The 90,406-nt window shown below is 42.1% G+C and carries 79 protein-coding genes and 3 pseudogenes; 62 read left to right on the forward strand and 20 right to left on the reverse strand.

What is annotated here, in order from left to right; genetic code table 11:
- Positions 1 to 189 precede the first annotated feature (189 nt).
- Positions 190 to 1,503, reverse strand: coding sequence for a DUF6612 family protein (locus NCCP2331_RS10115; protein ID WP_251670440.1), 1,314 nt, complete (start codon positions 1,501 to 1,503; stop codon positions 190 to 192).
- Positions 1,504 to 1,749: 246 nt separating this feature from the next.
- Between NCCP2331_RS10115 and NCCP2331_RS10120 the strand changes: the two genes are divergently transcribed.
- Together NCCP2331_RS10120 and NCCP2331_RS10125 are read left to right on the forward strand one after the other, a co-directional pair.
- Positions 1,750 to 2,619 carry a HipA domain-containing protein gene (locus tag NCCP2331_RS10120; RefSeq protein WP_251670442.1) on the forward strand — a complete coding sequence of 290 codons (870 nt, stop codon included), beginning with the start codon at positions 1,750 to 1,752 and terminating at the stop codon, positions 2,617 to 2,619.
- Positions 2,620 to 2,621: 2 nt separating this feature from the next.
- Positions 2,622 to 3,362, forward strand: a complete 741-nt coding sequence (locus NCCP2331_RS10125; protein WP_251670444.1) for an HIRAN domain-containing protein — start codon at positions 2,622 to 2,624, stop codon at positions 3,360 to 3,362.
- A gap of 187 nt (positions 3,363 to 3,549) precedes the next feature.
- On the opposite strand, the gene NCCP2331_RS10130 is transcribed toward NCCP2331_RS10125, so the two are convergent.
- Both NCCP2331_RS10130 and NCCP2331_RS10135 read right to left on the reverse strand, forming a co-directional pair.
- Positions 3,550 to 4,101, reverse strand: a complete 552-nt coding sequence (locus tag NCCP2331_RS10130) for a DUF7713 domain-containing protein (RefSeq protein ID WP_251670446.1) — start codon at positions 4,099 to 4,101, stop codon at positions 3,550 to 3,552.
- Positions 4,102 to 4,209: 108 nt separating this feature from the next.
- Positions 4,210 to 5,178, reverse strand: a complete 969-nt coding sequence (locus NCCP2331_RS10135) for a lysozyme inhibitor LprI family protein (RefSeq protein WP_251670448.1) — start codon at positions 5,176 to 5,178, stop codon at positions 4,210 to 4,212.
- A gap of 483 nt (positions 5,179 to 5,661) precedes the next feature.
- On the opposite strand from NCCP2331_RS10135, the gene NCCP2331_RS10140 reads away from it, so the two are divergent.
- The 4 genes from NCCP2331_RS10140 (at position 5,662) to NCCP2331_RS10155 (ending at position 8,936) form a co-directional block, all read left to right on the forward strand.
- Entirely contained in the window at positions 5,662 to 6,768 is a 1,107-nt protein-coding gene (locus NCCP2331_RS10140) for a DNA sulfur modification protein DndB (RefSeq protein WP_251670450.1), read from the forward strand.
- Positions 6,758 to 7,801, forward strand: coding sequence for a DNA sulfur modification protein DndB (locus tag NCCP2331_RS10145; protein WP_251670452.1), 1,044 nt, complete (start codon positions 6,758 to 6,760; stop codon positions 7,799 to 7,801). Before NCCP2331_RS10140 ends, NCCP2331_RS10145 begins: the two co-directional genes overlap by 11 nt.
- A 155-nt stretch (positions 7,802 to 7,956) precedes the next feature.
- Positions 7,957 to 8,508: a competence protein ComK gene (locus tag NCCP2331_RS10150; RefSeq protein WP_251670454.1), complete on the forward strand. Its 552-nt coding sequence runs from the start codon at positions 7,957 to 7,959 to the stop codon at positions 8,506 to 8,508.
- On the forward strand, positions 8,505 to 8,936 hold the full coding sequence (locus NCCP2331_RS10155; RefSeq protein ID WP_251670456.1) for a DUF3775 domain-containing protein: 432 nt from the start codon (positions 8,505 to 8,507) through the stop codon (positions 8,934 to 8,936). The genes NCCP2331_RS10150 and NCCP2331_RS10155 overlap by 4 nt, the downstream gene beginning before the upstream one ends.
- A gap of 223 nt (positions 8,937 to 9,159) precedes the next feature.
- Here the strand turns inward: NCCP2331_RS10155 and NCCP2331_RS18475 are convergent, their stop codons facing one another.
- Genes NCCP2331_RS18475 through NCCP2331_RS10165 form a run of 3 tightly spaced genes read right to left on the reverse strand, consistent with a single transcriptional unit; the run spans position 9,160 to position 9,886 of the window.
- Complete coding sequence (locus NCCP2331_RS18475) at positions 9,160 to 9,285, reverse strand: DUF6612 family protein (protein ID WP_376776814.1); 126 nt, start codon at positions 9,283 to 9,285, stop codon at positions 9,160 to 9,162.
- Complete coding sequence (locus NCCP2331_RS10160) at positions 9,272 to 9,550, reverse strand: hypothetical protein (protein ID WP_251670457.1); 279 nt, start codon at positions 9,548 to 9,550, stop codon at positions 9,272 to 9,274. Before NCCP2331_RS10160 ends, NCCP2331_RS18475 begins: the two co-directional genes overlap by 14 nt.
- A 3-nt stretch (positions 9,551 to 9,553) precedes the next feature.
- On the reverse strand, positions 9,554 to 9,886 hold the full coding sequence (locus NCCP2331_RS10165; RefSeq protein ID WP_251670458.1) for a hypothetical protein: 333 nt from the start codon (positions 9,884 to 9,886) through the stop codon (positions 9,554 to 9,556).
- 407 nt (positions 9,887 to 10,293) lie between these two features.
- Between NCCP2331_RS10165 and NCCP2331_RS10170 the strand changes: the two are divergent.
- The 18 genes and pseudogenes from NCCP2331_RS10170 to NCCP2331_RS10255 all read left to right on the forward strand — a co-directional run.
- A pseudogene (locus NCCP2331_RS10170) lies at positions 10,294 to 10,398 on the forward strand (transposase); the annotation flags it as partial.
- A 280-nt stretch (positions 10,399 to 10,678) separates the two neighbouring features.
- Positions 10,679 to 12,613, forward strand: a complete 1,935-nt coding sequence (locus NCCP2331_RS10175; protein ID WP_251670459.1) for a sigma 54-interacting transcriptional regulator — start codon at positions 10,679 to 10,681, stop codon at positions 12,611 to 12,613.
- Positions 12,614 to 12,799: 186 nt separating this feature from the next.
- Positions 12,800 to 13,153 carry a YciI family protein gene (locus tag NCCP2331_RS10180; RefSeq protein WP_251670460.1) on the forward strand — a complete coding sequence of 118 codons (354 nt, stop codon included), beginning with the start codon at positions 12,800 to 12,802 and terminating at the stop codon, positions 13,151 to 13,153.
- Positions 13,146 to 13,910 (forward strand): HpcH/HpaI aldolase family protein, encoded by a 765-nt coding sequence (locus NCCP2331_RS10185; RefSeq protein ID WP_251670461.1) that lies wholly within the window; start codon positions 13,146 to 13,148, stop codon positions 13,908 to 13,910. Before NCCP2331_RS10180 ends, NCCP2331_RS10185 begins: the two co-directional genes overlap by 8 nt.
- A 49-nt stretch (positions 13,911 to 13,959) precedes the next feature.
- Positions 13,960 to 15,180, forward strand: coding sequence for a mandelate racemase/muconate lactonizing enzyme family protein (locus NCCP2331_RS10190; protein WP_251670462.1), 1,221 nt, complete (start codon positions 13,960 to 13,962; stop codon positions 15,178 to 15,180).
- Entirely contained in the window at positions 15,107 to 16,096 is a 990-nt protein-coding gene (locus NCCP2331_RS10195; protein WP_483882476.1) for an NAD(P)-dependent oxidoreductase, read from the forward strand. The genes NCCP2331_RS10190 and NCCP2331_RS10195 overlap by 74 nt, the downstream gene beginning before the upstream one ends.
- Positions 16,097 to 16,117: 21 nt before the next feature.
- The gene (locus NCCP2331_RS10200) at positions 16,118 to 17,020 is read left to right on the forward strand and encodes a cupin domain-containing protein (protein ID WP_251670466.1); all 903 of its coding nucleotides are present in this window, start codon (positions 16,118 to 16,120) and stop codon (positions 17,018 to 17,020) included.
- Between the two features lie 41 nt (positions 17,021 to 17,061).
- Positions 17,062 to 17,556: a tripartite tricarboxylate transporter TctB family protein gene (locus NCCP2331_RS10205; protein WP_251670468.1), complete on the forward strand. Its 495-nt coding sequence runs from the start codon at positions 17,062 to 17,064 to the stop codon at positions 17,554 to 17,556.
- Between the two features lie 20 nt (positions 17,557 to 17,576).
- Positions 17,577 to 19,094 carry a tripartite tricarboxylate transporter permease gene (locus tag NCCP2331_RS10210; RefSeq protein WP_251670470.1) on the forward strand — a complete coding sequence of 506 codons (1,518 nt, stop codon included), beginning with the start codon at positions 17,577 to 17,579 and terminating at the stop codon, positions 19,092 to 19,094.
- Positions 19,084 to 20,085: a tripartite tricarboxylate transporter substrate binding protein gene (locus NCCP2331_RS10215; protein ID WP_251670471.1), complete on the forward strand. Its 1,002-nt coding sequence runs from the start codon at positions 19,084 to 19,086 to the stop codon at positions 20,083 to 20,085. Before NCCP2331_RS10210 ends, NCCP2331_RS10215 begins: the two co-directional genes overlap by 11 nt.
- Positions 20,069 to 21,850 carry an L-arabinonate dehydratase gene (araD, locus tag NCCP2331_RS10220; RefSeq protein WP_251670472.1) on the forward strand — a complete coding sequence of 594 codons (1,782 nt, stop codon included), beginning with the start codon at positions 20,069 to 20,071 and terminating at the stop codon, positions 21,848 to 21,850. Before NCCP2331_RS10215 ends, araD begins: the two co-directional genes overlap by 17 nt.
- Before the next feature lie 169 nt (positions 21,851 to 22,019).
- Positions 22,020 to 23,486 (forward strand): CoA-acylating methylmalonate-semialdehyde dehydrogenase, encoded by a 1,467-nt coding sequence (locus NCCP2331_RS10225; RefSeq protein ID WP_251670473.1) that lies wholly within the window; start codon positions 22,020 to 22,022, stop codon positions 23,484 to 23,486.
- Positions 23,487 to 23,713: 227 nt separating this feature from the next.
- Positions 23,714 to 23,872, forward strand: coding sequence for a hypothetical protein (locus NCCP2331_RS10230; RefSeq protein WP_251670474.1), 159 nt, complete (start codon positions 23,714 to 23,716; stop codon positions 23,870 to 23,872).
- Between the two features lie 330 nt (positions 23,873 to 24,202).
- On the forward strand, positions 24,203 to 24,382 hold the full coding sequence (locus NCCP2331_RS10235; RefSeq protein WP_251670475.1) for a hypothetical protein: 180 nt from the start codon (positions 24,203 to 24,205) through the stop codon (positions 24,380 to 24,382).
- 93 nt (positions 24,383 to 24,475) lie between these two features.
- Positions 24,476 to 25,149, forward strand: a pseudogene (ltrA, locus tag NCCP2331_RS10240) (group II intron reverse transcriptase/maturase); the annotation flags it as partial.
- Positions 25,150 to 25,697: 548 nt separating this feature from the next.
- Complete coding sequence (locus tag NCCP2331_RS18480; RefSeq protein WP_376776815.1) at positions 25,698 to 26,084, forward strand: RNA-dependent RNA polymerase family protein; 387 nt, start codon at positions 25,698 to 25,700, stop codon at positions 26,082 to 26,084.
- 48 nt (positions 26,085 to 26,132) lie between these two features.
- Positions 26,133 to 26,942 (forward strand): reverse transcriptase domain-containing protein, encoded by an 810-nt coding sequence (locus NCCP2331_RS18485; protein ID WP_376776816.1) that lies wholly within the window; start codon positions 26,133 to 26,135, stop codon positions 26,940 to 26,942.
- Positions 26,943 to 27,021: 79 nt separating this feature from the next.
- Positions 27,022 to 27,612 (forward strand): annotated as a pseudogene (locus NCCP2331_RS10255) (group II intron maturase-specific domain-containing protein); the annotation flags it as partial.
- A gap of 150 nt (positions 27,613 to 27,762) precedes the next feature.
- Here the strand turns inward: NCCP2331_RS10255 and NCCP2331_RS10260 are convergent.
- The 3 genes from NCCP2331_RS10260 to ggt form a co-directional block, all read right to left on the reverse strand.
- Positions 27,763 to 28,620 carry a DMT family transporter gene (locus NCCP2331_RS10260; RefSeq protein ID WP_251670476.1) on the reverse strand — a complete coding sequence of 286 codons (858 nt, stop codon included), beginning with the start codon at positions 28,618 to 28,620 and terminating at the stop codon, positions 27,763 to 27,765.
- Between the two features lie 272 nt (positions 28,621 to 28,892).
- A complete protein-coding gene (locus NCCP2331_RS10265; protein ID WP_251670478.1) occupies positions 28,893 to 29,669 on the reverse strand; it encodes an SH3 domain-containing protein in 777 nt (258 codons plus the stop codon).
- A 332-nt stretch (positions 29,670 to 30,001) separates the two neighbouring features.
- Positions 30,002 to 31,720, reverse strand: coding sequence for a gamma-glutamyltransferase (gene ggt, locus NCCP2331_RS10270; protein WP_251670554.1), 1,719 nt, complete (start codon positions 31,718 to 31,720; stop codon positions 30,002 to 30,004).
- Between the two features lie 315 nt (positions 31,721 to 32,035).
- Here ggt and NCCP2331_RS10275 point away from each other — a divergent pair, with 315 nt between their 5' ends.
- On the forward strand, positions 32,036 to 32,227 hold the full coding sequence (locus NCCP2331_RS10275; RefSeq protein ID WP_264879251.1) for a BTAD domain-containing putative transcriptional regulator: 192 nt from the start codon (positions 32,036 to 32,038) through the stop codon (positions 32,225 to 32,227).
- Between the two features lie 81 nt (positions 32,228 to 32,308).
- Here the strand turns inward: NCCP2331_RS10275 and NCCP2331_RS10280 are convergent, their stop codons facing one another.
- Together NCCP2331_RS10280 and NCCP2331_RS10285 are read right to left on the reverse strand one after the other, a co-directional pair.
- Positions 32,309 to 33,685: a S41 family peptidase gene (locus tag NCCP2331_RS10280; protein WP_251670482.1), complete on the reverse strand. Its 1,377-nt coding sequence runs from the start codon at positions 33,683 to 33,685 to the stop codon at positions 32,309 to 32,311.
- Positions 33,686 to 33,831: 146 nt separating this feature from the next.
- A complete protein-coding gene (locus NCCP2331_RS10285; protein WP_251670484.1) occupies positions 33,832 to 34,533 on the reverse strand; it encodes an S-layer homology domain-containing protein in 702 nt (233 codons plus the stop codon).
- 166 nt (positions 34,534 to 34,699) lie between these two features.
- On the opposite strand from NCCP2331_RS10285, the gene NCCP2331_RS10290 reads away from it, so the two are divergent.
- The gene (locus NCCP2331_RS10290; RefSeq protein WP_251670486.1) at positions 34,700 to 36,001 is read left to right on the forward strand and encodes a hypothetical protein; all 1,302 of its coding nucleotides are present in this window, start codon (positions 34,700 to 34,702) and stop codon (positions 35,999 to 36,001) included.
- A gap of 168 nt (positions 36,002 to 36,169) precedes the next feature.
- Here the strand turns inward: NCCP2331_RS10290 and nhaC are convergent, their stop codons facing one another.
- Both nhaC and NCCP2331_RS10300 read right to left on the reverse strand, forming a co-directional pair.
- Complete coding sequence (gene nhaC, locus NCCP2331_RS10295; RefSeq protein ID WP_251670488.1) at positions 36,170 to 37,648, reverse strand: Na+/H+ antiporter NhaC; 1,479 nt, start codon at positions 37,646 to 37,648, stop codon at positions 36,170 to 36,172.
- Positions 37,649 to 37,673: 25 nt separating this feature from the next.
- A complete protein-coding gene (locus tag NCCP2331_RS10300; RefSeq protein ID WP_251670490.1) occupies positions 37,674 to 38,837 on the reverse strand; it encodes a trans-sulfuration enzyme family protein in 1,164 nt (387 codons plus the stop codon).
- Positions 38,838 to 38,987: 150 nt separating this feature from the next.
- Here NCCP2331_RS10300 and NCCP2331_RS10305 point away from each other — a divergent pair, with 150 nt between their 5' ends.
- From NCCP2331_RS10305 to NCCP2331_RS10365, 13 genes are all read left to right on the forward strand, one after another.
- The gene (locus NCCP2331_RS10305) at positions 38,988 to 39,677 is read left to right on the forward strand and encodes a FadR/GntR family transcriptional regulator (protein ID WP_251670493.1); all 690 of its coding nucleotides are present in this window, start codon (positions 38,988 to 38,990) and stop codon (positions 39,675 to 39,677) included.
- Positions 39,678 to 39,950: 273 nt separating this feature from the next.
- Complete coding sequence (locus tag NCCP2331_RS10310) at positions 39,951 to 40,406, forward strand: RbsD/FucU family protein (protein WP_251670495.1); 456 nt, start codon at positions 39,951 to 39,953, stop codon at positions 40,404 to 40,406.
- Entirely contained in the window at positions 40,391 to 41,170 is a 780-nt protein-coding gene (locus NCCP2331_RS10315; RefSeq protein WP_251670498.1) for a DeoR/GlpR family DNA-binding transcription regulator, read from the forward strand. The genes NCCP2331_RS10310 and NCCP2331_RS10315 overlap by 16 nt, the downstream gene beginning before the upstream one ends.
- Before the next feature lie 129 nt (positions 41,171 to 41,299).
- Positions 41,300 to 42,799: a sugar ABC transporter ATP-binding protein gene (locus NCCP2331_RS10320; RefSeq protein ID WP_251670500.1), complete on the forward strand. Its 1,500-nt coding sequence runs from the start codon at positions 41,300 to 41,302 to the stop codon at positions 42,797 to 42,799.
- A gap of 24 nt (positions 42,800 to 42,823) precedes the next feature.
- Positions 42,824 to 43,813, forward strand: a complete 990-nt coding sequence (locus NCCP2331_RS10325) for an ABC transporter permease (protein ID WP_251670555.1) — start codon at positions 42,824 to 42,826, stop codon at positions 43,811 to 43,813.
- Between the two features lie 65 nt (positions 43,814 to 43,878).
- Positions 43,879 to 44,859 (forward strand): ABC transporter substrate-binding protein, encoded by a 981-nt coding sequence (locus tag NCCP2331_RS10330; protein WP_251670502.1) that lies wholly within the window; start codon positions 43,879 to 43,881, stop codon positions 44,857 to 44,859.
- A 72-nt stretch (positions 44,860 to 44,931) separates the two neighbouring features.
- A complete protein-coding gene (locus NCCP2331_RS10335) occupies positions 44,932 to 45,903 on the forward strand; it encodes a Gfo/Idh/MocA family protein (protein ID WP_251670504.1) in 972 nt (323 codons plus the stop codon).
- Positions 45,904 to 45,919: 16 nt separating this feature from the next.
- Positions 45,920 to 46,576: a class II aldolase/adducin family protein gene (locus tag NCCP2331_RS10340; protein WP_251670506.1), complete on the forward strand. Its 657-nt coding sequence runs from the start codon at positions 45,920 to 45,922 to the stop codon at positions 46,574 to 46,576.
- A gap of 1 nt (position 46,577) precedes the next feature.
- The gene (locus tag NCCP2331_RS10345) at positions 46,578 to 48,047 is read left to right on the forward strand and encodes a rhamnulokinase (protein WP_251670509.1); all 1,470 of its coding nucleotides are present in this window, start codon (positions 46,578 to 46,580) and stop codon (positions 48,045 to 48,047) included.
- A gap of 9 nt (positions 48,048 to 48,056) precedes the next feature.
- Positions 48,057 to 49,844, forward strand: coding sequence for an L-fucose isomerase (locus NCCP2331_RS10350; RefSeq protein ID WP_251670510.1), 1,788 nt, complete (start codon positions 48,057 to 48,059; stop codon positions 49,842 to 49,844).
- Between the two features lie 16 nt (positions 49,845 to 49,860).
- On the forward strand, positions 49,861 to 51,531 hold the full coding sequence (locus NCCP2331_RS10355; RefSeq protein ID WP_251670512.1) for a ribulokinase: 1,671 nt from the start codon (positions 49,861 to 49,863) through the stop codon (positions 51,529 to 51,531).
- Complete coding sequence (locus tag NCCP2331_RS10360) at positions 51,532 to 53,601, forward strand: bifunctional aldolase/short-chain dehydrogenase (RefSeq protein WP_251670514.1); 2,070 nt, start codon at positions 51,532 to 51,534, stop codon at positions 53,599 to 53,601. It abuts the gene before it with no gap.
- Positions 53,602 to 53,702: 101 nt separating this feature from the next.
- A complete protein-coding gene (locus tag NCCP2331_RS10365; protein WP_251670516.1) occupies positions 53,703 to 54,629 on the forward strand; it encodes an ROK family protein in 927 nt (308 codons plus the stop codon).
- A gap of 194 nt (positions 54,630 to 54,823) precedes the next feature.
- Here the strand turns inward: NCCP2331_RS10365 and NCCP2331_RS10370 are convergent, their stop codons facing one another.
- Complete coding sequence (locus tag NCCP2331_RS10370) at positions 54,824 to 55,837, reverse strand: Rpn family recombination-promoting nuclease/putative transposase (RefSeq protein ID WP_251670518.1); 1,014 nt, start codon at positions 55,835 to 55,837, stop codon at positions 54,824 to 54,826.
- 276 nt (positions 55,838 to 56,113) lie between these two features.
- On the opposite strand from NCCP2331_RS10370, the gene NCCP2331_RS10375 reads away from it, so the two are divergent.
- From NCCP2331_RS10375 to NCCP2331_RS10425, 11 genes are all read left to right on the forward strand, one after another.
- Positions 56,114 to 57,100 carry a Gfo/Idh/MocA family protein gene (locus NCCP2331_RS10375; RefSeq protein ID WP_251670520.1) on the forward strand — a complete coding sequence of 329 codons (987 nt, stop codon included), beginning with the start codon at positions 56,114 to 56,116 and terminating at the stop codon, positions 57,098 to 57,100.
- A gap of 351 nt (positions 57,101 to 57,451) precedes the next feature.
- Complete coding sequence (locus tag NCCP2331_RS10380; RefSeq protein ID WP_264879249.1) at positions 57,452 to 58,438, forward strand: LacI family DNA-binding transcriptional regulator; 987 nt, start codon at positions 57,452 to 57,454, stop codon at positions 58,436 to 58,438.
- Positions 58,438 to 59,325 (forward strand): ribokinase, encoded by an 888-nt coding sequence (gene rbsK / locus NCCP2331_RS10385; protein WP_251670556.1) that lies wholly within the window; start codon positions 58,438 to 58,440, stop codon positions 59,323 to 59,325. The genes NCCP2331_RS10380 and rbsK overlap by 1 nt, the downstream gene beginning before the upstream one ends.
- Positions 59,322 to 59,711, forward strand: coding sequence for a D-ribose pyranase (gene rbsD, locus NCCP2331_RS10390; RefSeq protein WP_251670524.1), 390 nt, complete (start codon positions 59,322 to 59,324; stop codon positions 59,709 to 59,711). The genes rbsK and rbsD overlap by 4 nt, the downstream gene beginning before the upstream one ends.
- A gap of 25 nt (positions 59,712 to 59,736) precedes the next feature.
- Positions 59,737 to 61,224 (forward strand): sugar ABC transporter ATP-binding protein, encoded by a 1,488-nt coding sequence (locus NCCP2331_RS10395; RefSeq protein ID WP_251670526.1) that lies wholly within the window; start codon positions 59,737 to 59,739, stop codon positions 61,222 to 61,224.
- The gene (rbsC, locus tag NCCP2331_RS10400; protein ID WP_251670528.1) at positions 61,211 to 62,152 is read left to right on the forward strand and encodes a ribose ABC transporter permease; all 942 of its coding nucleotides are present in this window, start codon (positions 61,211 to 61,213) and stop codon (positions 62,150 to 62,152) included. Before NCCP2331_RS10395 ends, rbsC begins: the two co-directional genes overlap by 14 nt.
- Positions 62,153 to 62,167: 15 nt before the next feature.
- Positions 62,168 to 63,100, forward strand: coding sequence for a ribose ABC transporter substrate-binding protein RbsB (rbsB, locus tag NCCP2331_RS10405; protein WP_251670530.1), 933 nt, complete (start codon positions 62,168 to 62,170; stop codon positions 63,098 to 63,100).
- A gap of 733 nt (positions 63,101 to 63,833) precedes the next feature.
- On the forward strand, positions 63,834 to 65,102 hold the full coding sequence (locus NCCP2331_RS10410; protein WP_251670531.1) for an MFS transporter: 1,269 nt from the start codon (positions 63,834 to 63,836) through the stop codon (positions 65,100 to 65,102).
- A 27-nt stretch (positions 65,103 to 65,129) separates the two neighbouring features.
- Positions 65,130 to 66,083: a sugar phosphate isomerase/epimerase family protein gene (locus NCCP2331_RS10415; protein ID WP_251670534.1), complete on the forward strand. Its 954-nt coding sequence runs from the start codon at positions 65,130 to 65,132 to the stop codon at positions 66,081 to 66,083.
- A gap of 78 nt (positions 66,084 to 66,161) precedes the next feature.
- A complete protein-coding gene (locus tag NCCP2331_RS10420; protein ID WP_251670536.1) occupies positions 66,162 to 66,941 on the forward strand; it encodes a DeoR/GlpR family DNA-binding transcription regulator in 780 nt (259 codons plus the stop codon).
- A 381-nt stretch (positions 66,942 to 67,322) separates the two neighbouring features.
- The gene (locus NCCP2331_RS10425) at positions 67,323 to 68,621 is read left to right on the forward strand and encodes an acetamidase/formamidase family protein (protein WP_251670538.1); all 1,299 of its coding nucleotides are present in this window, start codon (positions 67,323 to 67,325) and stop codon (positions 68,619 to 68,621) included.
- A gap of 322 nt (positions 68,622 to 68,943) precedes the next feature.
- Here the strand turns inward: NCCP2331_RS10425 and NCCP2331_RS10430 are convergent, their stop codons facing one another.
- Both NCCP2331_RS10430 and NCCP2331_RS10435 read right to left on the reverse strand, forming a co-directional pair.
- Positions 68,944 to 69,186, reverse strand: coding sequence for a DUF2188 domain-containing protein (locus NCCP2331_RS10430; RefSeq protein WP_153720956.1), 243 nt, complete (start codon positions 69,184 to 69,186; stop codon positions 68,944 to 68,946).
- A 254-nt stretch (positions 69,187 to 69,440) separates the two neighbouring features.
- The gene (locus tag NCCP2331_RS10435; RefSeq protein WP_251670539.1) at positions 69,441 to 70,817 is read right to left on the reverse strand and encodes an alkaline phosphatase; all 1,377 of its coding nucleotides are present in this window, start codon (positions 70,815 to 70,817) and stop codon (positions 69,441 to 69,443) included.
- Between the two features lie 511 nt (positions 70,818 to 71,328).
- On the opposite strand from NCCP2331_RS10435, the gene NCCP2331_RS10440 reads away from it, so the two are divergent.
- Complete coding sequence (locus NCCP2331_RS10440) at positions 71,329 to 71,898, forward strand: transposase (protein WP_251670540.1); 570 nt, start codon at positions 71,329 to 71,331, stop codon at positions 71,896 to 71,898.
- A 55-nt stretch (positions 71,899 to 71,953) separates the two neighbouring features.
- Here NCCP2331_RS10440 and NCCP2331_RS10445 read toward each other — a convergent pair whose 3' ends face one another.
- Entirely contained in the window at positions 71,954 to 72,892 is a 939-nt protein-coding gene (locus NCCP2331_RS10445) for a magnesium transporter CorA family protein (RefSeq protein WP_251670541.1), read from the reverse strand.
- Positions 72,893 to 72,944: 52 nt separating this feature from the next.
- On the opposite strand from NCCP2331_RS10445, the gene NCCP2331_RS10450 reads away from it, so the two are divergent.
- A complete protein-coding gene (locus NCCP2331_RS10450) occupies positions 72,945 to 73,673 on the forward strand; it encodes a hypothetical protein (protein ID WP_251670542.1) in 729 nt (242 codons plus the stop codon).
- A 65-nt stretch (positions 73,674 to 73,738) separates the two neighbouring features.
- Here NCCP2331_RS10450 and NCCP2331_RS10455 read toward each other — a convergent pair whose 3' ends face one another.
- Positions 73,739 to 75,952, reverse strand: a complete 2,214-nt coding sequence (locus tag NCCP2331_RS10455; protein ID WP_251670543.1) for an EAL domain-containing protein — start codon at positions 75,950 to 75,952, stop codon at positions 73,739 to 73,741.
- A 341-nt stretch (positions 75,953 to 76,293) separates the two neighbouring features.
- Positions 76,294 to 76,794 (reverse strand): sigma-70 family RNA polymerase sigma factor, encoded by a 501-nt coding sequence (locus NCCP2331_RS10460; protein WP_251670547.1) that lies wholly within the window; start codon positions 76,792 to 76,794, stop codon positions 76,294 to 76,296.
- Between the two features lie 596 nt (positions 76,795 to 77,390).
- Between NCCP2331_RS10460 and NCCP2331_RS10465 the strand changes: the two genes are divergently transcribed.
- From NCCP2331_RS10465 to NCCP2331_RS10475, 3 genes are all read left to right on the forward strand, one after another.
- Positions 77,391 to 77,948 carry a competence protein ComK gene (locus NCCP2331_RS10465; protein WP_153721952.1) on the forward strand — a complete coding sequence of 186 codons (558 nt, stop codon included), beginning with the start codon at positions 77,391 to 77,393 and terminating at the stop codon, positions 77,946 to 77,948.
- A 140-nt stretch (positions 77,949 to 78,088) separates the two neighbouring features.
- Positions 78,089 to 78,352: an excalibur calcium-binding domain-containing protein gene (locus tag NCCP2331_RS10470; RefSeq protein WP_153721953.1), complete on the forward strand. Its 264-nt coding sequence runs from the start codon at positions 78,089 to 78,091 to the stop codon at positions 78,350 to 78,352.
- Positions 78,353 to 78,607: 255 nt separating this feature from the next.
- A complete protein-coding gene (locus NCCP2331_RS10475; RefSeq protein WP_153721954.1) occupies positions 78,608 to 80,278 on the forward strand; it encodes an N-acetylglucosaminidase in 1,671 nt (556 codons plus the stop codon).
- 202 nt (positions 80,279 to 80,480) lie between these two features.
- Here NCCP2331_RS10475 and NCCP2331_RS10480 read toward each other — a convergent pair whose 3' ends face one another.
- Positions 80,481 to 80,636 carry a hypothetical protein gene (locus NCCP2331_RS10480; protein ID WP_153721955.1) on the reverse strand — a complete coding sequence of 52 codons (156 nt, stop codon included), beginning with the start codon at positions 80,634 to 80,636 and terminating at the stop codon, positions 80,481 to 80,483.
- Positions 80,637 to 80,763: 127 nt separating this feature from the next.
- Here NCCP2331_RS10480 and NCCP2331_RS10485 point away from each other — a divergent pair, with 127 nt between their 5' ends.
- The 7 genes from NCCP2331_RS10485 to NCCP2331_RS10515 all read left to right on the forward strand — a co-directional run bounded on the left by NCCP2331_RS10485 (position 80,764) and on the right by NCCP2331_RS10515 (position 90,404).
- Positions 80,764 to 82,554, forward strand: a complete 1,791-nt coding sequence (locus NCCP2331_RS10485; RefSeq protein ID WP_153721956.1) for a transglutaminase domain-containing protein — start codon at positions 80,764 to 80,766, stop codon at positions 82,552 to 82,554.
- A gap of 149 nt (positions 82,555 to 82,703) precedes the next feature.
- A complete protein-coding gene (locus NCCP2331_RS10490; protein ID WP_153721957.1) occupies positions 82,704 to 84,623 on the forward strand; it encodes an FUSC family protein in 1,920 nt (639 codons plus the stop codon).
- 164 nt (positions 84,624 to 84,787) lie between these two features.
- Positions 84,788 to 86,482: a methyl-accepting chemotaxis protein gene (locus NCCP2331_RS10495; RefSeq protein ID WP_153721958.1), complete on the forward strand. Its 1,695-nt coding sequence runs from the start codon at positions 84,788 to 84,790 to the stop codon at positions 86,480 to 86,482.
- 154 nt (positions 86,483 to 86,636) lie between these two features.
- Complete coding sequence (locus tag NCCP2331_RS10500) at positions 86,637 to 87,062, forward strand: hypothetical protein (protein WP_251670549.1); 426 nt, start codon at positions 86,637 to 86,639, stop codon at positions 87,060 to 87,062.
- Between the two features lie 564 nt (positions 87,063 to 87,626).
- The gene (locus tag NCCP2331_RS10505) at positions 87,627 to 88,619 is read left to right on the forward strand and encodes an ABC transporter substrate-binding protein (protein ID WP_251670551.1); all 993 of its coding nucleotides are present in this window, start codon (positions 87,627 to 87,629) and stop codon (positions 88,617 to 88,619) included.
- Positions 88,620 to 88,637: 18 nt separating this feature from the next.
- Complete coding sequence (locus NCCP2331_RS10510) at positions 88,638 to 89,624, forward strand: FecCD family ABC transporter permease (RefSeq protein ID WP_309296368.1); 987 nt, start codon at positions 88,638 to 88,640, stop codon at positions 89,622 to 89,624.
- A complete protein-coding gene (locus NCCP2331_RS10515) occupies positions 89,625 to 90,404 on the forward strand; it encodes an ABC transporter ATP-binding protein (protein ID WP_251670552.1) in 780 nt (259 codons plus the stop codon).
- Positions 90,405 to 90,406 lie beyond the last annotated feature (2 nt).

Below are 90,406 nucleotides of genomic sequence, written 5' to 3' on the forward strand. Positions count from 1 at the left end.
AGAAAGATGCGCTAACATCCAGTCGATGCAACATGCATGCAGAAGAAGGAGCTGATGGCCTGAAGATAGATATTAAATGTAGGTAACCACTTCAACTACCTGCAAAAGGGATATGGCGAGCTTCTTTTTTTGAGCGAACAAAAAATGTCCCGGTACATCATTACTGACGTTCCGGGACAATCTGCTGTATTAAATTTCTACTTCCAACTCTTCTTCAATACCCAATTCCTTCAAATACTCTTCCATAGAAATCGCATTCTTAATGACTTCCTCAGGAATCGTGATTTCTTTAATTTGGTTGAAGTTGCTGAACGTTCCATTAATCTTTTGGGAAATGGAAATCTTCTCATCTTCCACACTCAGGGACATTTTCGTAACAGCTGACAGATCAAGAGGGAACAGTGTTTCCTTGTCAATCGTCTGAACTGAATAGTACTCTTCGATATTCAAGTTCATCTCGGCAAAAATATCATCTAAGCTCGGCTCAGTTCCTTCTTCGTCTACTGTACCTTCTTCATTTCCATCTTCACTATCTTCCTCAGATCTTTCTTGAGAAGGCATCATTCCCTGAACTTCTTCGGGAATCAATCCAGGCAGTAAATCCATGATGTCATCCAGCATCTCCTTGAATTGTTCATTCGTCAGCGTTTGAACCATGACGTACTGGTCATCATATTCAAACACGTGAACACCTTCGCTGAACTTCTTCATCAATTCCAATTGAGCATGCGGGTCTGCCTGCTGTGCAGAAGACTGAACGATCAAATTTGTCATCTCATCGTCCATCTTGATCCACTTTTCAATCGAGCTGTCGTATTGATACATACCGTCTTCCGTGACATACGCTTTTTGCATTTGATCCAGCGACTCGCCCATCATATTCATTTTCATCGTCGTTTCCATATACATAGCCAGCGGATTTTGAATGGCATCCATCTTCAGATCCATCTGCATATGAATTGGATCTTCTTCAGATGAAGCTTCCATTGTCTGATCGATTGTCATAGCTGCAGAGAAACTATTCAAGTCGGCTTGAAGTGTTTTCTCCAGGAAAGCATCGACGTCTTGAACACGATTCGTTGTGACATTCACCGTTCTCTGATCTTCTGATACCTCAACCTCGAACCCTTCCAATGAAGATAAAAATTCTCCAGTTACATAATTCCCTGCATTCTTCAATGTAAGAGGAAATTCTGTATCGGCTTTTTTGCCATCCACAATGATTCTTTTAGCAGGCGCATTAAAGTGAACGGTTAAATAAGAGTTTGTAACCGACACCGCTCCTTTATTCTTTGTCACTTTGAAACCAGATTCATTGAAAACATTTTCTACTGGAATGAGAACTTCACCTTTCGAAAAAAATGGCTGCTCGTACCCTGCAACTTCCACCCCGTCCACTACTAATTTCGCCGTGTCCGCATTAGCTGCCTGTACACTGCCCGCAGGAACAGCAAAGGCAAGTGCCAACACAAACGCGACTACCCAAGAACCCAACTTCTTCAAAACTAAAACCCCCTTCAAATTTGGAAAACCATACCTGCATTGTGTGCGGGTATACTAATGTGTACGGATTGATATGGGAATAGTTTCAAAGAAAGAGAATGTATATTAAAAACCTTCTAAATGAACAACAGGTACCAGGTACACGCACAATTCAGTTCCATATCTCACAACATAAGAGAAATCAGTATTTTAATTACATGATGTATGGTAACATTTAAGCAAGTATACAATAAAGGAACGGTAGCCATGCTAAAGGATATCAGTGATTGGGAACATATTGGGTATGGTGGTAAAAGTACGTTAGAGAAAGAAGAACTAAAATCACCTACAGGATTAAAATATATTATTAAATATCCTAGAAAATTTGAATTGGGTGTTTCCTGGGAAGACATCACTGAACTTATTGCAGCGAAAATTGGTTCAATACTCGGCTTGGAAATGATGGAAGTGGAGATTGTGACGAGAGGCGACGAAAGAGGCTGTTTACTTCGCAATTTTGTAGATGAATATGGCGCGAAAATGCATGAAGAAGGCGGCGTTCTTTTAGACAGTCTAGCAGATGGGTATGATGAATTACAGGCATCTAATTCTAAAAACAAAGATCTTATTGCTGAAGGTTTTCATATGCTCACACAGTTTAATTATTGGAGTAAGATTAAAGACACGTATATTGATATGCTCATCTTTGATATCTTGATCGGTAATCAAGACAGACACCCTTTTAATTGGCAAATACTCTATTTTGATACAGGTTACAGATTTTCACCAATCTACGATAACGGCGCATCTTTAGGATTTAGATTAGAAGACCATCAATTACATGAAATGGTTTCAAATCGTGTGAAAGTGGATAGATACGTAAGAAACGCAAGAGTAAAGGCTGGAATGTTTGAGAGAAAGCATGTGAAAGCAAAGGATTTATTGGAATATATTCAAGTTCATTTTCCGAATGAATTAAAAAATAGTATCAGGAAATTGGATGGTTTTGATTTAGTTCAGTACCAGGAATTTATTCAAACACTAAATTTATTAAGTGAAGCACAAAAAGATTGGTTAGAGCTTATTATACCGTATAGACGACAGAAAATATTTGAATGGATTAAAGGAGGCGGATAATCATGAATAACGTTGAAACCTTGCTTGTCGTTTGGCAAGATGAACAAAGTCGTTCTTATTATCATATAGGCACGCTTTCTTATTACAACGGTTTGTATGAGTTTACCTATACCTCCGAAGATCATAAGAAACAATTGGGAGATGCGTTAAAGAAAGGCTACATGATTCACCCAGCATTTCCTGACACAACTAAATTGTATCGTTCAAAAAAATTATTTCCAGCATTCGACCGGCGTATTCCATCTATCGATCGAAAAGATTTCACTGAGATTTTGGCTGACTTAGGTTTGAATAAGAATGCGAGCAAAATGGATATTCTTCGGATAACTCGTGGTCGATTAGCAAGTGATACGTATTCATTTGAACAGCCATTAAGACTAGGGGAAAATAACATGTTGGATTCAAGTTTCTTTATACATGGCATGCGTCATCGAAACTTACCTAACGAGTGGTCCTCATGGATTCAGGAACATAGTGTACTAAATTTAGTACAAGAACCAGGAAATGAACATGATTCTTATGCAGTAGCTATTTATACAAAGGGCGGTAAGCATCTTGGGTATGTTCCATCCTTTTATAGTAATGCTGTTTTTTCATTAATCGAAAATGGTTTGACCCCTATTATTCAAGTTGCCAATGTGAATGAAAAATCTCATCCGCATTGGTGGGTTCAAGTTGAATTTAAATGCGCAGTACCTTTAGATCAGGAAGAACAAGTAGAAGAATTATTAGCAGTTATCTAATCAAAACAAAAAAAGGTACCAAAAAAAAGGTACCAGGTACAAACACAATTCATATTAGTATAAACGAAGAAAAGAACTTTCTGATTGTCCAGAAAGCTTTTTTCTTCGTATCGATATAGAGTCTGGCATATCCTAAGCAGTTCAAATCCACATTTAGTCGGGCGTCACTAGAATTATACTTACCATCTCATTCTTCATACTCCTCCGCCAATTCCTTCATTTCAATCTTCACCTGAAATCCTTCAAATGCCTGCAGGAGACGGCCGACTTCTTCCCAGTTATAAGGTTTGCCATCTATGATGACGAGCGGTGTCTCGCTGTCGGTTTCATCATAGGAAAGCACGCCGATCAAGTGATGCTCTTTGACTGCAGTGTACGTCTGGCCGTTTGAATATTTTCCTGTTTCGAGGTATGTTTTTGACATACCTCGTTTGGTCTTTTCTTGCAGCTGATCGAACAGTGTATGCTGATCGGCGTCTAACTCTCCATCTACTGCAAATTCGTAGCCGTGGTCCCATCGTTCGCGGGCTGTCAGCAAAATGGCTGTTCCCATAATCAGACGTTCTACTTCGAAAATACGCTGAATACCATTTGCGTCAGCAGCTGAAAATGTTTCGGGCAGTTCGGGGAGGTCCACCCCGAGTTTCTCCGACATTATTGCATTATAGCAATCCTTGCAAAGCGGCTGTCTGTCGTACTGTACGTGCACTGAACCTATGCCGCAAATAGTACATTGCATACAAATCACTCCGTTTTATGTTCATTTCATTTCAGAAAAATTTACTTGCCATGCAAATATTATTCTGTTTACTGAAGACCAAATCCTTTTTTGCTGTCCCTATTTTTATCAATCCATATAATGTTCGATTAAATAATGAACTCTCCTCTGTGTCTCAAATGCAAGATAATCCATTCCAGATGCTCGGCTTGATGCAGTTTCATCCGGAAGCTCAGCGAATTTCCGTTCTTTTTGTTTGATCCACTCTCGCTGTTCGTTTTTCAAGTTATTGAAATCGTTGGCAGACATGGATTGTTTCAATACGCCCCAAATCTCATTTAATAAGTTGTCCCACTGGTTATAATACTGTCCGAAGAATCCATCCCATAGATCTTGTGCATTTGGATCAGCTGCTCTTGCCTCATTCATAATCGTTTGTTCTAATTGATCGGATTTATGAAGATAGCGTGATTTCAGATTACTGTGGTTCTTTTTCTGCGGGGATGCGTTATTCGCTGTTTCTTTGACAGGTTGTTTGTCTTCTTCGGTGCCAGCAGAAGTTTCTTTTTTCTTTTGTTCTGTTACTGTTGCTTCCTGTGCTTTTTCCTTCATCGCCTTCTCGGTCTCTTCTTTCTCTTTCCTCTTACGTTCCTTTTCCTTCTTCTCTGCTATTACTGCTGCTTTTTCCTGTTCTTTTCTGGCATTCTCCATTTCTTTCTCCAAATTCTTTACTTTAACCAGCTGAATATTTGGATTTGGTTCATTTGAATCCATCACATTCGTCACTTTGACTTTATCTTTTTTCTCAAACTTGCCTTCCAGAAAGAATTGAAACGTTTGCGTCCCAGGTTCTGCGATGTCGATAATGAACTTTCCTTTCTTTAAATCGGTCAGCCGGTAGTCAACTGTCTCAGGCTGACTGTCGAAATCATTTCTGACAACCATTCGGTCTCCGCTGAATTCAAGAAAACGGCTGTCTTCCTGATCATCGACGATTTTCCATGCACCCTCCAGCTGTCTGTCAGTTGAACTGCCGCATGCGGATAATATACTTACGACGAAAATAGACAGTAATACTAGACTTGCGGATTTTCTCATAATAAAAACACCTCTTATTTAATTTAGCAGTGCTATAAAATTTCCAACTCAGGAAGAGTCAGGACTAGTATATTCTAGGAACTCGTGTATGTAAACCCGATTTGGCTGAGGTGCCGTTCCCTGCACCATCATATATTTGTCCAAACTGATGTGCATCGCTGATTTTCCTGGCTTAGAAACTAGTTTTGGATTGTGGCATATGAACTTGGTAACCAGTTTTACATTGCTGAATGATTGGCAGTCTCATTGATGAGCAACTTTATCTAAGATTTCTCCTATATTGCTCATGGAAGTTCTCTGACCTGTACGGCTGGAGAACTTTTTCATGTTCTTTACCATAAGTTCTTACAATTGTAAAGAGCGGGCTAAAAAGCATTCTCAAAAAAAAAATGTTGTCAGTTAAGTCGCAATAATCAAAATAAGGATGGACTTGTAAATTTTCTTGTTATATACTGATTCAAATGGCAGGGGGAGGGAATGTTCATGTCGGGTAATATAATGACCACTACGATGGGTGGGACAGGCTATAAACAGTTCGGCAAGGAGGTTCTATGTACTCAGGTACGATTCTCTATGCTGGAGGCCATATTTGAGGTGGACAATGAAGTACAGCGTCAGCTTGATCCGCGAAAGCGCAGGGAAATCCGGGATTTCATTTTAGTGAGCTTGGAGCGCGGGGAACCCTTTTATTTCTCACCATTTATTTATTCGAGCAGGCAAAACATAAATGAAACAGAGGCAGGATTTGTGCTGAAACCGGGGGCGAGAATATATGTATTGGACGGCCAGCATAGATCATCGGCACTATCCTCTGCGCTCAGTACATTAAAAGCGAAGAAAGAAGCGGCGGAAGAATTAGGTAATATGGAGGAGGTGCAAGAAGCGCAGCGGCAGATTCAGCAGCTGAATGCCTATCCTGTTTCGATGCAAATTTACTTGGATTTGACTCAGCAGGAGGAGCGGCAGCTGTTTACGGATTGCAATACGGAACGGCGGGAGGCGCATGCCGGCTTGCAGCTGCGATATGACCAGCGCGATCAGTATGCCGAATTGACACGCAATGTGGCAGACCGTCTGAAAGAGCAGCTGGACATTGAATTTCTGACATCGCGTGTGACGGAAAAAAGTACGACGATTACTTCATTGATTACGATGCGAAAATGTTTGATTGCCTTATTCGAAGGTGTGCTGACAGTGAAGACGGGAGATCCTTACTACCGAAATTGTAAGCAGAAAGATGTGCCTGCCATTGCGGAAGCTTTCTTTGCTTCCTGGCCGTCAGTCTTTCCGAAAAATATGGCGGATCGGAAGCGCTATGCGAGCGGGGCAACAGGTGTGCAGATGGCATTGGCCTACACAGTGTTCACACTGACACGTGAGCGGTCCATCTCCCATAAGGAAGCGATCAGGCTGCTGAAGGTGCTGAAAAGGCGCTGCAGCTGGCGGCATGACGATCCGCTGTTCAGCCATATGTACGATAAGCAATCAGGACGGGTCAGAAATCATTCGAATACTACGGCGGTTAAACGGACGATGATGAAGTTTTTGAAAGTCATTCACGAAGAAGGGAAGACGGTACATGATCATTGAACAGGTATTTGAGAAAAAACAGTCGATGGTCATCTATACGGCAAACGAATTAGCGGAGATGCTCGATGAGGGGCGCTTAGTGCTGAGAGAAGTGAATAATGGACAGGTGCGGCAGATCAGGCGGTATATACTGGATAATATATTGGAAGAGCAGATTTACATGCCGCCGATCATTGCTATGCTGCCTGAAGGAAGTTTAAATGAGGGAAAACCAAAGAAGCTGACGATCATCGACGGGACACAGAGGATGAAAGCGCTTACGCATCTGCGTTCGGCAATTACCAGGATGACTGGCAGCGACGACATGACGGAGCAGAAAAAAGGATTTGGCCTGTTCTACATGCTCGATCAGGTGCAAGTAGCAGTACAGGTGTTTGAAGGGCTGTCGCAAAAGGAAGCGGATCAGCTGTACATCGATTTGAATACGAAGGGCAAGAAAGTGTCGCTGTCGAAGCGGATTTCATTCGATTCACGGGATGAGGTCAGTCAGACGACGAACAAGGTGCTGGAGAATCATGAATTGTTGAAGGTAGCGGGAGTGGAAATGGAGAAAACAGCGGTTGTACGGCCAAAAAACAAGCACTTATTGTCGCTGTCTCAACTGAGGCGGATTGTAGCATTATTCATTACCGGCAAGCTGACAGACAGACAAGTAGCTATGACGGCGGAAGATCACCTGAAGTCAGATCAGCATATAGAGTTGATCAACACGTGGTTTGATGAGTTGTTCCGTTTGTATCCTGCCAAAACAATTGGGGATTTTGAAAAGTCCATGCTTGCCAGTTTTCCTTTACTTTCGGCACTTGCGCAATACGCCTATGAAGGGCTGGAGTATGAACAACTTGAAGTGAAAAAGGAGATAGTAGAGCGCCGGATGAGGGGGCTTGCGCATGTGAACTGGGCGAGGAATCAGGAGATCTGGCGCACGTTCGACGGTTCTGTCAGAGGAAAGGATCGATATTATTATTTGAGTAGCAGTAAAAAAACGAATGATGCACTGGTAGACTGGCTGCGCAGTAAAGGAGGTGAGTGATGTGTGAGGAAGAAATGGGGAAAAGAAATCCCCGAGTGTATAGCGTCAGTGCAGACACCACTCGGGGAAGACCGGCTGGATATACCAACCTAGTGTTAGTATACCCTTTTTTGCCGGATTGGAAAAGTGTCAGCAGAAAAAAGGGGGAGAAAGCAATGGAGAGATTACGACATGCAGTCATTACACAGGGGACGTTCATGATTTATCCGCAGTATGATGAAGAAGGAAAGCTGGGATCGATGGTATTGCAAAACGGGGATTTCATATATGCCGATATCAGTCCGACAGATTTGGTTGATTACAGTATTCGCTGCTATGGCTCAAGTCTTCGCGGCGCAGTGGATGGAACGCGGACGATTTTTGGTGAAGACATCTTCATGCCGCCGGTCATTGTCAGTGAAAAACTTGGTCTGTACTGGTTTCCGAGCAAATCATCATCAAATCCGAAATGTATTTGGTTTTCAGCAGGGGATATCGATCGTTTCAAGACGATCGACAAAGAGCATATTCAAGTCTTTTTTATAGACGGCAGCGACATGACCGTAAACTGCAGCGCCTACTCATTCGAAAGCAAATATCTTCGCGCCTGCAGGCTGAAAGGCCGGATGGAAGCCAGAACCAATGTGATGGTGGTCCGTGAAAAGCAAAGTTCGTATTCGATTCGAATGGACAGCAGCAGGAGGAATTATGAGGTGGAGAAGCAATGAAAGTATATTATAGTGCCAGGAGAGTGGTGCAGGGAATGATGATGTCGGCAGAGAGAAAAGTTATCTTATTGGATATGATTACATTTGCAAAAGAACGGCGTAAATTGACTGTCGGCGAAGGGATTATGACATTGTCCGGAGCTACGGGTTTTTATGATTCTGAAAGTCAGATAGAAGAATGGGAAATGAGCAGGAAGATGTATGAATACCTGATGCGGCTATCGTTTGAAGACGTGAAGTTCGTACAGACCGTGATGTATATGGGCAGGGATGAAACGCTGGAAGACGGGGGTGACGCGGTAAGTTTGTATAACGAAGTGTATTCGTCGTTGAGTTGGACAGCGCAAGATGTGGAAGCGGAGATGATTGTTGAGAAGATGCCGCTGGATGAGTATTTGAGCAGGGGGCTGGAGTTGATGGCGGCTTAATTGACATTGGAATATTGGGTTACAAGTAGCAAGTCGGGGTGTAGTTAAGTCGTTATTTTTCTAGCCATGTGCTGAGCGAAGAAATGAGTCATTTGATCGGGAAATCTGTCGGATGGCTTATTCTCCGTTCGCTATGGAAAGTTCTATATATAAACAAATGGGACAGCCTGTTTCATTAGATTTCCATATCCAGCTCTTCGTCCAAACTAATTTATTCCATATATTATTCCGTGGAGATCGCATTCTTGATAACTTCTTCAGGAATTTTGATCTCTTTGATCTGGTCGAAGTTGCTGTACTTTCCATTCATCTCTTGAAAAATGGAGATCTTCTCTTCATCCACACTCATGGAGATTTTTTGTAACAGCTGAAAGATCCAAAAGGAATAGTGTTTCTTTATCGATCGTTTGAACTGAATAGTACTCTTCGATGTTCAAATTCAATTCTTCCAGATCACCGATGTCCGCTTCAGTACCTTCTTCATCCGCTTCCGCTTCTTCAGCTGATGATTCTTTATCTAAGAAAGGAATCATTCCTTGTACATCTTCAGAGAACAATCCAGGCAGCAGATTCATGATCTCATCCATCATGTTTTTGAATTGTTCATTCGTCAACGTTTACATCATGACGTACTTGTCATCGTATTCAATTACGTGAACTCCTTCGTTGAATTTCTTCATCAATTCCAATTGAGCAGGCGGATCAGCCTGCTGTGAAGAGGTTTGAATGAGCAAGCTCGTCATGTCGTCCATTTTCAGCTCCATCAACATATGAATAGAATTTTCTTCAGAGGAAGCCTCTATTGTCTGATTGATTGTCGAAGCGGCAGAAAAACTATTCAAGTCAGCTTGCAGTGTTTTTTCCAAGAGCGCATTGATATCTTTGACACGATTTATCGTGACATTAATCGTTTTCTGGTTTTCTGATAATTCAACCTCAAAACCTTCCAATGAAGATAAAAATTCTCCAGTTACATAATTCCCTGTATTTTTTAATGTAAGAGGGAACTCTGTATCTACTTTTTTACCACCAACGATAATTCTTTTGGATTTCTATTGCAACCGCTCCTGAGAAGACAGAAAGGTTTCCATGATGGTATGTACATAATGGGCTCTATTGGTCTTCCACCAATCCATTATTTCGACTGTCAGTAAAAAGGCGTCAGAGTTGTCTTAGGAAGTATTCTAAGACCCTCACTGCAGGTTTTTTCGGCGAGTGAAAGAAGATCGTACGCAAATCCCTCTCTTTTCACAGCTCATGCGTAAGTTCTAGGCACAGACGTTAGCAGCAGATTGGCTGAGTGGGGTGGTCTAGATTCCAAGGGCAATTACCTGAACCTGGTCACGAATCGTTTTGATCTGCGGAAGAAAACGCAGAACTGTACAAGTCCCGCTGGACTATTGAACTATTCTTCAAATGGATGAAACAACACGTGAACTTCAAGAAGTTCTACGCACAAAGCTACTAGGGTGTGCACAACGAGGTGTACATTGCGATGATTGATCGCTACTTGAATGTTCTCGCACAACTGCATACAAATAATAACCGAACTTACGGCGTATTTGGCATCGAAAAATCGATGTTCACCGTCTCTATTCAGTTGTCTTTGTTTTATACTTAAAGACAGAAAAATGTAAAGCGAATATTTCGAATCTATTTATATGATGCTAGTGTTGTATGATACAATTAACATAAATAAGTTTTATTAATTCTTTGAAAGGTTTGAGAGGGGGAATCTTCAAATGGTCGATATCAAGATAACCTTAGTAGTACCGAGCCGCAACTTTATTAACCATGCGTTTAATATATTTAGGGAGCATAACCTTGTAGAACATGAAGAGATAAATGGAAGAAAGGTAAATTTTGAAATGGAAGAAGTTGTCTGGAATGGAGACGAAGTTTTAAATCAGAAATTTACTGCAGATGTGATTATGGCCAGAGGCATCACATGCCAGACATTAAAGAGAAGTAATCCAGAGCTACCTGTTGTTGACATACCAGTGCAGGGTCTGGATTTAATTCGAAGTTTGGATGATTGTAAAAAATTATATGGTACAAAAAAGGTTGGTGTAATAGGGTCTAATAATATGATTTATGGCGTAGAGAAGCTTACTAATATTGTTGGTATGCCGATTAATTCTTATATTATGAATAAAATATCCGAGGGACCACGACTAGTTGAATTAGCAAAACAGGAAGGATGCCAAGTGATCTTGGCTGGTGTAAAGACGTGTGAATATGCAAATAGTATTGGACTTTATACTTCTTTAATAAAGACAGGAAGAGAAACATTTCATCATTCTCTTAAAGAAGCAAAAAGATTGGCACTTGTCAGCAGGCGGGAACAAGAGAAAACAGAACTTCATAAGACTATTTTAAATCATGCATATGAAGGTGTAATTGCCATCAACAATAAAAATCAAGTATTGGTTTTTAATTCGATCGCACATTCATTGTTATCAATAACTTCTCAAGACTTTCTTGGGAAATCGGTGTATGAGATCATGCCGCAAGGAAAGCTTCGGGCTATGCTGCTGAGTGAAATGGATTCACACGAAAGTTCTATTATAACTTATAGATCCATACAACTTGCCGTGAAAAAGATTGGTTTTTTCTTAAAAGGACAACGCGTTGGTAATATGGTTGCTTTTCAGGCCGTAAGTGGCATTCAAGATATTGAAATAAAAGTTAGGAAAGAGATGCATTTACGTGGCCATGTAGCGAAACATACCTTTATTCATATCTTGCATGAAAGTAGAATCATGAATAGAACAATCGAAATGGCAAAACGTTTTAGTAAAGCTGATTCAAGTGTACTGATAATAGGTGAAACAGGAACAGGGAAAGAAATCTTTGCTCAAAGTATTCATAACTTCAGCAATCGGAAAAAAGGTCCTTTTGTTGCCATGAATTGTGCTGCATTACCCGAAAATCTGCTTGAAAGTGAACTTTTTGGGTATGCTGAGGGTGCGTTTACCGGTGCCATGAAAGGTGGTAAAAAAGGTTTTTTTGAACTGGCCCATGGAGGTACAATATTTCTTGATGAAGTTGGTGAAATCTCACCTGGCCTTCAGAGTCGGCTGCTTCGTGTATTACAGGAAAAGGAAATTAATAGAATTGGAGATGATAAAGTAATCCCCACTAATGTTCGAATCATATCCGCAACAAACAAAAATCTCTTCGACATGGTTAAACAAGGAGAATTTAGAGAAGACTTGTATTACCGACTTGATGTACTGCGTCTTTCATTACCGCCATTAAGAGAAAGAGTGGAGGATATACCTCTGCTTGTTAAATCATTTGTCCTTGAGTTATCAAATCTTGATGAACAAGTAGAAATTAAGAATGCTGCCATGCAGCGTCTTGTTAAATATCGATGGCAGGGAAATATACGTCAGCTTAAGAACTTTTGTGAACGTTTAATGATTATGCGAAATAATAATTTGATTGATGTAGGTGATGTAGATAATTGGTTGGGAATAGAAGAAGTATTTGATGAAAATAAAATGATAGAAACAGAAGAACAATTGCCAAGCGAGGTAATGTCGGAACGGGAAGAAATTCTTATCACGTTAAAGCGAGTGCACTTCCATAGAGGTAAAGCAGCTGAGTGGTTAGGAATAAGTCGATCAACGTTATGGAGAAAGATGAAACAACTGGGCATTGAAACAAAATGAAACAAAATGAAGCGAATAAATCAAAATTTTGAACCCATGAAACGATTTGTTTCATGGGTTCAATTTATTTTAATATATAAAAAGTAATAATCTATTTTTTTATTAAATTTTCACCTATCAATATAGCGATATTATTGACTATTTTGAATAATTATAACGTTTATATTTTTAAACTGCGGACTTGGCATGTTAATTGCAAGTAATAAGAGTGAAAGCAAGGAGGTGAGAAAGATTCCATATTACTCTGTTATTTTAACAACAATCAACAAAGAGAAAAGAAATAAGTTTTTAGAGTGTCATAATTTTCACATTGATAAGATGCAGGAAAACAAGAATATTTATGTAGCTGGAAGTTTTAGCGATGAAAAAGGCGATTTGATTATTTATGAAGCTGAGTCGCTTGATCAAGTAAGTTTATTTGTTATGCAGGATCCACTTGTTTACAACCACGCAAGTGATTATGAAGTTCATGAATGGAATATGTCGATTTTAAAGGAAATAACTAAATCTAATAATAACTTGGAGGAAATGTATGAATAATCATGTGAAACAAAAGATTCTGAATGGGGAAAGGTCAATGGGTGCTTTTTTAGGGATTTATTCAACAGCAATTGTTGAAATGATGGGCTTGGCGGGATATGAATTTATTGTAATTGATGATGAGCATGGAACATTTGATCATTCCGAATTGGAAAACATGATTCGTACTGCTGAAAATGTTGGAATAGTGCCAATTGTTCGTGTGTCTTATGATGAGTCAAGTATTCAAAAGGCTTTGGACAAAGGAGCAAAGGGAATACATGTTCCAATGGTGAATTCAAGAGAAGACGCGGAAATGATTGTCCAAAAAGCAAAATTTCCACCGTATGGAAAACGTGGTGCAGCGTTTTCAACAAGAGCAGCAAAATTCGGTAAGCGTTCAGGTGAAACATATCTTAGGGAATCTGATGCAGAAATATTGATTGTAGTTCATATAGAAACTCTTGAAGCGGCAGAACGGTTTGAAGAGATTATGAGTGTCGATGGAATTGATCTCGCATTTTTAGGCCCCACTGATTTGTCGGTCAGTATGGGATATCCAACTGAAGGCGCATCGCATCCCGAAGTAAGAAGTGTTTTGGATGAATTATTTAGAAAAGGTAAACAGTTAAATATCCCAATTGGAACTCTTGCTGTGAATAAAGAAGCAACAATAGACTCCTTTGATAGGGGGGCAGTATATGTTGGTGTATTAGCGACAGCTTTGATTTCTACAGCTTTTAATGACCTCTCCGCTGATGTAAAAGAAAAGCTATAGGTGAAATGCAGAAAAACTTCTCGCTATTATAAAATGGGAGATGAGTTGAATGATAATTACGAAAGTCGAAACTATTAAACTCAAAGAACATCCTCGTAACCTATGGATTCGTATCTACACAGACGAGGGGATTGTGGGACTTGGGGAAACTAATCCGAAGATTGGACCGGTTGAATCCATGATTCATGACGTTTGTGCGGAGTTATTACTAGGACAAAACCCGCTTGAAATAGAAAAGATCTGGAACGATTTTTATCTTGCTTTCAATCATCATGGATACGCTGGTACAGAGATGCGGGCTTTAAGCGGTATTGATATTGCTCTCTGGGACATCTTGGGAAAAGTTGCTGGGTTGCCTGTATATCGCCTTCTTGGAGGGGCTAGCCGAGAAAAAATTAAAGTCTATAATACTTGCGTAGGGTATATGTCAAACAATGATCGGGATCGCTTCTTAACCGAACCTGAGAAGTTGGCTGAAGAATTGCTGAGTCAGGGAATTACTGTAATGAAAATCTGGCCATTCGATGAACTGAGTAGGGAACATGGTGGCCAATATATTTCCCCGGATTTATTACGTAAAGGAATAGAGCCAATCCAGCGAATCAGAAAATCTTTAGGTAGTGAAATGGAAATTGCTTTAGAAGGACATGGACGTTGGAATCTACCCAGTGCAAAGCGAGTTTTACGTTCACTTGAAGAGTATGATTTATTGTGGAGTGAAGACTTAATTCGCCCGGACAGGATACAAAATTTAAAAGAGTTAAAGAACGAAACCAGTATTCCCGTAGCGGCTAGTGAAAGACTATTCACACGTTTCGAATACTCCCAACTAATGGAGGAACAGGCAGCCGATATTATTATTGCTGACATTGCTTGGAGTGGGGGGATTTCAGAGGTCAAAAAAATTGCAAATCAGGCGGAAATATATCAGTTACCGTTTGCTCCGCATAACTGTGGGGGGCCGGTTCTACACGCAGCTACTGCACATCTTTGTTATAACATCCCTAATTTGTGGATGATGGAAACCGTAAGGTCTTTTATAGATACTCACTTTAATGATATTGCAAGTGGTATCCCCAAGGTGATTGATGGTTATTTAAAACCATCTGATAAGCCTGGTTTGGGAATTGAATTGCGACCAACAGTGCTGGAAAGAGACGATGTTTTAGTTAGAGTAAGTCATTCTTCAAATACAGATGCTAGTGAAAAGAAAGTCTACATTACTTCTAGCAGTGGCGATCCTTGGAAAACATCTGCTTCTAAAGTTTAAAAGAAGGGAGAAAATAAAGATGAAATTAGGATTTATAGGATTGGGAAACATGGGATTCCCCATGGCTACTAACTTAGTGAGAGCTGGTTATGAAGTTTACGGTTTAAATCGTTCTAAAGCAAAGGAGAAAGTTTTTGAAAAGATGGGAGGTGAAATTGGGAAAGAGATTGCTGAGTTGGCACAGTCAGTCGACGTTTTAATGACATGCCTTCCGATGCCTGTTGACGTTGAGAATGTCTTCCTGAGGGAAGAGGGGATTATCTCAAGTGGACGAAACGATTTAATCATTTTGGACTTCAGTACAATTCCTCCCGATTTAAATAAAAAGATATACAAAAAAGCAAAAGAGAAAGGGATTAACTATCTGGATGCGCCGATTAGTGGGGGAACAACTGGAGCGGAATTAGGAACATTAAGTATTATGGTTGGTGGAGATATAAAGGTTTATAACCAGGTCCTACCTATACTTGAGGTAATGGGTAATAATATTTTTCATACTGGTGATATTGGTAGCGGTTCAACAATTAAGCTGATTAATCAGTATATGGTAGGTATTCATACACAAGCAGTGGCCGAAGCATTAGTTATGGGAGAACAAAACGGGATTAATACTGATCTTATGTATGAAATCTTTAGTACTAGTTTCGCACAAAGCCGCATTTTTGATCGTCATTATACTCAGTTTATATCGGAGCAACAATTCCAGGCTGGCTTTGCACTAAAACTTTTAATGAAAGATCTAAAGTTGGCAGGAGAAATGAATCAGTCTACTAATCTCCAATTACCATTAGGAGAAGTAGCAACCCGAATAATTAGTGAAGCTGCTAATGATGAAAAATTTGGACAGTTAGATATGGCGGCAATGTATAAGTTTGTGAAAGAAAATCAGAAAATGACACGCTCACAGTCTGATTAATCGAGTCAAGGAGGTTATAAAATGTTTGATTACTCTGACCCGCGTTCTAAACTAGGAGTGAAAGGTACGAAAGTAAAATTTTTAGACCCCGTGCAAAATATTTATTTTGATGATGAGCAGTCTGATTTTCTGCCTAAGGGAAGCAAATCATGGTGGTCACGCGGAGCAAATTACTTTATGAATTTCGTGGACGCCAAGAATGGAGAAGTGCTTTACCGGGCAGAACAACAAGATGAATATATTCTCATTTTATTTGATTCAGACACCGAAGTAATTGTGACTGGGCAGGATCAAAAGAAGGTAGTTGGGGGATACCATATTGCTATTATTCCATCTGGGGAAAGCAAAATTGAAATATCAAAAGGAGGAAAAATACTGTTATTGTATACATCGCTGAATGAGGACCTTGCTGATTATCCAATAAATAAAGATGTTTATGCGGAGAGAAATCAGGCATTACCTAGTTTTATACCAAGACCTGAGTCTCCATACGGATCTAAAATCAGGGTCTACAATATTGATGTGCCGCCAGAGGAGGGCAGATTTGGAAGGATATTTACATGTTCTACTTTTATGCTAAGTTTTTTGCATCCTTGGCAAGGACCTCGGGATCCAAAAACCTTATCCCCACATTTACATGAAGATTTCGAACAGACAAGTTTTTTGATGAAAGGGATCTTTGTCCATCATTTTCGATGGCCGTGGGGGATTGATCGGCTAAAATGGAGAACGGATCAGCATGATTTATGCTCCAGTCCAACTGTAACCCTTATACCACCGGGAGTTATCCATACAAGCGAGGCCGTAGGTGATGAGACGAATGAAATATTAGATATTTTTTGTCCGCCCAGAGCTGATTTTGCGGAACAGGAAGGATGGGTCTTAAATGAAAAAGATTATCCATATAAACATGCGGAAATTTAAAAATACAATTAAGCGCTTTCGATAATGAGAGGTGAATCAGGATGGATATCAGAACCCGTGAGTTATTGTCAGCTGTAACGTTTCTACTTCTTTCTATAATCATGTATGTTGCTTCCTTAAATATTAAAAGTATGACCAACATGGGAGTTGGACCGGCATTTGCTCCGAAACTCGTAGCCATAGGGATGTTTGCATTTAGTCTTTTTTTACTCATTAAAGAACTAAGAATTCGCTACATTCTTAGAAAGAGTAAAAATGATAGTAATAACAAAGTTTTTGTTAAAGAGAACTGGAGTAGATACAGAAGTGCATCACTTACAATACTCTTGATAGTTAGTTATATTTTCGTAATACCAATAGTTGGATTTTTAATAAGTACCATCTTTTATTTGTACATTCAGTTCTGTTTGTTAGGTGATAAAAAATATTGGAATAGACCGTTGTTTGTTGGTTTGTCTTTAATAGTTGCCGTCACAGTCTACTTTATTTTTAGATTGGGCTTTGAAGTCCGACTTCCGACAGGTGTTTTTCTATAAGAAAGGAGGTTGAGCAGTACATGGGCATAGATCTGATAAATGGAATTACAGCAATGCTGACGCCTTTTCATATGGTTTTGATTTTGGTAGGAGTAGCAATGGGGTTAGTCTTTGGTTCTATTCCAGGTTTAACCGCAACTATGGCAGTAGCAATTTGTCTACCGATTACCTTTACTATGGAGCCACAGGCAGGTATGGCACTCCTAATGGGGCTTTATATAGGCGGCGTATCCGGAGGACTAATACCTGCGATTTTGTTGAAAATACCGGGGACACCCTCCTCAATCGCTACTACCTTTGATGGCTATCCTATGGCACAGAATGGGCAGGCGGGCAAGGCACTAGGGTATGGTGTTGTCTATTCGTTTCTAGGTGGTTTGTTCAGCATTATTGTATTAATTCTGATCGCACCACCACTTGCTAAGGTCGCGCTGAAATTCGGTCCTATGGAATATTTTGCGATCACCATATTTGCACTTACACTGATAGCCAGTTTGTCTGAAGGCTCCCTCTCAAAAGGAATGCTAGGTGCATTGCTCGGTATTGCATTGGCAATGGTTGGTGCCGCACCAATTGATGCTTATCCCAGGTTTACATTCGGATTGAGTCAGTTAAATGCAGGGTTTAATTTGCTGCCAGCTTTAATTGGGTTGTTTGCCATAAGTGAGATACTCCAAACAGCCGAGAAGAAAATTAATCCTCTTTCTAAAGGTATTTCAGTCGAAAAGGTTGAAAAGGTCGGATATTTCTTAAAGCAATTTCCAAAGAGTTTTAAAAATTGGTTTCGATCAAGCATTATTGGAACAGCAATTGGTATCCTACCTGGAATAGGCGGGGGAACAGCAAATATCGTGGCTTATGCAACAGCAAAAAATCAATCGAAAGATCCTGAAACATACGGTAAAGGAAATCCAGAAGGGCTCATAGCATCTGAGAGTGCAAATAATGCGGCAATCGGCGGGGCTCTTGTTCCCCTCATGGCACTTGGTATACCAGGAGATACAGTGACAGCCATGCTCTTAGGAGGCTTAATAATTCACGGTATTCAACCTGGACCACTCTTTTTTACACAAAATACCGATGTGGTTTATGGTATTTTTGCTGCATTAATTATTGCAAATATAGCTATGGTAATTTTTATGTTATTTGGGATGAAGTTCTTTATTAAAATACTCAGCGTTCCTCGTCATATTTTACTCCCAATAATTATTGTTCTGTGCGGAGTAGGAGCATTTACCGAAAACAACAGAGTTTTCGATATGTGGGTATTATTGTTTTTTGGCCTAATGGGCTATGTCCTGATCAAATTGAAATTCCCGATTACCCCCATTTTGCTAGGGTTTATCCTTGGGCCAATAGCAGAAATTAATTTAAGGAGGGGGCTTATGGCAACACAGGGTGATTTTATGCCTTTTATTACGAGTCCAATCCCCTTGGTAATTTGGATCTTAGTAATTGTATCTATTCTTTTTAATATATTGAAGAATAAAAAACAAAAAAAACAGAATGTCAAAGGAGATGTCATTAATGCTTCATAAAACAATAAAAAGAAATTTAATTATTTTTGTCGCTAGTATATCGTTACTGGTTCTTGGTGCCTGTTCAGCGGACGGCCTGGAAGTATCCGAGGCTTCCTCTAAAGATGAAGGAAAAGGATATCCCAATGGCACGATCGAAATGATTGTCCCTGCATCAGCAGGAGGGGACACAGACCGAAATGCCCGTTTGCTAGCTAGGTATTTAGAGGAGAACCTTGGGGTTTCTGTAATTGTGCAGAATGTCAATGGAGCCAGTGGCAGCGTCGGGGTTGATGAACTTGTTAAATCCAAACCTGATGGTAATCGAGTATTATTCTTTCACAACAATATTTTAATAAATCAAATACTTGGGCTTACAGAGAACACCTACGAGGATCTTAAAATTGCTGGGATTAGTGCTATCGACAAAGGAAATGGTGTCGTGGTAAGGGGGGACGCTCCTTATGAGACGATGGAAGATCTGCTACAGGCAGCAAAAGCGAATCCGAATAAACTCAATATGGGTACTTCTGTAGGTGCATTTACGCATTTCCAAATGCTTGACGTAATGGATAAGGCCGGAGCGGAATTCAACTTGGTAGACACCGGCGACTTTGCAGAAAGAAATACAGCATTGCTAGGTGGACAACTTGATGTCGTTCCTATGCAATTGGGGCTGGTCCAAGATTATCTTGAATCAGGAGATATGCGGGCCATTGGTGTACTCTCTAAAGAAAGAATGGAAAAGTTTCCTGACGTTCCGACATTTGTTGAATCAGGAGTAAATTCAGTTTTCGAAAAATTTTTCTTTTTGGCATTCCCAAAAGACACACCTGATAGCATTGTTACAACATTCACCCAGGCTGTAGAAACAGCGACTCAGAATGAAGAATATATTTCGAAGGCTAAGGGGTTTGGGCTTGATCCCCAGTATTTAAATCCGGAGGAAGCGGAAAAGCTGATATCAAAAGAAGCCGATAACTATAAAGAAATTAATGAAAAACAAAAATGATAAAGTAAAAAAGGAGATGGAGATATCTATGATATTCCACAAAAATCTTGATAATTTGCGAAGCAAAAGGTGGTTAAATAATGGAGATTTCCGTAGCTTTAATCATAGTTCACGAATGATGCAAATGGGTTTTGACCCGGAGGACTGGAACGGAAGGCCAATCATCGCTATTCTGAACACTTGGTCGGAAATAAATCCTTGCCATCACCATTTCAAAGATCGCGTGGAAGATGTGAAGAGAGGAGTTCTTCAAGCAGGCGGTCTACCTTTAGAAATTCCCTGTATGTCATTATTTGAAAGTATTAACAAACCTTCTGCAATGCTCTATCGAAATTTGCTCGCCATGGAGGTTGAAGAACTGCTGCGATCTTATCCTATAGATGGAGCAATATTGATGGGTGGCTGTGATAAAACAACGCCAGGTTTGCTTCTAGGAGCAATTAGTATGGATATTCCTTCAATCTTTATCCCGGCAGGTCCGATGATTAATGGAAACTTTAATGGACAAACACTGGGGTCTGGATCCGATGCTTTCAAATCATGGGATGATTATCGCGTTGGTAATATTGGAGAATGTGAGTTGCTAGGAGTATGTGGAGGTATCGCACGCAGCGCTGGTACGTGTATGACCATGGGAACGGCGAGCACAATGACTTCCATAGTTGATACGATGGGATTAACTATTCCGGGCGCATCATCCATTCCGGCGGTAGATACGAATCATAATCGCATGTGTGCAAAAGCGGGGAAAAGAATTGTTGACATGGTGTGGGAGGACCTGAAACCAAGCGATATACTAACCAAGGAATCTTTTGAGAATGGTATTGTTTCAACAATGGCTCTGGGCGGTTCAACAAACTCTATTATACATTTAATAGCATTAGCCAGAAGGGCGAATTGTGATATTGGAATAGAAGATTTTGATCGGATCAGTAAGGAAGTACCAGTAATTGCCAATATCAGACCGAGCGGAAAAGAATATTTAATGGAGGACTTTTATTACGCAGGCGGTATTTTGGGAATGTTAAGCAGGCTGCGTTCATTTTTAAATCTAAATGAAAAGACAGTTATGGGAAACACTTTGGATGAAGCAATAGGCCAGTCTGAAGTTTACAATAACGATGTTATCTGCCACCTTGAAAACCCGGTTTATGGAGAAGGTTCTTTAGCGGTTTTGCAGGGGAATTTGGCTCCTGATAGTTGTGTAATTAAAGCCAGCGCATGTGATCCGAAATTCTTACGACATTCAGGAAAAGCAATTGTCTTCGATGATTATGCATCACTGAAAAAATTTACAGATGATGAAAATGCAGATGTAACGGAAAATGATGTTTTAGTTCTCCGAAATGCGGGACCTAAAGGAGGTCCTGGAATGCCAGAATGGGGGATGTTGCCCCTGCCTAAAAAGATGATTCGTCAAGGGGTCAGAGACATGCTCCGAATTTCTGATGCCCGAATGAGCGGCACAAGTTATGGATCCTGTATTCTTCATGTGGCTCCCGAGTCATATGTGGGTGGACCCTTAGCGTTGATCCAAACCGGAGATATAATTACAGTTGATATTCCAGAACGCTCTATAAATGTAAATGTCTCAACAGAGGAGATGGAAGAACGACGGGCTAATTGGGTCCAGCCGACCAGGAAATTTGAACGTGGTTTTGGATGGTTGTTTTTAAAACACATTCAGCAGGCAGATGAAGGATGCGACTTTGATTTCTTGCAAACGAATTTTGGAGCACCAGTGAAGGAGCCGGAGATTTTCTAACGCTTTTGAGTAGTTATATCAAATTAAACTATTTAGTTAGAAGTTGAGAAATCCGAATTTTATAAATGTTAATGGAATATTACGGTAAGGAGATAAGGAAACAGAAGGATATAAAAATGTAAAATAAGACAAAGAATTTATTGGTGATCAAACAATAGGAGGAATAATAATGGCAGATGTAATCAAAGGTTATAAAGTTCTTAAAAATTATATTAATGGTGAATGGGTGGAATCGGAAACAAATAAAATGGAAGAAGTAATTAATCCAGCAACAGGGGAAGTAATTGCAAAGGTTCCTATTTCTACAAAAGAAGAGGTCAATTTTGCTGTAGAGGCTGCAAATCAGGCATTTGAAACATGGAAAGAAATTGATGCTCCCAAACGTGCTCGAATTTTGTTTAAGTTCCAGCAATTACTTGTGCAACATTGGGATGAACTAGCCAAGATTATTACAACAGAAAATGGTAAGAATTTAGTAGAAGCCAAAGGAGAGGTTTTACGCGGGATTGAAAATGTTGAGTTTGCATCCGGCTCTCCTACATTGCTAATGGGTGATAATTTGCCTTCTATCGCAACAAATCTTGAGTCCGGTGTATACCGTTATCCAATAGGTGTAATCGGTGCAATTTCTCCGTTTAATTTTCCAATGATGGTTCCTTGCTGGATGTTCCCTATGGCAATTGCGACAGGCAATACTGTTGTTCTAAAACCATCAGAGCGCACCCCATTAACAGCAATACGGCTGGCAGAATTGTTCGAGGAAGCGGGATTGCCAAAAGGTGTATTGAATATTGTTCATGGCGCGCATGATGTTGTAAATGGGCTGTTGGATAATAAAAAAGTGGCAGGTATTTCATTTGTAGGATCGCAACCGGTAGCTGAGTACGTATATAAGCGGGGAACGGATAACTTAAAGCGTGTTCAAGCCTTATCAGGAGCAAAGAATCATTCAATTGTATTAAATGATGCAAATATGGATAATGCTTCTACACAAATTCTAAACGCAGCATTTGGATCTGCAGGTGAGCGATGTATGGCAGCTTCTGTTGTAACTGTAGAAGAATCAGTTGCAGATGACTTTATAGCATTATTATTGTCAAAATCAAATGATATTGTAATTGGTAATGGAATAAACGATGATGTCTTTCTAGGACCAGTCATCCGAGAACAACATAAAGAGCGGACAATTGAGTATATTAACAAGGGAGTAGAAGAAGGAGCGGAACTTGTACGAGACGGACGAAATGATCAAACGACGCAAGGAGAAGGATACTTTGTCGGGCCGACGATATTTGATGAAGTAACTACAGAAATGACTATTTGGAAGGATGAAATTTTTGCACCTGTACTATCAATTATTCGGGTAAAAGACCTTGATGAAGCAATATGGGTAGCTAATAAATCAAGATTTGCTAATGGTGCTTGTATTTTTACTAAGGATGGCGGATCTGTTCGCAAGTTCCGTGACAGCATAGACGCAGGTATGCTAGGAGTAAATATCGGGGTCCCTGCACCGATGGCTTTTTTTCCATTCTCCGGTTGGAAGGATTCCTTCTATGGAGACCTTCATGCAAACGGGAAAGACAGCATTGAATTTTATACACGCAAGAAAGTGATAACCACACGCTGGATTTAACTATTTGTAGGAATAATAGCCTCCTCAATTTAAATCTAGCCAAGCAAAAATGAGTTCGCCAGATTTCTTCGTTAAAAACTACAATTAATTTTGGGCGAGTATCATACTCGAATAAAGTGAAAAGAGCTGCTCAATGTAGAACATGTGGAGAATTCGGGGTTGTGACACTGTCCGCAGCTGCCATTATAGATTTCCATGATTCTGAAAGTCAGATAGGAGAAAGGGAAATGGGCAGGGATGAAACGTTTGAAGATGGGCGTGACGCGGTAAGTTTGTATAACGAAGTGTATTCGTCGTTGAGTTGGACAGCGCAAATGATTGTCGAGAAGATGCCGCTGGATGAGTATTTGAGCAGGGGGCTCGAGTTGATGGCTGTTCCATCTTGAGCGGCTATAGAATATGAAAAGCTCTGCAGGATTATGCAGAGCTTTTTGATGTGCGCCCAGCATGGGCGCAGTCTATAGGGTGCAAGTCCCGAGCTGTGAAGGCAGAAGTAACAGTTAGCTTAACGCAAGGGTGTCCGCGGCAACGCGGAATCTGAAGGAAGCGGGCGGCAAACCTCCGGTCTGAGGAACACGAACTTCATATAAGGCTAGGTGCAATTGGGTGAGTTTGCATTACAAAACAAAGCCCTTTCTGCCAAAGGTTGCATCGAGTAAATGAAGCAGATAGGTGGAGGGAAAGACTGCGCTCTTACCTGGGGAGGTCTGACGGATATGCCAAGTACACTTGGTAACCTGTCCAGTGATGGACAGCTGAACCGTCAGAAGTCAGCAGAAGCCATAGTACCATTCGATTTCGAGAACGAATGGGAAGGGCCGAACAGTCGAGAGAGAACAACGGTTTGGCATTCAGTCATCTGCGATGATCACAGAGAACCGAAAAGGCATACTTGAAGGAGGACGCGGTGAATCCCGCAGGGGACTTCAAGATGGTGGAGCAGAGGCTGGCATAATAAGAAACGTTGTTCACGGAAAGAGGTGTAACGCATGTTGATGGAGCAAATCTTATCACGGGAGAATCTGTTGACCGCCCTGAAACGGGTGGAACGAAATAAAGGCAGCCACGGTGTGGATGAAATGCCCGTACAAAACCTACGAAGACATATCATGGAACACTGGGACTCACTGAAGCAGTCACTTCTTGAGGGAACCTATGAACCGCAACCGGTCCGCAGGGTCGAAATCCCGAAACCTGACGGCGGTGTGCGACTACTTGGCATCCCTACCGTGAGGGACCGCTTCATTCAACAGGCGATTGCCCAGGTCCTGAACGTCCTGTATGACCCGACATTCTCTGACCACAGTTATGGTTTCCGTCCGAGACGGAGCGCCCATGACGCGGTTCGGGAGGCAAAGGGCTATCTGACGGAAGGATACCGCTGGGTAGTCGATATCGACTTGGAGAAATTCTTCGATAAGGTGAACCATGACCGTCTCATGGGGACACTGGCGAAACGAATCGAGGATAAGCGTCTACTGAAACTGATTCGAGGATACCTGAAGTCAGGCGTCATGATTCATGGCGTCGTGTGTTGGACAGTGAAGAAGGAACACCGCAAGGCGGCCCCCTCAGCCCGCTCTTATCCAATATCGTCCTGGACGAGTTGGACAAGGAAATGGAAAGAAGGGGTCACCGGTTTGTGCGCCATGCCGATGACTGTGTGCCACGAAAGCAAGTGAAGTGTGCCTAAGGCACATCTCCAAATGCTATGCTGCACCCAAGATGAGAGTAGGCCTCTCGCAATCGCTATACAGGTAGAGATTGCAAACCACCTTAAGGTGCTGTGGTCAAAAGCTATGGTATTGAGCGTTAAGGAAAAGGCGGAGCAAGACTTCGTCAGGTAGGTATTAAGGAGACGAAAACCATTGAACCGCTGATGAAGTATCGAAAGCGTATAAATGTCATCAAAACTGAGGGGGAGTCGTTAACTCAGGATAAGTTCGGAGGACACCTGTTTACTGTCCGTTCGGTGACCGGTATAAAGGCGGCGTGAACTTAATACAGGCTTGGGTGTGGAACGTGGGAACCTACGACATGGATGCTAAGGGAGAGATTTCAAGTGGAAGCCCCACGAGAATCGGAGTACCAATGCCATGTATAGGGGCGGAATAACTCGTAGTAGCAATGAAATCTCCTAACGGAGATGGAGCAAAGGGGTTATATTATTCAGTTTTATAAACAAGTCAACCATCAAAGTGGGAGGAACTTATGCATAAAACAAAGCCATATGTGATATCTAAAAACATAGTATATGATGCCTTTCTGAGAGTTAAAGCAAACAAAGGTTCAGCAGGAATTGATGAGCAATCCATTACAGAGTTTGAAGGGAATCTCAAAGAAAACTTGTATAAAATATGGAATCGAATGTCATCTGGCAGTTACTTTCCTCCAGCTGTTAAAGCTGTAGAAATACCAAAGAAAGATGGAGGTACTAGAACACTAGGAATCCCAACGGTTGCGGACAGGATTGCACAAATGACGGTGAAGTTATATTTTGAACCTTTGGTGGAGCCGTTCTTTCATGAAGACTCCTACGGATACAGACCGAAGAAAAGTGCCATTCAAGCAATTGAAATCACTCGAAAAAGATGCTAGAAGTACAATCGGATACTTGAATTCGATATCAAAGGTTTATTTGATAATATAGACCATGAGTTATTAATGAAAGCAGTAGAAAAGCATACGCAAGTTGAATGGATAAAGTTATACATCAAAAGGTGGTTAAGAGCACCGTTTCAAACGAAAGCAGGAATAGAAGAGCGTACCTCCGGCACACCGCAAGGTGGTGTAATTAGTCCTGTATTAGCAAATCTATTCCTCCATTACACATTTGATAAATGGATGGCTATTTATCACCCTGACAATCCGTTTGCTAGATATGCAGATGACGCAGTCATCCACTGCAAGACAGAGGAAGAAGCAAAGAAATTGCACGAAATGCTTAACTTGAGAATGAACGAATGTAAACTAGAACTACATCCAATCAAAACGAAAATTGTATATTGTAAGGATGCAGATAGAAAAGGACACTATGAAAATATAGCGTTTGATTTTCTAAGGTACACGTTCAGACCTAGGCTGTCGAAGAATAGGTGGGGAAAAACTTTTGTGAACTTCACCCCTGCCATTAGTAATAAATCGAAGAAATCTATTCGACAAAAAGTGAGAGAATGGAAACTGCAATTAAAGGCAGATAAAGAGCTCTTGGACTTATCAAAGATGTTTAACTCGGCAATTCAAGGCTGGATTAATTACTATGGCAAGTTCTATAAATCTGAAATGTATGCTTCATTAAGGCATATAAATAAGGCCTTAATAATATGGGCGAGAAGAAAATATAAACGATTAGCTCGCCACAAGAAAAAGGCAGAACATTTTCTAGGTAGAATTGCGAAACAAAATCCCAGACTCTTTAAACATTGGGATATAGGTATTGTACCTACGGCTGAATAATGGGAGCCGGATGAGCTGAGAGGTTCACGTCCGGTTCTGAGAGAGACTACTGGGGAGGTTCCAGTGGTCTACTTGCCGCAATATCTATGTGAAAACAGAGAGGGCAGGTCAACGTGTCATGGCTTCTATCACGTCTTTCATCGAAAAGACCTTACGATTGAAGGTAAATGAAAAGAAATCAAAAGTAGACCGTCCGTGGAAACGGAAATTTCTTGGATTCAGCTTTACCAGCGGTAAAGAACCGAAAGTCCGGATTGCGAAAGAGAGTATCAAACGGATGAAGAATAAAATTCGGAAGATTACCTCTCGAAAGAAACCATATCCGCTGTCTTACCGGATGGAGAAGCTGAACCAGTACCTCATGGGCTGGTGCAGGTACTTTGCGCTGGCAGATACCCCGAGTGTGTTTAGAACACTGGAATCATGGATTCGAAGAAGGTTACGCATGTGCGTATGGAAGAGTTGGAAGAAGCCACGTACGAAGGTGAGGAAACTCATCGGACTGGGAGCGCCCCAAGAGAAAGCTTACGAATGGGGAAACTCCCGTAAGAGCTACTGGCGAATTTCGAAAAGTCCCATACTGCACAGAACCCTCGGAAACTCCTACTGGAGTTCCCAAGGGCTCAAAAGTCTGATGGGTCGTTATGAAACTTTGCGTTATCGATCTTGATTGAACCGCCGTATACCGAACGGTACGTACGGTGGTGTGAGAGGACGGGAGTTAATCGCTCCCTCCTACTCAATTGTGAAAGATACCAGGCGCGCACGCAATTCAAAGACAGTTCTGTTTACTCAATTGTGTGGGGACTTGGTACCTGTTTCATGACAAAGCAGGCTTCTTATTCTGTAAAAACATATAAAACGAAGCACCGAAAATAATGAAATAGCCCAAAATGCTATAAAGATCAGGTACCTGGCCAAGAAAAGAGAGGCCGAGCAGAGCGGTGAACACGACCGTGAAATAGTTGAATACAGAAATGTCCTTGGCGGGCGCAAACTTGTACGCGAGCGTGATGCCGAACTGGCCGATGGTCGCGAACACTCCGCCGAGCAGCAAATACACCGTCTGCTGCAGCGTCATTGGCTCATAGTTGTAGATGACGAACGGCAGAAGCACAACTGTCGTGAATCCCGAAAAGTAGAAAACAACCGTATAAAATTGCTCCCGGTCGCCCAGTGCACGAAGCGCGGTATAGGCGGCGCCGGCAAAGACGGCAGACAATATTCCCGCTGCATAGGGTACGATGTCAAGCGAGAATGAAGGCTTGATAATAAACAGCGTACCGAGAAACGCGGCAATGATGCTATAGATTTGGTATGGTTTCACAAATTCCTTCAAGAAGATGGCAGCAAAGATAATGGTGAAGAAGGGGCTCATTTTATTAAGCATGTCCGCATCTGCAATGACGAGATGATCGATTGCATAAAACAGCAGGATGATTCCGATCATGCCGAGTGTCGAACGCAGCAGCAGGAGCGGCTGGTTTTCCCGCTTGCCAAAGAAACGTTCTTTGAAATGGAGTACGAAAAAGAAGGATATAATCATCGACACTCCGTTCCGGAATATCGTTTTTTGCAGCGTCGGTACGTCGCCTGATAATTTGACGAACAGCGTCATGATAGAGAAGCCGAACGCAGAGAGTAAAATGAGTAAAATTCCTTTGTTTTGATTAGTCATAGTTGTCACCTGTCCTTATTGTGCCCGGTATGTATGATAGCATGAAGTGAAGAGCTTTAACACCTTCTAACACAACGTTAAAAGAAACTCTTCGACCGGACACTTACTATTGCTCAGATAGGGAAAGGTGCCCAGGGAAAGGTGCCTGTGCGCGGCACAAATCGGACACTATTCAGAGTTGTATGCAAAGTGACATTATGTGTGTACCTGGTACCTAACACTTAGACGAAAAGCCTCCTTTCCGAGAAATCGGTCAGGAGGCTCTTTTTCAGTTATTTCCATTGTTTTACAGACGATAACTCCGTATAAGTCTTTCCCTTACTGTCGGTACTTTTAATAATCCCGATTCCCTTTGCCAAATACTCTCTGGCACCGTTTGGGTACCGAAGTATGACGACGTTTTTGAAGGTCCCGCCTTTTACTTTAACTGTTTTAGTTGTGCTCTCTACCAATACTTTGTAACTTGATTCATAATTATATACTGTAAAATAACTTCCTTGTTTTAAAGGCAATGGAGCTTCTACAAACATATGATCAGACTCTGAGACCCCCATTACAAAATTAGTTTTGCTCTCGAAATATACATAGTTAGGATAGTCAGACGAAGAGTTTTTATTGCTGCTAAATAAGTAAGCCGAGTTTCCTTCTCTCTTCGCTGTGAACGTTTCTTTACTTTCATCCAGGAACGAAGGTGAGTACGTAAGGATTAGTCCATTCACAGGCATTAAGCCTCCGCTGACAGTTGTTGGAGCAGAAACTGCATTCGGATTCTTTTTAGAAAGTGCCGAAGTGTATACATAACCTTTGCTCTTGCCTGTATGAATATGTGACCAGCCGTTTGATGAAGACAGTACTTTAACTTTTGACTTGTTTTTCACTGTACCCAGTCGATTAGCATTTTGACTTGGCTTCGCACGCAGGACAATATCATTTTTAGCGTGTACGTACATATCCGTACTTCCTGCAGCTTCAGTAGTTTGTGGTGCAAGTACATAGAAAAAACCAATCAACAGAAACATTATTACTGATGTAGATGTCATTTTCCTCATTACTATCACTCCTTTTCTAGTTACTTTTTGAGGATAGCATAGATTCAAAGGAACTAATAGCTTAATTAAAATTCTGACGTCTGAAAATACTGTACCCTTCGAATTAAAAGAAAAAAAGGCTGGCATGATTCCGCCCTGTTACAATAGACCGATTTAATAATTACTAAGCCTAACAGCTATCTGATAAGGTTTATATAGAAACTTTTTGCAGATGAATTGAACGGCTCTAGTGAAACTATTGCTTAGAAACAAAAACAGCCCTCCTGCTCATGTCATTCTTGAGTGGAGGGCTGTTTTTGTTCTACAAGATTGTTTTCAATTATATAAGTCTATTACTTAGTAACTCCGATTGCCGCGCCATTTCGGCTTGAGTCGGCTACGCCTTTGTATGTTCCTTCTTTTTGGTCGATAAGAATACTTTGCACATTACCAATTGTTACGGGTTTTTCCCCAAATTGATGGCCAAGCTTACGTAAGTGATCCATCGCCTCTTCAGGAATGCCGTCTTCATAACGATACGAAGCTGTACTGTTCGTATAGATTCGTGGCTCTTCTACAGCTGACTTCAGTTCCATATCATATTCAATCGAATGAATGATGGTCTGAAGCACAGAAGTGATGATTGTCGGTCCGCCTGGTGAACCTACTGTCAAAACAGGCTTGCCGTCTTTAAAGACGATAGTCGGTGTCATACTGCTCAGCGGCCGTTTATTTGGTTCAACTTGATTGGCACCGCCCGGCACAGCATCAAAGTCCGTCAATTCATTATTTAATAAAATCCCATATTCAGGAACCATGATTCCTGTGCCGAATAATTGCTCGATTGTTGTCGTATTCGATACGACATTTCCCCATTGATCCGTTACGGAATAATGAGTGGTTTCCCCGAGTTTGTTATCGTTTGGCTGCTTCGTCTGAGCAGATGCCGCCTCTTTGTTTTCATAAGCCCACGGGTTACCGGCCTCCGGTTTTTTAATCATGCTGTCTAAGCTAATCAAGTTTTTGCGCTCTTGGATGTATGCCGGGTTCAGCAATCCTTCCAGAGGGACGTCAACGAAATCAGGGTCACCTGCGTACACTGCCCGGTCTGCATAGGCTAAATGCATGCTTTCCGCCAGCAAATGATACTTTTGCCAAGACTTCACATCGTACTGTGATAAGTTAAAACCATCTAAAATGCCGAGCATTTGCAGGAGGAACACACCGCCTGAACTCGGAGGAGGCATGCTGGCAATCTGATAGTCTTTGTAATCTCCCCAAATCGGATTGTCCATCGTGACGGCATATGTACTGAGATCTTCGGGTGTCATCGAGCCGCCATATTGTTGTACTGCCTGTGCAATAGCCTGTGCAATTTCTCCTTTATAGAATACGTCTGTACCTTGTGACTTAATTAGTTCAAATGTTTTTGCCAAGTCTTTTTGGACTAGCAGATCACCTTCGCGTAAAGGTGTTCCGTTCGGTACAAAAATATTTCCGGCTTCTTTAAAAGCAAGCATCATCTTGTTGTCCTCAATCGCGTTGGCAAGAACGGAGTCGATTGGAAAGCCGCCTCGTGCTAATTCAATAGCCGGTTCGATTAACTCTGCCATCGGGAGCGTACCCCAGCGATTCAGAGCTTCTTCGAGTCCTTTTAACGTTCCAGGCACGCCAACTGCCTTGCCCCCAGTTGCTCTTTCAGCGAAAGAAATAGGTTCTCCAGCTTCATTTAAGAACATATCAGGAGTTGCCCCATCAGGTGCCCTTTCTCTGCTGTTAACAATTTGTGTTTTATCTGTTTTGGCATCGTAGTACATTAAAAATCCGCCGCCGCCGATGCCGGACATCATCGGTTCTGTAACATTTAATGCAAATTGGATGGCTACTGCCGCATCAATCGCATTCCCGCCCCTCGCCAAAACATCCGCTCCTACCTTTGACGCTAATGGATGTGCTGTAGCCACCATACCATCCATACCGGTAGCAACTTGACGATAATTCGAATAATCCATATCCCACTCTTTTGCAAACGTAATTCCTGGCAATGTACTAATCAAAAGTAACAGACTCATCGAAAATACCACTAACCAATTCAACCGTTTTTTCAATCAATTCACCCTTTCAGAATAGTTGTCTGTCGATGTAGGACCTACCCTCCCGCTGTACTAGTTTGTTTACTATTACGTAATTGTAAATATAATAGTAAGAATAATTAAACTATACCAAACGGTTAGTTAGATAGATAGCATATCTTTCGAATGTCGAAATTTGATTCGAAAGTCCTGTGATTTAATTAGTTCAGCAGGTTCCTTCTCCTTAGCAGCAAACATTTAATTTGGGTAGGATGTTCTTTCTTTCTTACTGGAGAAAAGGAAGGTCAGCAGGCGATCAAGAAACTAATTGAATTGGAGTCGTGGGAAGAGTCTTACACGCTCTGGCTAATTCACTTGCTGGCGGCGAAAGGGAGGAAAATGGCGGCTGAAAATGTATACACAGAATTCAGGAAGAACTTACTCGATGAATTAGATATGATACAGAGTATGGAGTTTGACGAGGCAGTGAGAGAGCTGGGGCTTTAAAAACAGCCGAGACTTTTTTTGAAATGTCCTTTATAAAAGATACACTTTAATTTTAGGCTGGACTGTTTTTAGGTTGATTAATTAATCTCTAACGGTAACTTCCACATAGACACCTTGTTTCAACAGCTTAGACTGCAAGTTTCTCCATGTGGGGTGTATAACTAAAGTGTAGGACGCCCCGGTTTTTAAAGATTGCACTGGCTTGACTGTAATGGTTGATTGGTTTGTTCTTTCTACTGTAATAGCTTGTGCTTTTCCGCCTAATTCAATAAGCTGTACAGCATCTTTTACCAAATTCGGCTGCATCGGCATATTCATTTCAACCTTAAAAGTCTTGTTGACTGGTGCGTTTTCCAATGCAGGCAATTTCTTGTAGCCTGGTAATCGATTAATGAGCTGCTGTTTATGTGCTGCTTGAAGTTCTTCTCCTTCGTTTGTCACAACGTCAGGAGCTACGCCTACTTGGTCGATTGTTCTTGCACCGGGAGTTAGAAAGCGGGCAATAGTCATTTTCAATACGCTGTCATCTGAAAGTTGGTACATAGTTTGCATTGTGCCTTTTCCGTAAGTGGTTTGACCAAACAGCATCGCTGATTTGATTTCTTTAACAGAGCCGGCCACCATTTCTGATGCGCTGGCGCTGTAACCATTTATAAGCAATGAAACAGGTACTTGAAATTGATGCGGCTGCTGAATTACCGGAAATATTTCTGTTTTATCTCGTGACTTCAGCTGAAAAGCCTGTTTCATTTGAGGGAACAATCCCATTACTTGCTGGGCAGCGCCGACATACCCGCCGCCATTATCACGTAAATCTAAAATCCAGCCGTCAGCACCAGGCATTTGCTGAATAGCTTTTTGGATATTCAATGCTGCGTCGTTTGAAAAGCTGTGCAGACGAATATAGCCTATATTGCCACCGAGCATTTTACTCTCCACGTTCACAAGCTGTATTTCTTGCCGCTTTAATACTTTTTTGAATGGTTCTGCGGAAGATCGAACGAGCGTTAACGTAACTAGCGAATCAGCCGGGCCGCTGATAAAGGGAATGGCGGCCTGCACAGATTTTCCCGCGAGCGCCTTACTATTCGCATGCGTAATGATATCACCTGCTAGAATTCCCGCATGCTCGGCAGGAGCACCCGGCACAACCGAAATAATTTGAACTCCCAGCTTATGTTCTTCCAATACAACTCCGATGCCGACAATGCGTTGTTCAATGCCATTCATGAATTGTTCGAATTCTCTTTTTGTCATATAGGCTGTGTAAGGATCCAGTTCTTTGAGAATCTGGGTGATATCTGGTTTGTTCAGCACATCTTTTGGAACTGAATCTACGTAATCGGCAGTGATTAGCTGACGGACTTCTTGTAAAACCTGAGAATTGGCAGATGCAGTTGCCGGAAAAAAGAATAAAGCTAAAGTAAGCAGTAGCAATGCATGTAATTTGTTTTTCATAGAGCATTCTCCTAACGATGGTTTGGATGGAAGAGTGGAAACAATAAACTTTGAATTTTTTAAAAAACAATCTCGACCAGATGTCAGGCTGAGATTGTTAACGTAAAGTTGCTTGGACTATAAATTTCTAGTTGACTAATAGGATCTTATTTTATTGAATCGATCACAAAATCATTCTCTGCAGGTGGTTTAGGAACGGCAGGCACTTGTGGTGTTTCAGTTGACTCAATTTTTTCACTTCTGGTTACAAACGATGCAAGTTGGCTGCGGGTAACCAATTCATTTGGCGAAAATGTCGTTGGTGTGGTTCCTGTCGTGATATTATTATTTCGCAATGACTCGACATAAGGAGCGAACCAGTGCTTACTGGATACATCTATAAATGGAGATATTGCGTTTTGATCCGTTGCTTCCAACCCAAAACCTTTAACAATCATTTTTGACATATGAGCTCTTGTCATAGATTGATTAGGTTTAAATGTTTGATCTTCAAACCCGCTGATTACCCCGGCTTCTACTAAAGCCGCAATATAGCCATAGTATTGATGAGCTGTTGAAATATCTTTAAAATCTGGATTCTCCACTTTTTTAGTATCGAGCTGTAAAACATTTGCTATAATCTTTGCCGCCTGTCCGCGCGTCACATGCGCAGCAGGTCGGAAAGTGCCGTCTGCATAACCGCTGATATAACCTCTAGAAGAAAGGCTTTGAACTGCTTCATAGTAAACTTTACTTTCAGGTACATCTGTAAATTGTACATGATTATTTTGCGCATGCCCAATTGAAGAAATAGATAGACTGCTGACTATTAAGACGGCAGCAATTGATGTAAGAAATTTATATTTCATTTTTGTAAACTCCTCTTCTTTTAATCTACTCATTGTACCATAGGGTTGTCGGTTTATTTAATATTACAATTATTTTAAGTTGAATACTGTGTAGCTAGCTGGAACCTAGAAAAACAAGAAGTTAAAAGTTTCAATGGAGAAAATAATGTTACGGAGGAATTGCAGAATGGAAAAGAAATTATGGTTATTCATGATATTTACCGCGATAATTCTTCTGGGAGTATCCGGCTGTTCAGAAAAAGAAGACAACGCAAAAAAATCTTCAGTTACAGAGCAACCACTAGCTTCAGCAGACGAAAAGGCAGAGCTGCCGGGAGTTTACGAGCCTAAAGACGTAAAACGGACAGATACGGCAGTTGTTGTTGAAAGCCTCGGAAAACAAGCTCTATTTACCGAAAATCTGTTGGAAGACGGGAAGGAAATCCAGCTGTTTGTGCTGCCGACAGACGCAAATGGTATACAAACAGTCGCTGAAGGAGAAGGTTCCGCTTTTGGCCAGCCGGGTGACCGACGCTATGAAGGAGAGCTGCTGTTTTATCTGTCGGATCTGGAAGGTGAAGAGGCATATTTGCAGGATAAGGATTCAGCTTCCTACACTCTGAACTTATCGAATGATCCATTTACTATGCGAACAGTGGGTGATCAGTCCATGCTGCAGATTGCGGAGGTGGTTCATTCGAATGGCAGGGAGCTGTCATTATTTACTGCGGATCAAGGGCTATTACACGCAGTTTCGGTAGACGGCGAGCCGGTTCTTTTTGCCGGTACGGAGAAAGTGAAAGTGGTGGAGGGCCGGTATCTGCAGACGTATCAGTATTTCAACGATGAACCGTTGGGCTGGTTGTTCCAGACGTATGAGTGGCATCCTGACGGGAACAAGCTTACCTTAATCAATGAAAGAGAGTTGTTCATTGAAGATGAGTGGAAGGAAGACAGTGACTGGTATGGCGAGGGGTTTGCGGATGAAGTGTTTGAGATGTATAAGGAGCTAATCGCCAAATGGCATGATATTGACGGCTATGTTGACCAGTTCCCGTACCGCACGTTTCCTGATGACTTGGCGGACCGGCTGAAAAACGGCTATATTCTTGACGAGCAGCTGAAAGTCGGTGAGTCGATGGAGGCTTACAGTGAGAAGCATCCTGTGCATCTGGGAGAATATGAGGCAGAGGGCGGGTCGTATCTTGCCTATCCGGACGGCCAGAATGTGTTTTATGATGAGTATAACGATACAGTTGCAGGCATTGAGCTGAGTGGATTTTATTATAAGGATACGACTGCGAGGCTGCGGCAGTTATTGGGAGAACCTAGTAGTGATTCTGCGGATTATCCGATGAGCGAAGAGGATCAGGCGGCAATTGCTGGGACGAATTATGATACGGGAGATATTTTGGATTATGATATTGGGGATTATCATGTGAAAGTGGAGTATGAGGGGGAGGAGGTTATTGGGATTTATTTGCATTAAGATTGTATGTTATCTTCTGTGAACTATACCTATACATCGGAGGAATTAGAGAATGGGGCTGACTAAGAGCATAAACAATAAAAATGAGTGAGGAAAACCAAGAAGTTTTCCTCACTCACTTGAATATAGCGGCTAATAGCGCAGTACTGATCTTGAATGAAGAATAGTTTATTTTTCAGAAGAGTTTAACTCGCAACTTTGACTTTCTATCTCATGATTATCTACATTTCGTTTAATACCAAACCAATTCGTGTAAGGTCCGAGAATTGCTAACAAGGCAGAAAATATGATTCCAAACATATTGAATATGGCCCAAGGCGCGTATTCTATAACACTAACACCGAGTGTAGAGGCCATGTAAATTCCAGCTACTGTCCATGGTACGAGGGCTTCAGGAATCATTCCTCCGTCTTCCATGCTCCGTGATAGATTAAGTTGATTCAACGAACGCTTTTTATATTGTTCGGCAAACGTATCTTTCATCAAGAAAAATGTTACGTAGCTATTTCCGGTTGCCAGAATAATAGCAAGACCTGAAACAAGAGAAATAAGGATCGTATTCGTTGTCGATTTTATGTAAGACAATGTTTTAGATAGTACCACTCGTAATGCGCCCGAAACTTCCACAGCTGCGGCGAAGAAAAATGCACAAAATACGGTTAAAACAGGTTGGTGCATGCTATAGATGCCGCCTCTATTTAGCAAAACCTGAACGTCTTCGCTAATCTGATCCGCCTGTAAACTTGGTATAACACTTGTCAGCATTTCAAGGTTAAAACCTTCGATGGCTGCTTGAATAACTTGTGACAAAGGTTGGTGTTGAACGAAAAATGAAAGTAACATCGCTGTAAATGATGATAAGAACAGCACGATTAACACAGGCTTTTTCATCAAAGAACCACCAATTACTATAATGGCAGGAATGATCAATAAAAAATTCATGTTGAATAAATCTTGGAGCGTATTAGACACATTTGCGATACTTTCCGATTTGAATTCTGAAGGCTCAATTTTTAGTCCTGCAATAAAGAAGACTGTGGCTGCCACAATGGTGGAAGGGATTGAAGTAAACATGAGATGCTTAATATGATCGTACACATTTACTTCCGCAACCAGGGAACTCATAATGACAGTATCGGATAAAGGTGACAATTTATCGCCGAAATATGCGCCTGAAACGACAGCTCCCGCAGTGATGGCAAGGTTAACATCCATAGCAGCCGCAATGCCCATGACGGCTACTCCCAATGTCCCGGCGGAAGAGAAGGAACTGCCGATACAGAGGGAAACGATTGCGAGTCCGAAGAATGCCATGATATAAAGATACTGCGGATTTATGATCTCTAATCCGAGATAGATAAAGTAGGGGATTGTACCAGACATCATCCAGGCTCCAATAATCCAGCCAATACTGTACAACACTAGAATCGCGACCAAGGCTGTCTTGATCTTTTCAGCCATAACCCCCATAATCTGCTCCCATTTATGCCCGTGAAGAATCGCAAAAATAGTAACCAATATTCCTGCTGTTATCAGAACGGACTCAACTGGAAATCCTGCAAACATTACTCCGTAAATAATAACGAATAAAATAATTGCAATCAATAAAGCAGATGAAGAAAACTTTGCATTTTTTACTGTTTTCATGAATATTTCAATCCCCCAATCTAACTCATTTTTCACTCACATTTTGTAGAGCCTCAAATCCTCTGCATAAGTCTTCAATGATAAGATCAGATCCTTCTAAACCGACCGCTAGCCGAATGAATCCGCTTTTACAAATGCCTGTTTCATGATGTTTAATTGGTGAAATCGCTAAGCTTTCATAGCCGCCCCAACTAACCCCAATCTGAATGATTGTTAAAGCATTCATAAACGCCTCAATGTGTTGAAAATCACCATGTTTAATATTGAAACTTAGCAATCCAGAATAACCGCTCAATTGCTTGTCTGAAACCGCTCTCATATTTCCCGTTAAGACACTTGGATGATGTATTTCTGTTACTTCTTCTTGAGTCTTTAAGTAGTCAATTACATTTAAAACATTTTCTTGATGTTGCTTCATTCTAAGAGGTAATGTACGCAATCCCCTTAATATGAGGAAAGCGTCTTGCGGTGCTAATGTAGAACCAAACAACTGATGGCCATATTGGAAAATTGGATCAATTAGCTCCCTGCGCCCAATTACAGCTCCAGCAACTACGTCACTATGGCCGCTGATGTATTTTGATAGAGAATGAATAACTAAATCAATTCCCAGTGTTAAGGGTTTTTGAAATAGAGGAGTCGCCCAAGTGTTATCAATGGCCGTTAGGATTCCGTGCTCTTTAGCCAATTTACTGATTTCTACTAAGTCGGCAACATCCATACTCATACTTGAAGGACTCTCGATATAAATAAGTTTTGTATTTTCTAGTATTGCTTTTTCTATATCCAGTAAGTTGTTAGATGTTTGATCAAATTCAACCCCGAATGATTGAAGAAGTTGTAAAAGTTCAACTGTCGGTCCATATGTCTGATTTACTAATAGTACGTGGTCACCACTTTGTAGTAATGTCATCATAGTGGCACTGATAGCACCCATTCCAGCACCAAAAGCTTTACACATTTCACCTTTTTCCAAAGCAGCAAGCTTGTTCTCCAGCAATCTCACTGTTGGATTTACTCCTCGGCTATACACTAAGTTTTCTCTTTGATTTTCCATGGCAATAGAAAATTCCTTGAAATCTTTAAATGTGTATAGGCTCGTTTGGTAAATTGGCGGTACTACAGCCCCTTCATATTTGGTGTTATCTTCGAAAGAATGTGTGCAAATTTCTAAATCATTTTTGTTCATATTGTTTCTCTCCTCTCACAGCTAGCATCCTGTCTGATAGCTGATTTTTATACTAACAAAGAGAAATCAGAAAGTAAACTCTTTTCTAAAATTAATGATATGCTATGATGATAGAAACATTATTGCAGTGCGCGTTGGGAGTGAGGAAATTTGCAAAGAGTATATTTATCAGATATCGTTGCGAGGGAAATAAAAGACTATATCAAACAAAATAAAATTGAAGCCGGAGGGAAACTGCCGCCAGTAGCCGACTGGACCGAGATACTGAATGTAGGAAAATCAACGTTAAGAGAAGGATTAAAGAAACTAGAAACAGAAGAGGTTATTGAAGTTGTAAATGGAAAAGGCATTTTCGTAAAAAAAAGAAAACCTTTTCGAATATATACTTCATTTCATATTGAAGATGAAGCGAAGCACTTATTGGAAGTATTGGATGTCAGAACGGCATTAGAAGAAAAAGCTGTGGAACTTGCAGTGGAACATGCTACTGCAGAGCAGCTGGAAGAAATGGAATATCATCTAAATAAGTATGTTGAATATAGAGACAATGAGCAATTTGAAATGGCAAGCGAGGCTGACTCGAAATTCCATAAAGTTATCTATAAAGCAAGTGATAATCATATTTTATTTGAAATTATTACTACAATCCATCAAGAACTATATGTCTTGTGGGATACCCCTCATGGAAAAGAACAGCTATATGATGAGGGATATCCATATCATGTAAAGCTATTGGAAGGGTTGAAGGAGAAGAACAAGGAGAAGTCCATCAAAGCATTCCAATCATTAATTACATCAGTAAGAAGAAATATCTTGAAATTGAGTGAGATTAAAGAGTGAAATTTTCAGTGTCAAAACTACCCACGATTAATATATTGTGGTCTTTTTTGTTTGGAAATGTTGAAATAGAGCAGGATAAATACGAAAATGTGGAATGAGCTTACTCTACTCAACTAGCTCTCAAGATATATGTAAAGCATATATAGCGAGCAAATTAACTAAACTCAGTTGAATAAGTAAAGAGAAAGTATGCACAATAAATAAAAAAATATTTCCTTTTCTCAAAAGTTTGGTAAGATGTTATAAAACAAAGAAAAAGAAAGGAGAAACAACATGCTCAAAAATATTCCCAACAATTTATCACCCGATATCCTAAAAATATTAATGGAGATGGGTCATGGAGATGAAATTTTAATTGCAGATGGTAACTTCCCATCTGTTTCACATACAACAAATATATTGCGTTTGGATGGTCAATCTGTGCCTGAAGTGTTACGAAGTATCCTGTTTTTATTGCCGTTGGACGATTATGAAGAAAGCGGCGTTAAGTTGATGGAGCCAAAAGAAAACGAGGGTATTCCAGTTATATGGAATGAATACGCTGAAATTCTAAAACAAACAAATAATGATCATATTTCATTAACGAAATTCGAGCGTTTTGATTTTTATAAACAAGCTAAAAAAGCCTATGCAATCATTGCGACGGGTGAACAGGCGCTGTATGCGAACATCATTTTGCGAAAAGGCGTTATTAAAAGAGGAGATGAATTGGTATGCTGGCAGGAGTAAGACATCATAAAATTAAAGAAATGGTAGATGAGCGGGGGACCATTCGAGTGACGGAACTTAGTCAAATGCTGGGTGTCACAGATGAAACGATTAGACGAGATTTAGAGCGCTTGGAAGGACAAGGGAAATTGCTTCGAACACATGGCGGTGCAATAAGTATAAAGCAGGAAGAAGATGATGTACCGCATTTTCAGAGAGAAGTGATTAATAAAGAAGAGAAAATCAGTGTAGCAAAGGAAGCAATTAAGTTAATCGAAGATGGAGATATTATTTTTCTAGATGCGAGTTCATCGGCACTTTATTTGGCTCGGTTAATTCCAGATATGCACCTGACTGTCCTGACAAACTCCATACAAATCTGTGTGGCGTTAGCCGGACACACACAAATTCAAGTGATTTGTACAGGCGGAACATTATCCGCCAGATCTATGTCTTATGTGGGACAAGTAGCATTAAATACATTGGATTCTTACTATGTAGATAAATTATTTTTCTCTTGTAAAGGCCTGGATGAAGAATGGGGAATAAGTGACGGAAATGAATTGCAAGCTTTGGTGAAACAAAAAGTTATTGACAGGGCAACTAAAAGAATTTTGCTGCTTGATCATTCAAAGCTTGGGAAAAAAGCATTTGCACGAATATCGAGTAGTTCAAGCATTGACACGATTATTGTCGATTCAAAAGCAGAGCAAGTTCAACTAGAGTTTTTAAGAGAACAAGGAACTAAAATAGTATTACCAGAATTAATAAAAGAAGCCTATTAAAAATGGCTTCTTTTTGGAATTGTGAAAATACATGTTGCATTTATATAATCTATAATCTATAATCAACAATAATAAAGATAAACAAACATTATCAAAAATGAAAGAAAATTTCGTTTTAGGGGTGAGTGTATGGATCCTGTTTTGCTTTCTATGAAAAATATATCGAAATCATTTCCAGGGGTAAAGGCATTGTCTAACGTGGATTTAGAATTAAGACATGGAGAAGTGCTGGCTTTAGTAGGCGAAAATGGTGCTGGAAAATCTACGATGATGAAAATATTGAACGGAATCTACTCAAAAGATGAAGGCGAAATTTTATTGGAAGGAAAAGAAGTGAATATTGAAAATATCAATCAAGCTCAAGAGTTAGGGATTTCGATCATTCATCAAGAGTTGAACTTAATGAGAGACTTATCAGTTGCAGAGAATATTTTTATTGGACGCGAACCAAGAAGTGTTTTTAACTTCTTCTTGAAAGATAGAGAATTGAATAAAAAAGCAGCAGACTTGTTCAAAAGACTGAACATAGAATTAGATCCACATACAAAGGTTGCAGATTTAACGATCGCAAAGCAACAAATGGTGGAGATCGCGAAAGCGCTTTCATTTAATTCGAAAATTATTATTATGGATGAGCCGACAACCGCATTGACTGAGACCGAAATTGATTCGTTGTTTGTGACAATTGAAAGCGTACGTGCAGACGGCGTCGGGGTTATATACATATCACACCGGATGGATGAATTAAAGAGAATTACAGATCGAATTACAGTAATGCGTGATGGAACATATATTGATACTCTAGTGACGAAAGAAACAGAAATGAGTAAAATTATACAATTAATGGTTGGCAGACAAGTATATATAGAATCAAAACCAACCTCATTTAACAAAGATCAGGAAACGATTCTTAAACTGGAGAATGTTTCTACAAAGGAACATTTGAAGGATATCTCGTTTGAGTTGAAAAAGGGAGAGATTTTAGGATTTTCCGGATTGATGGGTGCAGGACGTACAGAGGTAGCCAGAGCAATTTTTGGAGCCGACAAAGTTGAAAGCGGTTCCATCTATTTGAATGGACAGGAAGTAAAGATCAAGTCTCCAAAACAGGCAGTAGAGTTAGGAATAGGGTATCTATCGGAAGACCGTAAACACTTGGGTTTATTAGTTGATATGGATGTTAAAACGAATATGGCTATGGCAACTATCAAAAACTTTACAAAAGGTAACTTCATAGTAAGTCAAAGAGAAATGGAGAAAGTAGCAAAAAGGTATGTAGATGAATTGAAAATTAAAACACCAACAGTACATCAAAAAATCAGAAACTTGTCAGGAGGCAATCAGCAGAAAGTCGTCATTGCTAAATGGTTATTACGCAACTGTGATATTTTGATATTCGATGAACCTACCCGTGGGATTGATGTTGGTGCAAAAGGTGAAATTTACAAGTTGATTGATGAATTGGCTGAAAGTGGTATGGCAATCATCATGATCTCGTCTGAACTGCCAGAAGTGTTGCGTATGAGTCACCGGGTTATTGTCATGTCGGAAGGGAGAATAACTGGTGAACTAACATCTGCTGAAGCTACTCAAGAAAAAATTATGGAGTATGCAACAGCTGTGAATTAAAGAATGGAGTGAGATCGTTTGAGTATGGATACAGTTGTAAACGAAGAGAAAAAGAAATCAGGTAATTCTAGAATTCCATCTGGAGCTATACAGCAAATTTTAGCTTTTACTAGTCTGATCGCATTAGTTATTTTCTTCTCCATTGCATCGGGAAGCTTCCTTCAATACAGCAACATTATCGGAATATTGCTTTCCACTGCAGTCATTGGTATTTTGGCGCTAGGTGCAACATTTGTCATCATAACAGGCGGTATTGATTTATCTGTTGGTACGGTCATGACCTTGTCATCCGTAATGATTGGAGTAATTGTAGTAGATGGAGGCATGCCGATTTGGGTAGGAATTATTGGAGGTATTTTAACAGGTGCGCTGTGCGGACTTTTAAGCGGCTTTGCCATTGCCAAATTGAATATTCCGCCATTCATTGCAACGCTTGCTATGATGATGATCGCGAAAGGGCTGGCACTGGTCATATCGAGTGCTGCTCCAATTTACTTCAATGATCATCCAAGTTTTACGAAGATTTCATTGGGATCAATCACTCCAGGTATCGAGGTGCCAAATGCGATCCTGATCTTCTTCATAATGGCGATTATAGGCGGAGTAATTTTAAGCAAAACAATATTAGGGAGATACAATTTCGCGATTGGGAGTAACGAAGAAGCGACTAAACTATCTGGCGTCAATGTGAATTTTTGGAAAATGTCCATTTATACACTTGCTGGCGCATTTACAGGGGTAGCGGGTGTCCTGATGGCTGCGCGTTTGAATTCAGCCCAACCGGCACTTGGCCAAGGTTATGAATTGGAGGCCATCGCTGCAGTTGTCATCGGCGGAACCTCCTTAAGCGGCGGAAAAGGGACGATAGTAGGAACAGTGATAGGGGCACTTATTATGAGTGTCTTGACGAATGGTCTTCGGATTATGTCCATTCCACAAGAATGGCAGACAGTAGTAGTCGGTTTGGTCATTATTTTAGCAGTCTATGCTGATACGATACGTAAGAAAGACTAATGGATGGTAGGATGTCTGAAATCAGACTGATTATAAAGTGAAATGGAAAAAGGGGAGGAAATATTATGAAGAAGAAAATGGGTCTACTAAGTGGGGTTTTAGCAACATCATTGTTCTTTGCTGCATGTTCAGATGATGGAGCGGGATCGGATGGAGCGGGTGAAATTGAAGAAGGAAAGCCTTATGTGGCTGTTGTATCCAAAGGTTTTCAGCACCAGTTTTGGCAAGCGGTAAAGAAAGGTGCCGAAGAAGCAGCTGAAGAATTTGATGTCAGCATTACATTTGAAGGACCAGAAAGTGAATCACAAGTAGATAAACAAATTGAAATGCTTCAAGCTGCATTGGATAAAAAGCCAGACGCGATTGGTTTTGCTGCGCTGGATTCTAAAGCGGCTTCACCGTTGTTAAGTGAGGCTGATGGTAAGGATATACCTATTATCGCATTCGATTCAGGCGTGGATAGTGATATTCCTTTAGCGACAGCATCTACAGATAACAGAGCGGCTGCAGCATTGGCAGCTGATAAAATGGCTGAAGCTATTGGCGAAGAAGGGAAAATTGCGTTGATCGTACATGATCAGACATCCGTGACGGGAACAGACCGCAGAGATGGATTCAAAGAACAAATTGAAACGGAGTATCCGAACATTGAAATCGTGGATATTCAATATGGAGCTGGAGACCACTTGAAGTCTACTGACGCAGCAAAAGCTGTGATGCAAGCACATCCTGACCTAAAGGGGATCTTCGGCTCAAATGAAGGTTCAGCTATTGGAGTAGTAAATGCAGTAAACGAGTTAAATAAAAAAGGTAAAATTTCGATCGTTGGTTTCGACTCAGGAAAACAACAATTGGATGCGATTAGAGACGGTGTCATGATTGGTGCAGTTACACAAAATCCGGTAGGAATCGGTTATGAAACTGTGAAAGCTGCAGTCGAAGCACTTGATGGAAAAAAGCCTGAAAAAGTAATCGATACTGGTTTTTACTGGTATGACAAAGACAATATTGACGATGAAGAAATTAAGGCGGCTGTGTACGAATAATATGTTGAAGAAACTGGGATTAGGGTGATCCCCAGTTTCTTTTCTAAAAAAACAACGAAAGCAGTGGTTATCATGAAACAAGTGAACTGGGGAATTGTTGGAGCGGCAAGTATAGCTGAGAAACAAATGATACCGGCCATTCTGGAAAGCGGAGATGGGACGGTCACCGCCATTGCAAGTAGAAGTGGCAGTGCAAATACGATACAGGAAAAGTTTGATATCCCTGTTGTTGTAGCTGATTATGGTAAGTTGTTCGACATGGATTCAGTGGATGCAGTATACATAGCAACACCGAATTCCACACATAGCGACTTGATCAAACAAGCAATTACTGCTGGAAAACATGTTTTATGTGAAAAGCCAATTGTATTGAAGAAAGAAGAGTTAGAAGAAATTTTTCAATTAGCAGATCAACATGAGGTATACGTAATGGAAGCGATGATGTACAGGTTTCATCCTCAAATGTGGAAATGTAAAGAGCTTTTGCAATCAGGTGTCATAGGTGATGTCGTTACGATACACTCTAAATTCCATTTTAAGCTCGAGGATTGGGATTCTAATATTCGGGCAAGCAGTCAACTTGGTGGCGGGTCACTTAATGACTTAGGTTGTTACTGCATCAATGCGGCATCCTATCTCCTGAATAAAGAACCACAATCTATACAGGCAATGAGCTCCGTATCCAATAACATAGAAGTGGATACACACGTCTCGATGCAAATGTATTATGCATCAGGTGAAATTGCGGTAGGTGATTGCAGCTTTCACTCGCCGATGAATAATGAAATTGAAATCCTGGGAACGCTTGGTTCTATAAAAATGCCTCATGCATTTCGACCAGATCTTAACGCTGACGTAGGTGAACTGGATATTAAAACAGCAGAGACTCATGAGAAAGTAACGATCAAAGGCAAATCGTATGTAGAACAAGTGAAAGTTTTTCAAAAAGCTATACGTGAGCGCAGCGAATTACCGTATAGCAGAGAAGATATGCTCGTTCAAGCAGACCTGTTAGAACAAGTCTTTCACAAGTTGAATAAATAAGGATAGGAGTGAGATTGTGTCAGTTGAAGTCTTAAAAGATCTTAACAAATATGCAAAAAGTTTAGTAGACTCAGGTTTAGTAGTAGGTGCTGGAGGAAACTTGAGTATGCGTGATGGGGAATACATGTTTATTTCACCAAGCGGTTTCGATTTGAAGGAAATTCAAGATGAAAATTGGGTGAAGGTACATATTGGGACTGGGGAAGTTCTGGGAAGCCTGAAGCCGTCATCAGAGGTGCTTATGCATTTGGAGTGTTTTAGAAAAAATGATGAAATTCAGGCAGTTTTACACGCTCATCCTACGTATTCAGTAGGCGTCTCATCAGCGGGAAAAGATATTTTACCAATGTTTCCTGACTTCCCGGCAATGGTGAAAAGAATAAAATATTTGGATTATATTATACCTACTACTCATGTGCTTGCAGACGCAGTAGCGGAAATTATTGAGGATACTGATGCCATTGTTATGCGTAATCACGGAGTATTGACGGTTGGAAGAACGATGAAAGAAACGTTCTTCTTCATGCAATTAATAGAAGAAGCTGCAAGAGTATATTATATCAGCTCGACAATTGGAACACCCCGTACTTTAACAGATCAAGAATGTGATGAATTACGAAATCTTTCTGCAGAGACATACCGTTCTAAACTGTTGCAAGAAAAGAGGGAGTAATATGACGCAGGTTCTATCATTTGACATTGGTGCGTCAAATGGAAGATTAGTTCGCCATTATTATGATGGAAAACGAATCACAAGTGAGATTATTCACCGTTTTGACAATAAACCAATCGTGAGAAATGAAAATTTTCATTGGGACTTTGCCTATTTGATGGATCAAATTTATACGGCAATCAGAAAGGCTCAGTCTTCCTCGGAAAATGCTGCTGTAAGTGTTGGTTTTGACACATGGGGAGTAGACTTTGGCGTAATAGACCAATCGGGTAATTTACTTTTTGAGCCTTATTCATATAGGGATGACCATACATTCCCGTATATGGAAGAAGTTTTAGAAAAAGACGATAAATTTAATCTGTTTAAACTGACGGGTAATGAAGTTTCTTCTATTAATACGTTATTTCAGGTGAAGGCAATTGTTGAAAAAGAATCTTTTGAAAATGCAGCACACCTATTAATGATGCCCACACTCTTACAATATCAATTAACAGGTATTCCGATTAATGAGTTTACAATCTGCTCGACCACTCAAATGCTTCAACTAGGAAAACAAGAGTGGAATACAGAGCTACTGGACCGACTGCTGGATCGAACACTTCCCTTAACGGAAGTCCGGTTGCCGCACCAAGTCATAGGACCTGTTTCAAATAAATGTCTACAGAAAGAGGGAATTGCACCGCTGAAAGTCGTTCTAACACCAGGTCACGATACGGCGTGTGCACTATCAGCTCTCCCCATGTTAATCAAAGATTCTTTTTTCATGAGTATAGGTACATGGACAATTATCGGAACAGAAACAGAGCATCCCATTGTGACGTCAGAAGCATTTGAGAAAGGCTTCACTAACGAAGGTACAAGTGAGGGTACATATCGTTTTCAAAATAATAGTATGGGTTTCTGGATCATGCAGGAGCTTCGCAGAGAGTGGAAGGAAAAAGGTCATGAACTTGATTTTGAAGCAGAGAATCAACTGGTCAAAAACAGCGGATTTTCAAAAGTTTATATTGATCCGAATGCAGACGTATTCTTCAATCCATCTTCAATGATCCAGGCAATCGAACAGTTTTGTCTGCAGACAGACCAGCGTAAGCCGGAAACTATAGGTGAAACGCTCCGATGCGTCTGGGAAAGTATGGCGCTGAGCTATGCACATACGATTCAGGGGCTTGAAAAAATAGTTGGATACTCAGCCAGTGCAATCTATGCTGCAGGCGGGGGAATCAAGAATACAGATTTATGTCAATTTATTTCAGATGCAACAGGAAAACTACTAATAACGGGGCCCGTCGAATCAAGTTCTTTGGGGAATGGTTTATCACAACTCCGTGCCCTCGGTAAGATTGCATCTCTCCAGGAAGGACGGGAAGTAATCTCGCGTTCTGTGACACAAACAGAATACGAACCAAAGAACAAGGAATACTGGTCATCCGCAATGAGTCGCTTCAATGAAATATTAGAAAAGAAATGAGGAGACGAAATGACAAAAAAAGATCGTTATATTGGTGATTTACCGAAAATAGGTATCCGGCCGACAATAGATGGACGGAGAAATGGCGTTCGAGAATCACTGGAAGACACAACAATGGATATGGCGAAAGCTGTAGCGAAGTTACTGAGTGAAAACTTAAAATACTACAATGGCAATCCAGTGGAGTGTGTTATCGCTGATACATGTATCGGCGGAGTGGCAGAGTCGGCTGCAGCAGCGGCAAAGTTTGAACGTGAAGGAGTAGGTGTGTCAATTACTGTAACTCCATGCTGGTGTTATGGTTCAGAGACGATGGATATGCATCCTACAATGCCTAAAGCGGTATGGGGATTTAATGGTACGGAACGTCCGGGAGCGGTTTACTTAGCTGCAGTTTTAGCGGCCTATAATCAAAAAGGTCTACCGACTTTCGGCATTTATGGACAGGATGTACAAGATGCTGGAGATGAAGAGATTCCGGCAGATGTTCAAGAGAAATTACTGCGTTTCGCAAAAGCTGGATTGGCAGCAGCGATGTTGAAAGGAAAGTCTTATCTATCTATGGGGTCTGTATGCATGGGAATCGCAGGTAGTATGGTTCAAGAGGATTTTTTCCAGAAATATCTTGGCATGCGCAATGAATATATCGACATGACAGAGTTTGTCCGCCGATTTGATTTAGAGATATACGATGTGGAAGAATATGAACGCGCACTGAAGTGGGTGAAAGAAAATCTTCATGAAGGAGCAGACTTAAATGCAGATGAAAATAAGCGAACTGCAGAACAGTTAGAAGAAGATTGGAAAACTTCTGTAAAGATGACTTTGATAGCAAGAGATTTAATGGTAGGAAATGAAAAACTGGCAGACAAAGGATATATTGAGGAATCAATGGGTCATAACGCATTGATCGCGGGCTTCCAAGGCCAGCGGCAGTGGACAGATTATCTTCCAAATGGAGATTTCATGGAAGCTATACTGAATTCTTCATTCGATTGGAATGGAAAGAGAGCTCCCTACTTATTGGCAACAGAAAATGATAGCTTGAATGGTGTGACGATGGCTATGGGACATTTATTGACAAATACTGCACAGTTATTCGCAGATGTCCGTACGTATTGGAGTCCAGAAGCTGTTAAAAGAGTAACGAATAAAGAATTGACCGGCAAAGCGAAAAATGGATTTATTCATTTAATTAATTCAGGTCCGGCTGCGTTGGACGGAACGGGCAGACAAACTCGTGAAGGTCAGCCTGTCATGAAGCCGTTCTGGGAGATTACAGACGAAGAAGTGAAGAGTTGTCTGGATCATACACTTTGGAGACCGGCTTCCACTGAATATTTCAGAGGCGGCGGATATTCTTCAGATTTCACAACGAAAGGTGAAATGCCTGTTACAATTGCACGTTTGAACATCGTAAGCGGTCTGGGACCTGTTTTACAGATTGCGGAAGGATATACAGTGGAGCTGGAAGATGAAATGCACGACACTTTGGATTCTAGAACCGATCCTACTTGGCCTACTACATGGTTCGTTCCCAATCTGACGGGAGAAGGCGCTTTTACAGATGTATATTCCGTAATGAATAATTGGGGTGCAAACCATTGTGCAATGTCATATGGTCATATCGGCGATGAACTGATTACGATGGCTTCTATCTTGAGAATCCCTGTTAATATGCATAATGTGGAAAGTGAACGGATTTTCCGGCCGAGCGCATGGAATATGTTCGGTACGGAAACTAAAGAAGCAGCAGATTACAGAGCATGCGAAAACTTCGGACCTTTATATAAGTAAGAAAGGGATTGCTTGTATGGAAAATGTATATACGCTCGGTGCGGATTTCGGATCCACTTCCTGCAGGACGATAGCTGTTGATGTAAGGGATGGCCGCATCATTGGCACAGCAGATGTACCTTACAAACATGGCGTGCTTACAGAAAAACTTCCGAACGGGGATGTTTTGCAGGGGAAACGAACAGCATTACAGGTACCGGGCGATTATGTAGAAGCTTTAAAAGAAGGAATTCATTCGATTTTAGAGGAAACCGATATAGAAAAGAAGCAAATTATCGGGATGGGCATTGATTTTACCGCTTCTACGATTCTTCCTGTTGGAGAAAACTTTCAGCCTTTATGTGAGGTTGAAGAATTCAAAGACAATCCGCATGCATACGTAAAGCTTTGGAAACACCATGATGCTGAGCGTTTTGCGACAAGGATGAATGACTTGGCTCAAGGTGAAGAGTGGATCAAGCGCTATGGAGGCAAGATTTCTGCAGAATGGATGCTGCCGAAAATTTCAGAGATCACAGAAGATGCTCCAGAAGTTTTTGAAAAAACGCAACTGTTTCTAGAAGCATCTGATTGGATTGTCGCTCAGTTGACAGGAGAACTTGTACGCAATAGCTGTGCTGCCGGGTATAAAGGGTGCTGGCATAAAAAAGAAGGATATCTGCCAAATAAATGGTTGAAAAATGTGCATCCTTCATTGGATGGGATTTATGAAAGTAAATTACAAGGTGAAGTATTGTCGGTAGGAAGTAAAGCCGGTTCGCTTCAAACAGAAATGGCGCAGTTGCTAGGATTAAATGAAGGTATCGCGGTAAGTGTCGGAGTCATTGATGCCCATGCTGCTCTTCCGGGGCTCGGTGTTAAAGGCCCTGGAGAGATGGTTGTGGTGATGGGGACTTCAACCTGCCATCTATTATTAGATAAACACGAGAGAAAAGTCACCGGGATCAGCGGTGTAGTAGAAGATGGAATCATTCCCGGCTTCTTTGCATATGAAGCGGGACAGGCGGCAGTTGGAGATTTATTTGCCTGGTATGTGGATGAACAAGCACCGCAATATGTCCGTGAAGCGGCAGAACAAAATGAAGTTTCCATTCATGATTATCTATCGGGTGAAGCGGCAAAATTAAATCCGGGTCAGTCAGGACTAGTTGCATTGGATTGGATTAATGGGAGCAGGACTCCATATGTAAATATGTCGCTCTCAGGAGCTATTGTAGGAATAAAGCTGTCCACTACTCCTGCTGAAGTTTACAGAGCCTACTTGGAATCTACCGCATTTGGAACGAGAGTGATTGTAGAATTGTTTGAAGAGAATCAGGTAAAAGTGGAGCGTTTAATTATGTCGGGTGGTATTCCGCAGAAAAATCCATTCCTCATGCAGCTCTATGCAGACATTCTGCAAAAAGAAATTATTGTCGATATGTGCCAAAATGCTTCGGCATTAGGGGCTGCCATATTGGCGGCTGCATCTGCAGGGGCAAAGCAGGGCGGCTACGGCGGAGTAACTGAGGCGATCAGCAAGATGAGTTCAAAAGAACAGAAGATTTATTATCCTAATGAAAAACATAAAGCCGTCTATGATGAATTATTCCGTTACTATAAAGAGCTCAGCGAATATTTTGCAAAAGGTTCATCCGTGATGAGTGGATTAACAGATCTAAAAAGTGAGTTCAAAGGAGGAAATTAATTGATACAGAACAAATGGAATCCAGATAAAACAAAAGACCAAAATTCTTCATTGGCAGAATTACGATATCGCTCGAATCTGATCGGTTCAGATCGAAGAATTTGTAATTGGGGCGGTGGAAATACGTCTGTTAAAACAATTGAAAAAGACTTTAAAGGCGAAGAGATTGAAGTGATGTGGGTGAAGGGCAGCGGGTCCGACCTTTATCATATGGAAGAAAAACATTTCACCGCACTCAAACTAAATGATGTTCGCCCGCTCATGGAACGTGATGATATGAGTGACGAAGACATGGTTGCCTATTTGGAGCATTGCATGGTGAATCCTGCAAATCCGAGAGCTTCTATTGAAACATTACTGCATGCATTCCTGCCGTACAAGCATGTAGATCATACTCATCCTGATTCCATTATCAGTATTTGCTGTGCACCAAACGGCCGTGAGATTGCAGACGAGATTTTCGGGGACCGTTATGTATGGGTGCCATATATCCGCCCGGGCTTCTTACTTTCAAAAATGATTGCAGAAGGGGTAGAGAAAAACCCTAATGCTGAATTAGTGCTGATGGAAAAGCATGGTTTGGTTGTTTGGGGAGAGACGGCAGAAGAGAGTTATAATAAAACCGTTGATATTATCAATGAAGCGAAATCTTATATTGATAGCAAGCTTGAGAAAACGGAAGCGTTTGGCGGTCGTAAATATCAATCTCTTCCAGCTGAAGTAAGAAGTGAGCTCCTTTCTGCCATATTGCCGACGATTAGAGGTTTAGTATCTAAAGAAGAAGGAATGATTCTTCAAGTAGATACAGAAGATGATGTTTTAGAATTTGTGAATAGTGAGAAAGCAAAAACACTTTCGCAAGTTGGAGCAGCTTGCCCGGACCATTTGGTTCACACGAAACGAACACCGCTGTATATTGAGTTTGATCCAGAAAGTGAAGAGCAAAATGAGCTCGAAAAGAAATTGGAAGCAGGGATTTCTGAGTATATTGAGGATTATAAAGAGTACTTTAAAAAATATGCGGAAGCTGGAGATCATATGTTTAACCCAGCGCCGAGAGTTATACTGATTTCCGGTATCGGTATGATCACGACAGGCAAAGACGTGAAGAATGCTGATGTCAGCAAGCAACTTTATCACAGAGCGATTTCGGTCATGAAAGGTTCCGATGCAATCGGCGGATTCATATCACTGGATGCTGAGGAATCATTTAAGATTGAATATTGGCCGTTAGAATTATATAAGTTGTCATTAGCACCAAAAGAAGGTGATTTCTCCAGGAAAGTATGTTTTGTTACAGGCGGAGCAGGAGGAATTGGAAGTGAAACATGCCGTTTGTTTGCTTCACAGGGTGGTCATGTAGTCATTGCGGACTTGAATATGGAAGGTGCAGAAAAAGTAGCAAAGGAAATAAATGAGCAATATGGTGAAGGAAGAGCTATTGCTGTTAAGATGAATGTAACGGTTGAGGAAGAAATTCTCAAGGCATATAAGGAAGTGATCATGACATATGGCGGTGTAGATGTTCTCGTGAATAATGCCGGTCTTGCTACTTCCGGCTCTTTTGAGGATACTACGCTCAGCGAATGGAATTTAAATATGGAAGTTTTAGGAACAGGGTATTTCCTTGTTTCCAGAGAAGCATTCAAGATCATGAAGGCTCAGAATGTTGGTGGAAGCATGGTGTTTATTGGATCTAAAAATTCGATCTATGCAGGAAAAAATGCTTCTGCTTACAGTTCCGTAAAGGCATTGGAAATGCACTTGGCCAGATGTATTGCTGCGGAAGGCGGAGATTACGGTATTCGTGTGAACTCGGTATTGCCTGACGCGGTGTTGCAAGGATCTGCGATTTGGGGCTCGAAATGGCGGGAAGAACGTGCAGCAGCATATAATATTGACCCGGACGAACTAGAAAATCATTACAAGCAGCGCACTGTTCTTAAAGTGAATATTTATCCCAGAGATATTGCAGAGGCAGTCGCATTCTTTACTTCTTCAAAGTCTTTGAAAACAACTGGCTGTATGGTAACTGTGGATGGTGGAGTAGCAGCTGCCTTTACAAGATAAAATAACTGCCGCTTCTTTTATGGAGCGGTTTTTATTTGATTTAGATTGGTTGGTTATTAGAAATAGTTTATTGTAGGCTTTCCGAATAGTTGAGGCTGCTTGTGGCATATTTACAGTTCAAAATTATTATAACTACCAAAAGAGGAAATGGAGGAGTGGCTATGCTATACGGATCAATAGAGCTTGGGGGCACGAACTGTAACTGTGCTATTGGGAAATCAGATGGAACTATAATAAAGAAGATTCAATACCCTACTGAAGCTCCAGAGAAAACTGTAAAAGATATAGTGAGTTTCTTTAAGGAAAATGAAGTATGTGCAATAGGAATTGGCTGTTTTGGTCCTGTAAATGTAGATAGGGAAAGCCAGAATTACGGAATGCTACTGGGAACTCCTAAGAAGGCATGGATGAATTATCCTTTTTTAAAGAAACTACGTGAGGAACTTGGCATACCTATTACGTTACATACTGATGTGACTGTTTCCGGCTTGGGAGAAGCGATGATTTTGGAAAAAAACGAAATGGTTCTTTATTTAACAATTGGAACTGGAGTCGGAGGCGGAACAATAGTTAATGGTGCATTGCCGAACTTACCTCATCATCCCGAAATGGGACATATTACATTGCAGAGGTTGGAAGAAGATGAAGATTTTGAAAGCGTCTGTCCCTACCATGCGAATTGTTTTGAAGGACTAGCCTCAGGTACAGCTATTAATAAAAGATGGGATCAGAAAGGCAACGAACTTCCAAGTGACCATCCAGCATGGGAAATGGAAGCTGATTATATTGCGCAAGGTGTTTGCCAATTAATTTTCACATTAGCACCCACTCTAATTATTTTAGGAGGCGGTGTGATGAAGCGAAAGAACCTATTGCCGATAATCCATGAAAAAGTGAGTGAAAAGATAGGTGGTTATTATTTTTATGACAAGCTAAAAAAAGTCGAGGAGCTAATTATTCTTCCGAGACACGGGGAAGATTCCGCTTTAATCGGTGGATTGCTTATGACTCATATACCTAAAATATAATCGATAATTAATCGAAATGGCTCTAATAAAACGGAGTAGACTTTATTATAAAAGTTGACCTTCATACAAGCAGTTTCTGAGCGATCCTTTCTGAGACTTTCCTTTTACCTGTTTCCAGCAGACATCCCCCGCTTATGTAAGCGTGGGGATGTCTGCTATTTTATTCAGCTCTTCAACCGATAATAACGTACTTTCTAGCTCAACTCGCCAATAATCCGTTCTACCGCATGTGTATCCAATGAAGTGGCTTCTGCAATTTGCTCAACTGTCAGTGATAGTTTGAATAGCCGTTTAACTGTTTCTTCCTTTTCTAAAAGTTTACCTTGTTCAAGTCCCCGTTCAAGTCCTTGTTCAAGTCCCCGTTCAAGTCCCTGTTCAAGTCCTTTTTGCCTTCCTTCCTCAAGGCCCTTTTTTTCAGCCATATGCTTTACATCATCAAATTTCGCTTCCTCATCCAGAATATATTTTAAACGAGATTGATATGCCAAAAATTCTTCAGGTGATTGACTTAAATCTTGCCACACTGTAAAAGCTTCTTGTAACTGTTCATCTCGCATCGCAAGTTCCTCCAGTTCTTTATAGATCTCATTGTACACTTTCTTTTTTCTGGCATCGACCATACCGAGTAATAATAACCATCTGGCGAGGAGATTATTCCAGGGATCTAAGGTCTTTTGGTGCCACAGTTTAATAAACTTCGTCATTTCAATAAAATGTATTTCAAGGACATCATCCATTCTGAATTTCTCATCTTTTTCGTACAGATGGAAAGTGTTGTGAAAGGAGTCTGTCTGATTAAATACGTCAAAGTTACAAATATTAATTGTTATTGCCGGCAACAGTGTATTATAGCCCATGCCTTTTTGTAAAGAGGAATTATAAATACGTGACCAATAGAATAATGTACGCTTCACCATATCATATTGATTGGTCAATTGAATTTCTACATTGATCAGTTCCTCTTCTTGTGTTTTAACTAAAATGTCCAATCGTGATTGTTTATCATCTTGATACTCTCCGCCAACTTCTTGGCTGGCAAAAGCAATTTCTTTAATGGCATGCCGACCGCTGCGCTGCAAAATTGCATTCAAAAAGACTACCGTAATCTCTTTATTTTGCTCACTGCCAAACAGTTGCTTGAAGGCATAATCCACCTTCAAATCAATAAACTTTTCTAACGGAATTCTTCTTAAAGCCCGTTCACTCATAGAGCCCACCCCGCAACTTATGATAATACTTATATTATATCATGACTTGAATTTTCATTCGAATAGGTTACACTGAATATTCTAATATTTTTTATAGAAGGCAAAGTGCTGGCGGAAGAATTTCTCACTGAGCCTTTACTGATAAACTGGCTGTTTAGAAACAGTAAGATTGAGAACAAATTGGCCGGATGTGTGATAAGTGATATTGTAGGGTAGAGGTTGATTTAAGAAATGCCTGCACTGCATATCATTGAGAAATTATAAGGAGGAAATGAGATGGAGAAAATTCGTTGGGGAATACTGAGTACAGCAAATATTGGACAGACACAGTTTATTCCGGCTATTTTTCGGGCGGATAATGCGGAGGTCGTGGCAGTCGCAAGCAGAAGTGCGAAAGTGCATGAGGCGGCAAAACGACTTTCTATACCTGCAGCCTATGAAAGCTATGAAGAATTATTGGATGACCCAAATGTAGATGCTGTCTATATCCCGCTGCCGAATCATTTACATAAAGAGTGGGTAGAAAAAGCAGCAGAAAAAGGGAAACATATATTATGTGAAAAACCGGCTGCCTTGAATGCCAATGATGCAGCTGCAATGGTACGAACTTGTAAAGAGCATCAGGTGAAGTTCATGGAAGGCTATATGTATCAACTGCATCCGCAGCATGATCGGGTGAAAGAAATTATTGCTTCAGGGGAAATCGGCAAAGTAAAGCTGATTAAATCCAGTCATTCGTTTCATTTGGAGAATCAAGAGAATATCCGGTTGGATAAATCGAAAGGCGGAGGCAGCTTATATGACGTGGGCTGTTATGCAGTTCAGTTGATTCGCCATATTACGGATGAGGAGCCGGTGGAAGTGACGGCTTCTGCCGAAATGGCGGCTGGAGTCGATCTGAGCACTGTCGGATTTTTGAAGATGGAAAGTGGCATTACTGCACTATTTGACTGCAGTTTTGATATGGTCGCCAGAAATGAATATGAAATCATCGGTAATCAAGGTACGATTAGCGTCCCTTATGCTTTCCGCCCGGATAGGAATGGCGGAGTAGGAGAGATTATCATTACAACAGGAAATACCGAGCGCATTGAAAAAACATTTGGCGATATTTATAAAATGGAAGTAGAACATTTTTCTGATGCCATTTTAAAAGACTATGAGCCGCGCATTACAGGTGACTCTACTATTAAAAATATGAAAGTGATCGAGGCCTGCTATCGTTCTATTGAGACTGGGAGGTCCGTACAAGTAAACGATTGAGCCGGAGTGGCAACCATAACTAGATCTCCAGAATATATGCAGGAAGTTAATTATGATTAAGCATCCTCAGCTTCTACAATTTTGAAAGAATTGATATCGTCAAGGGGTATGGTGGTAATTTGAAAACCCTAGGATTAAAATCAATAGGAAACGTGCCTTCTAGCTGGATAACAGCCTGGGGGCTTTTTTGATGTTTTCATCGGCTGATGTGCCGGCTGTTCGTGGTGGAAAGGTTGTGATTTGTCTAATTGCTGGCCCACCTATTGACATCAAATTTCCCCATCTGGTAAACTGTGTGTAACCGGTACCACAAAGTGATGTGGTACCGGTTACACAAGAAGCAGATTGAAGGTGGAATGGTTGGCGAATATACGGGATGTTGCTCAAAAGGCAGGGGTTTCAGTAGCGACTGTTTCACGTTATTTAAATAATAAAGGCTATATTAGCGAAGAGGCGAAGCGGGTGATTTCGGCCGCGATTGAGGAGCTGGATTATCGGCCGAGTCTGGTTGCCCGTTCTTTGAATACGAAGCAGGCTACGTTTATCGGATTGATCGTGCCTGATATCGTGAATCCGTTCTTTCCAGAATTGGCGCGCGCGATAGAAGATGTGGCATTAGCCTATGATTATACAGTGGTATTGTGCAATTCAGATGAAAAGATTGAGAAGGAAATTCATTACCTGAATACGCTGCAGCAGAAGTATGTCTCTGGTTTTATTGTGGCAGCCAGCCATGCGGATGTGTCGCATTATATGAATGTAAATGTGCCGATCGTGGCGATTGACCGCCGGATTCATCCTTCGATTCCAGTCGTGGCGACGGATAATAGGGAAGGTGCCCGAATCGGTACGGAGTATTTATTAGAAAATGGCTGCCGGCGTATACTTTGTATGAAGGGGCCGAGTGGGTTAGGTCCGGCAGATGATCGATTGCTGGGGTTTATGGATGCAGTGGATGGACAGGATATAGATATAGAAGTGGTGGAATGTCCTTTCCAATTCGATGCTTCAGAAGAGGTGGCCCGACAGATGCTTCAAACGCATTCATTTGACGGAATTTTTGCGAGTAGTGATATATCTGCGGCAGGTGCGATGAAAGCCGCGTATTCTCTGGGTATTGCGGTACCGGAGCAGTTGCAGATTGTCGGCTATGACGGAACGATGCTTTCGAGTCAGCTAACGCCAAGTTTGACGACGGTTGCGCAAGATTTATATAAAATTGGTGCGCTGGCGTCCAGGATGCTCATTAAATTGATAGAAGGACAGAAATTGGAGGAGCATGAGGTTCAGATTCCTGCTGAATTGATTATTCGCGGAACGACAAGGAGTGATGCATGATGATAACGGTGATCGGCAGTGCCAATATGGATTTGGTAATCGGAACGGATAATTTTCCAACGCAAGGCGAGACAGTTCTCGGCGATATTTTTGATACGGTGCCGGGAGGAAAAGGCGCCAATCAGGCGGTGGCGGCGGCAAGGCTCGGAAGCAGTGTCCATATGGTCGGTTGTGTAGGAAACGATATGTTTGGAACGAGTATTGTGGATAATTTGAGTAAGAACGGTGTCGATTGCACAGGTGTTGGGGTAGTAGACGGCGCTTCAGGAATCGCAAATATTCTTTTATCGGAAGGCGATAACCGGATTATCGTGGTTCCAGGAGCGAATTCATTGCTGACGCCTGCGCACATCGATGCGATGGAACATGTGTTGAAGGAAAGCAAAGTCGTTATGTTTCAGCTGGAAATCCCGATTTCGACTGTGATGTATGCACTTGGGAAGTGTCGGGAATTCAATGTGCCAGTACTCTTGAATCCGGCACCTGCCGGGGGCTTTTCAATGGATATGATGCCGTATTGTACCTATTTGACGCCAAATGAAACGGAATGTGAACAAATTTTTGGCGTGGATATGATTCAGGCGCTTGAGCAATATCCGAATCGGCTGATTGTCACGCTGGGCAGTGAAGGAGCCCGTTATTTTGATGGTGAGCGGCATGTGATTGTGGACGGTTTTAAGACCGAGGCAGTCGATACGACGGGAGCAGGCGATACATTTAATGGCGCGCTTGCTCATGGCATTGCGACGGGAATGGACTTGGAACAGGCAGTTCGTTATGGCAATGCGGCGGCTTCCCTTTCGGTCGAGAAATTCGGAGCGCAAGGCGGTATGCCGACGAATGAAGAGGTTAAAAAGCGGATGGAAGAAGGATGTTCGGCGTTATGAAGAAACATGGCATGATTAATCGTGAAATTGCAGCAGTGCTTGCGGGAATGGGTCATACCGATCAATTGACGATCGCGGATTGCGGCCTTCCGATTCCGGAAGGCGTAAAGTGTATTGATCTGTCCTATACGCTTGGAAAGCCTGGTTTTTTGGAGATTTTATTCGAAGTGCTGGAAGATTTTGAGGCGGAAAAATTGGTTGTCGCGGAAGAAATGAAGGCAAATAATCCGGAGGTCAATAAAGAAATCGAAGGGATAGGGAAACCGATTGTTACCGTTTCCCACGAACAGTTGAAGGAATTAACCAAGCAGTCTAAGGCCATTATACGTACAGGAGAAGCGACACCTTTCGCGAATTGTATTTTGCAGTCGGGCGTCATATTCTGAAAGTGGGTGAGCAGAGTTGATTACGATGAGCGGAATTTCGAAGAGCTTTAATGGAAATAAAGTGCTGGATGATGTGCAGTTTGATGTGAAAAAAGGCGAAATCCATGCGCTTATGGGCGAGAATGGTGCAGGCAAGTCTACGCTGATGAAAATATTGACCGGAATTTATACGCGTGATTCGGGTGACATATGGGTGAAGGGCGAAAAGGTGGAATTTAAGAACGCGAAGGAAGCGGAAGAGGCGGGAATTGCGGTCATTCACCAGGAGCTGAATATTTTGCCTGACTTAACGGTGGCGGAAAATTTTTATTTGGGTAAAGAAAGAACGTTTGGGAAAAGCGGCATTTTGAAGACGAAGGAAATGAACCGGCAGGCGGAAGAGATTTTATCCAAATTGGGATTACATGTAGATGGGCGCACGGTCACCCGGGAGCTGTCTGTCGGGAAGCAACAGATCATCGAGATTGCAAAGGCGGTGTCATCCAATGCGGAAGTGATTATTATGGATGAGCCGACTGCTGCTCTAACGGATCGGGAAATTGAGACGTTGTTTGCGACGGTGCGTTCATTGCAGGCTGAAGGGGTTTCATTTGTATATATCTCTCACCGGATGGAAGAAATTTTCGCGATGTGTGATCGGATTACGATTTTGCGTGACGGGCAGTATGTCGGTGTGAAGAAAATTAAGGAAACGACGTTTGAGGAAATTGTGCAGATGATGGTCGGACGGGAGCTCGGCGAACGTTTTCCTAAGCGGGCACAGGTTATTGGTGAAGTGAAGATGAAGGTGGAAGGACTGTCACGCGACGGCTTTTTTGAAAATGTGTCATTTGAGGTACGGAAGGGCGAAATCCTTGGCATTGCCGGGTTGATGGGCGCCGGCAGAACAGAAGTGATTGAATCGATTTTCGGATATAAGAAGTTGACTGCGGGTCAGGTTTTTATTGACGGGAAATCAGTGGTCATTTCGAATCCATTGAAAGCGAAGAAACTGGGCATCGGCTATGTGACGGAGGATCGGAAGTCGGAAGGGCTGATCTTGGATTTCTCGGTACGGGACAATATGAGTCTGACCAATTTCGACCGCATCTCCAAATCGGCCATCATCCAAAGAGGAAAAGAAAATGCGCTGTACGACACGATGTCCAAAAGGCTGCGGGTCCGTACATCAGGCCCTGAACAATCAGTGAAGTCGCTGAGCGGCGGAAACCAGCAAAAAGTAGTGATCGCGAAATGGCTGGGAATTGAGCCAGATATTTTATTCTTGGATGAGCCTACGCGGGGTGTGGATGTCGGTGCGAAAAAGGAAATATACAGTATCATCAATGAGTTGGCTGAACGAGGCGTGGCGATTGTTATGATTTCATCGGAATTGCCGGAAGTCATCGGTATGGCCGATCGTGTGCTGGTTATGCATGAAGGTCAGCTGATGGCAGATTTGCCGAAAGAAGATATGACACAGGAACGGATTATGCATTTTGCAACAGGGGGTGATAAAGTTGTCCAAGCCTAATATTAAAGGGTCGTTACAGAAACTAGGTCCGGTGATCGGGCTGCTTTTGATCATTGTGATTATTTCGATTATGAGTCCAAGCTTTTTGACGTTGAATAACTTATTTAATGTACTTCGCCAGGTGTCAATCAACGCATTGATTGCGTTCGGAATGACGTTCGTTATTTTGACCGGCGGTATTGATTTATCGGTTGGTTCTATTCTGGCGTTAACAGGCGCGGTGACAGCAGGTATGATGTCGGGCGGTATGGATCCGCTGCTGGCGATGCTGCTTGGTGTATTGCTTGGAGTGGTGCTCGGCGCAATTAACGGTTTAATTATTGCTAAGGGAAAAGTCGCTCCGTTTATCGCGACGCTTGCTACGATGACGATTTTCCGTGGTTTGACGCTTGTTTATACGGAAGGCCGGCCGATTTCAGGTCTTGGTGATTCTGCTATTTTTACGATGCTTGGGAAGGGATACTTTTTCGGCATTCCCGTACCAGTCATTACGATGTCGATTACGTTTGCTGTGCTGTATTTCATTTTGAAGAAAACGACATTTGGCCGCCGTGTTTATGCGGTGGGCGGTAATGAAGAAGCATCGCGTTTGTCCGGGATTAATGTGGATCGCATTAAAATTTATGTGTATTCATTGGCAGGAGGTTTGACGGCGATTGCTTCTATGATTTTGACTTCCCGCTTGAATTCGGCACAGCCGACTGCAGGGAATATGTTTGAACTTGACGCCATTGCCGCAGTTGTATTGGGCGGAACCAGTTTAACAGGCGGCAGGGGTTGGATTGTTGGGACGTTGGTCGGTGCATTGATCATCGGCGTGTTGAATAATGGATTGAATTTGATCGGTGTTTCCTCTTTCTTCCAACAGGTTGTAAAGGGTGCAGTTATATTGATAGCAGTTCTGTTAGATCGTAAAAAAACAGCATAAGGAGATGGGAAGAGTATGAAGAAGATGAAATGGGCGTTACTTATGGTTGTTGTATTGGTGTTGGCTGCATGTTCCACGGAGCAGCCGGGGTCCGGTTCTTCGTCAGATGACAAAGGAGATGCAGGGAAAGAGGGAGACAAGCAGTTGAAGATCGGTCTTTCCGTTTCCACGTTGAATAACCCGTTCTTTGTTACATTGAGTGACGGAGCGAAAGAGCAGGCGAAGGAATCAGGAGCAGATTTGATTGTGGTGGATGCACAGGATGATGCGTCTAAACAAGCGAGTGATGTAGAGGATTTAATTCAGCAAGGTGTAGATTTGTTAATTATTAACCCGACAGATTCGGAAGCAGTTGTTTCTGCGGTGGAATCAGCGAACAATGCGAATATCCCTGTAATTACGGTAGACCGCAGTGCGGAAGGCGGAGAGGTAGTCTCCCATATTGCTTCTGATAATAAAGCGGGCGGTGTATTGGCAGGAGAATATCTTCTGGAGTTATTGGGCGACAATGCAAAAGTAGCTGAATTGGAAGGTATCGCGGGTTCTTCTGCAGCACGTGATCGTGGCGAAGGTTTTAATGAAGCAGTGGACGGAAAAGTGGAAGTGGTTGCGAAACAAACAGCGAACTTTAACCGCGCGGAAGGTTTAACGGTGATGGAAAATATTCTGCAGGCTAACCCGGATATTGAAGGCGTATTCGCTCACAATGACGAAATGGCGCTGGGTGCGTTAGAAGCGATTCAATCTGCAGGAAAAGATATTGTGGTCATTGGATTTGATGCAACAGATGACGCTGTGAAGTCAGTAAAAGACGGTAAGTTGGCGGCAACGATCGCACAGAAGCCGGAGGAAATCGGCAAGAAAGCGATGGAAGCAGCAATTTCCACTTTGAATGGCGAAGATGTAGAGAAAGATATTCCGGTTGAATTGGAATTGATTAAGGAGTAATCGGTTTTTGGCAGGAAAGAAGCGCCCTTTTTGGAGGGTGCTTTTTTTGTGTGGAATTTTTTGGAGAGATGAGATTTAGGGTTCATGGGAAGGATGGTGAATTGGCAAATATCCGATTCACCAATTGTTGTGCCTTGGGAAATGCCGAATAATGAGAGGGAAGTATTTAAGCCTATTATTAAGAAGAAATGTAGCTGTTTTTACTAGAAGATCAGATTGAGATTAACAACAATCAAGCTGGAATGCTATGTTTAATAATTAGAATCTAGATTATTGAATGCATTTTATATAGTTCCCGCAAATTCAGCTCGTATAAGCCTTCTACTTCATAAATAAGAAGCAGAGGGTTATTTCTGTAGCGTCTAAATCTTCCTATTCATCCTCCTACTCTCATAGAAACCATGAGATGCTTCTCGAAGTCTATCCAATTAAATGCAGCAGAATGTTATGAAATAGGAAATAGGAAATAGGAAATAACCAGTGAAACAAGCCACATAATCGTTAATGAAACAACATAAAGTAATATAAAACAATATAGGATAAATTAGGTTGATTTATTACATTTATACTAATAAAACACCTATATACCAATGAAATATGTTTATGCGGAATTTTCTAAATCGTATTGACATCTTATGATTGCAGTATTATTATGTAGTAACCGGATGAAAGCGGTAACAAACTCTCGTAAAGCAACAAGAAACCATAACAAGAGAAATTAGGGGGAATTTTAATGTCCAAAGCAAAGACGCAGGTGAAAAAATGGTTTACTCTTTTTATTCTAATATTAGGCGGAGGAACGATATTTAAGTTATCGTCATTAAAGGATGCCTTCTATATTCCGATGCAAGAGCATTTTCATCTCTCTCATACTCAAATTGGTCTGGCATTATCCATATATGCTCTGGTACAAACGATTGGGATCATATTTTCTATATATATCGCTCAACGCTTTTCTAAGAAAATCTTATTGCCGATCGGGTTAATAGGTACAGGGGTCGTTGGTATATATTTATCAACCTTTCCGTCCTATTACGGAATTTTAGCTTCTTGGGGAGTAATGGCATTATTCGCGGAAGTTATTTTCTGGCCGGTTTTAATTAAAACCGTTAAGTTATTAGGTAACTCAGATGAGCAAGGTAGAATGTTTGGATTTTTAGAAGCTGGGCGGGGAGTAATTGACACGATCATTGCCTTTTCCGCACTTGGAATATTTATTTGGTTAGGTTCTGGCGAAGCGGGCTTCCGTGCAGCAATTCTTTTCTTTTCAGCGGCAGTCATCATCGTAGGGGTTATCACCTATTTCTTTGTTGAACATGATTCCATTGTTCTTGATGAGGATGAAAAAGACTTAAGTAAAAATAAAGTAGCATTAAACGGTGCCATGCAAGCCATTAAATTGCCGGAGTTATGGGTAGTTTCATTCACGATCTTTTCGGTCTATAGCGTATATGCCGGATTGACGTACTTCATACCATTCCTTAAAGAAATATATGGTATGCCTGTCGCTTTAGTAGGTGCTTACGGAATTGTCAATCAATATGGTTTAAAGATGGTGGGAGGACCTGTTGGAGGATTCTTGGTTGATAAAAAGTTCCGTTCTGCTACCAAATACCTTCGTTTTACGTTCTTACTAGCAGCTATCGCGATGGTGATATTTATGATGCTGCCACACGAAACGATGAATGTGTATCTCGGCATGACCGCAACATTGGGCTTTGGTGCGATCATATTTTCACAGCGTGCTGTGTTTTTTGCTCCATTGGATGAAATCAAGATTCCAGAAAAAATTAGCGGTGCAGCTGTTTCCGTCGCTTGTTTAGTTGGGTATGCTCCTTCCATTTTTGCTTTTACGATGTATGGAAGTATTTTGGATCACAATCCCGGAATCACTGGGTATAGATTTGTATTTACGATTATGATTGTATTCTCGCTGATTGGTTTTATCATTAGTAATTATTTGGTTAAAGTAATCAAAAAGAAAAATGACATGGTTGTTTAATTCAATTTAATTTAGGAGGAAGCTTTTATGAAACTGGGTTTAGAAACAGAAAGTTATCATCTTTTTTTTCAACATCACCGAATGGATATATTCGATTTTATTCAAAAAACTGTGGAATTAGGGTTAGACGGTGTACAAATTAATATTATTGAAGATTTGAATCTGAATCCTGATTGGGGAACGTTAGGGAACGCTCATCCGGATCATTTAGCGAAAGTGAAAAAAATGCTGGAGAAATATCATTTATTTTGTGAGATTGATTCGCGTGGAATTGAATTTGACCACCTCAAAAGAGTGATTGAAGTAGCAAATCAAATTGGCGCCGATGTGATCAGAACTTATATCAATAGAGGGATTTATGATAAAGAAAAAACGGATAATGCCTATAAAGAACTGAAGAAAATTGTACCTTTATTAAAAAAGTATCAAATTAAATTAGCGATTGAAAATCATGAAGAAGAAACAGCGGATGAAATTATCAAAGTCATTCAGTCGGTTGACAGCCCCTGGGTTGGAGCATTATGTGATAATGGAAATGGAATGATGGCTTGGGAAGATCCGGTTGTGACAGTTAGCAAGCTGGCACCTTATTCCGTATCCAGTCATTTTAAAGATCATTTTCTAATTCATGATGGGGAAGAGTATCGGGTAAGTGGCTGTCCTATTGGGCAAGGAAACATTGATATTGAGGAATGTTTCAAAATCTTAGTCGAGCAGTCAACATTGCAAAGAGTCAATATAGAAATGTGTCATCCTTACGTATCTACTTTTAAGCGGCCAATCGGAACGGGCGGGGTAAGCTCGCCTGGTGACGGTGCTTTCAAAGTGGAGGAGCCGTTTTATCCTATAGAGTTGATAGCGCCTTTAGATTCCTATTACCCAACAGAAGATTTGCTGGAGCAAATGTTGCGGGATCAGGATGAGGGAGTAAAGGAATCGGTGAAAGCAGTAAAGGAATTACGTGATAAATATTGTAGATAAAGAACTCTTAGACAAGAAAACCATCTCTGCACTATGGTAAGATTTTATAAAAGTGAAAAGCTAGGAGAGGGTTGTATATTGTTATTATCAGAGGAACGTAAATTAGAAATTATGGATGAATTGAATCGGACAGGTAAATTAAAAGTAGCTGAGCTATCTGCTAAATTTAAAGTATCTCCAGAAACCATACGAAGAGATTTAACATTTTTGGAAGAAGAAGGCGTGTTGAAACGAGTGTATGGAGGGGCAATTAAATCCGGATATCAGATGGGTGAACCTCCATTTTCAAATAGAACAGAGTTTAACACCAACGCGAAGAAAAAAATAGGCAAGCTGGGAGCAGATCTTATTTCAGACGGAGATACGGTGTTTATCGATACAGGAACGACTACCGCAGAGTTGGCTCTTCAAATAGTGAATAAAGAAGATGTGCGAATATTGACCAATTGTATTCCAGTTGCGCTCGCGCTAATGGAATCACTCAATAAGAAGCTTTTCTCTGGTGAAGTAATTTTATTGGGTGGTACTCTTGACCCCATTCAACAGTCAATTAGCGGGCAATTGTCTGAACCCGTCTTAGATAATTTCAATTTGGATAAAGCGTTCATTTCAATAGGAGGCATTTCATTAGTCAAAGGGGTAAGTGATTATAATTTAAATGAATGCCTTCTGTCGAAAAAAGTAATTTCTAATTCTAAACAAGTGATCGTGCTCACTGACCAATCCAAAATAGGCGTCCAAGCACTATGCAAAATCGCACCGCTATCTGAAGTAGATGTCGTATTATGTGATGAAGAATGTCCAGCCTCGTGGAAAAACGATATTATGAGTTTAGGAATCGAATGGATTTCTGAATGAATTTTCGATAGCTGTGAAAAAGGAAATGTTATTTGAGTCTTCTAACCAAAAGAGCTCCGCCTTCAATTACTAGATTATTCTACTTTGAAGGTATAGTTTGTTTATTGGTTGGAAGATTTTTATGTCCTGAGATGAAAGAAAAGCGATGCGACTGGGCGGTTCTGTCGATACGCACCATTTGAAGCAAGTTCTCAATCGCCTCCTCCGCACTTTTTAATCTGCGCTGTGCCTCTCCTTTCTATCCAATATATTGATTTTTTATATATACTCTATTAGAAAGATAGTTTAAAACTAACAGCAGTAGCTGCTTCATTGACAACTCTATTTATCTAACGCAAACTAAGAGATGACTGATAAATATGAAAAAAAGGAGTGGTTCATTTGAAGAATGCTTTAGAGACGGTGTTTGTGAACTCGTATATCGATGGGTTGCTGAATCCTTCACTCGACATGCTGGGACCTGTGAAAGACGGCGGGCATATTGTGGCGAATACAGCGCCGGGCTGCTGGGGGCCGATGATAACGCCGTGTATTAAGGGCGGTCATGAGGTGACGAGGCCTGTGTATGTGGAAGGTGCAGAGGTAGGGGATGCGATTGCAGTTTTCATTAAATCAATTGAAGTCACTTCGAAGGCTACGGCATCTGGCCATGATCAGCCGGTAGAAGGCCGCTTTCTTGGGGATCCATTCGTAGCTGCTCGTTGTCCGGAATGCGATACGCTGAATCCTCAGACTGTGATTGACGGAATCGGACCGGAAGCAATCCGCTGTTCGGAATGTCATGCAGATATTACGCCGTTTGTTTTTACGAATGGATATACAATGGCTTTCAATGAAAACGGAACTGTTGGCGTCACGCTTCCTAAAGAAGCGGCTGAGGAAATAGCTGCGAATGGACGTTCATACATGGCGACGCCAGCTGAGTCTGTTCAAAATCCAATTGTGACATTTGCTCCGTCGGATATTCCGGGAGTTATGGCTAGGATGCGGCCGTTCCTTGGTCAGCTGGGAACAACGCCGTCTGCTCCGATGCCGGACTCGCATAATGCAGGAGATTTTGGTTCGTTCTTGATAGGAGCACCGCATGCGTTTGCTTTTACGAAGGAAGAATTGGACGAGCACCGTACGGATGGCCATATGGATATTAACCGCGTTTGCCAGGGTGCTGTACTGATCTGCCCTGTGAAAGTCGAAGGCGGAGGTGTGTATCTTGGTGATATGCATGCGATGCAGGGTGACGGAGAAATTGCGGGACACACAACGGATGTGTCAGGATTGGTTCATCTGCAGGTGAAAGTGCTGAAAGGCGTTTCATTGGAAGGTCCTGTATTGTTGCCAAATGTGGAAGATTTGCCGTATACTGCGAAGCCGTTCACTGAAAAAGAACGCGAATCGGCGATGCAGGTGGCGGGGCAGTGGGGTGTGACGCAGATGGAAGAGTCATATCCGGTTTCTTTCGTAGGCACGGGCTGTACGCTGAATGAAGCGACTGACAATGGACTGGAGCGCGCAGCAGATTGTTTTGAGGTGACTGTGCCGGAAATTATGAATCGGGCAACTATTACGGGATCGATAGAAATTGGCCGTCATCCCGGAGTAGTGACTGTTACGTTCCTTGCGCCGAAAGAGTATTTGGAGAAAGCGGGGCTTGCCGGGTTGGTGATGGAGAAATACCGCTGAAGATTGGCGAAGTTGGGAAGTGCCGAGGTGCCAAACAGGTGCCTGTGCAGCACGCAATTTGAACGCTATTCTGAATTGTATACATCTGGATTGGCCAATTGTCCTATGGGATACTTGGCTTTTTTTAATTTAGTTTGCGTATGTCACATATTTAAAAAGTATTCAGAAGGCTGAGCATAGCAGAAAATTCATTTTTAAATTGTGGTGCACAGGCACCGAAAAAGGAACCGAAAAAAAATCCCTTCACCAATTTTTATTATTGGAGAAGGGATTTTTTAGTTATCAGATTAGTGTTAGAACTGTGTGCGCTCCATTTCGGCGCTTATTTAAAATCCAGCTGTTCCTCAATCCGTCCACGATCATTGTGGATGTAGACCATCGTTCCGTCTTCTTCCGCACGCTGCTTTGCTTCTTCGATTGCCTTTTCCTGTGAGTCAGCTGTGCAGACCGGCTCGTCTTCGCCTTCTCGTTTCACTGCCCACTCATCATCGTGAGGGACGACGTGATAGCGTGCGTCTTTTGTTCCGGCACGGTCCTCAAAATATTCATCCTGTTCTCTGCCCATTCCGATGCCTCCTCATAGTTTGATCTGTTCTTACCTATACCCGAATAAACAATGAAATAACCGGAATAGCAGTGAAAAGGAGGAACGAATAGACGAAAGCATTTACACTCCAGGATGCTACTGATTGCTTCTTCAGCCCTTTGCAGAAAAGAGCCCTTTATTGTGTTTGTCAGAATAGTGTCTAAGTTGTGTTGCACACAGGCACCATCCAGAGAGTCATCCAGTGAACCTTCCAGAGAATCATCGAGAACTGTTTACTTCCCACCATCCACAATCTCAAAAATAATATCCGCATGATCCGTATTATCCAGCAATCCCCCAAAATGTTCTTTACCTGGCCCGTAGGCATAAACAGGAACATCTTCTCCTGTATGGCCGCCGGTTGTCCAGCCTGTGAAGGAGCGTTTGTCAAAGAGAGCTTTTATGGCCGTTTCAATATCGCTGCTTTTCGCACCGGCATCGACCACTTTCTTAATTTCATCTGCTTCCAAAGGCATCAGCTCTTGGTCAATATAGAGCTTTAACGTTTCTGTCGGGTCAGCCCCGTCTGCAATTTGCTGGGCGATAAAAGCAGGTGTGCGCTTCGCCGCTTTAATCACATCAGTATCCCAGTTATATTCCCCGTCGGCCCCTACTGAAAATCCGCCTGTGGAATGATCGGCTGTCGCGACAACCAATGTATGCTTATCCTCTTTTGCGAAATCAATCGCAGCTTTGAATGCTTTCTCGAAATCTTCCATTTCACTCATTGCACCGACGACGTCATTGGCATGGCCCGCCCAGTCGACTTGGCTGCCTTCCACCATTAAGAAAAATCCATCATCATTCTTTTTCAACCGGTCAATCGCGGCTGTTGTCATCTCTTCTAATGAAGGTATGTCTGCAGAACGGTCAATCATTTTTGGAAGGCCGCCGTCTGCAAACAATCCAAGTATTTGATCATTGTCATTCCTCAACAATGCCGTTTTTCCAGTGACATAGCTGTAGCCATCTTCCTGGAATGAATTTGCAAGATTTACATCCTTCCGAATGAAATTGGATTTACCGCCGCCCAGCAGGACATCGATCGTATGGCTGCCGTTAATCCGTTCATTGTAGTAATCATCGGCAATCTCGTCCATATTCTTTCGGCTTTCATTATGAGCACCGTAGGCAGCAGGTGTGGCATGCGTAATTTCGGAAGTGGCAACCAGTCCAGTTGATTTTCCGGCTTCTTTCGCTGCTTCCAGAACCGTTTTTACTCTTTCTTTATCTTTATCTACCGCGATGGCATTGTTATACGTTTTGATGCCTGATGACATAGCAGTTGCTGCTGAGGCTGAATCTGTAATGGATTGATTATCATCATCAGGATATGTCATTTGCTGGCCGACGAGATACTTATCGAATTCAGTCAGCTCAACAGCAGGGGTTGCAGGATCATCTTTGAAATAACGATACGCCGATGTATAAGAAACACCCATTCCGTCTCCAATTAGGAAAATGACATTTTTGATTTCCGGTGTGTCGTCCTTCTTGGTCTCGTCTGCAGAAACCACTGGATTTCCGCCTGTTCCGATCATACTTGCCAGCACAACAGACGAAAGCACTGCAACTGGAATGACTTTCTTGAAAAATTTCTTCTTCAACATAACGACCTCCTGTATTTGTAATCAATTCCAACTATAAAGGAGAATTGTTAACAGACTGTGGAGGCCGTGTAAAAGTTTGGTATGGATTGTGTTTGAAAGGATGCTTGAAGGTTTGCTTGAACGGTGCCTGTGTAGGGTTGAACGGTGCCTGTGCAGCATACAAATTGAACACTATTCTGAATTGCATACATTTAGATTAGCCAATTGTTCTTTAGGATGGTTGTATTCAGCAGGTTAAGAATGGAAGAAAATTCATTTTTAAATCGTATAGATAATGCAAAAATTAGTTTTAAGAATGAAGAACCGTTTACCTATCATCTTTCCTTCTATCTAAAACTTGTTTTTTCTTTTTTGACAGGATTGCACTTTCTGTCTACGATGAAATCATTATATGAAAAAGGGTGTGAGTGTAGTGGAGAATATGGGGAAAACGGGAATAGCAGGAGCTTCTTTTTTTAGAGTTGCAGTCCGATTTTACAGTAGTCTTTATTTACGGGGGGAGTGAAGCTTTTTGGGTAGAAAACGAAACTGGAGGCCGAATGTGTATTATCATGTGATTATGCGGGGAAATAACCGTGAGAATATTTTTAAAACGCCGGAGGATATGTATCATATACTGCGGATTATCAGTCATGCGCACCAGAAGTTTCGCTTTTCTATGGCTGCTTTTTGCATTATGACGAACCATTATCATCTCTTGATCAAGACGGAGGATGAGCTGTCTCGTATTATGAGTCATGTTAACCGGAGATACAGCGATTATTATTCAAGGCATTACAACCATGTTGGCAGAATTTATCAACAGCGCTATCACCCCATCCTGATCGAAAGCCCCCAGGGTGCCCTGGCCGTCAGCCGTTATATTCATCGAAATCCTATTAAAACACAGACTCCGATGGTCAATGATCTCATTGATTATCCATTCAGCTCCTTCCCTGTCTACGCCGGCCGTCAAGTTGTGGGGTGGGACTTTCTGGACACGGAAACATTGCTGTCATATATGTACCCGCCGGCAGTAGCGTCTCTGCAAGAATACACTGATTACTGCCTGGCAGAACTTGAGGAGGAAGTAGAAGTGTGAATTAACTGAATAGTGTTCGAATTGTGTGGCGCACAGGCACCATCAAAAAAGGCCTTCAAAACTTCTCATCCTTCGGGCTTTTCAACACACTGCCGATCCAGTTTTTCTTCTTCAGGTAATAATAGAGACCCCAGGTGGAGAGGAAGATGATGAGGAGGGAAGTGATGTAGCCATATTTCCAATTGAGTTCGGGCATGATTTTGAAGTTCATTCCCCATAAGGCTCCCCAGGCGGCGACGGGGGTGAAAAGCATGGTGATGACGGTCAATGTTTTGACGATTTCGTTGCCGCGGTGGGAGGAGATGACGGATTCCAGGTCGATGAGTTTGCCGATTTCTTCGTCGTATTCCCGGATGGTCTGGCGGCAGCGTTGAAGGCGCCGGCATGTGCGCTGGTAATGGATCCCGTTCTGGACGCTGCTGCCGAATGCTTCTTGTGCTGCCTCCCGGATGGCGATTACCGGGATGAGGAGATTTTTCCAGACAAGAATTTCGTGTCGGTTGTCCAGGATTTGTGCGAAGACCGGTTCGTCGTTTTTCATTTTGATCCGCCAAAGAAGATCATGCATACGGTCTTCAAATAACTCGATTCCCTGCAGGAAGGAGGCGGTGATTTCACCGAGCAGGACCATGAAACCTTCGATGGCATTTTCAGCGCTCTTCATTTGTTTCTTGAGATTTTGCTGTGAAAGACGCGGAAGGGCAGCTATGTCGAAACCGCATGTCAAAAGCGTGTCCGCCGCGACAAAGTAGTGGAGGATTGTCTGCTCGTTACGGATTTCGGTGTTCTGAGAATAAACGAAGGAGCCCCACATCGACTCGCAACCTATTTCGGAAGTATCCATCTCCAAATTACTGTTTAATTGAGAATGAATCGATTTTGCCCAGCGCTCTCCTGCTGACGGCATGTCACGACATGCGGCAATATCCTGTGGAGAGGCCGTGTCCAGACTGATCCATTTCCAATGTGCATGCTGAAATACAGGCTCAAGCATCGGTGCGCCCCCCTTTTCTTTTTACCTTGTCTCATTTAATAGGAATTTATACGTGACGGCTTGGGAAGAATATCGGAAAAGGGGGAATGGCTGTGAAGGATTTTCTGTTCATGATTTTATATGCGTGATTGTCTGGCTGGTCATTGAGATGGCGGTAGTGCTGTTTATGAGTACAGGGCTGAAGAAGACGATTGCGAGGTTCCAGGTGATTTCGATGCTGACAGGAACGGGCTTTACGACAGACGAATCATCGCTGATCATCGACCATCCGATTCGACGCCGGCTCAGTGCCGCGGTGATACTGTTCGGTTATTTCTCCCTTGCAGTCATTATTTCGTCGATTGCTGCACTGCTTGTAAATGATCTAAAAGTCCGGCTGCTGGCCATTGTGATCATCTTGCTGGTTTTCATGATTTTGGTATTGCGGACGCGTATCGTATTCCGATTTCTCGAAAGAAAGTTCGAGCATGGAATGGACGAGCAGTTTGAACTCGAAGACTGGCCTCTGAAAAATGCGCTTGAGCTTGGAGAACAAGACGGTGTAGCGCTGTTGCTGATCGAGAAGGATTGCGAGTTCATTGGAGAACCTTGCCGCCGGCTAATAAAGAAAGAAGATGACGTGCATGCGCTATTCATCCGAAGGGGAGACAAGGTGCTCCGGAAAGGATTGTTTGAGGAAATACTGCAGACGGGAGACCAGATACTTGTTTTTGGGGACAGCGCGCTGATTGAAAAAAAGTTTTCCAAGTTGCTGACGAAAGACAATGGATTTACCGCGTAAGAAGGGTCGCATAAAAACAACCCTCTATCAGTTGAGCAGAGGGTCGCGAATTTATTGTTGGTGAATCAAATAATATAAATCTTCTCTACTTCCTCTTTCGGCAATGGCTTATTGAAAAAATAGCCTTGCGAGACATCGCAATTGCGGCTTTTTAAGAAATCCAGCTGTTCCTGAGTTTCTACTCCTTCAGCAATAACTTCTTTGTTTAAATTATGTGCCAGCGTAATAATGGCATTGACAATAATAGTGCCGCTGTCATCTTTCAGAATTTCACTGACAAAGGACTTGTCAATTTTGATGTAGTCGATCGGGAAGTTTTTCAAGTAGTTCAGAGAGCTGTAGCCAGTCCCGAAATCATCGATGCTGAGCCCGACGCCGAGTGATTTCAACTGTTTTAGCACCTGGATAGAATAGTCATATTCCATTGCCATATTTTCCGTAATTTCAATCACAAGATATTCCGGGCTGAGCATGGTCCGCTCCAGCACATCTTCAACAAAAGTTACAAGATTCGGTGTAAGAAATTGCTGGGTAGACAAATTTACTGAAATCTTGACAGGCGACATACCGTTATCTTGCCATTTCTTGTTTTGTATCGTCGCTTCTTTGATTACCCATTCCCCGATTTGTGTAATCAAACCGGTCTCTTCTGCTAGTTTGATAAACCGCGCGGGAGATAGTAATCCCAATTTTGGGTGCTGCCAGCGAATCAGTGCTTCAAAACCAATCAGCAGACCCGTCTTATTGTGAATCTGCGGTTGGTAATACAGCACAAATTCTTCTCTGTCAATGGCATCCCGCAAGTCCATTTCAAGTGCGGAGTTTGAAATCATTTCATCCGATAAATCGTCCGTGTGTATGATAAATTGATTTTTCCCCTGTTTCTTTGCCCGGTACATCGCATTGTCTGCATACACTAACAGTTTCTCCATAGATACGGGGGGATCAGGGGACAGGACGACTCCGATACTGGCAGTTGTAAACAATTCCTTATTCTCGACCAGAAAGGGAGAATCAAATACGTGCAATATTTCTTGTGCTTTTCTAATGCTGTAGTCGGGATGGTCAAAATCAGTCAGCAGAAAAATAAATTCATCCCCGCCCATCCGGGCAAGCAGATCGTTTTCTCCTAGACATTTTGAAAGTTTCTCGCTGACTTTAAAAAGTAATGCGTCACCATAGGAATGACCGAAATTATCGTTGATGATTTTAAAGCGGTCTAAGTCAATGAATAAAAGAGCCATCTGCCGCTGTTTGCCGCTGTTGATTTCTTCTATTATTTTATTGATTTCATTTTTGATGAAACGTCTGTTGGGCAGCGTGGTTAATTCATCATGGAATGCCAAATAGTTGTATTCTTGCTGTAAATGATACCGGGCAGTTATATCACGCAGCTGGCCAAACGCGCCAATCATCTTCTCCTCTTCAAAAATTGGCTGTGCATCAAATAAGCAAATGAATTGATTGCCGTCTGCATCTTCAAATGAAATTTCTTCGTTGTTAATCACCGTTCTTTTCTCCAGCACCTCTTTGAAATACTTGCCTAATCTTTTAGAGTGAGTAATATTTATGCCCATCAGAGACTCGCGGCTTTTATCTGAAAGCTTTTCCGCAAACTCATTAAATTCCGTGACTATACCATTTGGATTTGTAATGATAATTCCTTTGCCTGTACGATTCAGCATTATCTGATTCATGGTATCAAGTTTTCTGTTCTGCTTGCGCAGCAGCAGCTCACGTTCGATGGAATCTACTACTTGAAGCAGCATGGAAAGATAGAGTGGATTTTGAAAAGACAGAGGCATCATCAATGAAATACTTCCAAGCAAGTTATTTTCCTCTGTATTGTGAAAAGCAGTGCCGTAACATGCGATGTTATGAAAGGGATAGTGATAGTGCTGATCTCCGATGAGACTGACAGGATGGAGCTGCTGAAGCGCTAAACTTATTACGTTTGTTCCGGTGTCTTCAATTGTAAATTGTGCACCGAGTTTAATACCGAATTGGTCGCTCATGGACTTAATCGATTCATCTCCTTCTATTGAAAGAAGGTAGCCATCTGCATCAGAAACAACTACGAGGATAGGGGTGCCTTTTAATGTGTTGAGCAGTTTGTTTGAGAAGTAGTTGATGACAGACAGTATTTCGCTGTAAAATTTCTGTTTGTCCGTGAGTCCTTTTTCCTCTAAAAAGTGTATGGGAGATGAAATTGTATTAGGATCCATCCCAGACTTTCTGCACAGTTCATTGGATGCGGCAATATAATGTGGGTTCTTCATATACAGATGGACCTCCTTTGCCCTTTATTAAGAAGTATATGTGCAATTCCTCACTTGATATTACTTGTCGTGTATAGTATGAAAGTTTTGTATGATTAGTTTATCATATATGTTACTAATGTATGTAGTTAAATACGCTGTTTTTTGATACGAATTTGACTTTTTTTGTTGGTGAATACATTGAATGTCTCTATTATCAATAATCTGAAATTTAAAGCCATGTGAAATCAAGGTTCTGGCAACTTGATTTCACGCGGCTTTTCATTTTATTCAGTTATTATTCACGTTTCATTTCTTTATTCGTGCAGCAAAAAAACGTCGGGAAAGTGGAGTCATTCATCTTAAAGATTATCGTCCTGCTTTACTTCTGTCAGCCTCTCCCGCAGTTTCTTCAGCAAACGCTCCCGCCGCTTCTTGACGCCTGCTACGGAGATGCCGAAGAAATCCGCGCAGAATGTCTGCGATTTTTTCTCAGTGTAGAGCATCGATAATAACTGTTTTTCCTCTGCGTAGAGCGTCTTCAATACGCTGTCCAATTCGGGAAACCTGTCTTCTTCCATTGAATAACTCTCCATTAGTTCTAGTGTCTGATCGTCAACAGGGGCCTGCCGTTCACTATAGCGGTTTTCTTTTTTCATCTCATCCAGCATGGCGCCGTAAATCGAACGGTAAGCAAAGGGCGTGAAATTTCCTTTGTCTTTGTCGAACCGGCTCCACGCTTGCCATAATGCAATATATCCAGCCTGACGAAAATCTTCAAAATCACGATAAATATTCAGTTTTCTAATCACTGCAGAAATCATTGGCTCATACTGTGCGGATACATCGTCAAAATTCTCCATAAATGCGACCTCTTCAGGCCGTGCACGACACATTTGTATTCCCTGGGTGACTCCATCATAGAGAGAGCGGAGAGAACAAAACGAATGTCTGTATTCTAATTTTGAAGTACGTAAAATTGTTGGGGGGACCGGCTGAATTCGGTTTTCTGTCGAAGTTAAATTTTAGAAAACGCACAATCGCAGTAGCTGAATTCGCAGGTCATTTCCAGCTGTCGGAACCGGCTTGTCAGAAGGAAAGGAAGAAAACTCTATATCTAAAAAATATTTCCCGAAATAGATAGACTATTTAATTTATTTAGGATATGATAGGTAAAATAGAAGGTTAAAAGTCGCAGTTCAAATTATGTGTATGCACGAAATGAAAATAGTAAAGGTGGGTGGAGTTGATCATAATGTGCTTTCATTTGTGGTCGGCTTTCTTGTTGTGGCTGTAAAGGAGGTGAGGTAATTTGTATGTAAGCGCAGAAAAAATCCCCGAGTGTTGACAGTCCTCGAAGACCCACTCGGAGAAAATCGATTGGAGTATACCAATCTTTATTAGTATACTCCTTTTTTATTAAATTCAAAAGCATATCAACCAAAAGGAGGAAATTAAAATGAAAATGTCTAAGAATTTTATTATTTCAAAGGGAACGGCTGTTATCTACCCAGAGTATACGGAGGACGGGGTATTGCAGTCAGTTGCGATGGAAGGCAATGACTTGCACCGTGTTCAGCAAAAGCCGACTGATGTCATAGATAGAAATCTCCGCTATTATGGTTCCAGCCTGCGTGGTGCGAAAGACAGCGCCAAAGTCATCCTGGGTGAAGTGTTTATGTCGCCTGCATTGATCAATGAAATACTGAACATCTATTTCTTTCCAAGCAAGTCACCGCATAAGCCGGACTGTATCTGGTTTGCGCTCTATCACATCCAAAGCTACATAGAAATCGACGCAAAACGAACTTGCGTCACCTTCATCAACGGAGCTAAATTTAAGGTGGATGTCAGTTATTATTCATTCAACAGCCGTTACCAGACTGCCTGTAAGTTCAAAAATTTAATAGATGGAAGAACCAATCAACTGATGATTAATGAGATGAATCATTCCGCTACGTATCTGATTATGAAGGACAGATCGAATCGGAATTTTGGCGTAAAAGAAGAAGAGTAAGAAGTTTATAGCAGCGGATGTGGAATGCGTGGGTTGTCGTAAGTAAATGGTAAAGGCTATTTACTTTCATTGGATAATATTGTATATTTAAAACGATCAATATGAGTGACACATTTTAAATAAATCCGAGGAGACTATTTATGAAGAAAATTATTAAATCCATGACCATTTCCGCATTCGCTGTAACTCTTTTAGTAGCGCCTATCCAATCAACAGAAGCGGCCACGGCTAAATATAAAAATTGTACAGAGTTGAACAAAGCTTATCCGGGCGGTGTCGCGATGAATGCAAAAGTTCGGAACAAAGGCGGTAAAACGAAGTACAAGCCAACTGTATCGCCTAGTCTTTATAATCTTCATATAAAGATGGACCGCGATAAAGACGGGATTGCTTGTGAACGGTAATTCGATTAAGCAGGATTTTTTATTCAATAATTTATAAAGGCACAAATCATATCGCGGAAGGTCGTATTTCGGACTTTCTGCGATATTTTTGATTTAAGAAGATGTTTGGTTCATTGGATGCACCTCTTAGACCTGAGATTATATAGTCGAAACCCCATTCGCGAAACATTCAATACACTATGTAAATACATAACAATCAGTCTGGCATTTATAGTGAAAACCTGTATAATCGACAGCAAAAGGAGGTAATTGACTATGAAGTTTATAAAACAACTTATTCCGGCTGGTTTAGCTATCATTATAGTAATGATCGGCTTTTCACTGAATGTCAGTGCTGCGCCGGTATGGCCGCATGCAGATGATGTGAAGCCCGATAAGACATGGAAAATTTCATTTAACAAGCCTGCGGATCGATCAACTGTCAGTAAGGATTCTATTTATATTACCGATTCGAAAGGGGCATCGATTTCGAATGTAATTACCTTCATTAATTCTGATGAAACTGTACAGATTTCGCCGCCTTCGGGAAATTACCGGGCAGGAGAGACGTACACGATACATATTACGCAGGCCGTCAAAAACCGTAACGGGAAAGCATTGAAGGAAGGCATTACTAAGACATTTACGATTGAGAAGATTACATATGATTTGGTGAATGTGCAGACGGACGGGACAACAGCTGTTGTGCGGAAGTTCAATAGTTTCGAAGAGGCAGCCGGCCAAATGGCATCAAATCAGGCGGTATTAAAATCGGGGACTATCATCTATATGCCGTCGGGATTAGTGTCGACGAAGTCCGCGAATGGAAGCTCGCTGACGATTCTTTATTCGGACAAATCATTGAAAAGGGAAGTTACTTATGTGCCTGCAGATACGGAGCTGCTGTACGTGGACTCAACGGATGGGTATGTCGAGGTTGAGCTGGCGGGAATCCGTTATTATATTAAGCATGATAACAGCCGGTTGCTTCCTGGCCAAACGATCAAAAATCGTTCGCACTATTATACTGCGAACGGCTCGCTCTATCACTCGATTTATTCGCATAATGCGGGGACTTCAGGTGTCTATGAAGCCGGCTTGGCACCGCGTTTCATGCGAGACGGTGTAGATTATTACAGCACAGACGGCAGTCACTTTACAAATGCTGCGGGTCAGCAAGTCGGCATCGCGCATCAATATTTCCAATACTTGCCGATGCGCAGTGAAACGATTTACACGGCTGAGGAACTGGACGCTTATATTCTGGAGAAACTGCAGCAATTGGAGAATACTTCAGCCGCCATCTACAAAAACGCTTCTGTGAAAAGTAAGTTGATCGGGTTAGGTTCCGAATTAAAACAATATGAGAAAGAATATCATGTCAATGCGCTGCATATTTTAGCCCTCGCGCAGAATGAAAGTCAATACGGCATGAGCAACTATGCACAGAAGTATAATAATCTATTCGGATTGTATGTGAGCGATGACAATCCGGTTAAAAAGGAATTTAATACGGTCGGTGATAATATCGAAGAGTTGATCAACGCTTTTTTGAACCGAAACTATTTGCCGCCGGCCGGCAGATATGCAAACGGGACAAACTTTGGCAATAAAGCGGTTGGCATGAATGTGAAATATGCTTCCGATCCCTATTGGGGAGCTAAGAATGCCGGACATATGTATCGGATTGATCGGGCGCTGGGCGGTAGAGAGCTGGCCAATCAAGCCAAAATCGGATTAACAAAAATTGATGATATTCCATTGAAATTCCGCCGTGATCCAAGTACGAGTCAGCCATATGTCTACAGTTATCCTAAATCCGGCATGCCTGTAATTATCCTGGATGATCAATTGGCAGAAGCTCCGTGGATAAAAGTGCGTTCAGATTATGTGCCATATGATGAGCTGTTCGTACATGGGAGTTATGTCGTTCGTTTGGAATGGTGAGTGGGGTATAGAATTTATGTCGAGCGAAGATAGTAAAGTCACGACGGGGAAAGCCTTAGCCAGCCGGGCGTGAAATAGAAATGAAGTATGATTAACGGAGTTGTCAGCAGACGTCAGAAATGATGTTTACTGACAGCTCTTTTTTTATTTCAACAAGGCTGGCAGCGAAAGCGCGCGAAAGTGCCGCTGAACCGAGCGTAAGTTAGGATTGAACGAACCAAAACCCCGCAGCACCGCTCGTAACGATAGCATTCCCGCTCCAAAGCAGCCGGCGCACGAACCAAAGTAGTTGCTCACCGCTCCAATCGTTCTCGCTTGTCGGGTAAAATGTATGTATCATTTTTCTCCAAATTGACATCTATTACTCTCCCGTCATATTGACAGAAAGTAAAGATTTGGATAATATTAAGTAAGCACATGTGCCTAACGAATCATTTGAATAATGACAACTAAAGATAGATATTTATATAAGGGGGTTGGACTAAATGAGGAAGCTGCTACTGTTGGCTGTTTTATTGGGAAGTACATTATGTACGGGGAATATGGCGGTGTTTGCGGCGGATGACTGGCAGCAGGCAGGTGCGCTTGCAGTTGAGATGGATGACCGGACAGGTGCGGTTGTTGAGGGAAGTTTCATTGCAAAGTCACCTCTTGCTGCTGCAGAAGACGTCGTTCAGCTGGATCGGTTTGAGGATTTGGCAACATACGTTAAGACGCAAACAGAACAGTTCAAAGATACTGTACAAGTCAGCTATACAGTTGCCAGTCCTAGTGGCTTCGACGCCGCCTCCCATTCAGAAGAGCTGAAACAGCTTTTACATGACGTGTTTAATGATGGATCTTACATGAGCGGGACCATTGCGGGCTGGGGTACGCAATATAGATATTCTTCCGGTCAACAGACGCAGGTGAAGCTTGTGCTTACATTTACTTACCGTCACACATCAGCACAGGAGAAAGAACTTACCCGGCAAGTGATAGAAATTGCATCGGATATCAGTATAGCTGCGAAAACGGATTTTGATAAAGTGATTGCGGTAAATGATTTTATCACGCGAAATTATTCGTATTCATTCGATACGAAACTGACTCCGCACAGTGCTCATACCATGATCACTGAACAGCAGGGGGTCTGTCAGGCATATGCTTTGCTCGCGCAGCGTTTGCTGCAGGAACTGGGTGTAGAGGCTTATTATCAGACGGGTGAAATTATTGGCGGCGAGCTGCATGCCTGGAATAAAGTCAAAGTGGACGGAAAGTGGTATAACCTGGATACGACCTGGAATGATCCTCTCGCTGATCGCAAGGGCCAGACGCGGTATGAATATTTATTGGTTTCCGATAAAGTGATGAATGAATCCCGCACGGCCGATGACTTGGGACTGCCTGCCGCAACGAGTACGAAGTATGATGTGCTGCATACCGGGAGTCCTTACACGACATTTGGTGCGTATGACAAGGAACTTGTATATGTTTCGGTATGGAAATCTACTGTAGAGGGCCAAATCATAAAAGCGTACAACAAGCAGACGATGCAGCAAGTAAATAGTCCGTTTAAGATAGGACGTAATCTCGTCGCGCATAACGGTGATATTTATCACTTTGGTCCTTATAAACAGACGAATTTGTACATGTGGAACGGGAACAGGCAGCAAGTCGAGCTAGTGGATGAAGGGACGTTTGATCAGCTGTACAAGCAAGGAAATACTCTTTATTACCGTGAAGCAGAGACAAAGAACATGCGGGAGCTGCAAATGTCAGCGGAAGATGGGACGCAAACGGATCAGATCGCAGCCACAGACAGTTTAATAGGAGAGCTGAATGAATTCTCACCTGATTTTGAAAAAGCACTCGCAGCTGCTGAAAATCGATTTAACCAGCTGAGTGCGGAAGACAAATTGCTGGTGAAAAATAGCGCTTATTTGCAGCAGATGAAGAGTCTGCTGGCACAAAAAGCGGCAGTGTCAGTGACTTATCAGGAGTATAAAATATGGATGGCAAATCTTACAGCAGATCAGCCATTGAAAGAATGGGTCATTACATTCAGCGGCGCACTGGGCGATACGGCAAATGCGCCTGTCAGTGTAATTGACCAATTCGGCCGGACAGTTGATGGAATTACTAACAGAACAGCCGACAATAAAATGTATGTGACGCCGAGCCGGCCTTATCATACTGGGCATACGTATTATATTGTTATTGATGAAAATCTGCACAGCGCCAATCAAGTAAAATTGAAGCAGGGTGTGCTGGCATCGTTCGTCATTACCAATTGAAACTCACTAAAGGATTCCTTTGAGAAGTTGTGAAAACAGCTTTTTAGGGGATCCTTTTTTTAATGAGGCCAATTGAATAGCAAATCTTTTACTAAAAACTATTTTAATGTTAAAGTACTATACAGAAAAAAACGGAAAGCAGTGAAAGTATGAAATTGACTAAGAAAACGATTGTGACGAACACTGTGCTATTTGTATTCATTATAGGTTTTGTTGTAGGTTTCGGTGCAGCATTCGGCAATGAAAATATTTTGATCGGTGTGTCGACGATCACCGCGATGCTGATGCTGCTGGAACGGGACTTGACGAGCCACCCTGCTGGCAACACGATGAAATTTATTGTGCTGAATCTGTTCATTGGAGTGGCGGCGTTTCTGACTGGTTTCAATGTCTGGCTGGCAATTCCTATTAACTTTGTCGCGATGTTCATCATCAGTTATTCCCTGTTATTTAATTTGAAAAATCCTATTTATTTACCATTCTCCCTGCAGTATGTATTCCTGTTAGCCATGCCGGTGGCTGCTGATCAAATGCCGCTGCGTCTGGCTTCGCTTGTATTCGGTGCACTTGCGATTATGGGGGTGCAAATGCTTGCGAATAAAAATCGCGTGACGAAGAGCGGAGATAAAAAAATTCAGGTAATCTGTACATCGTTGATTGAGAAAGTAGAATTGCTGAAAAAATCGGAGCCCCATGAAGAAGTGTCCACCCAGATAGCCAGTGAAATCAGCGGCTTGCGCAGTATGATCTATGATAAGCGTGAAGAGAATTATTATTTAACGGAAGAGGGAAGTTTGAAGCTGAATATCTCCGTTGCGCTTGAGAAAATTAATCTGCTGCTTGACGCGGCGGCTGCGGAATATGCACACCATCCCGTTTTAACAGATACGGTTCAGTGCATTCATCTGGCGCAAAACAGTTTGCAGGACAAAGAAATGATGGTGGCATTTGATGAGTTATACGATCAGGTGCTGAAAAAATATAAAGCAGAGCATACTCATGATTTATTTATCCTGGAGATGCTGAATCAGATTGGATTCCTGAGGACCAATATGCATGAATTACAGGCTCTTGGCAAAGAGCATTACTATGTCGTCAAGAAGCTTGAACAGATTCCGAAGAAATTTCAGAAATTGTCGATTACTGAAAAACCGGGCCATACGAATTCCATTAAGCTGTCATATGCGATCCGGATGGCATTGGCGATTACGATTTCAGGATTTATCATCGACTACTTCGACATGCCGGAGAGCCGCTGGATGCTGTTTACCGTTCTGTCTGTCATCATTCCGCTGTATGAACAGTCCCGCAAGAAAATGCGTGACCGAATTTTTGCGACGATCATCGGCGCGGCGGCAGTTACGGTGTCGTTCCTGATAGTTCAAAACCATACAGCCCGCTCTGTTTTACTGATGACAGCCGGTTATTTGATGACTTATGTGAAAGTATATCGCTACAATACGATTCTTGTGACATATTCCGCCATCGGTTCCGTGGCGCTCGTAACGGGAGCGGTGCAGGTGCTGACGGTCGAACGTGTGCTGTTTGTAGCTGCGGGAGTGGTGCTCGCCTTGCTGATCAACAAGTTCGTGCTTCCTTATAAACTGGAAGATGCGAATGAAGACCTGTGGGCAATGTATGAAGACACCGTGCAGGAGATGGCGGTTGAAGTGCAAGACAAAGCAGCGGGCGGGGGAAATGCCCATGCCATCAAAAACCTGCTGCTCATTTCCAATATGATCGAGGAACGCCTGAAGATGAATAATCAGGCAGCGCCGGAACGTGCCGGAGTTGCCTGGCTTCAGCATCAACGCCGGATAGCTGTTACGCTTTATGAATTATACGGCTGGATTGACCGCCACGATCTGCAGGATTCAAGTATTCCTGTAGTTACTTCGAGTCTGGAAGTTTTATTGAATAAAAATGCAGGGGAAGAAAGCTCGTCGGCGGCAATTAATAAGCTTCATGCTGCAATCCAGGCAACACCGCGAATGGAAGAACGCATGATGCTGACGATGATTTTAGAAGCGATGGAGGAAATGAAGAGTTTGAGAGTGCTTTTGCAGTGATTTTCTTCATTCAACCTGTATTCAAACCATTCGGAATTAACTTACTTAGTACTAAAGGTCCTCTTAATTAGTGACTTTATCTCCTGTTTTAGGTATACTCCTTTATGATTATAAAGTTCGATTAAGCATAAAAAACAGTACTTAGGTAAGAGAGAAGGATAAGAATGAAGCGGAAATATCAATTTAAAAGTGTGAAAGGCAGATTGCTGACAGCATTTGCAATTATTATCTGGTTAGTAGTAGGGCTGGGTGTTTATATTGGAATATCCATTAACACTGTCAACAACAAAACCGAGGATGCTATTGAGCGGGACTCACGTTTGATGGCGATTGACATGAAACTTTCCAATACGATGACGGCTCGGGTTTCAGAGATCAGGGCTTATTTATTGTTCGGGGATGAAATGCATAAAGACAACTTTTACAAGCTCACTGATTTGGGCATTCAACTACAGGGACAGGCAGAGGAAATTGGATCATCAAAGGAATTTAACGAGTTAATCACTCGGACAGTAGCATGGAGAAATGAGCTGCAGAAAGTAGTGATAGATGTATATGAAGCAGGCGATCAGGAGCTTGCTGTTAAAAACCTGAAAGTCCTGTCGACAGAAAGTATGGAATTGATTCGACTCTATGATGAAATTGCGGCAGACCGAGAGAAGAAAATGGAAGAAGGCGGAGCTGATGTCATCGCTACCGGACAGAAAACACTTCTCTGGAGTCTGATTGTGACAATTGCTGTAGCAGTCGTCGGTGTGATGGCATCCATGATCACAAGTTCAATTATTACAAAACCAATTAAAATTGTCACGAATCGAATGAAGCAAATTGCAGCTGGCGATATTAGTCAGGAGCCTTTGGATATGAATGGACGAGATGAAATTGGACAGTTAGGAACAGCGATAAATGATATGAATGAAAATGTCCGGCAAATGTTAAGTGAAATTGACAATGTCTCCAGTTCTGTTTCAAGTCACAGTGAAGAGCTTACTCAATCTTCATCCGAAGTAAATACGGCATCTGCGCAAATCGCTGCAACGATGCAGGAACTGACTGTGGGCATCGAAAGCGAAGCGAATACTGCAGGAGAGCTTGCTATGCAGATGGAGCAGTTTACCGCCAAGATTGAAGAAGCGAACCGTAAAGGCGAAGCGATTCAGCAGTCATCTGAAACGGTACTGACACAGACCATGACGGGTGCTGAATTAATGAAAACTTCTTCCGAACAAATGGGCATGATCGATGCGATTGTCCAGGAGGCCGTTGTGAAAATTAAAGGACTGGACACGCAGACCCAGGAAATATCCAAGCTGGTTGTGGTCATTAAAAATATCGCCGATCAGACCAATTTATTGGCGCTGAATGCGGCAATTGAAGCGGCACGGGCAGGCGAGCATGGCAAAGGATTCGCGGTTGTCGCCGATGAAGTCCGAAGTTTGGCTGAGCAGGTGGCAGTGTCTGTCAAAGATATTACCGATATTGTAGGGAATATTCAGCTGGAATCAAGCAGTGTGGCGACATCGCTTGAAAAGGGATATGAGGAAGTGGAAAAAGGAACGGCTCAGCTGCAGACGACGAGTCAGACTTTTGCTGAAATCAGCGATTCGGTGAATGAAGTCGGCGAAAATATTACCGTTATGTCAGCAAATCTCGCGGAAATTGCTTCCAGCAGTGAGAAAATGAGCGAGGCGATTGAAGAAATCGCAGCGATTGCGGAAGAATCTGCAGCCGGCGTGGAACAGACATCCGCTGCTTCCCAACAGACAAGCAGCTCGATGGAGGAAGTCGCGGGAAGTTCTGCTCATCTGGCAAAGCTTGCAGAAGATTTAAGCGGACTGGTCCGTCAATTTAAGTTGTAACATAAATGATTTACAAGCCTTGTTAACGTGCATAGTTAACGGGCTTTTTTTGCCTTCTCTTTCCTTCCGTACCAGTTATAACATGCGCCAATAAGTAACCATATTTTGTAGTAAACGTCTATAATAAATGAAGGAAAGGAGGCCTCTTGTTATTTTGAAAATTATTAAAATCCTGCTCACAACAATTGTCGTGCTTGCAGCGGTCGGATACGGTATCTTTTATTTCGGGAGCAAACTGGCGGCAGATGAAGTGATGGGGCAAGTGGAGGCAGAGCTGGAGAGCAATGGCCAGCTGGATGCAATCAGGCAAGAAGTGAAAAATGATCCTGAACTGCAGACGTTTATTGCAGAGGGAAGCACCATAGATGACCGGGATCTGCCTTTTACAACAAAGGACCAGGCTGTTCGGGTATTGATTAAGAAATTCAGCGTCAGCGAACTGGCTGAGCTGCAAAGTAAGATGAAAAGCGGGATGTCTGCAGGTGAGAAGCAGGCGCTGCTTGCGAAGTATGAAAGCAGATTGTCGGAAGATGAGCTGCTGGCGTTAAAAGTGCTCGCTTATAAAGAGTTTGGCAATTGAAAAAATCCTCGACGTTGTGTAACGCGTCGAGGATTTTTTGGTTTGCGGCTGTGGTGAATGAGCGCGCGGTGTGGAGAGATGATCACGAGGCTGGGATAAATGAGCGCTTGGCGAGTGGGTATGATCACACGGCTGGGTGAAATGATCACGAAGCGTGGCTGAATGAGCGGTTGTCAGGGGTCAATGATCACGCAGCTGTTTTTGCGTAGGCCGGATTGGTTCGGTCGAAGCCGCGTTTGGCGCGCGGGAAGGCTGGTTTGATTCGTTCGGCAGCGGGTTACGCGCGGCGTGGTCGGTGTTTGGCGCGTTGAGTGAGCGTTTTGGTTCGCCTGCCGATCGTTTTCGCGCGTTCGCAGCTTTCTATGCGAATAAAAAAGCTATACCGCGAATTAAAGGGGCTTCGGGTGCAACTTCATCGTTCATTTTGATGAGTGTGAAACCATGTAATTGAAAATTTGAGTTGACAATTGAGAATGAGAATGGTTATCATTGTTAACGAGATTGAAAATCATTCTCAATAAACATATTATAAGAGCGATAATACGTATTCAGGGGGAAATAGAATTGAAGAAAGTTTGGGTAGGAATATTAGTAGGGGTGCTGTCTGTCATGACGGCCTGTTCGTCAGATACGGAAGAGAGTGCGCCTGATAAAGTAGCGAAAGAAACAGTGGCAGAGGCAGAGGTGAAAGGGGAGGAGCAGCTGACTGCTGAAGAAGGTGACGGAGTAGATGAGAAGGAACTGGAAGAACTGATCGCACAGTTTCCTGAAACCGTTCCTGAACGTTTGATTACCACATCTGTGCCGCTGGCAGAAATGCTGCAGCTGCTCGATGTGACGCCCGTTGGAGTTCCGACTTCCACAAATCCGCTGCCTGCAGAGTTTGATTCGGTGGAGCGGATTGGTTCGCCGATGCAACCGGATCTGGAAGTGGTGACGAATCTTAGGCCCGACGTAATTTTGGGTGCCGAATCGCTTCGTACGACGCTGGATAAAGCGATTGAAGGCATGGATTTGCCGGCTGCCTATCTGCCGACGGATTCATTTGAAGATTTAAAGTTGAGTTTTAAAGCATTGGGCACGTACTTTGGCAAAGAAGATAAAATGAATACAGTACTTGATCAGCTGACGGCGAAAGAGCATGAGCTGGTAAAGCAGGGAGAAGGCAAGGAACTTCCGAGTGTCATGCTGATGATCGGCACGTCGGATTCATTCATGGTGATGAATGATAAATCTTATGTAGGCAGTCTGATTGAACGGCTGGGTGCGGAAAACATTGCAACTACGGTGTTAAAGGCGAAGGAAACGTATTCACCGATCAATATGGAAGAAGTTGTCGTGGCAGATCCGGATATTATTTTAGTATTGGCGTCCGGGGATCACGGAGCGTCTGAAGACATGTTCAAAAAAGAAGTAGAGAAGAATGAGACGTGGAAACAGCTGTCTGCCTATAAGAATGACAACGTCCATATTTTAGATTATGAAGTATTCGGTGTAACGTCGATCAAAAATGCGGAGAAGGCATTAACGGAGATTTCTACTTACTTTTATGAGTAACAGAAGGGAGTAATGGCGATGACAAACTCCCGGAGCGGATTTACGGTAGGCGTTACGTTTACGCTGGCTGTGATTGCAGGAATTGTGGCAATCGGCTTAGGCAGTGTGACAGTGGCAGTTCCTGAAATTTTACAGACACTATTTAAAACTGCAGAGAGTGCGGTAAACGATACGATCATCTGGAATATCCGCCTGCCGCGTGTGCTGCTGGCGATGGTGATCGGTGCGAATATTGCGGTGTCAGGCGCGATATTGCAGGCAGTGATGGGTAATCCGCTCGCAGATCCCGGATTGACGGGTGTGACGAGCGGTGCGGCAGTCTGTGTGCTGGCGATTATGCTCGCGATGCCGGAGTTCACGCAGTTCATACCGCTTGCAGCTTTCATTGGCGGCATGCTTGCGGCGACGGCGGTTTATGCCCTGGCATGGCGGCGCAGCGGAATGTCGCCGATTACGATAATTCTGGCGGGTGTGGCAGTGAATGCGCTGTGCGGCGGAGTGGTCGGCTATCTGTCGATTATGTACAGTGACCGCCTTCCATCTGCTGTGCAGTGGATGAACGGCAGTCTGGCGGCGAAAGGGAATTCTGCTTTGGCGATGGTGCTGCCATATTCGATTGTCGGCTGGATTTTATCATTCTTTGCTATACGGAAAGCGAACGTCATCCGGATGGGTGATCAGGTCGCAATGAATTTAGGCGAGAATGTCAACCGGATTCGCATCCTGCTGTCGATTCTGGCGGTTTTCCTGGCGGCTGTGTCTGTTGCGGCAATCGGAATGATCGGTTTTGTCGGTCTGATTGTGCCCCATATGGCGCGTTTCCTAGTCGGTTCGAATTATAAGTTTCTGCTGCCGATGAGTATGGCGCTCGGCGCACTGGTGCTATTGCTTGCCGACACAGGCGGACGGACACTGTTTGCACCGATGGATATTCCGGCGGGTATTTTGATGGCGGTCATCGGCGGCCCGTACTTTCTGTATTTAATGAGAAGGAGCGTGTTTTAAATGTTTACAGTCGATTCGATATCCATTCGCTACGATCAGAAAACTATTATCCGCGACTTTTCATTTCAGGTGAAGGAAGGGGAAATCCTGTCGATTATCGGCCCGAACGGTTCCGGTAAATCTACCTTATTGAAAGCGGTGGCACGCCAGCTTCCTTATTTTGCGGGGAAGGTGGAGCTCGACGGCGTGAATTTGAAGTCGATGAGTGCGAAGCAGATTGCGTGTAAAATGTGCATGCTCAGCCAGAAGAATCAGGCGCCTGCCGATATGACGGTGTTTGATCTCGTATCGTACGGCCGTTATCCGCATAAGAAATGGTTTGAGAAGCTTCGGGCGGACGACCATGAAATTATCGAGTGGGCGATTGAGAAGACACATTTGATGGAATATAAGGAGCGGACAGTCGCTTCATTATCGGGCGGTGAGTCGCAGCGCGCGTGGATTGCAATGGCGCTTGCCCAGCGTCCAAAAATTTTATTGCTTGATGAACCGACGACTTATCTTGATATTTCGCATCAGCATGAAGTTTTGGAACTGGTGCGCGAATTGAACAGCGAGATGGGCATGACAGTGATGATGGTGCTGCATGATTTGAATCAGGCGTCTTATTACAGCGACCGGGTTGTTGTGGTGCAGGATGGAGAAAAGGCGATGTACGGAACGCCCGGCCAAGTAATGACATCGGATATGATTCGGCAGGTGTACCGGATGAATTCAGAAGTACAGTTTAGTGCGGCGGAACAAAAGCCGCGGATTCATTTGCTTCATACGGCAAAATAAAT

The sequence above is a fragment of the Sporosarcina sp. NCCP-2331 genome, from assembly GCF_023707945.1.
Taxonomy (GTDB): Bacteria; Bacillota; Bacilli; order Bacillales_A; family Planococcaceae; genus Sporosarcina; species Sporosarcina cascadiensis.

What these genes read in the sequence shown, in the direction of transcription:
- NCCP2331_RS10120 (WP_251670442.1), top strand. Translation starts at nt 1,750, where the DNA reads ATGCTAAAGGATATCAGTGATTGGGAACATATTGGGTATGGTGGTAAA.
- NCCP2331_RS10125 (WP_251670444.1), top strand. Translation starts at nt 2,622, where the DNA reads ATGAATAACGTTGAAACCTTGCTTGTCGTTTGGCAAGATGAACAAAGT.
- NCCP2331_RS10130 (WP_251670446.1), bottom strand. Translation starts at nt 4,101, where the DNA reads ATGCAATGTACTATTTGCGGCATAGGTTCAGTGCACGTACAGTACGAC.
- NCCP2331_RS10135 (WP_251670448.1), bottom strand. Translation starts at nt 5,178, where the DNA reads ATGAGAAAATCCGCAAGTCTAGTATTACTGTCTATTTTCGTCGTAAGT.
- NCCP2331_RS10140 (WP_251670450.1), top strand. Translation starts at nt 5,662, where the DNA reads ATGTCGGGTAATATAATGACCACTACGATGGGTGGGACAGGCTATAAA.
- NCCP2331_RS10145 (WP_251670452.1), top strand. Translation starts at nt 6,758, where the DNA reads ATGATCATTGAACAGGTATTTGAGAAAAAACAGTCGATGGTCATCTAT.
- NCCP2331_RS10150 (WP_251670454.1), top strand. Translation starts at nt 7,957, where the DNA reads ATGGAGAGATTACGACATGCAGTCATTACACAGGGGACGTTCATGATT.
- NCCP2331_RS10155 (WP_251670456.1), top strand. Translation starts at nt 8,505, where the DNA reads ATGAAAGTATATTATAGTGCCAGGAGAGTGGTGCAGGGAATGATGATG.
- NCCP2331_RS18475 (WP_376776814.1), bottom strand. Translation starts at nt 9,285, where the DNA reads ATGAGTGTGGATGAAGAGAAGATCTCCATTTTTCAAGAGATGAATGGA.
- NCCP2331_RS10175 (WP_251670459.1), top strand. Translation starts at nt 10,679, where the DNA reads ATGGTCGATATCAAGATAACCTTAGTAGTACCGAGCCGCAACTTTATT.
- NCCP2331_RS10180 (WP_251670460.1), top strand. Translation starts at nt 12,800, where the DNA reads ATGTTAATTGCAAGTAATAAGAGTGAAAGCAAGGAGGTGAGAAAGATT.
- NCCP2331_RS10185 (WP_251670461.1), top strand. Translation starts at nt 13,146, where the DNA reads ATGAATAATCATGTGAAACAAAAGATTCTGAATGGGGAAAGGTCAATG.
- NCCP2331_RS10190 (WP_251670462.1), top strand. Translation starts at nt 13,960, where the DNA reads ATGATAATTACGAAAGTCGAAACTATTAAACTCAAAGAACATCCTCGT.
- NCCP2331_RS10195 (WP_483882476.1), top strand. Translation starts at nt 15,107, where the DNA reads ATGCTAGTGAAAAGAAAGTCTACATTACTTCTAGCAGTGGCGATCCTT.
- NCCP2331_RS10200 (WP_251670466.1), top strand. Translation starts at nt 16,118, where the DNA reads ATGTTTGATTACTCTGACCCGCGTTCTAAACTAGGAGTGAAAGGTACG.
- NCCP2331_RS10205 (WP_251670468.1), top strand. Translation starts at nt 17,062, where the DNA reads ATGGATATCAGAACCCGTGAGTTATTGTCAGCTGTAACGTTTCTACTT.
- NCCP2331_RS10210 (WP_251670470.1), top strand. Translation starts at nt 17,577, where the DNA reads ATGGGCATAGATCTGATAAATGGAATTACAGCAATGCTGACGCCTTTT.
- NCCP2331_RS10215 (WP_251670471.1), top strand. Translation starts at nt 19,084, where the DNA reads ATGCTTCATAAAACAATAAAAAGAAATTTAATTATTTTTGTCGCTAGT.
- araD (WP_251670472.1), top strand. Translation starts at nt 20,069, where the DNA reads ATGAAAAACAAAAATGATAAAGTAAAAAAGGAGATGGAGATATCTATG.
- NCCP2331_RS10225 (WP_251670473.1), top strand. Translation starts at nt 22,020, where the DNA reads ATGGCAGATGTAATCAAAGGTTATAAAGTTCTTAAAAATTATATTAAT.
- NCCP2331_RS10230 (WP_251670474.1), top strand. Translation starts at nt 23,714, where the DNA reads ATGGGCAGGGATGAAACGTTTGAAGATGGGCGTGACGCGGTAAGTTTG.
- NCCP2331_RS10235 (WP_251670475.1), top strand. Translation starts at nt 24,203, where the DNA reads ATGCCAAGTACACTTGGTAACCTGTCCAGTGATGGACAGCTGAACCGT.
- NCCP2331_RS18480 (WP_376776815.1), top strand. Translation starts at nt 25,698, where the DNA reads ATGCATAAAACAAAGCCATATGTGATATCTAAAAACATAGTATATGAT.
- NCCP2331_RS10260 (WP_251670476.1), bottom strand. Translation starts at nt 28,620, where the DNA reads ATGACTAATCAAAACAAAGGAATTTTACTCATTTTACTCTCTGCGTTC.
- NCCP2331_RS10265 (WP_251670478.1), bottom strand. Translation starts at nt 29,669, where the DNA reads ATGAGGAAAATGACATCTACATCAGTAATAATGTTTCTGTTGATTGGT.
- ggt (WP_251670554.1), bottom strand. Translation starts at nt 31,720, where the DNA reads ATGAGTCTGTTACTTTTGATTAGTACATTGCCAGGAATTACGTTTGCA.
- NCCP2331_RS10280 (WP_251670482.1), bottom strand. Translation starts at nt 33,685, where the DNA reads ATGAAAAACAAATTACATGCATTGCTACTGCTTACTTTAGCTTTATTC.
- NCCP2331_RS10285 (WP_251670484.1), bottom strand. Translation starts at nt 34,533, where the DNA reads ATGAAATATAAATTTCTTACATCAATTGCTGCCGTCTTAATAGTCAGC.
- NCCP2331_RS10290 (WP_251670486.1), top strand. Translation starts at nt 34,700, where the DNA reads ATGGAAAAGAAATTATGGTTATTCATGATATTTACCGCGATAATTCTT.
- nhaC (WP_251670488.1), bottom strand. Translation starts at nt 37,648, where the DNA reads ATGAAAACAGTAAAAAATGCAAAGTTTTCTTCATCTGCTTTATTGATT.
- NCCP2331_RS10300 (WP_251670490.1), bottom strand. Translation starts at nt 38,837, where the DNA reads ATGAACAAAAATGATTTAGAAATTTGCACACATTCTTTCGAAGATAAC.
- NCCP2331_RS10310 (WP_251670495.1), top strand. Translation starts at nt 39,951, where the DNA reads ATGCTCAAAAATATTCCCAACAATTTATCACCCGATATCCTAAAAATA.
- NCCP2331_RS10315 (WP_251670498.1), top strand. Translation starts at nt 40,391, where the DNA reads ATGCTGGCAGGAGTAAGACATCATAAAATTAAAGAAATGGTAGATGAG.
- NCCP2331_RS10320 (WP_251670500.1), top strand. Translation starts at nt 41,300, where the DNA reads ATGGATCCTGTTTTGCTTTCTATGAAAAATATATCGAAATCATTTCCA.
- NCCP2331_RS10325 (WP_251670555.1), top strand. Translation starts at nt 42,824, where the DNA reads ATGGATACAGTTGTAAACGAAGAGAAAAAGAAATCAGGTAATTCTAGA.
- NCCP2331_RS10330 (WP_251670502.1), top strand. Translation starts at nt 43,879, where the DNA reads ATGAAGAAGAAAATGGGTCTACTAAGTGGGGTTTTAGCAACATCATTG.
- NCCP2331_RS10335 (WP_251670504.1), top strand. Translation starts at nt 44,932, where the DNA reads ATGAAACAAGTGAACTGGGGAATTGTTGGAGCGGCAAGTATAGCTGAG.
- NCCP2331_RS10345 (WP_251670509.1), top strand. Translation starts at nt 46,578, where the DNA reads ATGACGCAGGTTCTATCATTTGACATTGGTGCGTCAAATGGAAGATTA.
- NCCP2331_RS10350 (WP_251670510.1), top strand. Translation starts at nt 48,057, where the DNA reads ATGACAAAAAAAGATCGTTATATTGGTGATTTACCGAAAATAGGTATC.
- NCCP2331_RS10355 (WP_251670512.1), top strand. Translation starts at nt 49,861, where the DNA reads ATGGAAAATGTATATACGCTCGGTGCGGATTTCGGATCCACTTCCTGC.
- NCCP2331_RS10370 (WP_251670518.1), bottom strand. Translation starts at nt 55,837, where the DNA reads ATGAGTGAACGGGCTTTAAGAAGAATTCCGTTAGAAAAGTTTATTGAT.
- NCCP2331_RS10375 (WP_251670520.1), top strand. Translation starts at nt 56,114, where the DNA reads ATGGAGAAAATTCGTTGGGGAATACTGAGTACAGCAAATATTGGACAG.
- rbsK (WP_251670556.1), top strand. Translation starts at nt 58,438, where the DNA reads ATGATAACGGTGATCGGCAGTGCCAATATGGATTTGGTAATCGGAACG.
- rbsD (WP_251670524.1), top strand. Translation starts at nt 59,322, where the DNA reads ATGAAGAAACATGGCATGATTAATCGTGAAATTGCAGCAGTGCTTGCG.
- NCCP2331_RS10395 (WP_251670526.1), top strand. Translation starts at nt 59,737, where the DNA reads ATGAGCGGAATTTCGAAGAGCTTTAATGGAAATAAAGTGCTGGATGAT.
- rbsB (WP_251670530.1), top strand. Translation starts at nt 62,168, where the DNA reads ATGAAGAAGATGAAATGGGCGTTACTTATGGTTGTTGTATTGGTGTTG.
- NCCP2331_RS10410 (WP_251670531.1), top strand. Translation starts at nt 63,834, where the DNA reads ATGTCCAAAGCAAAGACGCAGGTGAAAAAATGGTTTACTCTTTTTATT.
- NCCP2331_RS10415 (WP_251670534.1), top strand. Translation starts at nt 65,130, where the DNA reads ATGAAACTGGGTTTAGAAACAGAAAGTTATCATCTTTTTTTTCAACAT.
- NCCP2331_RS10430 (WP_153720956.1), bottom strand. Translation starts at nt 69,186, where the DNA reads ATGGGCAGAGAACAGGATGAATATTTTGAGGACCGTGCCGGAACAAAA.
- NCCP2331_RS10435 (WP_251670539.1), bottom strand. Translation starts at nt 70,817, where the DNA reads ATGTTGAAGAAGAAATTTTTCAAGAAAGTCATTCCAGTTGCAGTGCTT.
- NCCP2331_RS10445 (WP_251670541.1), bottom strand. Translation starts at nt 72,892, where the DNA reads ATGCTTGAGCCTGTATTTCAGCATGCACATTGGAAATGGATCAGTCTG.
- NCCP2331_RS10455 (WP_251670543.1), bottom strand. Translation starts at nt 75,952, where the DNA reads ATGAAGAACCCACATTATATTGCCGCATCCAATGAACTGTGCAGAAAG.
- NCCP2331_RS10460 (WP_251670547.1), bottom strand. Translation starts at nt 76,794, where the DNA reads ATGGAGAATTTTGACGATGTATCCGCACAGTATGAGCCAATGATTTCT.
- NCCP2331_RS10465 (WP_153721952.1), top strand. Translation starts at nt 77,391, where the DNA reads ATGAAAATGTCTAAGAATTTTATTATTTCAAAGGGAACGGCTGTTATC.
- NCCP2331_RS10470 (WP_153721953.1), top strand. Translation starts at nt 78,089, where the DNA reads ATGAAGAAAATTATTAAATCCATGACCATTTCCGCATTCGCTGTAACT.
- NCCP2331_RS10475 (WP_153721954.1), top strand. Translation starts at nt 78,608, where the DNA reads ATGAAGTTTATAAAACAACTTATTCCGGCTGGTTTAGCTATCATTATA.
- NCCP2331_RS10480 (WP_153721955.1), bottom strand. Translation starts at nt 80,636, where the DNA reads ATGTCAATTTGGAGAAAAATGATACATACATTTTACCCGACAAGCGAG.
- NCCP2331_RS10485 (WP_153721956.1), top strand. Translation starts at nt 80,764, where the DNA reads ATGAGGAAGCTGCTACTGTTGGCTGTTTTATTGGGAAGTACATTATGT.
- NCCP2331_RS10490 (WP_153721957.1), top strand. Translation starts at nt 82,704, where the DNA reads ATGAAATTGACTAAGAAAACGATTGTGACGAACACTGTGCTATTTGTA.
- NCCP2331_RS10495 (WP_153721958.1), top strand. Translation starts at nt 84,788, where the DNA reads ATGAAGCGGAAATATCAATTTAAAAGTGTGAAAGGCAGATTGCTGACA.
- NCCP2331_RS10510 (WP_309296368.1), top strand. Translation starts at nt 88,638, where the DNA reads ATGACAAACTCCCGGAGCGGATTTACGGTAGGCGTTACGTTTACGCTG.
- NCCP2331_RS10515 (WP_251670552.1), top strand. Translation starts at nt 89,625, where the DNA reads ATGTTTACAGTCGATTCGATATCCATTCGCTACGATCAGAAAACTATT.